We start from the raw sequence: 115,343 nt of genomic DNA on the forward strand, positions 1-115,343 counted from the left end.
CGCTCCCTTGGCTTCGACCTTGAGCTCAGCCTCGTTCACCAGTTCCTGTACTTTTCTGGAAAACGCCAGATCCCCGACCTTGGCGGTGTAGAACACCTTGATCACGATATCGGTCAGCGACAGCAACATCGGCTGTTGCTTCTGGTGCCAGGGAAATACGATCTGCCAGCGCGAGACGGCGCCAGTGTTTTCGAATGGCATCGTCAAGCCTTCGTCACTTCTGAGGAAAGCCGAACCGGTATCGTCCAGTCCGGTGGACAGAGAAATCTGCTGCCCGCTGCTCAGATTGATCAGCACATCGGCAGGCGCAACGCCCTCACCGGAGTGCAGATACTCCAAAGACTCGTTCGACGGTTTCATGGCGATATAGCTGCCGACCTGTGACAACGTCGCCACCACATTTTCGTAGGGCCCCATGAGCACCGGCAGCGTGACCTCGACACGAATGATCTGGCGGCAGTAATGGTCGTGGTAATCACGATCGAACAGCAGTTGGCTCAGCTCGAAATCCAGAGCCCCCCTTGAGAGCAAGTGTTGCAGCGCATCAGCCCAGTTTTCATAACCCTTTTGCCGGGTCGCCGGATCGTTGAACAGTTGTTGTAGCGAAACGACCTTGAGGATCTCCTGGCGTCGCTCCCGTCGTTGCAAAAATTCCGACCGCATTCGCAACAGGCCGGCCTGTAAGGTAGCGCCAGCGGTCAAGCCGCGCCGCTGGTCTCGCCAGACATCAGTGTCCAGTTGATAGGCATCGAACTCGCAGGTTTCCGCGCGCAGGGCTGTCTGAGCACTCAGGCACAGAGCAACAGCAGCGTCGTACGCTTGAAAATGCAAGGTTTGCAGTTGCCCTATCAACCACTGATAAAGCTCCGAATTGGTCGCCCGTGTCTGCAGGAACTCGAACATTTTGAGCGTCTGGCTATTCGCGGCAAGGGTGTATTCCAGATTGATCCTTGCTGCGTTGATGGCCCGTTCCTGACCTGCAATCTGGGCACTGATCGCATTCTTTTCAGAAGTGGCCTGATTACGCAGCAGCCGCCATTCCTCTCGGCGGCGACGATAGATTTCGGAGACGGCTATTCTGTCTGCATTGGCGCGCAACGCGTCTGCATTGATTTGAATACCATTCCCCACGGCGCTTAACAGGAAACCTGGCTGATGGCCGCCATTGGCCATTCCGAAAATGTTGGGGAACGCATGGACGATCGCCGCCCCCGCGTAAAAAGCGCTGGCAAAAGTCGAGAGGATCGAAGCAGTTTCCATCTGCTTCATGACAGTGGACTCACTCGGAGAAATGTTTTTTTCGTACAGGTCGGCGAAATGCCGTTCGCGCTCCTCGGCCATGGTCCAGCTGTGTTGCAACGCCGTGAGAAGCTCGACCTCACGCGTGATGGATTCTTCCTGAGCCCGACGAGAGAAATCGCCCAACTCGGTCAAATGACGCTGCTGCAAGATTTCCTGCTGAACCCGATCATGCTGTTCAAGCAGGCGCTGCACTTCGTTTCCCAGCTCCTGTAAATGCTGCACCATCTGCAACGCTGCATCGAACAGTACGATCCAGCGATAGGCCGCCACCCGCAACTGTCCGCCCATCGGCCGCACGGGGCCGGCGTTACCAGCCGCCAGGCGGTTCAACAGGTCCTGTGGATCCATGGCAGTAAAGAGCGGGATGGACGCCAACTTGCCATCGATGGTCCGACCATTACGAATGTTGTCGATCCGCTGATCCGGCAGGTCAAAGAACGACAGCAGACGCGGGCTGACCGGTATCTTGAAAGAAGTCGTGCCGTAGACACCCAAATGCTGAGTGCGCAAAGCCCTGACCGGTAGATCCTCTTCTCGCAACTGCAATGTCGCTTCGAATTCCGCGAGGGTCGTTCGGCTCTGCATCTCCTTCACAAGATCGCCAAGCTCTCTGGCAACCCAGCGATTGACGCTGCGCGTATGCGGTCTCGCGCCCATCAGCGATCTGGCGCGGACATACTGCAGCTTGGCGGCCGTCAGACTGTCTCGTGTCATCTGGCGATAAAGCCAGTCGCCCCAGGCGATGAGATTGTTCACGTAGTCGAGGAATATCACGACCTGGTAATGCCAGGGCGATGAATAGGCAATGGCATCCGGATCCCCCGGTGAGAAGACCTCGTAGGCAACGTCGGGCTTTTTCGTGTTCAGAGGTCGGCAATGCCAATATTGCGGTCTTGCCGGGATATCACCTTCCTCCGGCTTCGCAGGTGCTTGAGGTTCGAATATGAAGTGCAGCCAGCGCTGTGCCTGTTCAAATCGGCTTTCATCTCGCAGCCGGGCGGCAATCAGATGCGGCAAGTGAAAAAACAGCTCCCAGAAAAACAGACCATTGGCGCCATCGAACGGCCCGTTCGGCTCGCTCTGGTTTTCAGGCAGAGGCGGCTCTTTCGGAAACTGTGTCGCCCAGTCAAGTAGCGCGCTGATCGAAACACTGGAACGCAGCACCAGTTCGTGACCGATCAACGTGTTGAGCCGGACGTATTTCAACTTGAGAACATTTGCCAACTGGTTGAAGGCCAGAAACTGCCCGCCCTTTTCATTGGTGTCATGGATATAAGGCAGCGGCCCGTGCTCTGCGAGGCTCGCAGGGACGGTAAGGACAAGGGTTCGCTCACCCGCGCTGGCCGAACCTGTCAGCGTCACGGTGATCGTGTTGCCATTGAACGCCGACCGCTTGATTTCCAGCCATTTCGTTGCCCATCCCCCTGAAGACGGGTACTTGTCAGTCAATGGCTGCGGGTCGCTACCGGTGGAGGACTTGACGGCAAGCGTGAAATCCATCGTTGTGCCATTGCCACGCGAGACCTGAGCACAATGCCCCTGAACCCAGAGCGAGTGCTCGGTAGCGCTGTTACGCACGATATAAGCCTTGATCCCCAGGGAATCGGCCAGCGTGCCGGGCTGACTGATCTGGCTGTCAACGGCCGGAAACAACTGTGGCCGCATTTTTTGCTGAAGCGTACGGCGCTCGACAAACAAGTGATTGGCCAGGTAATCCATGACCGCCGTCTCGTCCTTCACTTTGCGAAACAGCGAGTCACGGGTTTCATAGATAGCCACCGACAGCACTGACGCTGTCGTTGCCTGAGGCTGGACATTGGTCACGTGCACCGCCAGCCGGCCCTTGGGATACGAGGTATCGATCTCGTCGCGCAATATCACCGCGACCAGACGGCAACCCTTCGAAACGTCCTTGTCCGTCTGCAGCAGATGCAAGCGGATGGGGGGCGACCAGCTATCGTCCAGCGCGATGAACGCCACCATGACCTCCAGTTCATGAGGACTTTGCAGTTCACCCGCGTTATCGAAAACGCCTGGCCGCCATTGGACCCAGACCATGCACGGCCGGCCTTCCCAATAAACCATCCGACAGTCCAGCACAGTGTCATCGGTGGGCATGTCGGCCCGCTTCCATTCTTGCCATGCTGTCGGATTGACCGATGGCGAATCCACTGTGAGTTCGATATTCGCCGCACGCCAGAACCAGTCATAAGGCGCAACGCGTTGCCTGCCCACCAGGTAATAACGTGTGTTCAGCGGATTGGCACCGTCCAGGTAACCGGTCAAGACATTCAAATTGCAGGTTTCTTCAAAGCTGCGCAGGTAACGCTGTACGCCCATGAGTACCGAATCGTCGGTGATCGAGGTCTGGTTCAAATGACTCTCAAGCACTTTGAACAACTCGGTTTTGCGGATGCGTACATAAGGCGTGATGTAGTCCTCCGGGGTGCACAGCAGCAGCATGCTTGCTGACCACGGTCCGTAACTGCCGGCGATGCCCCACTCTTCCAGCAGGTCGGGATCGAACTCGCGTCCGTCGTATCCTGGTTCAAGCTTCTGAAACACCGCATGAATGTAGGCCTGCAGACAACTCACGGCCTCCGCCACCCAGGAGGTTTCAATCTCATCGCCGTCCAGCGGATCGGAGCGCAACCATTCCCAGAGGTCTTCTGCCGATTGGGTACTCATTGGAAACGGAAGCCCGGCTTTTTCATGCTTGGCGAGAAGGCAGAAATCGATCAACGCATTACGGCGCAGGGCCGAGAGTTCACCTGTCTGTTTATTGTTGTTCATCGCCGTCTCCCCTCACTGTTTGGGTTGCTTGCGAGATGCCGACACTCGCGGGAGCGCTGGAAAGGTCCGCGACAAAGTTCACATCGCGGAAAGTAGCGCTGGTCGAATTTTCAGCTGTCGCCCTGACCTTCACGGTAAGCGGCATGTCACTGGTGAATGTCACGTCGGTACGTCCCTGGTGATCAGTGACGGTTTTGATCTCGCCCTGAGGCAACGGATCGAGTTTCCAGGTCAACGATGCGCCTGCGACAGGGTTGTCCCAGTCGTCCTGGACGATGGCACGGTAAGTCACCTGCGTTCCGACCAGCACCGTACTGTCTGGCAGAGGGAAAGGGTTTTCGGCCTTCGCATGAAGAGTGGCCATATCCGGGCCGATCTCGATGCCGGGCGCGGCTGCATCTTCACCAAGGTCGAGGCGGAATGTCGGCGTGACGTTGCCCATCCGGCCATCCGGGAAAAACTTGACCGTCGCCGTGCCGTCGATACCGGTAGTGATCATTGACGGTTCGAACCGGCCCAGCGCAGTGGCGCAGTGAACATTGACGTTCACTCGGGCCTGACCTTCGCGGTTCTCTACGGTGACTGTGAATTCGGCGGATTCACCGGGCTTGTTGGCGATCAACCTCACAGGATCCGGCACAGTCGTCCAACGCACGACCACGTCCAGCCCCACAGCCATGACGTCGTTTGTATAGGTTGGTTCGGTCCTGATCGTCAGGCTGGCTCTGACGAGGTCCGCGACGTAGTCATAGTCAGGATATGGGCTGTCCGGTGGCAGCGTCCCCAGCTTGAGTAGCGTCCTGGCACTCTGTCCGGTTTTTTTGGCAAGCAAGCGCAGACGTGTCAGCACATCGAGGTGCTGTAACGTCACGACCAAACCTTTCGAGGGATTCACGTGAGCGGCGCAGGCGCGCACCTCATCCACACTCCAGTTGAACAGCTCTGCAAGCCACTTCGCGGCCCGTTCCTGAACCAGTTCAAGACCGTGGTGGCTCAGATCGGCGGGCAGCGCCAGCATCCGGCGCAGATAATCGACCAGCCTCGTTTCGGGCTGATCGATCATGCTCAGGGCACGTTTATAGACCGTAAGTTCATACAGTGTTGACAGATCGAACGCGTTGTCCTCAGGTGCACCCGACGCAATGAAATGAGTCAGAAACTCTCCACTGAGTTCCAGCATTGCGACCACGGCACTGCGTCTCGAAAACTCGGCCAACACCTGTAAAACGAGGTCGCTCGACGGGTTCTCCCGCTGCTGTTCAAGGCTGTCGTCGTTAGCCTCTTGCGGCAATCCGAGCACTTGAGCCAGTACGTAATGCACACTCCCGCCAGACCAGCCAAGCACCTGCAGCACCCGATCAGGCTTCAGACCGCTATACGACGCCAGCCCCTCCTGCACCACGCTGCCTTGACTGGCACGGCAACGCAGCACGACAGCCAGAATCAGCCCGACCAGACCGGTATCGATGCTGCCCGTCTCCGACAGCACGGCCCGCTCGATCACCTCCCGGGCATGGGCTTCAAAGGTCTGATCCGCTGACTCGACGAAATCACCAATCAGACCTCGCTCGTCGACCAATGGCGCCAGCGCCCGTAACCACCGCCGATCGTTCGACAAGGGCAGGACACCGGCCATTCTCAGTGCGTCCTCCGTCACAAGAGCCGCCGTAACCTGATGGCGCCACTGATCGAACAGCGTGAGTTGTCCGGCATCGGGTTGTGCCGGTGGCCAGACCATTGCGTGTTGTACCACCCAATGCACGGGCAGTTGCGCGACCCGAGCCCATCGCACGCAATCCATCAAGGCATGCATCACACTCAGCACATCCGGTTCTTCGGGTGATTTGCTGTCGTTGATCTGTGGCATGCCTGCCAACGCGTTCACCCATACCTGACCACCCATCACGTTCAACAACAAGACGCTTTCGATTGGAGTGATCCCCAGTAACCTTGGCAGCCTGACCATGCGATAAAAACCGGACACGATCGGCAGGCTGCACTTGAGCTGAGTCAGGCCGTGGGCGGCAGCAATCAGGTTGGCGAGGTAAAAATAGGTTTCCAGATCAATGCCCAGGCCACCGCACAACTGCTGGACCGTGAGCTGGTCGGCAGCGGACACCGGAATAATCGGGAACGCTCGATCATCCAGCACCAGGGGACGAAAACCGGGGGCTGCGCTGTTGAAGATTCGATCGAACTGAGCGCGCTCCGTGCCCCGCCCGAAAACGGAAAGCGACCCGATGAAAGCGGCGAAATCCTCTGCGGTGCATTCAAAGACTTCCCGCAGCTCCTGAAACAGGCCGAGCGCTCGCAAGGTATTCGATGTTATCCAATAGCGAGAAGGGGCCGGTGACGGGGTTTCAGCGAGCATCGCTGCAACAATGAGCCTGTCGGTCTGGTGGTGTTGCAGGTCCATCCAGGCGCTCAACCGCACGATTCGATTGATACGGTCAATCCGGTCAGGCGTCATCTGCTCGAAACGGTTCAGGCCGTCAATTTCCCGGTGTTGGATAGCAATGGGAGGATCCTTTGCCTCATGAATGAAAACAGCCCCATGGTCCTTGCCATTCACGGGACCCGCATGTTGACTCTGTGCGTTTTCAGACAGCCAGGGCAAAAATGCCTCGACGCAGAGCAAGGCCTCAAGGCTTGTGTTGTCGAGTTTCGTTCTTTCGTTGAAAAGCCCCACATTCGCCAGGTTTGGCCCCTCCACTGCCGCCAGGCCGAAGTACCGTGGGTAGAAATCTCCCGCCCCTCCTCCGCCCGAAAAATAGGCGGGTTCGATCAGCAAGGCACGCTGAGAAGAACTGGATCGCGAAGCCTGGATCAATGCCGCGTCAGACTGGCTGCTCCAGGGCGCAGAACGAAGAAAGTACGGATACTGCATATCGCACAGTCGCACCACGCTTCCCACCGATTCGTGATGCCCCTTCAGTACATGATCGAGGGTGACCCAAGGCCAGTGAAAGGGCAGCTCGCGGGGAAATGCCTTCTCGTTCAGCTCTTCGTCGAGATTCTGAGTGGCCCCCAGTGTGGCAGTGATGAAGCGCTCCATGATGTGGCTGATCACGTTCACTGACGACACTGTGCCATGGACGGCATTGAAATCGATCAACAGCTTTTCGAGATCCGTCCGCCGCTCCACCAGTGCAAAGCCCTTGCCATCGGTCACACCCAGCCGATGCATTGCCCAATGCAACAGAGCCGTGAGATACGCTGCCGGCGAATGAATGGCTTCAATGGCACCCGGCGGGCACAACGCATCGAAATTCGGATTGAACAACAAAGCGTAAGTAGGACCGTTATTGAGTCCCGCACGCGCGACAGGCGTGGCATCTTTCGTGGTCAACTGGTGTTCTATGAACTGCCGCAATACCACGCTCGAAAGCACATTGAGACGCTGCTGAAACATGCTGGCCTGGTGCCAGTCCAGGCCAAGGTCTTGCATCAACCCGTCAACGCCCTTGTTTGCCAGAACGGCGACCGATCCTCCAGCCGTGAAGAAACGTTTCAGGGCCGTGGTGGATGAACGCTTGGGTTTTCCGACCGCCTCAATGAACATCTGCTGAGCGATCTGGGCGGGAGAGCGGGTCATGTTGATGCTCCTGGCTTCGAAACGATTTCCGGTTATGGACAAGCAAATTTTGCGTGGCATATACCGTGAATCTGGCGTGTTTGAGCCGACGTCGTCTACTGTCAGAAATGACAGTAGACGTCGCCTTTGGTCGGATTAGTCCGGGCGTGACGACTCGTCTGAGGGCGCGACTTCGAATCGTTTGCTGTCCGCTGGTACGGAACGTTTTCCACCCAGGATCTGCACGGCACGGGCCCAATGCGGGCCAGCAGGCAGATTTCGCTCGGATACCCCGTCCCAACGTTCAGCGTTGGTCACGAGCGCTTTTGCATGCTTGTCGTCGGCGTCGAACCAGGTGGCCACATCAACCTGCGACCCCGTCAGAGCACCACCGGCGAATCCAGGCGTTTTTCCCTCCCATTGGCCCTCCGCCGGCTCGTCAAACGAAGGAGGGGGCGCGAGACGCAGCAGTGCTCTGGGTTTAGACCAACCCGAGTGGAACCCGCCCTTGCGCTGCTCGGTGAGAAGGGAAAGGTCGGCAGGGGTCTCAGGGAGTTCGATCCCGCAGGACCACGTCCCGTCTTCCCGGACCTCGGCCTGTCCCAGTTCAGTGCCGCCTGGCAGGGCAACGACGACGGTATCTTGCGGGTACCCGAACCCGCAGATCACCGCGCTCTGTCCGACCGCCTCACTCTCACCTGGCGTTTCAATGAGCGCCTTGTCGGGAACGATCGTGACAAGTACCTCTTGAGCATTCGGTGACGCCTGATCCCTGAAGTACTGCCTGGCTGTCACGACGCATGGCCCCAACGGCCGGGGGAAATACTGCTGGAAAAATCCATCGCCAAAACGCGGATAGACACGATGGGCAACGCCATCGATGTACACGTCGACCTCCGTGCGGTCGAATCCTTTCCCCGCCCTGGCATAGCCTTCTACCTTGAAGGTCCGAGGGACTGATGTTCCGTTTTTTGGAAAGTCGATCGTTGGTGCAAGCAACACCACAGTAAAAACGACTGAAGCACTGTGTTGCGACTGCAGATCCCCCAGTACCTGCACGGCAAAAACCGTGTGGGTCTGATATTCGAGTTCCGTGAGCTGCACCGACCACTCATTCCCCGAGGCAATCGTTTCTCCCAACAGCTCTCGGGTCACGAAGTCGTACACGCTGATCGTGCAGCCCGCTATCCCGCCGGTGCCTTGTAGCACCGGCAAATGATCCGTTTGCCCATTGGCTGGCGGAGTGATAACGGGGGCGCTCAGCACAATTTCGAAAGACAGGGTCACCGGGCTTGAGCTTTGGCCACCAAACGTCTGCGTGACCGTGACCGTGTGCCTGCCGGGGCGAAACGCCGTGGAGCGCTGGAAATCCCATTGCCCGTTCTGGTCCGTATCCGTAACCGGATGGGAGGCAGAATCGTCACTGAAGCTTATCGTCAACGCAGCTCCTGGCCAGCATTGGCCAGTCACCGTTGCAAACAAGCCGTTCGGGGTCACTTTTTCGATAACCGCCGGGGGCGCGGGAATGATCACCGTTACAGGTGGCTGCAGCCAGGTTGACGAAAGTGCCTGGAAGGATTGTCGCGCAGTCACCGAAAAAGTACCCGGCGCCCATCGTGCCGCTGCCGCGCTTGTCCAGGATCGATCCGGTCTTACGTCAACAATCGGCACGATGGGGTCATTGGTATTGTTCAAGCGGACTTCGATCCTGGACGCCGTTTGGCCGGGCCAGTTTCTGCCGGTCCCCGAAAAGGTGGGAATGCCTACCGGGCTGACGCGATGAGTCAATGTCGGTAACGGTACATTGACGGTGAACGTCCCTTCTCTGTCCGCCCAGTCCGAATAGATCGGTTGTCCATCAGATCCGGTCACGCTTTGTCGGGCTCCGATTCTGTATGGCGCAACTCCGGGTAACCAGTCAGGGTAATCCATGCTCCAGGGATTGCTGGGCACAGTGAAGGTCTTGATGGGGACATCATTGCCTACATAGTTAATGTACAGCGTGGCCCCCACTGTTCCCGTCCCTGTAATGGTGACCTTTGCATCGTCATCGACGGTCGCCGCCAGTGACGTGACCCTCTCGGGTTTCAGTTTGAACGGACGATACAGACTTCGATCGGAAGGCACCCCGTTGAGTAACTGCTCGCAAGCAAGGCGGACTTCCCCTGGCGGGATGTCGCTCGGGAGAGAGACAGATGCGTTCCAGCTATTGCCTTGTACCTGAGTAGTGCCGACCAGCCTGTCCTGAAGATCGAGCAGGACCCTGATATCGGCCCCTGCGACCCCTCCGGTTCCGCTGATATCAAATGTACGGTTCACAATGGCATTGGCTGGAGGGTTGGTGATGAGCGGGGTGCCGGGTTTGAGCCGAACGTTGAGTGGTACTTCGTTGGACCACGTTTCGATTCCATGGAACGTTTGTCCGGCGACGAGTGTAATTCGACGATTCGGCAACGGCTCCGTCAGAGGAATACTCCAACTGTCGCCATTGACGGTGTCGGAACCGTAGAGAACTACACCGCTGCCAGATTCGTAAATGCGGATGGTCGCGCCATTCTGGCCGATTCCGTAAATCGTGGGTTTGGGCGTTGAAATGATGTCATTGGCTTTCGGACTTGTGATTTCAGCGCGTCCCATAAAAGTCACAGTGACATTTGATGATTTGTCGGAAACTTCATCGTTTGGAGCTTTTTGGGTGGCGTAAAAGGTAATTGATGGCTCTGAAGGATGCATGGTGATCCTGATGGTCCAGCGCCCGTTACTTTCGACGACCCGGCTCCCCAGCAGCTCATACGAAAGGTTGAAAATGGACACGGTTGCACCGGGCATCCCCGTCCCCGTTACATCAAACGCTCGTTGAGTAACAATGCCGATGGGGTCAATTTGTGGTGGTTGCGGAACAAAAAAGACAACATTGGAGGATCTTAGATGGACATCCGAAACACCACTCCTGTCGTATATGTAATGGAACTTGACCATCGCGTAATAGGGTCTGGCAGTTACGGTGCCTCCTCCGGAAATGTCGTGCCAGTTCCCATTCTGCGTCGCACTACCCGTCAACTGAGTTTCACCCCAGTGTCCCACTTCAGAGAATTCAAGAAGCACGTTGCCAGAACTGACCCCATTGTTCCTCGCCCTGTAACGTTTTGCCTGGCAGGTAAACGTATCGCCTGATGGACTGTAGGTACACTCCAGGTCAAGGTCTGCCCAATAATCTCCCTCGTAAGCCCTCAATGTGAGCAACGTCGTCAAACCTGGCTTGTCGTCGACAGCCCCATCAGGCGATGGCTTTTCATCATTTTCGCTGTTGCTCATCACAGTCTCCTGCGAGTTGATGTTCAAGTACTGAACCCATTCAATGACATTGCATCTGCTCCATACACCTGACATTTCTGACAGTCCCGACAAACGGTAACTCTTCCCACAGCCCGGTCCGGCAGCGTCCTGCAAGTCGTAACAGCGGGCTACGATGCCTTGTGCCATTGCCTACAAATCCCTCAGAATCCGCCGGCTTGTGCGCCTTGGCGTTGCCCCGTAACTTGATCCCCGTCGCTGCCAATCAGCGGCCGGGTTTAGTCGCCCGGGAGCAAAGTGCATTGCGTATAAGCGTCATCCAGTCGGGTATTCCCTATCCCCGCACTCGATGGTGGCTGTTCGCAGGGCGCCCTAGGGCGCGCCGGTTTATGCACTCCCGGTCGACTAACCTGCTTACAGCCGCCACCCATCTCGTTTAGTCGCGAGCCAAGTGGTAGCCCCAACGAGAAGAGTGCAATACATGAAAAAACCAGTTCCAAATCCTCCTTCGGACACCGATCCAAAGGACCCGACCGATCAACCCGATACGGTCTCCCCCTACGCTTCCATCGATTCAAAGAAACTCCACGACGCGGCCCACAAGGCCCTCGATTTCTACCTCAATCCCAAGGCCGAAAAACCGCGCAATTCCGTGGATCGCGGCATGCAGATGTTCAAGGTCGATCCCGAGATCAACCCCGAGGCAATCGCCATCCAGACCTACGAGACCTTTTCTTCAGTGAGCATTCTGCTGCTCGACCTGGCCGACAGCCTGGACGACAAGCCGCGGCATCTGGCGATGGCGATCTATCAGTTGAGCGAGATGGGATTGCTGCTGGCGCAGAGGACGCTGGATAACGAGCGGGCGATTGCGATAGGCGCGTAAAAACTACAGGGTCGCCACATCCGGCAGATGGCGACCCTTTTGCACGACGCAGATTCACGACAAAGGATGAGTCAGGGTCTTCTTCGCTTCCATGGTTACGGTCTTGTCCGGAGCATTGAAGATAAATGTGAACGTCATCTCAGCCTTGCCAAACGGTGTCGGTATAACGCCCGTCCCTTGAACCGCATGCTCCCGGCCATCCGTAATTGCAGCGTCGGTCAGTTGTTCATCAAAGTCATCACCCACCTTCAACCGAATGGTTCCGACTCCTTCCGGAAGTTGGGTCGCCCAATACCTGCTGACTTCAAAACTGAAGTTTTTACCGTCGGGCCCAAATTCCGCCGTCACATAAAGCTCTGCGCATAATTCCTGCTCACATCCCAATAGCACATGCTCGTTGGCAGCGAGATTGGCTTGTACGTTCCTTTGATTGCCTGACATGGTCCACTCCTCAACGGTGATGGGTTGAACTTGCTCGGTCATCGTGACCAAGCCTGATCCCATTCAGCGCCAGAGTTCATGGCGGGCACACCTGTAATATCTGACAGTCCCGACAGACGGCAGCCTGCCTCATCGATCAATGCGACGGCCTGGCGTTTGGTTATTGCATTCGTCGGATCGCACCCGGCAAGCCCACTCACACCGGGATCAGTGGCGTCCAGGCGGGAGCGGATTTGCCCGCGATGCTTTTTTTGGGGGGGATTTGAATCAGGCCGAAGCCGGCAACGGCTGAAAACTGAAGTACTGCTTCAATGCCTCGACCAGTTGCCCGTATTCCGGCGGGGTGCGGAACAGGCTGAAGCCGGCATCGTAATACCGGGGCGTGGCCTCTTCATGGCACCACAGGCAGCAGGCGCTGAGGTCGATCACCTGCTGGCAGCCATCGCCCAAGGGGATTTTCAGACGCAGTTTGAATTCGGCACCGATCATCATCGGCAACTGGCTGATCAGCATCAGCCCGTCTTCGGAGACGTTGCCCAGAAAGCCGATGGGTTTGTCGGTGACGCTGTTGAACACTCGCAGAAAATACGGCAACTGGTGCCGTTCGATTCGACGGTCGGTAAACATGAGCGTATCGCCATGCATGGCCCGGCAAACGGGCCGCACTGTGCTTCGGAACGAACCTGTCCGACAGGCCCGCTCTCCCCGCTCCCGGTGTGGCGCTCGCCACGTATTGCTCATGCCAGTCGCAGGTGTTGCGCCGGTCTGGAGTCCAGGCTCTAAACCGGTGTCATTGGACTATAGCTCACCCTATACAGGCAGCCAGCTTTTGTATGACAACCGCCATCAGAATCGGGTTGGACGCACCACGGCGGCTGCGCTGCGAGTCGGGTAGTGACCCAGGCTCTGCAGGGTTTCCAGACGCGCACGGGCGCGGTAGGCGTATTCGCTGTTGGGGTACGAGGCGATGATGAACTGGTAGGTCTGCGCCGCATCGACGAACATTTTCTGCCGCTCAAGGCACTGGCCGCGCATCATCGAGACTTCCGGCCACACGTAAGGCCGGGCGCGGCTGGCGCGTTCGACCTTGGACAGCTCGAGCATCACCTGCTCGCAGTTGCCCCGGTCATAGGCGCTGTAAGCGTTGTTCAAATGATGGTTCATCGACCAACGGGTGCAGCCCGTGACGGCGAGGACGCTGAGGGCAAGGGCGGCAATGGGCACGAATCGCATGGGGGGTTCTCCTGTCTTGTGCTCTGTATCGACCCCTGGTCGGAAATCTTCAGGCGCGTTTGTCCCAAAGTTGCCGTGTTCAATAAAGAAAGTATTAAGTAGTGCAAACGAACAATGACTACACCCCAAGAGCATAGTAGCCTTCGCTGGCGCTTGAACTTGAGGAGTCTTTGCATGTCCGTCCGTCGTACCAAAATCGTCGCTACCCTTGGCCCGGCCAGTAACTCGCCGGAAGTTCTCGAACAGCTGATTCTGGCTGGCCTGGACGTCGCCCGTCTGAACTTCTCCCACGGCACCCCCGACGAGCACAAGGCTCGCGCGAAGCTGGTGCGTGACCTCGCTGCCAAGCACGGCCGCTTCGTCGCCCTGCTGGGTGACCTGCAAGGCCCGAAAATCCGCATCGCCAAATTCGCCAACAAGCGCATCGAGCTGAAGATCGGTGACAAGTTCACTTTCTCCACCAGCCATCCGCTGACCGAAGGCAACCAGCAGGTTGTCGGCATCGACTACCCGGACCTGGTCAAGGACTGCGGCGTGGGCGACGAGCTGCTGCTCGACGACGGCCGCGTGGTCATGCGCGTTGAAACCGCCACCGCCACCGAGCTGAACTGCGTCGTGACCATCGGCGGCCCGCTGTCCGACCATAAAGGCATCAACCGTCGCGGTGGCGGCCTGACCGCACCGGCCCTGACTGAAAAAGACAAGGCCGACATCAAGCTCGCCGCTGAAATGGAAGTCGACTACCTCGCCGTGTCCTTCCCGCGTGACGCCGCCGACATGAACTACGCCCGTCAACTGCGCGACGAAGCCGGCGGCACTGCCTGGCTGGTGGCGAAGATCGAACGCGCCGAAGCCGTGGCCGACGACGAAACCCTCGACGGCCTGATCAAGGCTTCCGACGCTGTGATGGTTGCCCGTGGTGACCTGGGCGTGGAAATCGGCGACGCCGAGCTGGTGGGCATCCAGAAGAAAATCATTCTGCACGCACGCCGCCACAACAAGGCGGTGATCGTGGCGACCCAGATGATGGAGTCGATGATCCAGAACCCGATGCCGACCCGCGCCGAAGTGTCCGACGTGGCCAACGCCGTGCTCGACTATACCGACGCCGTGATGCTGTCGGCCGAATCCGCTGCCGGCGCTTACCCGCTGGAAGCCGTGCAGGCGATGGCGCGCATCTGCGTCGGCGCTGAAAAGCACCCGACCAGCAAGACGTCCAGCCACCGCATCGGCAAGGAATTCGAGCGTTGCGACGAGAGCATCGCGCTGGCGACCATGTACACCGCCAACCACTTCCCGGGCGTCAAGGCGATCATCGCACTGACCGAAAGCGGCTACACCCCGCTGATCATGTCGCGTATCCGTTCGTCGGTGCCGATCTACTGCTTCACCCCGCACCGCGAAGCCCAGGCCCGCGCGGCAATGTTCCGTGGCGTGTACACCGTGCCGTTCGACCCGGCGTCGCTGGCCCCGAACGAAGTCAGTCAGAAAGCCATCGACGAGCTGGTCAAGCGCGGCGTGGTGGAGAAAGGCGACTGGGTGATCCTGACCAAGGGCGACAGCTACCACACCACCGGCGGCACCAACGGCATGAAGATCCTGCACGTGGGCGACCCGCAGGTCTGAGTGACCGGTTGCTGAAAACGAAAAGCCCCGCCATGTGAATGGCGGGGCTTTTTCATTTCTGGGTTGGATTTTGTTGATCGTTCCCACGCTCTGCGTGGGAATGCCTCAATGGACGCTCCGCGTCCGCTTCGGCATGGGACGCGGAGCGTCCCGGGCTGCATTCCCACGCAGAGCGTGGGAACGATCAGTGTTCGGGGTGCGAGCGCCAGGTGCGCGTCGGCAGTCGGCAGTCGGCAAATATTTCAATGCCGTTTGATGAACCCGGTCAGCGCCGCCAACGCCTCTGGCGAGCGCAGCCGCTGGGTGAACAACGCCCCCTCCTCTTCGATCACCTTGCGAATCAATTCCCGATCCGGCGCGCGCATTAATTGTTTGCTGATGCGTACCGCCTCCGCCGGCAGCTCGTCAAACCGCAGCGCCATTTCCCGCGCCCTGGCCAATGCGGCTTCGCCACTGCCCAGCGCTTCGGTGGCAATCCCCCATTGCGCCGCTTGCTCACCGGTAAAACCTTCACCGAGCAGCAACAGTTCCGACGCCTTGGCCTGCCCGAGCAATCGCGGCAGGATCAGGCTGGAACCGAACTCCGGGCACAACCCGAGATTGACGAACGGCATGCGCAACCGCGCATCCCGCGCCACATAAACCAGATCGCAATGCAGCAACAGCGTGGTGCCGATCCCCACCGCCGCCCCGGCCACGGCAGCGATCACCGGTTTGCGGCATTCGAGCAGTTCAAGCATGAAGTGGAACACCGGGCTGTCGAGGTCGCTCGGCGGTTGCTGGATGAAGTCGGCGATGTCGTTGCCGGCGGTGAAGCACTCGGTGCTGCCGGTGATCAGCACGGCGTTGATTTCCGGGTCGCTGCCGGCCTGTTTCAGCGCCTCGGCCAACTGGCTGTACATGGCGCGGGTCAGGGCGTTTTTCTTGTCCGGGCGGTTGAGGCGCAGGGTCAGCAAACCGCGTTCGCGGTGCAGCAGGATGGCTTCGGGCATGGCAGGTCTCGCGTCTGGGAATTCAGCGCTCAATCACGGCTGAGGAAGACATCGGCCAGCAGTTGATTGCGCGGCAGTCCGGCCAGGAACAGACGCTTGGCAAACGCGTCGACGCTGGCAGTCGAGCCGCAGACTAAAGCCAGGGTTTGTCGGGAGACAAGGCGCAGTTGCGCCAAAGCGCCCGGCAACTCGGCCGCCGTCCAGCATTCGACGCTGAGGTTTTCCCGCTGCGCGGCCAGTGCCTCAAGGGGTTTGACCAGGTAATGCCCGTCGGCATCATGGGCCAGGTGAATGACACGAATGGCGCCCCGATGATCGTGACGCAAGGCTTCGCGCAACACCCCGAACAACGGGCCGAGCCCGGTACCGGCGGCCAATAGCCACAGCGGCCGGTCATGCCAGTCAGGGTCGTAATGCAGCGCACCGCCGCGCAGTTCGCCGAGGCGGATGGGGTCGCCGATCTGCAAGCGGCGCGCGGCATCGCTGAATTCGCCGGGCTCGCGGCAATCAAGGTGAAACTCAAGAAAGCGGTCTTCCTCCGGCAGGCTCGCCAGCGAATACGGCCGCGCGATGTGACCGGCCCACAGCACCAGATGCTGGCCGGCGCTGTAGCGCAACGGCCGCTGGGGTGTCAGGCGCAATCGCAACACGCTGTCGCCGAGCCAGTCCAGCGCTTCGACCGTGGCCGGGCGACCATCGGTGACGGGATCGAAGGTGTGCACCTGCAAATCCTCGATCACCTGACACTGACAGGCCAGGCGCCAGCCCTGATCACGTTGCTCCGCGCTGAGGGCATCCGGACGACTGTCAGCAGGCAAACCCCGCACGCATTGCACCAGACACGCGTGGCAACTGCCGGCGCGGCAGCTATAAGGCACCGCTACACCGTTCTGATTGAGAGCATCGAGCAGATTGCTGCCCGCCGCCACCGACCACTGTCGCTCACCGACCCGCAGTTCAGGCATCGACGTTCTCCCACGCCGCTGCGCAACGGTTGCGCCCGTCACGCTTGGCCCGGTACAGCGCCTGATCGGCGCGCTGCAAGGCTTCGTCCAGATCATCGCCCAGTTCCAGCAAGGTCATGCCGGCCGAAAGACTCAGGTTTTTCACATTCAGGCCCACCAGTTCAACGTCGGTGAAGGCGATGCGCAGGCGTTCGCAACAGGCGGTCAGGCGCTCGGCGTTGCAATCGGGCAGCAGCACCACGAATTCTTCACCACCATAACGCGCCAGCACGTCGCCGTCGCGCAGGCAGGCACCGGCCACCCCGGCGAACGCTTGCAGCACCTGATCGCCGGCGGCATGGCCGTGCAGGTCGTTGATGCGCTTGAAGTGGTCGAGGTCGATCAGCGCCAGACCATGTACCACGTCGGCCTCCATCGCGTTCAGCTCGCGGGTGGCCAGGCGCAGAAAATGCCGGCGATTGAACAGCCCGGTCAGTTCGTCGGTGGCGACCAGATCTTCGAGCTGGCGCATCATCCCGCGCAGGGTGTCCTGATGCGCCTGCAAGGCGAACCGGCGCTGGCGCATGCGTTGCCGCGAGGTCTGGACGAAACGGGCATAGATCACCAGCCACACCAGCACGATCAGCAGGAGGCACACCTGCAACGCGGCCAGCGCCGGGTCAGGTAACTGGAAGTGATAGCCGTCCCACAAAGTGATGGCGCAGAAACTGAAGAACACCAGCATCGCGCAGCGCACGAATGCCCGGCGTGACAGATGGAACAGGCCGAACAACAGGATCAGTACATAAAAGACCAGGAACTCGCCCCGGGCTTCTTCCAGATGCGCGATCAGCCACGTCTGCCAGCCGAGGCCGAGCATTACTTGTGCTTCAGTCAGGCTCGGATCGGAGAAGCGCAGGTTGGCGCCCGAGAAAAACACCGCGAACAGGGTCGCCTGGCTGATCACCACCAGCGCGCTGCCGACGGCGACGCCGGCCAGCGAATCGTTGTAGTGACCAGTGAAATACGCCAGCCACAGCAGCAGCAAAGCCAATCCATAGGTGGCTGCAGCGAGGGCGAAGCGTTTGAGCAAAAGACGTTGAATGGCGTTATGGGTCAATCGTTGACTCACCGTGCGATAAGAGGCTGACCGAGTGTCCTACTCTACAGACCGGCTGCCACTTTAGTGGCCCGGTCGATAAATGACCATTGATTTTCGGGCCGGGTATTTGGCGTCAAAAACCTGCAGCCATGCGACCAACGAATGACTCCCGGCAGATGTGCCCGCCACCGAGGCGCGGTATACTGCCGCGCCTTTTTAGCGTCGCGCCAGCAGCCCCGGCGTGCCTTGAAAGGTGTCTGCGACCGACCGATGCACCCAAGCCGCAGGCACCTTATTGAATGTTCCCGTCTTTTAGAGGAGCGCGACTCATGACCGTGATCAAGCAAGACGACCTGATTCAGAGCGTTGCCGACGCCCTGCAGTTCATTTCCTACTACCACCCCGTGGACTTCATCCAGGCGATGCACGAAGCCTACCTGCGCGAAGAATCGCCAGCGGCCCGTGATTCGATGGCGCAGATCCTGATCAACTCGCGCATGTGCGCCACCGGCCACCGGCCGATCTGCCAGGACACCGGCATCGTGACCGTGTTCGTGCGTGTGGGCATGGACGTGCGCTGGGATGGCGCGACGATGAGCCTGGACGACATGATCAACGAAGGCGTGCGCCGCGCCTACAACCTGCCGGAAAACGTCCTGCGTGCCTCGATTCTCGCCGACCCGGCGGGCGCTCGTAAAAACACCAAGGACAACACCCCGGCGGTCATCCACTACTCCATCGTTCCGGGCAATACCGTGGAAGTGGACGTGGCGGCCAAGGGCGGCGGTTCCGAGAACAAGTCGAAAATGGCCATGCTCAACCCGTCCGACTCGATCGTCGACTGGGTACTGAAGACCGTTCCGACCATGGGCGCCGGCTGGTGCCCGCCGGGCATGCTGGGCATCGGCATCGGCGGCACCGCCGAGAAAGCCGCTGTGATGGCCAAGGAAGTGTTGATGGAGTCCATCGACATTCACGAGCTCAAAGCCCGTGGCCCGCAGAACCGCATCGAAGAAATGCGTCTGGAACTGTTCGAGAAGGTTAACCAGCTGGGCATCGGCGCCCAGGGCCTCGGTGGCCTGACCACCGTGCTCGACGTGAAAATCATGGATTATCCGACCCACGCAGCTTCCCTGCCGGTGTGCATGATCCCGAACTGCGCCGCGACCCGTCACGCGCACTTCGTGCTCGACGGTTCCGGCCCTGCCTCGCTGGAGGCGCCACCGCTGGACGCCTACCCGGAAATCGTCTGGGAAGCCGGCCCGTCGGCCCGTCGCGTCAACCTCGACACCCTGACCCCGGAAGAGGTGCAGAGCTGGAAGCCGGGCGAAACCGTCCTGCTCAACGGCAAGATGCTCACCGGTCGCGACGCTGCGCACAAGCGCATGGTCGAGATGCTGAACAAGGGCGAAACCCTGCCGGTTGATCTGAAAGGCCGCTTCATCTACTACGTCGGCCCGGTTGATCCGGTCGGTGACGAAGTGGTGGGCCCGGCTGGCCCGACCACCGCCACACGGATGGACAAGTTCACCCGTCAGATCCTTGAGCAGACCGGCCTTTTGGGCATGATCGGCAAGTCCGAGCGCGGCCCGACCGCCATCGACGCGATCAAGGACAACAAGGCTGTGTATCTGATGGCCGTCGGCGGTGCCGCTTACCTGGTGGCGCAAGCGATCAAGAAGTCCAAGGTTCTGGCGTTCGCCGAACTGGGCATGGAAGCGATCTACGAGTTCGAGGTCAAGGACATGCCGGTCACCGTTGCGGTGGACAGCAAAGGTGAATCGGTACACATCACCGGTCCTGCGATCTGGCAACAAAAGATCAGCGAAAGCCTGGCGGTGGAAGTGCAGTAAGCGCTTCATCTGCTTGTGAAAAAACCGGGCGGCCAGCGATGACCGCCCGGTTTTTTTTCGCCTGCCGTCAGTCGGCACCTGTCAGATCTGACAGGTGTCTGGCGCACTTCGCTTTGCTAGCGTGATGTCTCGACATTTTCAGGTTGCGACGCCATGACCCCGGATGCAGATGCGCTCGTCACTCCTCCCTCCATTTCCAAGACTGCGTCCATTGCGACGAATGGACGCAGTTGGAGTGAGACGGGTGCGACCGGGCAGCGCTCTTACACCCTGCCCCTCCCGATCCTGAAGGCGCGCACGCTCACTCCCGAGTTGCAGCTTGTCTACGAGGGGAACGCGGGCAACGGCAAGTACGGGCTCGGCTGGGATCTGCCGCTGCCCGCGATCTCGCGCAAGACCAGCAAGGGCGTGCCGAAGTACGCAGGCGCCGATGTCATGCAGGCCGACGGCACCGACCTGCGGCCCGAACTGACGGCCAGTGGCAGGATCAAGGCAACCCGGCGCACTCGAGGAATAGGCAAGAACACCAGAAAATTCTCCGTAGTGCGCTACATCCCTCGCCTGGAAAGCACGTTCAACCGCTACGAACTCTGGACACCTGCCGACGGCAACCCTTTCTGGGTGGTGTCCCGTGCCGACGGCTCGCAACATTGCTACGGCAACTCGCCGGAATCATGCATTTACGACCCTGAAGATCCAACCCGTATTGCCGTGTGGCTGCTGGTGGAAATCAGGAACGCCGTCGGGGAAAACATCTGCTTCGAATACAAATCCGACGACACCGACGCCGACCCACGCTTTGACTATCGGGCCCAGCGCTACCTGCGTCAGGTCTGCTACTGCAACAAGGCCGCCAGCACCGGGCTGCTATGTCTCGAACACCCGAACCCGCAGGATCTGGAATGGTTGTTCAGATTGATCGTCTGCTACGGCGAACGTGCCACCGGGCTGGAGGAGCTACCGACATTTGAACCCGTTCGTGTGTGGCCAGCACGCAGCGACCCTTTTCGCATGCATCGCTTCGGGTTCGAGGTGGGCACCCGGCGCCTGTGCAGGCAGTTTCTGTTGTTCAACCACACAGGTCCCGCTCCGGTGCTGGTCAATCGCCTGCTGCTGGAACACGAATCCACACCACTGCTGTACAACCATCTGAAAGCCGCGCACTACATGAGTTTCGACGCTACAGGTCGCGTCAAGCACATGCCGCCCCTCGAATATTTCTATGAAGCACTGATACTCGACACTACCCCCAAACCCTTCCTGCAACTCGATCACATGCGCGGCCTCAACGACGGCCAGCCCTACCATTGCGTCGATCTTTACGGCGATTTTCTCTGCCAGTACGACGGCGCCTGGTACTACCGCGAGCCCTTGCGGGGCGCGCCTGGTACAGACGAAATCGTCTACGGTTCCTGGACACTGCTACCGCTGATTCCGAACGCCGACAGCAACAAGCAGGTGGTGCAGATTCTCACCGACCTCACCGGTGACGGGCGTCTGGACTGGGTCGTCGCGCAACCCGGAGGCAGCGGGTATTACACGCTCAATCCGGATGGCACCTGGTCGTTGTTCAAACCTTTCAGCCAGTTCCCCGTGGAGTTTTTCCACCATCTGGCCCAGATGGGCGACTGGAGCGGCGCCGGTCTGGACGACCTCGCTCTGATCGGCCCGAACAGCGTAAGGGTGTATGCCAATGTGCGGGAGAAAGGATTCATGCCCGGCAAGGAGATACCGCATACACCGGATCGCTTGCCGCTGTTCGGCAACGCCCGCACCGAACTGGTGATGTTTGGCAACCTGCACGCCAGTGACCTCTCGGGACTGTGCAGAGTCCGCCACGACAGTATCGAAACCTGGGCGAATCTGGGGCATGGCCGATTCGGCAAAGGTATTGCGATCAGCGCGCTGCCTTTTGAGTATCAGCATTTCAACGCCGATCACATTCGCTTCGCCGACCTCGACGGCTCCGGTGCACCGGCGCTGATCCGTCTGTGCTCCGATCATTTCGAGATCTACTGGAATTACGGGGGCAATGCCTTTGAGCAAGTCCCGCTCATCGTCGACTGGCCCACCGGCATTCGCTACGACAACCTCTGCCAGGTAACCTTCGCCGACCTGCGAGGCCTGGGCTGCGCCAGCCTGCTGTTGACCAAACCGCACATGACGCCGCAGCACTGGGTTTATCACTTCGTCAGTGAACGGCCCTATCTGCTTACCGGCTGCAACAACAACATGGGCTACGGCGCAACCCTGAAACATCGCAGCAGTGCGCAATTCTGGCTGGATGAAAAACGTCTGGAACTGATGGCGCGCCGGCGTCCGGTCTGCCTTCTGCCCTTTCCCCAAATGGTGCTTCACTGGTTGCGCCAGGACGATGAAATCACCGGCAATTATCTGATGCAGTTCCACGAATATTTCGAGGGCTATTACGACGGCTACGAACGTGAATTCCGCGGTTTCGGCAAAGTCTGTCAGACCGACAGTGACCTGGAGCCGGGCAAGGCCGAAAGTGGCCACACGGCGCCGATGCGGGTGACACATTGGTTTCATACCGGTAGAAGCATCGATCTGGTCTTGAGCGGCATCTGCGAACTCGACGACGAAAACACGCCACTGGGGTCCACGGTTATTTCAACGTTCGATGCCAAGAACAGAAAGGAGCGTGTTCGGACGCAGCACACAGCCGACGACCATCGCGAAATCGCCTACGCCCTGGCCGGTAGCCCACTGCGCAGCGAGGTCTGTCAGGCAGACGACCCCGCCCCGGCGCGGCTGTTCTCACTGAGCGAATTCCGTTATCGGGTGCGGGTGGTCAACGACAACCCGTCCAGTCTGCTGGTGCTCGAACTGGAAACCCGTACCCATCAATACGAACGCTTCATGGACGACCCCAATTGTCAGCACACCATCAATCAGGAGCTGAACGAGTACGGTCAGTTGACTCGAAGTGTCACGGTCGCCTGTGCTCGCCGTCGCACCGAACTGGACAAACCGCCCTTCGATCGAGAGGACCAGCTTCGAGCCTGGGTGGACAGCCACGACGAGCAGCAACAGTTTTTTTATCTGAGCGAAACACTCGCCGCGTACCTACAACTGACCACTGACGGCCACTGGCTGCTCGGCTTGCCCTGGCGCCAGCGCAGCAACGCGATGAAGCTGCCCAAAGGCGCACTCCCGGGCGGGCTGCAAGCGGCGGACATCAGTTTCGAAAACTTCGAACGGTATAAAGACAGTGCCGAATGGACGACCGCGCGGGAACTGACCTCACTCTTGCAACACACGTATCTGGAGTCAGGGGGCAAGATGCTCTACCCGCCGCTGGCCGGCCCGACCGAGCAGGCCGTGTTCGACAAAAAGGCCCTGGTGGCCTACGACGGCGTCCCGATAGTCATCCGGGACGAACTGACAAAGATCGGCTACACGCCCATGAAACTGTTCTTCCCGGAGGACCCTGAAGAGGATCTGCTGCAAAACCTGTGGTCAGCGCAAAGCGGCTTTTTCACCTACGCCAGCGCCAGCGGTTTCTACCACGTCACCGAGGTGCAACAGACCGCCAGCCATGGTGTGACGCACATAACATGGGATGCAGACCATCTGCTGACCATTGCCATCACCCTGCCGGACGGCTGTGCGACTTCAGTGAAATACGACATGCACACCCTGTTGCCGCAGAGCATCACGGATCCCAACGAGAACATTCAGGAAGTGCTGTACGAACCGGGCGGCCAACCGATTGCCCATAGTTTTCATGGCACCGAAGAGGGGCTGCCGGCCGGTTTTCAGCCGCTGGCCGCTTACCCGCCGCAGTCTGATCTGAGTGTCGAATACGCCCTCGCCCATCCGAAAACCGTAGTGGCATCCGCCGCCAGTGCAGTGCGCACCGAGCTGTTCAGCTGGATGCCCGTTCTCTCGCGCCAGACCCTGTCGCAGAAAAGAAAGGAATGGGTCTCCAACGGCCTGATTCTGCCCGATGGCCACATCCGTGCCTCGGCATTGCGCTGGCTGAACCAGCGCAAAAAACGCACGGCCAGCGAACAGGCCCTGCTCGGTATTATTCACACCGCTCCCAGGCAGCCGGTGCACAGCCTGAGTCTGGTTGCCGACCGCTATCACACCGACCCGCTGCAACAGATTCAGATGACGATCAGCTATACCGACGGTTTTGGCCGCGAGCTGCAAAGCAAACAGCTCGTCCCGCCGGGCGATGCCCTTGTCGCCACGCCCGAAGACGATCTGGTGACCGGCGCCGACGGCAAGCCGGTCGAAATGCCGGCCATTCAGCGCTGGCGGGTCCAGGGGCGTGTGGAATACAACCACAACGGCGAGACCATCCGGGTTTACCGCCCCTACTTTCTCAACACCCATCGCTGCATCAATGACAGTGCGATGCGCAAGCACGGCTACCACGACCAGATGTTCTACGACGCCCTGGGCCGGCCAATCCAGACGATCAACGCTCTTGATTATCTGGCGTTCGACATCCTGCATCCATGGTTCAAGCTCAGTTATGACTTCAATGACACTGATGACACACCGCCGTCGAAACCCGCGAAGGTCCCTTTTAAACAACCTGTCAGAAGGTTGAAAAAGGCTAAATGACAAGTGCCAATGTGCACGGGAACACACCCGCCCTGCAGGCTCATGATCCGCGCGCACTCGGGATTCGGCAGGTGGCCTATCTGCGCAATGTGGCGGGTGAGGCTGTTCAGACGCTCGTCACCCGCAGGCTCCATGACGTCGCTGGCCGGGCCGTGGGGCAACAGGATCCGCGCCTGTCCACGGTGAATACAACCAGCCTTTTTACGCTGGATGGTCAGGTCGTGAAGCTTGCCAGCGTCGATGCCGGCGTGAACGTCACGTTGCCGGGGCTGGCCGGTGAAACCCTGCAATCCTGGGACGCGAACGGCAACCACCGACGCAGGCATCACGACCTTCAACTGCGCCTTTTGACGCTCGAAGAGAACGGTGTGCCGGAAGTCGAAACCCGGCTGTATGCCACCCTGTCAGCCGACCCTGGTCACAACCTGCGCGGGCAGATGATCAAGCTGACCGACCCGTCCGGCAGTGTCGAATTTCACAGCTTCGCTCTCACAGGCCCCGCTCGACAGGAAACCCGCACTTTTCACGATGGCCTGGCGCTGACCAGCCACAAGTTGTTCAGCCCGCTGGGCATGCTTGTCGAACATACCGATGCCGCCGGGCACCGGCAGCAGTCGAAGTTCGATGTGGCAGGTCAGCTGGTACAAGTGCTGCTCGGGCTGCATGGCCAACCCGACTGGCAAACGGTACTGCAAGGTGCACAGTACGATGCCGCCGGGCGGGTCATCGAACACCAGGCCGGCAATGGCGTGATCAGCCATTCGCACTATCGCGCCGCCGACGGTTTCCTGCTGCGTCGCTACGCACAAAAGGGGTCAGGGCCGGCGCTTCAGGATTTCGAATATGAATACGATCCGATGGGCAATATCACGACCCTCATCGATAACACCTTCACGCCGCGTTTTTTCGCCAACCAGCGGCTCGACGGTCGTCGCCTGTTCGCCTATGACTCACTCTACCGACTGCACAGCGCGACCGGATACAGCGACAGGCCCCTGACAGACAACCCGGGCCGGCCCCAACCGTCCGACCCTGCTGATCGGCGCAATTACACGCAAACCTATGAGTACGACAAGGGCAACAACCTCATCAAAACCACTCATGCACGCGACGGCGCCAGTTACACCAGCGAGGTGTTCATAGATCCACTCAGCAACCGGGGTTTGCGCTGGAGGCCCGGAGATCCGCCACCAGACTTCAGCACTCGGTTCGACAGCGCCGGCAACCTGCTGGCCCTGCAGTCTGGCCAGCCGATGCAATGGAACAATCGCAATCATCTGGCGTCGGTCATCCTGGTAGACCGCAACGGCAGTGGCCCGAATGACGAAGAGCATTACCGCTACAGTCAGGGCAAGCGAGTCTACAAACGCCACGACAGCCACACAGCGGCCATCGATCACTTCCATGAGGCGCGCTATCTGCCGGGGCTGGAGATTCGCACCCGAGACAATGGCGAAGAATTACATCTGATCTCCCTCGTCAGCGGCATCGAAAACGTGGTTTGCCTGCACTGGGTCAGCGGTAAACCGCCGAACATGCCGGCCGATCAAATGCGCTACACCCTCAATGATCACCTGCAGTCCGTATCCATGGAACTCGATCAACAGGCGCAGGTGATCAGTCATGAAGGTTACTTGCCCTTCGGCACCACCGCCTGGATGGTGGCGCGATCACAGATCGAGGTGGACTACCGCTTTATCCGCTACTCGGGCAAGGAAATGGATATCGGCGGGCTGTACTACTACGGTGCGCGTTACTACGCCCCCTGGCTGGGCCGCTGGATCGCCGCCGATCCGGCGGGAGATGTGGACGGACTGAATCTTTACGCGTTTGTCGGCAACAACCCGCTGATCCATGTCGATGTCACAGGTCACGAAAGTACGTGGTTTAACGTGCTCACGGGCTTCTTTTCGTTCGTGAACATATCGAAAAAAGCGTCGGGACAGCTCAAGGGAATGGCAGCAGCTTTCAGAGATATGGTGCCTGAACCTTCACCGCAAGATGAAGGTGGTGGCGGTGGCCCACCTCTAAAGCCGGAGCCACGTGGTCGAGCGGATGTAGATGACGCCCCTCCCGACAGGCCGGTGCCAAAAGGTTTTAGCCGATATCTTGCTTTCAAGGCACAGATTGAAAATCTTACGCTCGGCGAGTATCTGCGTTCTTCGTCCGGTCGGGCCGCCATGAAGGCCGGTGTGAAGATTGGCTCCACAACAGGCTCGGCGCTGGGTACTTTTATCGGTGGAATTGCGGGCTTGATAATCGGTGGCCCGCTGGGCGCCGTCCTGGGTGCCGTGCTCGGAGGCGCGATTTTCGCAATCCTGGGTGGGGTGATCGGCTATGTGGCGATGCCCGTCATCATGCTCAGGTACATGAAGAAGAACGTAAACGAGGGAAAAGCCAGGGAAGACATTCTGGAGTCCATGAATAATCTGGCCGACCATATCGACATCGTCAACGTGATAAGTGAAAACCTCCCTGATCCGCAGGATCTGCCTTCCGAACTACCTGATGACTCCAGAGGTAATACGGGCAATTTCTTTTCGGACATCGAAATGGGCCGCCTGCTTGGGCAAGTCGGGCAACTCCCTACAGAACAACAGGTGGCGTTTGCAGCAGTGGTGAATCACCGGGCATTGGTGCAGGCCATTTCAAGAGGTGGCGCCCCTCGAACGATAGAGGTGAGCGATACGCACCGCGCGCAAAGGCCAACGCCAAAACCAGGAAACCTGAGAACCGTCAGGCTTCAGCGCCAGTATTCCGAAACATTCGTCTGACGCCGTTTCATCCTGTAAAGCCCATAAAACGGATCAAGTCATGAACGCCAGCGTGCACTACCTCACACCAACGATGTCGGTATCCGGCCCTCGTGGCGAGGCTGTCAGACAAGTCGACTACCTGCGCAAAGTAGCCGGCGAGGAAGTGCGAGCGCTCATCAACCGACTGCAATATGACGTTGTTGGCCATCTGGTTGAACAGCAGGATCCGCGCTTACCAAAGCCCAATACAACGACCGTGTTCAAGTTAGATGGCATAGCGGTCAAGGCCCGGAACGTCGACGGTGGCGCGGACACGCTTCTGCCCGGACTCGGCGACGAGCTTTTGCAGCATTGGGATGCCAACGGCAATCACCGGGAGATGAGCTACGACCCGCAACTTCGTCTGAGCAGCGTCACAGAAAACGGGATAACCGGATTCGAAAGCTTCAGCTACGGCAGCGTTTCGGCCGACCCGACGCACAACCTGCGCGGACAAATGACAGCGCTGAGCGATCCATCGGGTACGGTGCAATTCAACAGCTTCAACATGCGTGGCCAGTCAACGGAAGAAATCCGCACCTTCAAGGACGGCAAGATCTGCACCGGCCGCCAGCGTTTCAGCGCCATGGGTGCACTGCTGCAAACCACCGACGCCGGCGGGCATGTTCAACTTTCCACCTTCGACATCGCCGGGCAGCTTGCTCAAGTGCAACTGCAACTCAGCGGACAAAATGTTCAGCCGATCTTGAATGGCGCGGATTACAACGCCGCCGGCCAGATCACCGAACAACGGCACGGCAACGGTGTAAACAGCCACTGGCATTACCGCGAGGCCGACGGACGTCTGCTTCGACAGTCCGCGCAAAAGGCTTCGGAACCGCCGGTTCAGGATTTCGAGTATGCATATGACGCAGCAGGGATCATCACTCGCATCATCGATCACACCTACACACCGACGTTTTTCCGCAACCAACAGGTCGACGGTGAACGCACATTTGGCTATGACTCGGTGTACCGCCTGATCCGCGCCACCGGTTACAGCGACGCCCCGCCTGCGGACAACCCCGGACGGCCGCAACCCACCGATCCCGATGACCGACGCAACTATGTCGAGTCTTTCGAATACGACGACGGCAACAACCTGAAAAAACTGACCCACGTGCGCGAGGGCAACACCTACACCCGCGAGATGTTCATCGACCCGTCCAGCAATCGCGGTGTGCGCTGGAAAGCGGGAGACCCGGCACCTGACTTCAACGCCCTGTTCGACCGCGCCGGTAATCAACTGGCCCTGCAACCCGGGCAGCCGATGGACTGGAACAGCCGCCATCAGCTGAAATCGCTGATCCTCCTGGAGCACGCCAGCGGCCCGCCCGATCAGGAGTTGTATCACTACAGCCAGGGTGCAAGGGTCTATAAGCGCCACGAAACCCACACAGGCACAGTCAACCATGTTGCTGAAGCGCATTACGTGGGGAGTCTGGAAATCCGCACCCGAAGCAGCGGAGAAGAATTGCACAGGGTCACTGTCGCCACCGGCATCGGCGAGGTGACGTGCCTGCACTGGATCACCGGCAAACCACCTGGTATCGATGCTGATCGGTTGTGTTATTCCCATTCCGACCATTTGGGATCGAGCGTTACGGAGATTGATCAACGGGCGCAGGTGATCAGCCGCGAAAGCTACTACGCCTTCGGCGCTACCTCGTCGATGGCGGCCCGCTCGCAGATCGAAGCGGACTACAAGTTCACCCGCTATTCGGGCAAGGAAATGGATGTCACCGGGCTTTATTACTACGGAGCACGGTATTACGCGCCATGGCTGGGGCGCTGGATCAGCGCCGACCCCAGCGGCGATGCGGATGGAATGAATCGGTATGCGTTTGTCGGCAACAATCCGATTTTCTATGTGGACGACACCGGCAACACGAAAGACGAAGCCGGCGCCTCCGGCAACACCGGTGACGGCAAAAAAACCATTGGTTATAAGCTGAATAGATGGGTTGGCGCCGTTAAAAAAGCGCAAACAGCCGCAGGACAGATGAAAAACATCGCATCCGATTTTGAGAAACTGGTTCCTGAAGACGCCGATATCGAGCAGGTTCGCCAAGACCTCACGTTTGGAAAATACATCAGGTCCCGGTACGGCAGGGCTGCCATACGAAAAGGCTTAGGTGTCGGCGGTACTGCGGGAGGGGCTATCGCCGGCGTTGTCGGCGGCGTTGCTGCCCTCATTTTTCCCCCCGCCGCCGCCGCCGCCCCCGCCATCGTGAGTGTCGCGCCGGCTATCGGCATGGCCCTCGTACCGATATTAGGTTACCGCCACTTGAGGAAAGGCCTGAACAGGGCGGACATGTTGCGCAAAGCCGAAGCCGTGAACGACACCATCGACCTCGCTGAAGAAATCCTGGGCGCCGTTGCTGGACTACCCGATCAACTGAATCCAGTAGCGGATGAAGGCCCGGAAACGGAAATGAAGCCCGAGGCCGCTCCCGCTACCTATGAGGCAAAGATGCAGGAATTGTTCTTTGAGCAAATGAAGACACTCACTCCTCTGCAGCAGGCGGAAATTGGCAAATTGGTCCCAGGCGAAGGCGCCCCGTACTTCGAGGCATTGAGCCAAGTGCTGAAGGCTGCCAACGATCCGTCCTCTTCGCCCCGGCAGACGCCGGAGGTCAGCGACCCTCCACAAGAAAAACCAACACCTGAATCGATGGTAAACAAGCCTCAACTCGCTCGGCGCAGGCTTGTAATGTCGGGTCTTTGAATTTGATGAACACAGCAGAGGACAAAGACGATGCTCCCCTCTCCCCATGAGCGCACACCTTCGCTGTCAGCTTATGACAGCCGGGGCCTGATGGTTCGTCAGGTGGCCTATCTGCGCTCGGTTGCCGGCGCAACCGCCGAGGCACTGATCACACGCCAGCAACGCGATGCGCTCGGGCACGTGGTGAAACAGTGGGACCCGCGTCTGGCCAGCCCCACCATCACCAGCGTTTTCAATCTGATCGCAGAGCTGCTTGAAACAGACAGTGTGGACGCCGGAAAAAGCCGGCGCCTGCCTGGAGTGACAGGCGAAACCTTGCAACGCTGGGACGCACGCAACCACCACTGGCAGCACACATTCGACAATCAACTGCGCCTGGTGTCCGTCGCGCAGGACACCGGACTGGATAAAGAGGCCTACGTCTATGCCGATGCCTCGGCCGACGCAGGCTACAACCGGCGCGGGCAAATGGTCGAAATCAATGATCCATCGGGCAGCGTCAAACTGCACTCTTTTGCCCTTACAGGCGCTGCGCTGCAGGAAAGCCGAACTTTTCACGATGGATTGTCCTTTTCCAGTCAGCAGAATCTCAGCCCCCTTGGCGCACTACTGAAGCAGACCGATGCCGGCGGCCACCAGCGGCGTCTGGCTTACGACGTAGCCGGGCAGCTCACACAGGTGCAACTCAAGGTTAACGACCTACTCGCCTGGCAACCGGTCTTGCGGGATGCACAATACAACGCCACCGGGCAGACGACCCTGCAACGGACAGGCAATCATGTGAGCAGTCACTGGCACTATCGGGCCGCTGACGGTCGCCTGCTTCGACAATACGCACAAAAGGCGACAGGGGAATCGATTCAGGATTTCGGGTATGAATATGACCGGATGGGCAACATCACTCGCATCCTCGATGGCGGCTACGCACCGACGTATTTTCACAACCAGCGCGTCGATGGCCACCGTGCGTTCAGCTATGACTCAACGTACCGCCTGATTTACGCCAGCGGATACGACGAGATGCCACCTACGGATAACCCGGGTCTGCCACAGCCGACCGACCCCAATGATCGGCGCAATTACACGGAAACATACGAGTACGACAATGGCGACAACCTCGTAAAAACCACCCGCGTCCGCGATGGGGCCAACCATACTTTCCAGGTGTATATCGATCCGGACAGCAACCGGGGGGTGCGCTGGAAAACGGGTGATCCGATACCGGTTTTTCCCATCGAGTTCGATGCTGCGGGCAACCAGCTGGCGCTTCCGTTCGGCCCACTGCAGTGGAACAGTCGCAATCAACTGGACTCCGTGACCCTGGCCAGACATCCCACCGGACCACACGATACGGAGCAGTATCGCTACAGTCAGGATCTGCGCGTGCACAAAAGACTGGAGACCCACACTCCCTCAGTCAGCCATTTCCGGGACGTGCGCTACTTGCCCGATCTGGAGATCCGCACCAGAGACAACGGCGAAGAACTGCACGTGATCAAGCTGGACACTGGCGCAGGCCACGTGACATGTCTCCACTGGGTGAAGGGAAAACCCACGGGCATCGATCAGAGTCAAATGCGCTATATCCTCAAGGATCACCTGGGGTCGTCCCTGAAAGAAGTGGATCAACTGGCGCGATTGATCAGTGAGGAGACCTACTACCCGTTTGGCAGTACCTCGACACTGGGAGCCCGGTCACGGATTGAGGTGAACTACAAGTTCATCCGCTACAGCGGCAAGGAAACCGATGAAAGCGGCCTGATCTATTACGGACAACGCTATTACGCCCCATGGCTGCAACGCTGGACCCAGCCGGACAAGGCAGGAACCGTGGACGGATTGAATCTGTACCGGATGACGGCGAACAACCCGATCAATTTCATTGACGAGCAAGGGATGATGACGAGACCGACGCCGGCCACGCCTGACCAGACCTCCGTCCACATAGGCGGATCGACGTCGTCGTCACGTCCCAACTCGATCGCCGGCAGCGAGCCATCCACCGGTACACCCGCGCTGGTGGATGACCCGGCAAACAATCCTCCCGGCAAGCTGCCGCCCAAACCCGAACAATCCTGGGGCGAATGGGGCACGCAAGCCGCGCTGGCGGCGGTCAATTCGAAAGTCGGATTGGCATTGCTGCCCGTCGGGACTTCGTCTCCGGCCAACGCAGCTGTAGTTTCCACATTACTCACCGCCACCGCCCAGTTCGTTTTGCACGCAACGCTGTTCACCCCGGGCTGGTCACCGCCCAACACCTGGAACCCCGGTGGGAACGGCGCCGTACCACCCGCCGATGTCACGCAAGATGCCAACCGGTTCTTCACCATGAGCACACTGGGTGTTACCACGGCAGCAACCGTGGCGGGCATGATATTGGGTCCGATCGTAGGGGGCTACGTCGACGAGTTGAGAGGCACCAAGGCCAAGGCGGACAAGAAGGCTCAGGCGGCAAAATGGCTGGACACGGCCGACAGGCTCATCGCCGAACAGAGCCTTAAGGAAGAGGTGTCAGTGAAAGCCCAGCAAGCGCTGCGTCAGCAAGTACTGGACGCCGAAGAGTTGGTCGGAATTTCCTGGCAAAGCATGACAATGCTCGAAAAAATCACGGGGCTGCGGCCGTCAGACCAGAGTGAAAGCAACCTATCGTCACGTCGCAGTTCAGGGTCCTCGCAAAGTTCTGCCGGGAGTGTATTTCATAGAGCCAAAATAACTCGCATCCCCGTGCGCAAATCCAACACGCACCTCTGATCAGGCGATCCGGGCAGAACTTCTGCCCCTCTTGTCAGTTCGGGCCGACACCATGCTATGGTGCCGGCCCGACTTCCTATCTCTATGCGCCCAGCATGCTGCCGACTTCCCGTACCTTGCGTCTGTCGTTGTACACCCTGCTGATCCTCGCCGGCGCTGCCCTCGCCGCAACGCTTGCGATCCGTCACGCCGAACGCCAGGCACTGGTGGAAGATGCCGCCCGAGCCAACCAGCAACTGGCGCTGTACGCCAATTCGCTGCACACCCTGATCGACCGTTACCGCGCCCTGCCCGCCGTGCTGGCGCTGGACCCGCAATTGCGTGCGGCGCTGGCAGGTCCCGTGGATGCCGAACAGCAGGCTGCGCTGAATCTGAAGCTGGAAAAGATCAACGGCGCCGCGCAGTCCTCGACGCTTGAACTGCTCGATCACACCGGCCTGGCGGTGGCGGCCAGCAACTGGCGTCTGCCCAGCAGTTACGTCGGCCACAACTATGGCTTTCGCCCCTATTTCAGTCAGACCCGCACCCAGGGCACCGGGCGTTTCTACGCAGTCGGCGTGACCAGCGGGATTCCCGGCTATTTCCTGTCCAGCGCGGTGCTCGGCGACAACGGCGAGTTCCTCGGGGCGATGGTGGTCAAGCTCGAATTCCCGGAGCTGGAGCGCGAATGGAGCCAGGGCAGCGATACGCTACTGGTCAGCGATGCCCGGGGCATCATCTTCATTGCCAACCAGCCCGACTGGCGCTACCGCCTGCTGCACCCGCTGAGCCCGGCCGATTACCGAGAGATCAAGCGCACTCGCCAATACGACAAGCAATCGCTGGTGCCGCTGACTCATCTGTCGCTACGCCGCTTTGATGACAACAGCGAACTGCGCCGCGTCGAAGGCCCGCAAGGCACGGCGGATTACCTGTGGGAATCGCTGCCGCTGACCGCCGAAGGCTGGACGCTACACCTGCTGCGGCGTCCGCAAGTGTCCTTCGAAGACCAGCGCAATGCCGGGCTCGCCGCCGCCGGGGTGTGGCTGGCGCTGGTGTTTCTGTTGCTGTTCCTCAACCAGCGCTGGCGTCTGGCCAAGATGCGCCAGCGCAGCCGCGAAGAGCTTGAGCAACTGGTCGAGGAACGCACCCGGGATTTGCGCACCGCCCAGGAAGGTCTGGTGCAATCAGCGAAACTGGCGGCACTGGGGCAGATGTCCGCTGCGCTGGCCCACGAAATCAATCAGCCGCTGACCGCCCAGCGCATGCAGCTTGCAACTCTGAGGCTGCTGCTCGATCACGGTCGGGTCGATGACGCCTGCAAGGCGCTCAAACCGGTGGACGAAATGCTCACGCGCATGGCTGCCCTCACCGGCCACCTGAAAACCTTTGCCCGCAAAAGCCCCAGCGGCTTGCGCGAACGGCTGGACCTGGCGACGGTGGTCGATCAGGCGCTGCAATTGCTCGATGCGCGCCTGCGTGATGAACAGGTCAGTCTGGTGCTGCACCTGACCCGTCCGGCCTGGGTGCGCGGCGACGCGATTCGCCTCGAACAAGTGCTGATCAACCTGCTGCGCAACGCCCTCGATGCGATGCAGGGCAAGCCGTGCAAGCGTCTGGAAATCCGCCTGGAAGCTGACGAACAACTGTGGCGCCTGAGCGTCATCGACAACGGTGGCGGCATTGCCGAAGAACATCTGGGTCAGGTATTCGATCCGTTCTTCACCACTAAACCTGTGGGTGACGGGCTGGGTCTGGGACTGGCGGTATCGTTCGCCATCGTCCATGAATCCGGCGGGCGCCTGTGCGCCGAAAATGGTGACAACGGTGCAGTGTTCAGCCTGACCTTGCCGATCGATCTGGAGGCGCACCTCTGATGCTCAACTCAGTGATGGTGGTCGATGACGAAAGCAGCATTCGCAACGCCGTCGAGCAATGGCTAAGCCTGTCCGGGTTCGAGGTGCAGCTGTTCAGCCGCGCCGAGGAATGCCTGGCGGCGCTGCCGAAGCACTTTGCCGGGGTGATTCTCAGCGATGTGCGCATGCCCGGTCTCAGCGGTCTTGAACTGCTGGCCGAAGTGCAGCGCCGGGATGCCGACCTGCCGGTGATTCTGCTCACCGGCCACGGCGATGTGCCGATGGCGGTCGAAGCGATGCGCGATGGCGCCTACGACTTTCTGGAAAAACCCTTCAGCCCCGAGGCCCTGCTCGGCAGCCTGCGCCGGGCGCTGGACAAGCGTCGGCTGGTGCTGGAAAACCGCGCCCTGCACGAACAGGCCGACAACCGCGCCAGACTGGATGCGACGCTGCTCGGCGTGTCCCGTGGTATGCAGACCCTGCGCCGGCAGGTGCTTGACCTCGCAACATTGCCGGTCAACGTGCTGATCCGTGGCGAAACCGGCAGCGGCAAGGAACTGGTTGCCCGCTGCCTGCACGACTTCGGCCCGCGCGCCGACAAGCCGTTCGTGGCACTGAACTGCGCGGCGATCCCCGAGCAGTTGTTCGAAGCCGAATTGTTCGGGCATGAGAGCGGCGCGTTCACCGGGGCCTCCGGCAAGCGCATCGGCAAACTGGAATACGCCGATGGCGGCACCCTGTTTCTCGATGAAATCGAAAGCATGCCGCTGGCCCAGCAGGTGAAACTGCTGCGGGTGTTGCAGGAGCAGAAACTGGAACGGCTGGGGTCGAACCAGAGCATTCGCGTGGACTTGCGCATCGTCGCGGCGACCAAACCCGATTTGCTGGATGAGGCCCGGGCCGGGCGTTTTCGCGAGGACCTGGCGTATCGCCTGAACGTTGCCGAATTGCGCCTGCCACCGCTGCGCGATCGTCGGGAGGACATTCCGTTGTTGTTCGAGTCCTTCGCACAAAGCGCCGCTCAGCGATTGGGGCGGTCTTTTCCGCCGCTCAGTGGTGCGCAATTGAGTCACCTGCTGAGCCATGACTGGCCGGGTAATGTTCGTGAGTTGGCGAACGTCGCCGAACGGCAGGTGCTGGGGCTGGATGAACCGGTGCAAGGTATCGATCCGGGGCAGTCGCTGGCGGCGCAGCAAGAGGCGTTTGAGGCGCAGTGCCTGCGGGCCGCTTTGACCCGGCACAAGGGGGATGTGAAAGCCGTGTTGGAAGAACTGCAACTGCCGCGCCGAACCTTCAATGAAAAGATGCAGCGCCATGGTCTGACCCGGGAAATGTTCGTGCCCGACTGATCCCCGCATTGAGGCATTCCCACGCAGAGCGTGGGAACGATCACAGCCAAATGAGCGGAAATCCGCTCATTCATTCCGGCTCATCGGCAAAATCCCGCTCAACCCATCTCCCCAACCCCTCTAAACCGGCCCTCTCCCCGTTGGCACAGCTCCTGCTATAGCCCTCGCAGGCTGCGTTTCTGCGCGCTCCACAAAAACAATTAAACGAAGGATCCTTCAATGGATAACTCCAACGCCCTGCCTCTTGGGTCGGCTGCCGTGCCGGTCAAAGAACGAACCACCGCCAGTCGCATCAAGTCGATCTTCAGCGGTTCCGTCGGCAACATGGTCGAGTGGTACGACTGGTACGTTTATGCCGCCTTCTCGCTGTACTTCGCCAAGACCTTCTTCCCCGCCGGTTCCACCACCGCCCAGTTGATGAACACCGCTGCGATCTTCGCCGTGGGCTTTCTGATGCGTCCGATCGGTGGCTGGCTGATGGGTCTGTACGCCGACAAGGTCGGCCGTAAAAAGGCACTGATGGCCTCGGTGTACCTGATGTGCTTTGGCTCGCTGCTGATCGCCCTCAGCCCGAACTACGAAACCATCGGCATCGGCGCGCCGATCCTGCTGGTATTCGCCCGTCTGCTGCAAGGCCTGTCGGTCGGCGGCGAGTACGGCACCTCGGCGACTTATCTGTCGGAGATGGCGACCAAGGAACGTCGCGGCTTCTTCTCCAGCTTCCAGTACGTGACCCTGATCTCCGGCCAGCTCATCGCGCTGGGCGTGTTGATCGTGCTGCAGCAGATGCTCACCACTGAGCAACTGTACGCGTGGGGCTGGCGCATCCCGTTCGCCATCGGCGCGCTGTGCGCAATCGTGGCGCTGTACCTGCGTCGTGGCATGGAAGAAACCGAATCCTTCGTGAAAAAAGAGAAATCCAAGGAAAGCGCCATGCGCACCTTGCTGCGTCATCCGAAGGAATTGCTGACCGTGGTCGGCCTGACCATGGGCGGTACGCTGGCGTTCTACACCTACACCACTTACATGCAGAAATACCTGGTGAACACCGTCGGCATGAGCATTTCCGACTCCACCACCATTTCCGCCGCCACGCTGTTCCTGTTCATGTGCCTGCAACCGATCATCGGCGGCCTGTCCGATAAAATCGGTCGTCGCCCGATCCTGATCGCCTTCGGCGTGCTGGGGACGATCTTCACCGTGCCGATCCTGATGACCCTGCACACCATCCAGACCTGGTGGGGCGCGTTCTTCCTGATCATGGCGGCGCTGATCATCGTCAGCGGCTACACCTCGATCAACGCCGTGGTGAAGGCCGAGCTGTTCCCGACCGAAATCCGCGCCCTGGGCGTCGGCCTGCCGTACGCACTGACCGTGTCGATCTTCGGCGGCACCGCCGAATACATCGCGCTGTGGTTCAAGAGCATCGGCATGGAAACCGGTTACTACTGGTACGTGACCGCGTGCATCGCGGTGTCCCTGCTGGTGTACATCACCATGAAAGACACCCAGAAACACTCGCGCATCGTCACTGACTGACCGGATTCATTCAGCCACTGCAACGGTGGCTGTTCTGCCCCATCGCGAGCAAGCTCGCTCCCACATTGGATCGGCATACAACTGACCCTGTGGGAGCGAGCTTGCTCACGATTGAAGTCACCTCGGTATCAGGTCAACTCGGCAACCGGCTGTTTGCCATAACGCTTCTGCGCATAAGACGCGCCCACGATCATCACCAGCAAAATCCCCGCCAGCACTGCCGACGAACCGATGGTGCCAAAGTCCAGCCCGCCCTTCTCATGGGACTTGGTCATCAAGTCGCCCAACGTCGCACCGAACGGCCGGGTCAGCACGAACGCCACCCAGAACAGCACGACGGTCGAAATCTTCGTGAAGTACTTGAGCAGCACCACCACAGCAATCGCCGAGCCGATCAGCAGCGCGCCACCGGCAAAGCCCAGGCCCGAGTCGTCCGCCAGGTAATCGCCGAGCGCGGTGCCCAGGGTGTTGGAGAACAGAATCGCCATCCAGTAGAACATCTCGCCGCGAAAGCTCTGCACCCTGGTGACGTTGAGCGAGTCGCCGCTCAGGCGCCATGCCGCGAAGATCGCCAGCAGAATCGCGATCAGGATCAGCGAACCGGTGGCGTAGCCCAGCTCCAGCGTGCGGTCCATGAAGTCCGACATGGTGGTGCCGGCGGTGCTGGTCGACAGGATCACGATCCAGTACAGCAACGGCTTGTAGGTCTTGGACATCAGCTGCGTGATCAGTGTCAGGACAAACACGCTGATCAGGATCAGCGAGCTGATGGCGTAGCCGACGTTAAGGGTCATCGACAGCAAATCCCCCGCGGTTTCCCCCAGGGTCGTCGCGCAGATTTTCATGACCCAGAAGGCCAGGGTGATTTGAGGCAGTTTGTTCATCGCGGGCAACGCTCCTGTGTGTGACGGCCGTTTTTGGCTTTATGGCCGTGGGCAGACTGGCGTTGCGCGGGTGAAAAACCGGTCGGGAATCCATGAAAAATCTGTCACACAGGCAAAAAGCGGCGATTAATCACCGGTTAATGCCCCCTCCGCATTCTGCACCTACCTGATCGATTAACCGCGCGACGCTCGCTACGAAGACGAAAGCGAATTGAATGCGTCGCCCTTAATATCAAATTAATCGATGGTTTTTAGCATTGTTTTGCGCTTTTTAATCAATTTAGTTGGCGTAGCATGAATCCCATGCGAAACACATCGCCAACGAATAACGAATCTGGAGAACGACCATGAAAACCAAACTGATCCTCGCCCTGACCCTGTCCGTCCTGGCCGCCAACACCTTTGCCGCCGACGGTTCGGACAAAACCAAATCCGCCGACTTCATTTCCGGCGCCAGCGCTGCCATCGAAACCAGCCACACCGGCACCTACGCCGCTGACGGCTTCGACAAGACCAACGTCGGCAAAGCCGTTGCTGCTGATGGTTTTGACAAGACCGGCACTGCGTCCGCCATCGCTGCCGACGGTTTCGACAAAACCGGCACCGCCAACGCCATCGCTGCCGACGGTTTCGATAAAACCGGTACTGCTGCAGCTATCAGCTGATCGGCAGAATGCAGACACCAAAGCCCGGCCATTGCCGGGCTTGTTCATTTTCAAAGGTCGGCATTTGATCTTCGCGGACCGTCCTTGCACTATTGGCCGCTGACAAACGCCTTCAGGAACACCCGCCATGCCCGATGACATCCATTTCTATGAACCGGCCAACGGCCACGGCCTGCCACACGATCCGTTCAACGCCATCGTCGGCCCGCGCCCCATCGGCTGGATTTCTTCGCAGGATGCCGAGGGCCGGCTGAACCTGGCGCCCTACAGCTTTTTCAACGCGTTCAACTACATTCCGCCGATCATCGGCTTCTCCAGCGTCGGGCGCAAAGACAGCCTGAACAACATCGAGCAGACCGGTGAGTTCGTCTGGAACCTCGCCACCCGCCCGCTGGCCGAGCAGATGAACCAGAGCTGCGCGATGGTCGGGCCAGAGGTCAACGAGTTCGAACTGGCGGGGCTTACGCCGGTGGCGTCGAAGGTGATTGCCGTGCCGCGCGTGGCCGAAAGCCCGGTGTCCTTTGAATGCAAGGTCACCCAGATCATTCAGTTGCAGCGCGCCGACGGCGAGACCGTACCGAGCTGGCTGGTGCTGGGCGAAGTGGTCGCCGTGCACATCGCCAAATGGCTGTTGAAGGACGGGATCTACGACACCGCCGCCGCCGAACCGATACTGCGGGGCGGCGGACCGGCGGACTATTTCCAGCTGGGGCCGGAGGCGTTGTTCAAGATGTGGCGCCCGGGGGCTACGAAGTAAGCGCTTACCAGATCAGCTCGGCGTCGTCGGTGACGCCCTTGAGCTTGTCCAGTTCATTGATCGCGGCTTCATCGGCCGCGATGGCGCCGGGGAAAACCTGATCGTTCAGCAGTTTGTGAAAGCGCGGTGCTCCGCCGTCGACCAGCGCCTTGACGGCGATTGCCGCGTGATAACCCTTGTTGCCGCCCAACTCGACGGGGACTACAGCGGAAACCGCTTCGAAGTGTTCGAACTCTTTACGTGCCATATCGCAGGTCCTGGCTCAGTCAGATAGGCCGGCCATTAAACATTCAACCGGCGAGTTTGTGTATCGGCGCAGTGCATTGGCCTACGGCCTGTGCGGCCGAGACTTCCTTGAACGTGTGGAAATCCAGGCTATTGACCACCAGGTCCTGCACCAGCTCGGCAAAGATTTCCATCGACGGGCTGCTGAAATAGGCGGTCATCGATTGCTGGTTGATCCAGAAACCGGAGACCAGCCACAACTCCGGATCACACTGCGAATGCTGCAAGGAAAAGCTCAGGCAACCGGCGGCGGCACGGGACGGCTCGATCAGCGCGCTCAGGCGCATGCCGAGTTCCGCCGAGCGCCCGGCGCGCGCTCGAACGAAGGCCATATGACTGACGGGAATCTGCTTGGACATGTTCAACCCTCCCAGGGAGTCGTGTGGCAGCCGGGGACGGGCTGCGACAGGATCAAAGGTTAAGGGCCGGGCATCGCTCGCCGTTAGTCGATTCCTGCCGTCGCGTTGCACAATCCTGCGAGACTGTCTTGCAGACCTGTAACAAGTCGTGAATTGTTGTCACTGTCCTGTCACACCGGTTTCGAGCAAGTTTTCCGGGCTTCGCCCCTTCATGTCCGGGCAGGCACGCAACGCCATGCAGGATCAGGCAAGCATTTCGCAGGATGTGTCTACCGCTCGCGCTTGCACAAACTTAAGCTCTGCTCCCATTCCATCCCTTGCCGAGGAGGCTGTGCATGACGTCGTTCGATCGTTTTCAGGCGCCGCGCGATGCCGATATGGAAGCCGACATGGAAAAGCAGCGCGCGGAACTGGCGGCCATCATTCGCCGCAACACGTCCGAAGATGGCAGTTATGCCACTGCCGTCGGTTCGCTGTTCATGTCGCGCCACACCCAATCCCATGACTTCGCTCCGGTGCTCGCGCAACCGGCGCTGTGCATCATGGCCCAGGGTCGCAAAGAGGTACGGCTGGCGGACGAGTTCTTCAATTACGACCCGTTGAATTACCTCGTGGTGTCGGTCTCGATGCCGTTGAGCGGTCGAGTCGTGAATGTCTCGCCCGAAGAGCCGATTCTCGCCGTACGCCTGGACATCGACCCGGCGGAAATCACCGCGCTGATCGCCGACGCCGGCCCGATGGGCGTGCCGACCCGTCCGACCGGGCGCGGTCTGTATGTGGAAAAGATCGACAGCGCGATGCTCGATGCGGTGCTGCGTCTGGCCCGTCTGCTCGACGCGCCGAAAGACATCGCCATGCTCGCACCGCTGATCCGCCGGGAAATTCTCTATCGCCTGTTGCGCAGTCCCCAAGGCCATCGGCTGTACGAAATCGCCATCGCCAACAGCCAGAGCCACCGCATCAGCCAGGCGATCAAATGGCTCAACGGCAACTTCGAACAGCCGCTGCGCATTGATGATCTGGCGAAGGAAGTGAACCTCAGCGTCTCGACCTTGCATCACCGCTTCAAGGCGATGACGGCGATGAGTCCGTTGCAGTATCAGAAGCAACTGCGCCTGCAAGAGGCGCGGCGCTTGATGCTGGCTGAGGGGCTGGAGGCGTCGGCGGCGGGGTATCGGGTGGGGTATGAAAGCCCTTCGCAGTTCAGCCGCGAGTACAGCCGCCTGTTCGGCGCGCCACCGTTGAGGGATCTGGCGCGCTTGCGGCTGACCGTCTGATCTGGATCAGGCGCCGAGCACCCGACACGCCTCACTCGGCAGCGTCACCGACACCGGATGCCCGATCCCCAGACCGATGCCCTGACACGGCGTGCTCAGCGCCGTGAAGGTCACCCCGGAACATTCCACCGTAGTCTCGATGGTCGCGCCGATGTCGCGCACGAACGTCACCTTGCCCAGCAGGCGATTGCCCGCCGTGGCCTGGGGCGCCGACAGTTGCAGATCTTCAGGGCGGATCAGCATTTTTACTTTCTGCCCGACCACGATGCTGCTGCAGATCGGCACTTGCAGGGCATCGCCGCCCGGCAGCACAACCTTGCCATCGCCCAGGGCCGTTGCCGGGAAGATATTGCCGGAGCCGATGAAGTCCGCGACGAATTCGTTGGCCGGATGCCGGTAGATTTCAATGGGCGTGCCCACCTGCTGCACCCGATGCTCACCGAGGACTACCACGATGTCCGCCATGGTCATGGCCTCGCGCTGATCGTGGGTGACCATGATCGTGGTGATGTTCAGGCGTTGTTGCAGCTGGCGGATTTCCACCTGCATCGACTCGCGCAACTTGGCGTCGAGCGCCGACAGCGGTTCGTCCAGCAGCAGGATTTTCGGGTGCGAGGCAATCGCCCGGGCAATCGCCACCCGCTGACGCTGACCGCCGGAGAGTTTCGCCACCGGACGATCGATCATCGGTTGCAGCTGGATCAGCTCCAGCAATTGCACCACCCGCGCCTGTTGATCGGCCTTGCTCACGCCGCGCAGCTTCAGCGGATAGGCGATGTTCTCGCCCACGGTCATGTGCGGAAAAAGCGCCAGCGACTGAAACACCATGCCGAAGTTGCGCAGGTGCGCCGGCGTGTGGCCGATGTCCTCGCCGTCCAGGCGAATCGCGCCGCCGGTGAGGGTTTCCAGCCCGGCGATCATTCGCAGCAACGTGGTCTTGCCGCAACCCGAAGGGCCGAGAAAACACACCAGTTTGCCCTCGGGCAAATGCAGGTTGACGTCTTTCACCGCGCAGGCCGAGCCGTAGTGTTTCTCGACGTTTTCCAGAATCAGACCAGACATAAAATCACCTCAAGAAATCAAAAGGACACGCCGCCTTCACCGACCAGCTTCTCCAGCGCCCAGATCAGGACGAAGTCGATCAACACGATCAGCACGGCAAACGAGAACACGGTAGGGTCGAGCGATGACACGGTGCGGCTGTACATCCAGATCGGCACGGTCATGACGTCGATGGTGTAGAGGAAATAGGTCACGGTGAACTCGTTGAACGAAACGATGAACGCCAGCAGCATCCCCGCCAGAATCCCCGATTTCATCAACGGCACCACCACGTCGACGATGGCGCGTAGAGGCGAAGCGCCGAGCATCTGCGCGGCCTCTTCGACTTCGCTGCCGATGGAAAGCATGGCCGCCGTGCAGTTCTTCACCACGAACGGCAGCGCCAGAATTACGTGGGCAATTACCAGCCGCGATGTGGTCATGTGAAACGGCAGGCTATCGAACACCAGCAGCAACGCCAGCCCGAGCACCACCATCGGGAACACCAGCGGCAGCGACATCAATTGCAGCGCCACAGCCTTGCCACGGAACTCGCAACGGGTCAGCGCGTAAGCCGCCGGCACCGCGATCAGCGTGGCGAAAATCATCGTCAGGCACGACACCAGCAAACTGGTGCCCATGGCCTGGCCGAGGCTCAGCACATCGCTGGCGTCCGGCGACACAAACGTGTGCCACGCCGCCTTGTACCACTGCAGGCTGTAACTGCTTGGCGGGAAGTCGAGGTTCGACGCGCCGCTGAACGACATCACGATCATGGTCAGGATCGGCAACACGGCCAGGAACAAAATGATCCCGGAAAGGATGCCCGCAAACTTGCCGGTGTCGCCCGGCAGCAGCGACTGACGCTTCTTGATCAGGGCACTCATTGCGAAGCCTCCAGCAGACGGCGACGGCGGCCGGTGATGTATTCGGACAAGGTCATGATGGCGAGCGTGGTGACGATCAGCACCACCCCGGCGGCGGAGGCGGCAGGCCAGTTCATCAGCGGAGCGATCTGGTCATGCACCATCACCGCCAGCATCGGCACGCGACGGCCACCCAGCAGAAGTGGCACCACAAAGCTGCTGGCGTTGTAGGCGAACACCAGCGTCGCGCCGGTGATGATTCCCGGCAGACTCATTGGCAACACCACCTGGCGGAACACTTGAAAGCGGCTGGCGCCGAGGGTCGCGGCGGCTTCTTCGTAGCTGCGTGCGACGCCGCGCATGGCGCTGGCAATCGGCAGCACGGCCAGCGGAAACGCCGTCTGCACCAGGCCCATCAACACGCCGTTCTGGTTGTACAGCAACATGATCGGGCGCTTGATCAGACCGAGTCCCATCAGGGTCTGGTTGAGCATGCCGCCGGGGCCGAGGATCACCAGCCAGCCGTAGCTTTGCAGCAGCAGGTTGACCAGCAACGGCAGCAGCACCGCCGCGAGGAAAATCCGTCGCACGAACGGCGAGGTCAGGCGCGCCATGGTGTACGCCACCGGGATCGCCAAAACCACGGCAATCACCGCGCTGATCAGCGCCAGACGCAAAGTCAGCAGCAACGATTTGAGGTAGTAGGGTTCGAGCAACTGCGCGTAACTGGCCAGGCTGAAACCGGACCACTCCGCGCCCTTGGTGCCGACGCTCATGCGCAGCACCAGCAGGCTGGCGGCAATCAGCACGCCGAGAAACAGCATCGACGGCGTGAGAAAAAACCACGCCCGCGCCGTCGGCGAAATACCGCGCGCCGGGCGCACGTCACCCGTGCCGACCGGTTGGGTCAGGGATTGATGTTCCATAGCAATGATCTCGTCAATGGAAAAACAACTGACAGACACTGCCTTCAAATTCACCGAGAAACCTGTGGGAGCGAGCTTGCTCGCGATAGCAATCTGTCAGTCGACACTGTCGGTGAATGTCAGTCCGCGATCGCGAGCAAGCTCGCTCCCACAGGTACTTCGGTGTTTGAAGAACCTGTGTCCATCACTCGATCAGGAAGAAAAGATTTCCGTGTAGCGACGAATCCACTGGTCATGCACGGTCGCCAGGAAAGCGTTGTCGTGCATGATCGCCTTCTCCGCAATCTGCTCCGGCGTGAGGATGAACGGGCTCTTGCGCGCTTCGGCGGAGATGATCGCCTTGGCGTTGACCGGGCCGTTGAAGATGTCTTCGGCCATCTTGCCCTGCACCAGCGGGTCGAGGGAGTGGTCGATGAAGGCATAGGCCAGATCGGTGTCGCCCGGACGGTTCTTCGGCATCACCGAGAGCATCAGGTCGGTATAGAAACCTTCCTTCATGCCGAACGTGGCGCCGAGGCCATAGTTCGGATCGCGGATCTGCTTGGGGAAGAACGCCGGGGCGTAGAGGCCGCCCATGTCCAGGGAGCCGGTGCGGAACAGCTCGGCGATCTGGTTGGGGTTTTCGCCCAGGGTCACCACACGCTCCTTGAGCTCGGCGAGTTTCTTGAAGCCCGGTTCGATGTTGTGCTCGTCACCACCGGCCAGTTTGGCGGCGATGATGATCAGGTCCATGGCCTCGGTCCAGTTCGGCGGCGGCAGGAAAATGTTCGGCGCCAGATCGGCGTCCCACAGCGCGGCGTAACTGTCCGGCGCGGTGGTCTGGGTGCGAGTGCTGTAGACCAGACTGTTGCACCACAGCAGGTAACCGATGCCGTGACCGTTGGCCCCGGTGCGGTATTTTTCCGGGACGTCGATCAGGTTGGGAATGCGGTTGAGATCGGGCTTTTCCAGCAGTCCGGCAGCGGCCAGACCTTCGGCGCCGACCCCGGCCAGGGTGATGATGTCGTACTGCGGACGGTCACCGCCGGCCTTGAGTTTGGCGACCATTTCCGAAGTGCTGCCGGTACGGTCGGCAATCACTTTGGCGCCGGTCTTGGCTTCGAACGTTGCAGCGATGTTGCGCAGCGCGGCCAGGCCCGTGTCATCGGACCAGGTCAGCAGGCGCAGGGTCTTGCCGGCAAAGCGGGTGTCGCTGGCACTGGCCCGGATGAAGGGCATGCTCATGGCCGCCGCAGCCACCGAGGCCACGCCGACGGTTTTGATGAATTGACGCCTGTTCAGATCGTGCTCGCCCATTTAGGACTCCCATTATTCTTCTAAGTATGAGATTGATCGCAACCCTTGCATCTGCCTGACCGATGTTGCCCAAGCGCCCGGTTTCAAAGGGCTTGAGCGTGGTCTGCGGGTTCATCCTGAGGTCGTGCAAAACACCTGACTATCGATAAAAACTCATTGGAGCCATGACGCCGGCGCATGCCTCGTTGCGAGGCATGCGCTGACCTTTTTCGGGCATTCAGAGCGCGCGAATCACGTGCTTGATTTCCTGAAATGCCGCCAGACCCCACGGCCCCAACTCGCGACCGATGCTGCTCTGCTTGTAACCACCCCACGCGGTCTGCGGGAAGATCACCTGCGGCGCGTTGAGCCATACCAGCCCCGCCTGCAAGGCGTTGGCGACCCGATCCGCCGTCTCGGCATTGCGCGTGACGACACTGGCGACCAGACCGAACTGGCTATCGTTGGCCAGGGCAATCGCCTCGGCTTCCGAAGCGAAACTGCGCACGCAGATCACCGGGCCGAAGATCTCTTCACACCACAGCGCACTGTCGAGGGGCACTTCGGTGAAGATCGTCGGCTGCAAGAAATAGCCGCGCGGCAGATCGGCGGGACGATTGCCGCCACAAATCAGCCTGGCCCCGGCACTCAGCCCACGGTCGATATGACCGAGCACCCGCTGGTACTGCGCCTGATTGACCAGTGCGCCCATCTCGACTTCAGGATCGAACGGATCGGCGACACGGATTTTTTCCGCGCGGGCCTTCAGGCGAATCAGGAATTCGTCGGCCAGCTCATCGGCCACCAGCACCCGGCTGGTGGCCGAGCACATCTGCCCGGCGTTGAAGAAACCGCCGCCACAGGCCAGCTCCACCGCCAGGTCAAGGTCGGCATCTTCCAGAATCAGCAGCGAGGATTTGCCGCCCAGTTCCAGGCTCACACCCTTCACGGATTCAGCGGCGCGCTGCATCACTTGCACACCGACGGCGTTGCTGCCGGTGAAGGAAACCTTGGCGATGCGCGGATCCGCCGACAGCGGCGCGCCGACTGCCGGACCGGTGCCGCACACCAGGTTGAACACGCCTTTGGGCAGGCCGGATTCGGCGATGATGGTCGCCAGTTCCAGCTCCGGCAGCGGCGTGACTTCCGACGGCTTGAGCACCACGCAGCAACCGGCGGCCAGGGCCGGGGCGAGTTTCCACGCGGTGGTGACCATCGGGAAATTCCACGGCACGATCAGCCCGACCACACCGCACGGCTCGCGGCGCAGACGTGCACTGAAATCGTCGCTCGGCAGCGGCACGTCACTGTCGAGTCTGGCGTCGAGGCCTTCGGCGAGTTCGGCGTAGTACTCGAAAGTGGCGATCACGTCGTCGACATCGATTGCCGCTTCGAACTGCGGTTTGCCGTTGTTGCTCGACTGCAACTTCATCAAATGTTCGCGGCCGTTGCGCACGCCATCGGCGATCTTGCGCAGGATCGCTCCGCGCTCGGCGCCAGTGGTTTTCGACCAGCCGTTGAAAGCTTCGGTCGCTGCCGTGACCGCTTGGTTGACGGCGCTTTCGTCACCGCCATTGACCGTGGTCAGCAACGCTTCGGTGGCCGGATTGATGACGCGCAGGTGTTCGCGGCCGGCGGACCATTGGCCGTTGATGTACAGGCCGTCGAGTGTGGTCGGGAAGATCATCATTGGGCCACCGCCTTCATCCATTGGGTCTGGTCGATTTCGATCAGGGTCGGGCCCTGCCGATCGCTGGCGGCGCGCAGTGCACCGCGCAGTTGTTCGGCCGAGCTGATCGCTTCTGCCGCGCAACCCAGGGCCTTGGCCACGCCGATGAAATCCGGGGTGTAGATGTCCACGCCCACCGGCTCGATGGCGCGGTTGACCATGTATTTCTTGATCTCTTCGTAACCCTGGTTATTCCACAGCAGAATGATCACCGGCGTACGCGCTTCCACGGCGCTGGCCAGTTCCGGCAGGGTGAATTGCAGACCGCCGTCGCCGATCAGACACAGCACCGGCGGACGTGCGCCGTGTTCGAGGTTGCCGCCGAGCCACGCGCCAATCGCTGCCGGCAAGGCGTAACCAAGGGTGCCGTAGCCGGTGGACGAGTTGAACCAGCGGCGCGGGCGCTCCGGGTTGAACGTGAGGTTGCCGGTGTACACCGGTTGGGTGGAGTCGCCGACGAAAACTGCATTCGGCAGTTCGTGCAGCACGGTTTCCAGGAAACGGGTCTGGGCCAGGGTCGGCGCGTCCCAGGTCGCTGCCAAGTCTTCACGCAGACGGGCGGCTCGCACCTGGCCCCAGTCGTTGCGGCGCTCGGCCAGCGGTTTGTGCGACAGCGCACTGAGCAGCGCTTGTGCGGCATTGCGCGAGTCGGCGACCAGCGCCACGTGGGGCGGGTAGTTGCGCACGGTCTGGTCGGGATCGATATCGACGCGCAGCAACTTGCCGGGAATTTCGAAGCCGCCGGCGAAGGTCACGTCATAGTCGGTTTCCGCCAGCTCGGTGCCGATTGCCAGCACCACGTCGGCATCGGCCACCAGGGCGCGGGTCGCTCCCAGGCTCTGGGTCGAACCGATCAGCAGCGGATGACTGGACGGCAACATGCCTTTGGCGTTGATGGTCAGCGCCACGGGTGCGCCGAGCAGTTCGGCCAGTTCAGTGAGTTCGGCAGCCGCATCGATGGCGCCGCCACCGGCGAGGATCAGCGGACGCTGGGCGCCGGCCAGCAGTTCGGTCATGCGGTTCACGGCGGCCGGCGCAGCTCCGGCGCGGTCGATGTTGACCGGCACACTGGCCAGCAGTTCGTCGGCCTCTTCGACCAGCACGTCCAGCGGAATTTCGATGTGTACCGGACGCGGACGCCCGGCCTGGAACAGCGCAAACGCACGGGCCAGCACGCCCGGCAATTCGGACGCCGACATCAGGGTGTGGGAGAACGCCGCCACGCCGCCGACCAGTGCACTCTGGTTCGGCAGTTCATGCAGCTTGCCGCGACCACCGCCCAGTTGACTGCGCGACTGCACGCTGGAGATCACCAGCATCGGAATCGAATCGGCGTACGCCTGGCCCATGGCGGTGGTGATGTTGGTCATGCCAGGACCTGTGATGATGAAGCACACACCCGGTTTGCCGCTGGTGCGGGCGTAGCCGTCGGCCATGAAGCCGGCGCCTTGTTCATGCCGGGGGGTGACGTGGTTGATGCTCGAACGGGCCAGCCCGCGATACAGCTCCACGGTATGTACACCGGGAATGCCGAACACCTGCTCGACCCCATAACCTTCGAGTAACTTGACCAGTACTTCGCCACACGTCGCCATGTCTTTGCCCTTCTTGTTCGTTGAGGCACCGGGCTTTAAAGGAACCGGTGATTGGCCTCATTGAAACGGGCGGCGTGTAGCCGCAACAATCGATAAAAGCTCATACTAGCCATGTCCTCACGTCATGGCTTGGATCCACATGAAACGACTGCCTCCCCTGCCCGCCCTGCACACGTTTCTGATCACCGCACAGTGCTGCAACTTCACCCGGGCCGCCGAACAGTTGCACATCACCCAGGGTGCGGTGAGCCGGCAGATCGCCGGGCTGGAGGAACATCTGGGTTATGAGCTGTTCATTCGCCTGGCCCGGGGCCTGGAGCTGACGGCCGAAGGTCGCGAATGGCTGCCACGGGTGCAGCAGATCTTCAGCCTGATCGGCGACTCGGTGGAGCAGATCGGCGCCAAGCGCGAGACCCTGCAACTCAAGGCCCCGAGCTGCGTGATGCGCTGGTTGTTGCCACGGCTGTTGCAATGGCAGCGCGAACGCCCGGACGTGCCGGTGAAACTCACGGCGTCGTTGCAACACGGCGTGGACTTTCATCGCGAGCAGTTCGACGCGGCGGTGATCTACGGCACCGCGCCCCACGACTCACCCGCGACCCTGCATCTGTTCGATGAGCAACTGACGCCGGTCTGCTCGCCGACGCTGCTCAACGGCGGTCCGGCCCTGCACACACCGGCAGACCTGCAACAACATCTGCTGCTGCACCCGACCCACACCGATGACGACTGGACACTCTGGCTCGAAGCCGCCGAACTGCAATTGAGCAACATCGCCAGCGGTCAGCATTTCGAAACGCTGGATCAGGCGATGTCGATGGCGTCCCACGGGACAGGGGTGGCGATCGGCGACTGGTCGTTGATCGGCGATGACTTGAACGCCATGCGACTGGTGATGCCGTTCGATCTGAAGGTGAAGACGGGACTGGGCTATTACATCGTCGCGCCGGCGTCGGAGCCGTCGGCGAAATTGCAGGAATTGATGGGGTGGCTGGTGGAGCAGGCTCATACGCGGTGAACACCCCAATATCCTGTGGGAGCGAGCTTGCTCGCGAATACGGTGCGTCATTCAACGTTGATGTCGACTGACACGCCCTCTTCGCGAGCAAGCTCGCTCCCACATTGGATCGGTGTCGAGATTCAGTAACCGACCGTAAACCGCTGACGCGAATGCTTCGGCGTTTCCACTTCGTCGAGCAGCGCAATCGCGTAGTCGGCAAAGGTGATCGAGCTCTGGCCTTCAGCACTCACCAGCAAGTCATCCTTGCCGACACGGAACTTGCCGGTGCGCTCGCCTTCGACAAACAGCGCCGACGGCGACAGGAACGTCCAGTCCAGCTCCTGCTCCTGACGCAGCGCATCGAGAAACGCTGCACCGGCGCTGGCCTCGGCCTTGTACTCGGCGGGGAAACCGGCGCTGTCGATCACACGAGTACCGTCCGGCAGCAACAGCGAACCGGCACCGCCGACCACCAGCAGACGTTTCACCCCGGCCTGCTTCACCGGGCCGATCAGCGCACTGGCCGGCACCGTGGCGAAATGTGCGGCGCTGATCACCACATCGTGACCGACGACGGCGTCCTGCAGCGCGGCGGAGTCCAGCACGTCGACATTCTTGCTGACCACACCGGCACGGGCGCCGATTTTCGAGGTATTCCGAGCGATGGCTGTGACGCTGTGGCCGCGACGCAGGGCTTCTTCCAGCAGTTGGCTGCCGGCACGGCCGGTGGCACCAATGATTGCGATCTTGCTCATGACATTCTCCAGTTGGCTTGAGAGTGCTGCGTTTTTCAGAATCGGGTTACCACTTCATTTCGCCCTTGGCGACTTTGGCGCTCAGCTCCAGTGAGCTTTCTTCGCCCAGTTTCGGGTAGCGTTTTTTCATCGCGCCGATCAGTGCGGCAGAGTCCTTGGCCTTGGCAGTTTCTTCGTCGAACGCCTTGATGTAGTCGGCAGTGAATTTCACGGCCGCCAGTGAACGGGCGCTGTCACCCAGGTAGTGACCCGGCACCACGGTTTTCGGTTTCAGGGTTTCGATCGAGTGCAGGGTTTCCAGCCAGTCGGCGTGGGACTGCGCGGTCTGGGTGTCGGCCATCCATACGTGGATGTTCTCGGCGACAACCACACCACCGACCACGGCTTTCAGTGAAGGAATCCACACGAAGCTGCGATCCGGCTGCTTGCCTTCCAGGCCAACCACCTGCAGCTTTTGCCCTTCAAGCATCAGGCTGTTGCCCTTGAGCACGCCCGGCACGATGGTTTTGGCCGGCACGTCGGCGCCCATTTTCGGGCCCCAGAAGGCGAGTTTGCCGTCGACGGTTTGCTTGATGTGATCAACGGTCGGTTGCGAGGCCAAGACCTTTGCCTGCGGGAAGGCTTTGGTCAGGGTGTCGAGACCGAAGTAGTAATCCGGGTCACCGTGGCTGATGTAAATGGTGGTCAATTGCTTGCCGCTGGCGCGGATCTTTTCCACCACTTGCTCGGCTTGGGATTTGCCGAACTGGGCGTCCACCAGAATCGCGTCTTTCTCGCCGCTGACCAGCACCGAAGTCACCGGGAAGATCGCCTTGGTGCCCGGGTTGTAGACGTCGAGGGTCAGGTTCGCGGCCGCTGCGTGGGCAGCAAAACCGAGGGTGGCGGTGGCCAGTAAAACGCGCTTGAGAGTGGTGAAGCCGATCATGAGTTGCTCCGCTGTTCGAATGCCGTGCTTGGCGATGGGGGCAGAGCTTAGTTGCCAGACTCGTTACAAAAAATGCGATGCTTGAACATAGTTTGTTTCTGAAAGCGGGCAAATCATGGATCGTCTCCAAGCAATGCGGGTGTTTGTCACGGTGGTGGATCTGGGCAGCCAGTCGGCGGCGGCCGACCACCTGGACCTGTCGAGGCCGGTGGTGTCGCGGTATCTGGCGGAACTGGAAGACTGGGTCGGCGCGCGCCTGATGCACCGCACCACCCGCAAGTTGAGCCTGACCGCCGCCGGCAACGAAATCCTGCCGCGCTGCCGGCAGATGCTGGAGCTGTCCGGTGACATGCAGGCCGCGGTCAGCGAACCTGCCGATGCGCCACGGGGTATGTTGCGGATCAGCGTCAGCACCTCGTTCGGCCAGGCGCAACTGGCCGATGCCATGGCGGCGTTCGTCAAAGCGTATCCGGGGTGAACATCGATCTGCAGATGCTCGATCGCACGGTAAACCTGGTGGACGAACGCATCGACCTGGCGATTCGCACCAGCAATGACCTCGATCCGAATCTGATCGCCCGGCGCCTGACGGTGTGCCGCTCGGTGGTCTGCGCCGCGCCCGCCTATCTGCAAGAACATCCGCAGCCGCAACGCGTAGAAGATCTGAGCCGGCACAACTGCCTGACCCATTCCTACTTCGGCAAGAGCCTGTGGCATTTCGAAGAAGATGGCGAACCGGTTTCAGTGCCGGTGCAAGGCAACATCAGCGCCAACGAGGCCAGCACCCTGCTGCGCGCGACCCTGGCCGGCGCCGGGGTGGCGATGCTGCCGACCTATCAGGCCGGGGTGCATGTACACAGCGGCGAACTGGTTCGCCTGCTGCCCCACGCCGAGCCGCGGCAGATGAACATCTATGCCGTGTATGCCTCGCGCAAGCACATGCCGGCAGCGCTGCGTTGCATGCTGGATTTCCTGGTGCAGCGTTTTCCCGAAAACCCGCAATGGGATGAAGGGCTGTAAAGCCGTTCGCAGCCGCTGGCAACTCCACGGCGCTGACCTATGCTGAAAGCAGTACCCAAGGGTATTCGTTCAGAGGTCACCGCCATGAACACCAGAACAAGAAGATACTTCGCGATTTTCATCACCTGCGCGGCCACGCTGGCGCTGTACGGCACCGCAGCATGGCGCGTGGAGCAGTTGCGGCAACTGCCCCGTGAATACGCGAGCTGCAACTTCGAGCGCTGCATTCCTCACAACGCCACCCTCAACGCCCTGCGCTGATACTGGACGTCTGTGGGAGTGAACTTGCTCACGAAGGCGGCGTGTCAGGTGGCAAAACTGCCGGCTGATCCACCCTCTTCGCGAGCAAGCTCGCTCCCACCTATTGACTCTCTTGTTGTTCGGATTTGAGTCGGTCGCGGAACGCCTTTGGCGAGATCCCCACCCGGCGCCGGAACAGGCGCGTGAAGTTGGTCGGATCGGAAAACCCCAACACCTCGGACATCTCGTAAATGGTCATGCTGGTGTAAGTCAGCAGGCGCTTGGCTTCCAGTAACTGACGCTCGTGCATGATCTGCAACGCCGGCTGCCCCGCCAGTTCGCGGCAGGTGCCGTTGAGGTGCGAGACGGAAATCCCCAGACGATGGGCCAGGTCCTCGACCTTGACGTGCTGTCTGTACGTCTCCTCCACCAATTGAATAAAGCCATTGAGATATTCACGCTGGCGCTGCGGGCGTTGCGTGGCGTTGTGACGGCGGATCGCCTGACGGCTGACCCAGACCATGATCACGCTGACCAGCGAATGCATGAGCATTTCCCGCGCCGGTTGATGGCCGTTGTACTCGGCCTGCAATGCGGCAAACAGACTATTGAGGTACTCCGCGTCCTTGCCCGCCGGATAGCTTTCGGCCTGGGCCAGGGCCTGCACCGCGCTGCCCAGTTGTGCCTGCAAATGGTTGATCAACGGTGTGGCGAGGGTGACGACAAATCCTTCGACGTCCTCGGAAAAACGAAATCCATGCACCGATAACGGCGGCAGGATCTGGATCGCGGCTTCCTTCAGTTGCGTGCGTTGGCCTTCGATTTCAAGCTCTGCCTGACCTTTGAATACGAAGAGCAACTGGCACAAATCGGCATGACGGTGGGGTTTGATTTCCCATTGGTGTTCGCGGCTGCGTTTGGAAATGGTTTCACAGTGCAGCAAGTCAGGGGTCGGCCAGTCCAGGCTTTCACCGTAGAGCTTGAACACCGGAATCGAAGGCAGGTCAGGCTTGTTCATCACTTCAATCCAGGCCTCGAGGTTTGCGGGCGATAATCGCACCGATTGGCAGAATGTACAGGTATCGGCTCAGTTTTCACCTTCAATTGACAGACCCGCAAGGGAAAAATGCAAGCACTCGAATCCTGAAAATCATTCACCGGCCGTTGTCGCGTGAAGCTTGCGAGTCATAAAAACAATGAAAACGCTGAAAACCCAAGTCGCCATCATCGGCGCCGGTCCTTCCGGTTTATTGCTCGGCCAACTGCTGCATAACGCCGGCATCGACACCCTGATTCTGGAGCGCCAGACACCTGACTATGTACTCGGCCGAATCCGCGCCGGTGTGCTTGAACAAGGCATGGTAGAGCTATTGCGCGAGGCTGGCGTGGGTCAGCGGATGGACGCCGAAGGGCTGGTGCATGGCGGGTTCGAACTGGCCCTGGACGGGCGTCGGGTACACATCGATCTGCAGGCGTTGACCGGTGGAAAAACCGTGATGGTCTACGGCCAGACCGAGGTCACCCGCGACCTGATGGCCGCTCGTCGGGAGACCGGCGGACAAACCATCTACGAAGCCAGCCATGTCGTTCCCTGTGACATGAAAAGCGACGAGGCCTACGTCACCTTCGAAAAGGACGGCGAAACCTGGCGCGTCGATTGCGACTACATCGCCGGTTGCGACGGGTTCCACGGTGTGGCCCGGCAGTCGATTCCCGAGGACTGCCTGAAAGTCTTCGAGCGGGTTTATCCGTTCGGCTGGCTGGGCATTCTCGCCGATACGCCACCGATTCACGACGAACTGGTCTACGCCCGCCACGAGCGCGGCTTCGCCCTGTGCAGCATGCGTTCGGCGACCCGCACCCGCTATTACCTGCAAGTGCCGGCCGAGGAAAACGTCGACGACTGGTCGGACCAACGCTTCTGGGATGAACTGCGCAAGCGTCTGCCGGAGGACCTGGCGCAACAACTGGTGACCGGTCCGTCGATTGAAAAAAGCATCGCGCCACTGCGCAGTTTTGTGGTCGAGCCGATGCAATACGGGCGGATGTTTCTGGTAGGGGACGCGGCGCACATCGTTCCTCCGACCGGCGCCAAGGGGCTGAATCTGGCGGCCAGCGATGTCAGCACGCTGTTCAGGATTTTGCTGAAGGTCTATCGCGAAGGTCGCACCGGACTTTTGGAGAAGTATTCAGAGATCTGCCTGCGCCGGGTGTGGAAGGCCGAGCGATTTTCCTGGTGGATGACCTCCATGCTGCACCGTTTCGACGAGCACGACGATTTCAGTCAGCGCATCAGCGCGTCTGAACTGGATTACTTTGTCAGCTCGGAAGCGGGGCAAAAAACCATTGCAGAAAATTACGTCGGGCTTCCGTATGAGGCTATCGAATAGCCTGCTATCGACTTACACTGGCGAGCACTGATCCGCTCGCCACGGCGGATATCATCTCTGCCCACAGGTTTGCCCGTGACCACTGTCAACCACCCCGAAACGCCCAAACCGGCCATTCGCAGCGTGCTGGTCGCGCTGATGCTGGCGATCTTTCTCGGCGCGCTGGACCAGACCATCGTCGCCGTTTCCATGCCGGCCATCTCTGCACAGTTCAAGGATGTCAGCCTGCTGGCCTGGGTGATTTCCGGATACATGGTGGCAATGACCGTGGCGGTGCCGATTTACGGCAAGCTCGGCGATTTGTACGGGCGGCGCAAACTAATGCTGTTCGGCATGGGCCTGTTCACCCTCGCCTCGCTGTTTTGCGGCATGGCCCAGAGCATGGAGCAATTGGTACTGGCGCGGATTTTCCAGGGCATCGGCGCCGGCGGGATGATTTCGGTGAGCCAGGCGATCATCGGCGACATCGTGCCGCCACGGGAGCGCGGCCGTTATCAGGGTTATTTCAGCAGCATGTACGCGGTGGCCAGCGTCGCCGGCCCGGTGCTCGGCGGCTACATGACCGAGTACCTGTCCTGGCGCTGGGTGTTCCTGATCAACCTGCCGCTGGGCCTTGGCGCGTATTGGGTGGCGCGACGCAATCTGATCGGCCTGCCGATTCCGCAGCGCAAGCCCATCATCGATTACCTCGGCACACTGCTGATGATCATCGGCCTGACCGCGCTGTTACTGGCGATCACTGAGGTCGGCCAGGGCCACGCGTGGCGCAGCAGTGAAGTGCTCGGTCTGTTCGCGTGCGCGGTGGCAGTGCTGGCGGTGTTCGTCTGGCATGAGCGGCGCGCCCGGGAGCCGTTGTTGCCGATGCATCTGTTCACCAACCGCAGCGCGCTGCTGTGCTGGTGCACGATTTTCTTTTGCAGCTTCCAGGCGATTTCGCTGATTGTGCTGATGCCGCTGCGCTTCCAGAGCGTGACGGGCGCGGGAGCTGACAGCGCTGCGTTGCACTTGCTGCCGCTGGCGATGGGTTTGCCGATCGGCGCGTATTTCGCCGGCCGTCGTACCTCGATCACCGGGCGCTACAAACCGCAGATTCTCACCGGCGCGCTGCTGATGCCGATCTCGATCCTCGGCATGGCCTTCAGCCCGCCTGATGCGACACTGATCAGCAGCCTGTTCATGCTGCTCAGCGGTATCGCCGGCGGCATGCAGTTCCCGACCTCGCTGGTCGGCACGCAGAACTCGGTCGAGCAAAAGGACATCGGCGTCGCCACCAGCACCACCAACCTGTTCCGCTCCCTGGGCGGCGCGGTGGGTGTGGCGTTGATGTCGGCGCTGTTGCTGGCGTTGTTGCAGGACTCCAGTTTCGCCCATCTGGCCGGCAGTTCGTTGATGAGCGAAGGGCATTCCGGCAACGTGCTGCTCGATGGCCTGAACGCGGCGCCCGGCGATGCGCAGAACGCCTTGCGCGCCGAGCTGCTGGTGACATTCCGGCATTTGCTGATGGTCAGCGCGGCGGTGTCGCTGCTCGGGCTGGCGGCGGCGATCGCGATGCCGAACCGGTTGTTGCGCGGGCGTGAACACGACGCCCGCTGACTAACGAACACCGCCGCTCCCACAGGGATGTGCACTCAAGCGCTGTAATAACCGACCGCCACCAGCATGTTCCCGACCTTCTTCAGGTAGGCATGTTTGTTCTCGACCTTGCCGGTCACCGGGTTTTTCCAGCGGTACTCGTACTCACCCTCATCCTGTTTGCCAATCAGTGCCAGAATCGGTTCGCCCACCGGTTTGCCCTCCGGGTCATCGACCTTGGCGAAATCGGTGTTGATCAGGCGCAGGTTGGTGCCGTGGGCGACGTAGCGGTGGTTGTCGAGATTGACGACGAACACATACAGGTCGTCCTGCAAGTAACCGCCCTTGAGCGAGTTGATCGCGGACAACGTGCCCTTCTCGTCTTTGGTCAGGTCGGTGGCCGCTTTGTCGAGCAACGCTTTCGCCTGTTCAGCCGACGCGCGCGGCAAGTAATAACCCACTGCCAGAATCCGCTGACCGATGCGTTGATAGTAAACGTGCTTGCGCTCGATCTTGCCGTCGGACCAGTTCTGCCAGCGGTACTCGGCCTGCTGGATGCCGTTGCCCTCCGGCACTTTCAGGGCGTCCCTGAAGGACTTTTGCAAGTCCGGCCCGAGGACTTCGCTGACGTCACGGCCGATCAATGCCGACGACGGCCCGCCGCTGGCGAGCATCACGCCCTTGGTGTCGACCACGAACACGTAACGGTCCTTGTCGACGAATTCGCCCTGACGGCTGAACGCCGCGAACGCCTTGTCGCCGTTGTCGTGGTAATAGGCCAGAGCCTTTTCCAGCAGGGCGATGGCGGCCTTGCTGTCATCTTTTTCCGTGGTGGCCGCGTTGGCCTGACCGAAACTCAACAGCAGCACCGCGCCGAGCCAGGCCAGCTTGTGCACAAACCCCATGACGCATCCCTCGTTCTTGTTGGTGTTTCAAGAGCGTAGACGGCCTGAAGGCATGTATGGATATTCAGAAAGCTTCTGAATGTTGCTGCGGCGAGGGTGTTCGCGCCCTCGCCATGCGACAAGCTTACGGACGGGCGTTGATTTGCTGTTGCAGATTCTGGATCTGCGCTTGCAGGGTGTTGATGTTGCGGGTCATCTGCCCACGGAATGCGTCGAACTCGGCGGTGTTGGTGCCGCCCTGCGCAGCGGCCGGACGATTGTCCTGCTCGCTCTTGAGAATGACGATTTCCTGCTCCAGACGCTCGATGGCGGCGTTAGAACCGCCCTGTTTTTTCAGGGCCGTGATGTCGGCACCGAGGCTCTTGAACTGCGCGTCGAAGCTTTTCACCTGTGCATCGAAGCTCTTGAGCTGGGCATCGACCTTGCTGGTGTCGGCCGGCGTGCTTTTCAGCGTCGCCAGCTCGGCGCTCAGGGCTTTGACCTGGGCCTGCAACTGGGTGTTGGCGTTCTGTTGCTCGGTGGTCTGGGCGGTCATCTGCGCCAGGCGCTTGTCCAGATCCGTCGCCTGCCCGGCCACGCCCTGCTGCTGTTTGCTCTGATCCTGAAGCGCACTTTGCAGCTGCTTGATCTGCAGCTTCAGGGCTTCGCTGTCGGTGGTGACGTTGGTCTGGCTGGCTACGACCTTGCCGGAAATGTCCTGCAAGCGCCCCGCCGCTTCCTCACTGATGCGCGCAAAACTTTCCTGGGTCGCCACCAGTTGCTGCTCCATCAGCGAAATCTGCTGGAAGCTCCACCAGGCCAGACCAATGAACGCGAAGAACAATGCGCCGACCAGTGCCCACAACGGCCCGGTGCTGGCAGCCTTGACCTTGACCACCGGCGGCGTGCGCGAATGCACGGAGGTGCGGGCGGTGGCCGGAAAATCGTCGTCATCGAGGGTATCGGCGCGCAGGCTCGGTACATCGTCGAAATCGTCGTGGGCATCGTTACGCATGGACATTGAGGCAACCTTTGTGAAACGCGGTGATGGCAGATTGGGGCGAAGTATAAACCCCGCGGCCGCTGGGGTTGACCCTCAAGCCGTGGCGCGGTTCAGTGCCGGCCGGCAGATTCGTGTCAACGAATGTCCTGGGCCTTCCACCAGCCACAGAACTCATCGAGGGCCGTCCACAGACTGACTTTCGGATCGTAGTCCAGATAATGCCGGGCGCGACTGATGTCGAGGGTGAAATTTTTGTTCATCACCTGCATGCCCAGGCGCGACAGGGTCGGCTCGGGACACCCCGGCCAGAGCTTGCACACACCTTCGTTGAGCGCCGCCACGCTGTAGGCCAGGCAGTAGGAACGGTATTTGGTGACCTGTGGGACTTCCATCTTGCGCATCACGTAATTGACCACATCCCACAGCGGCACCGGAGCGCCGTTGCTGATGTTGTAGGCCTTGCCCAGCGCTGAGGCGTCGGCCAGCAGGCTGCTGAGCAACGCTTCGTTGAGGTTGTGCACGCTGGTGAAATCGACCTTGTTCAGACCGTTGCCGATGATCGCCAGACGGCCCTTGCGCTGCATGTTCAGCAAGCGCGGGAAGATGCTCATGTCGCCGGCGCCGGTGACGAAACGCGGGCGCAAGGCGAGGGTTTCGAGGCCGAATTCCTGGGCGCCGAAAACCTTTTGCTCGGCCAGGTATTTGGTCGCTGCGTAGTGATGCTTGAAGCGCTTGGGCACTTGCTCTTCGGTCAGGCCGAGATGGTTGCGACCGTCAAAGTAGATTGATGGCGACGACAGATGCACCAGCCGCCGAACCCGTTGTTTCAGGCAGGCCTCGACCACGTTTTCGGTGACCTGCACGTTGCCCTGATGGAAGTCCTGATACCGGCCCCACAAGCCGACCGCGCCGGCGCAATGCACCACGGCTTCGACATCACTGCATAGCGCACGCACCAGATCCGGGTCGCTCAAATCGCCTTGAACGAACTCGGCACCGCGACGCACCAGATGCTCGACACCCTCGGCCCGGCGACCGTTGACCCGCACGTCCAGGCCCTGCTCCAGGGCGAAACGCGCAAAGCGTCCGCCAATGAAGCCGCTTGCGCCGGTGACCAGAATTTTCATGTAAAGCTCCGCTGTCTTTCGTTTGCCTGATTCGTGAGTCTTGACGCTGGCCGTCAGTCCAACGGCACCAGCCATTGCGCCGACGAGCGCACCAATTGCTCGGTCAACAGGCCGAGCAACTGACCGCCATTGCGCCAATGATGCCAGTACAAGGGCACGTCGATCGGTTTATCTGGCAACAGTTCGCGCAGCACGCCGCGCTCCAGTTGTTCGCGCACCTGTAATTCCGGCACCAGTCCCCAGCCGAGTCCGGCTTCGGTCAGGCGAATGAAGCCTTCGGACGACGGACACAGGTGATGTTCGAAACCGCCATCGACGCCGAGGGAAGCCAGATAACGATGCTGCAGAAAATCGTCCGGGCCGAACACCAGCGCCGGGGTGCGCGGCAATTGCTCGGCCTGCACGCCGTCGGGAAAGTGCCGTTCAATGAACGCCGGACTGGCCAGTGCCCGATAACGCATCGCGCCAAGTAACACGCTACGCGCGCCTGCAACCGGCCGCTCGCTGGCGCACAGGCAACCGGCCACTTCACCGGCGCGCATGCGTTTGAGGCCGACGGTCTGGTCTTCGACGATCAGGTCCAGCAATAGATGTTGTTCGGCGCAGAAATCGCCCACCGCCTCGGCCCACCAGGTGGCGAGGCTGTCGGCATTCAGGGCGATGCGCAGGCGCTCCGGCAGGCCTTCTTCGTCCAGCGCCGGCACCAGCGTCTGCAAATCCCGTTCGAGCAGGCGCACCTGCTGCACATGGTTGAGCAGGCGCCGGCCAATTTCGGTCGGCGAAGGCGGCGTGCCGCGCACCAAAACCGGCTGGCCGACCCGCGCCTCCAGCAGTTTGATCCGCTGGGAAATCGCCGATTGCGAAAGGCCCAGCACCTGCGCCGCCCGTTCGAATCCGGCCTGCTCGACCACGGCGGCCAGAGCGGAAAGCAATTTGTAGTCGAACATCAGTTTTCCTAATGAGCGATCAGCACTATTGGTTTTTCTTATACAGCGTCAACCGGGAGAATAGCCAGCAAGCACTCTTTATCAAGGACCACCTCCATGGCTGGCGAAACCTCGTTGACCACCCTGCTGCGCAGCATGAGCCCGCAACTCAACGCTGGCGAATACGTGTTCTGTACCTTGCGCGACGGGCATTTGCCGAGCGGCCTGGAAATCGTCGGCAGTTTCCGTGAACAGGAAGGCCTGACGGTGATTCTCGAACGCTCCCACGCCGAGCGCGCCGGTTTCAGCTTTGACTATGTCGCGGCGTGGATCACGTTGAACGTGCATTCGGCGCTGGAAGCCGTCGGCCTGACCGCCGCGTTCGCCACCGCACTGGGCAGGGCCGGCATCAGTTGCAACGTGATTGCCGGCTACTACCACGATCATTTGTTCGTCGGTCAGGCCGACGCCGAACGCGCCATGCAAGTGCTGCGCAATCTCGCAGCCAACGCGGAGTAACGATCATGTGGCAAAGCTATACCAACGGTTTGCTGGTGGCGTTCGGGCTGATCATGGCGATCGGCACGCAGAATGCCTTTGTCCTGGCGCAGAGCCTGCGGCGTGAGCATCACCTGCCGGTCGCCGCGCTGTGCGTCGCCTGTGATGCGTTGCTGGTGGCGGCAGGTGTTTTCGGTCTGGCCACCGTGCTGGCGCAGAATCCGACCCTATTGGCGGTCGCCCGCTGGGGCGGCGCGGTGTTTCTGATCTGGTACGGCAGCCAGGCGTTGCGCCGGGCTTGCTCGAAGCAAAGTCTGCAACAGGGAGAAAACCAGACCGTTCGTTCGCTGCGCGCGGTGATGCTCAGCGCACTGGCAGTGACGCTGCTCAACCCGCACGTCTATCTGGACACCGTTCTGCTGATCGGTTCTCTCGGCGCACAACAGTCGGTGCCTGGCGCTTATGTCGTCGGTGCGGCGAGTGCTTCGCTGTTGTGGTTCTTCACCCTGGCGTTCGGCGCGGCATGGCTTGCACCGTGGCTGGCACGGCCGAGTACGTGGCGGATTCTCGATCTGTTGGTCGCGGTAATGATGTTCACGGTGGCAGGGCAATTGATATTGGCTTCATGATTTATTCCAAACAGCTCTGGAACCTCTATCCCACACAGTTGTTGCGTGGTTAAGCCGCACCCCCGGTGCTATGATCCGAACCCTGCGCCGCAAAGAGTAAAAACTCGCCGGTGCATTTCTGGCCGCCCGTGATCGGCCTTGCGCTCACCGCAACAGACCTGATTAGGAGAATCATCATGGCTTTCGAATTGCCGCCGCTGCCTTACGCACACGATGCCCTGCAGCCGCACATTTCCAAGGAAACCCTGGAATTCCACCACGACAAGCACCACAACACCTACGTCGTGAACCTGAACAACCTGGTGCCAGGCACCGAGTTCGAAGGCAAGACCCTGGAAGAAATCGTCAAGACTTCCTCGGGCGGCATCTTCAACAACGCCGCTCAGGTCTGGAACCACACCTTCTACTGGAACTGCCTGGCGCCAAACGCCGGCGGTCAACCAACCGGCGCACTGGCTGAAGCCATCAACGCGGCTTTCGGTTCGTTCGACAAGTTCAAGGAAGAGTTCAGCAAAACCTCGATCGGCACCTTCGGTTCCGGCTGGGGCTGGCTGGTGAAAAAGGCTGACGGTTCCCTGGCCCTGGCCAGCACCATCGGCGCCGGCAACCCGCTGACCAGCGGCGACACCCCGCTGCTGACCTGCGACGTGTGGGAACACGCTTACTACATCGACTACCGTAACCTGCGTCCAAAATACGTCGAGGCGTTCTGGAACCTGGTCAACTGGAAGTTCGTGGCCGAGCAGTTCGAAGGCAAGACCTTCACCGCTTAAGCTGCACGCCAGACAAAAACCCGGCCATTGCCGGGTTTTTTCTGCCCGCAGAAATCCTCGTGGGTGCGCCGCATAACAAACAGAGCCTTTTCCCACACGCAAAGCAGCCCTTCTCGCCTTGCTCACAAGCCACCGCGAACTAACATCAAAGAGGAAAAATTGTCCGACGCCCCTCAAGTTGGAGGCCAGAACTACCGACACAGTACAAATAGGGCAAATACTCCAGACAGCAGCATTTCGGCCAAGGCCACGGACAAATTTTCCGCGGCTCGATTGTCCCTTTGACTGCCAACACGGGATTGCCAATACTCATGGCAACTTGACGCTACCCGCACGGAACAAGGAATAACCCTTTGAAGCTGGAACTCAAGAACAGCTTGTCGGTGAAGTTGCTCCGGGTCGTGCTCCTGTCGGCATTGATCGTCGGCGTGGTCTTGAGCTGCGCGCAGATCGTTTTCGATGCGTATAAAACACGCCAGGCTGTCGCCAATGATGCCGAACGCATCCTCGACATGTTCCGCGATCCCTCCACCCAGGCGGTCTACAGCCTGGACCGGGAGATGGGCATGCAGGTGATCGAAGGCCTGTTCCAGGACGACGCCGTGCGCCAGGCCTCCATCGGCCATCCCAACGAAGCGATGCTCGCGCAGAAATCCCGCGAACTGCAGCATTCCAACAGTCGCTGGCTGACCGACCTGATCCTTGGTCAGGAACGCACGTTCACCACCCAACTGGTGGGACGCGGCCCCTACAGCGAATATTACGGCGACCTGAGCATCACCCTCGACACGGCCACCTACGGTCAGGGTTTCATCGTCAGCTCGGTGATCATCTTCATTTCCGGCGTGTTGCGCGCTTTGGCCATGGGGCTGGTGCTGTATCTGGTCTATCACTGGCTGCTGACCAAACCGCTGTCGCGGATCATCGAACACCTCACCGAGATCAACCCCGACCGCCCCAGCGAACACAAGATTCCGCAGCTCAAGGGCCACGAAAAAAACGAACTGGGGATCTGGATCAATACCGCCAACCAGTTGCTCGAATCCATCGAACGCAATACCCACCTGCGCCACGAGGCGGAAAACAGCCTGCTGCGCATGGCCCAGTACGACTTTCTCACCGGTCTGCCGAACCGCCAGCAATTGCAGCAGCAACTGGACAAGATTCTGGTGGACGCCGGCAAGCTGCAACGGCGGGTCGCCGTCCTTTGCGTAGGTCTGGACGATTTCAAAAGCATCAACGAACAATTCAGCTATCAGACCGGCGACCAGTTGCTGCTGGCACTCGCCGACCGCCTGCGCGCCCACAGCGGTCGCCTCGGCGCCCTCGCCCGTCTCGGCGGCGATCAGTTCGCTCTGGTGCAGGCCGATATCGAACAGCCTTACGAAGCGGCGGAACTGGCGCAAAGCATTCTTGATGACCTGGAAGCACCGTTCGCCCTCGATCATCAAGAGATTCGCCTGCGCGCGACCATCGGCATCACCCTGTTCCCGGAGGATGGCGACAGCACCGAAAAGCTGTTGCAGAAAGCCGAGCAGACCATGACCCTGGCCAAGACCCGCTCGCGCAACCGCTATCAGTTCTATATCGCCAGCGTCGACAGCGAAATGCGCCGACGTCGCGAGCTGGAAAAAGACCTGCGTGATGCGCTGTTGCGCGACCAGTTCTACCTCGTCTACCAGCCACAGATCAGCTACCGCGATCATCGTGTGGTCGGCGTCGAAGCCCTGATCCGCTGGCAGCATCCGGAACATGGTCTGGTGCCGCCGGACCTGTTCATCCCGCTGGCGGAACAGAACGGCACCATCATCGCCATCGGCGAATGGGTGCTGGATCAGGCCTGCAAGCAACTGCGCGACTGGCACGATCAGGGCTTCGTCGACCTGCGCATGGCGGTCAACCTGTCCACCGTGCAGTTGCACCACGCCGAGCTGCCACGGGTGGTCAACAACCTGTTGCAGATGTACCGCCTGCCACCGCGCAGCCTGGAGCTGGAAGTCACCGAAACCGGCCTGATGGAAGACATCAGTACCGCCGCCCAGCACCTGCTGAGCCTGCGCCGCTCCGGCGCCCTGATTGCCATCGACGACTTCGGCACCGGCTATTCGTCGCTGAGTTATCTCAAGAGTCTGCCGCTGGACAAGATCAAGATCGACAAGAGCTTCGTCCAGGATCTGCTGGATGACGACGATGACGCGACCATCGTTCGCGCCATCATTCAGCTGGGCAAGAGCCTGGGCATGCAGGTAATCGCCGAGGGCGTGGAAACCGCCGAACAGGAAACCTACATCATCTCCGAAGGCTGCCACGAAGGTCAGGGCTACCACTACAGCAAGCCGCTGCCGGCGCGCGAGCTGAGCGTTTATCTCAAGCAGGCCCAGCGCAGCAACGCGGCCATCCTCTGAAATCTTCCTGCAAAGCCCGGCAAAACCCTCGATCCGCCGGGTATCGTCTCCGCTGTTGATCCAGCGCAAGCCTCGCGCAAATAGGAAATATTTCCAGCTACAACCCTTTACACATAATGCGAAAGATTTGCATTATGTCGCAGCTTTTTGCGCAGCCCCGCGCCTGTCCACTCAATTACCGAAGCAGGATGTTCGCCATGATTCGTATGCCTCTGGCTACCGCCAGTCTGCTGGCCATCGCTATTTCCCTCGCCGGTTGCGGCGAAGGTAAAGACAAAGAAAAGGCCGCCGCTCCTGCGCCGACTCCAGCTGCGAGCACTGCCGCACCGGCTGCGCCTGCTGCTGCCGGCAAAGTCGACGAGGCCGCCGGCAAAGCCGTTGTCTCGCACTATGCCGACATGGTCTTCGCCGTTTACAGCGATGCCGAATCCACCGCGAAAACCCTGCAAACCGCCATCGACGCGTTCCTTGCCAAGCCGAACGCCGACACCCTGAAAGCCGCCAAGGCTGCCTGGGTAGCCGCCCGCGTTCCTTACCTGCAGAGCGAAGTGTTCCGCTTCGGCAATACCATAATCGACGACTGGGAAGGTCAGGTGAATGCCTGGCCGCTGGACGAAGGCCTGATCGACTACGTCGACAAATCCTATGAGCACGCACTGGGCAACCCGGGTGCCACTGCCAACATCATCGCCAACACCGAAGTTCAGGTTGGCGAAGACAAGGTCGACGTCAAGGACATCACCCCGGAAAAACTCGCCAGCCTGAACGAGCTGGGCGGTTCCGAAGCCAACGTCGCCACCGGCTACCACGCCATCGAATTCCTGCTCTGGGGCCAGGACCTGAACGGCACCAGCCCTGGCGCCGGCAACCGTCCTGCGTCGGACTACCTGGAAGGCGCCGGCGCTACCGGCGGCCATAACGACCGTCGTCGTGCCTACCTGAAAGCCGTGACCCAGCTGCTGGTCAGCGACCTGGAAGAAATGGTCGGCAACTGGAAACCGAACGTGGCCGACAACTACCGCGCCACCCTGGAAGCCGAACCGGCTGAAAGCGGCCTGCGCAAAATGCTGTTCGGCATGGGCAGCCTGTCCCTGGGCGAGCTGGCCGGCGAGCGCATGAAGGTGTCCCTGGAAGCGAACTCCCCGGAAGACGAACAGGATTGCTTCAGCGACAACACCCACAACTCGCACTTCTACGATGCCAAGGGCATTCGTAACGTTTACCTGGGCGAGTACACCCGCGTCGACGGCACCAAAATGACCGGCGCCAGCCTGTCGTCGCTGGTGGCCAAGGTTGACCCGGCTGCCGACACCGCCCTGAAAAACGATCTGGCCGCTACCGAAGCCAAGATCCAGGTCATGGTCGATCACGCCAACAAGGGTGAGCACTACGACCAGTTGATCGCGGCCGGCAACACCGCCGGCAACCAGATCGTCCGCGACGCCATCGCTTCGCTGGTCAAGCAGACCGGTTCAATCGAGGCCGCAGCCGGCAAGCTGGGCATCAGCGACCTGAACCCGGACAACGCCGATCACGAGTTCTGATTGACACTGTCTGACTGAACAAGGCGACCTTCGGGTCGCCTTTTTTGTTTGCTGTGTTCAAGGAGCATTGTTGAGCAGGCCATCGCGCATAAGCGACCCTTCCTACTTCGTTTGAAGAAGCTGCCTACATATCCCACAAAGCGCTCTTGATAGCGTGCCCGCCAATTTTCGCGAGCACGAACCACGGACGGTTTGGACATCGCGCACTTTTCCTCTTTGCTTAAGGATAAGCGTATGTTCCGGTCGGCCAATGCGGCACATTTCGCGTTTCGGATTCCAGCGATCCGCCACGACTTCAAGGTAGTGGCTTTCAGCGGCACCGAAACGATCAGCCCCCTCTACAGCATTCACATTGAGCTGGTCACCTCAGTGCCCTGCCCCCTGCCTGAGCACAAGACCAAAACCGTGCCGCACAGCCACAGTTCGCCGCACACCACCGACGACTTGGTCAGCATCAGCGGCAACAGCACCACGACGAGCGGCACGCGGGTCGTCCAGGCTGTGAACTTTCCCGATTGCCCGACGCACGGCGCCTACCGGCAGTCGCTGACTGACAAGGACCTCACCCTATGAGCGCCGAAAAACTGGCCATGGTCGACCAGGCCGCGCAGGCCGAACGGGCCGCCAAAGCCCAGCCGCATGTGGATATCAACAGCACGGTGCATCCGTGTCCCGCCAGTCAGCCTGATCTGTTTGTGGTACCGGTGCGCTATGCGCTGGCGCACGAAAAGGCCGAACACGCCTGTTGCGTTCCCGGTATCGCGCCCGAGAGTCGCCCGATGGCAACGCGTCGCTTGCGGGCGGGGTTTGTGTACGTCTGGCAGCATCAGGGGCCGCTCAAGCGCTACGCCGTTTCAGCCGAAGGGCTGTTGCAGGCGCAGCCGCTGGACGCGGGGCCCGCCCTTGTGGCCGACGCAACGCTGGCCGGCCTGTCGCTGCCAAAAGCTCACGATGCCTGGATGCTTTACAGCGAATTCCCCCTGGGTGCCGAGCACTGTCAGGCACTGAGCGAGGACAGCGCCAAACGCACTCAGCACATGCGATGTATTGCGCTGCGCACAGTGGCCGACGAATTACAGGCCCCGCACTGCCCGCCCCTGGAGCGTGCCGATGAGGTCATGGCCGAACTTCTGCCGAACACCTATGCCCGGTCGATGAAAGCCGATCAGCAAAAAAATGCCGAGGACACCGACGCCCTCGGCGCGACACTGCTGAAGGATCCGACTGTGGCCAACATCAAGGCCTACACCGATGCCATGCACCGTATCCGCGAGCGCAACAAGGTGCTCGCTCAACACCCCGATGCCAGCGACCAGCCGCCCGGCGAGTGGAGCGCCGAGCCATGGGACGGTCAGGGCACCCGGGACTGGCTGGACAACGCCAGGGCGCAAAGCGACGGCCTGTTCGCCGTCTTCGCCTGTCTGGATGACGATCCTGGCGTGCTGCGCGATATCAACCATGAACAGGAATGGCTGGAATCCGGCCACGAGCAATGGCTCGGCGAAAACAACCTGCGCCTGAGCATCGGCGGGTTTGTGCGCAGCCTGATCACTGAGGACGGTGCAGAGCTGGCCGGCAATCTCAGCTACCGCTACAAGGATCGAGACATCAGCCTCACGCCGGCGCAGGGCCGGGTCATGCTCGACGCCCAGCATCGACTGGAGGAAGAGCTCAAGGCTGAAACCCGGGCCCGGCAGTATGGCGGTCAGCCGAGTCATGCAGAGTCCGCCGCCCGCGATGCCCGCATCGCAGCGATTGTCGCGCCGGTGCGGGCGTTTATTCCGGCAGACCTGTACCGCGAGGCCGAGGTCCTTGTCCGCGAATATCGCGCGGAAAAACTCGCCAACCTGAACAATCATCCGTTCGGCGCCAAGGTCGGCGAGTACATCGATCTCGACGCGATGAACACCTGGTTCAGCGACACGGCCGCCGCCCACTTTCAACAACTCGAAGAGCGGCACGCGGCGTTGTTCGCTGACCGGGGGCTGTACCTCAAACGCTCGTCCAGCGGCACCTGGTTTGTCGACTTCAACGACTTGGCGGCGCGCCAGTGGCTGACCGAGCTGGCCACCGGCTGCCTGACCGCCCAGTGCATCCGCGCCCAGGGCGCCGAGCAATACGCCGACTATGTACGCGCCGCCGACGGTGGCGCACTCCGGCAACTGTTCAACGCCTGGACGCCCTCACTCGAAGCGGCCGTCAACAATGCCTCGCGCCTCAGCGAGCTGATGGCCGCGCTATCTGCCGACAACATCAACGCCACCCATCAGGCGCTGGCGCCGTTGAGCGCAGTGGTGCTGGATGACATCGCGACCATGGCCCGGGACGCCGCCAGCCAATGGAGTGTGCTGGTCAACCGGCTGGGAGCGGCGTTGTTGCTGCTCAAGGGTGACAACGGCTTCAGTGCGTCGTGGATGAGCATCTTCGTCGCGGCGAGGCTGGGGGGTGAAAGCCGTTTGCAGCAAGTGTTCGAGGGCGGGCGACAGGTGTGGGCGTTGCTGGGGCAACGGGCCGAGGCACTGGCCCAATGGGTGAACAAGACAGGCAAGGCGATTGGCGTCGGGCGGGTGGAACGGATCGTCAATTCGCCGGTGGTGGTCAACAGCGGGGGCGTTGTGCCGATGGCGGCGCTGCTGGTGAACGTGGTGAATGTGCAGAACTACTTGAAAGAGGCCGGGGTGCTGGAGGGGATGGAAGGGCGCCGGGTGAATGACACGATTTCGGCGAGTCTTTACGGGGCGGCGGCGTTGGTGGCGGTGGTGGATAGTCAGGTGAGGGTGGGGTTGGGGGTCAAGGAAATGACCGTCAAGCTTCCAGGTGGAAGGATGGGAAGTGCTCCAATGCTTACTTTGTTTGGTGGAGTGATTGGTGGGTTGTCGGTGGGCGCTGCCTATCAGGAGTTCAGATCCCTGCAGAAGCAGTTAGAAAACTCCCAGCGTCAGATAGATCCCTGGCTGAAAATGCGTCAAATGGCGGTTGGAGGACAGATTGCTGCCTTTGGCTCTCAGGCATTACTGGGCGCCTCTTACACGATGAGAGTGTTGGCGGGTTCAATAACGACCGAGATCGCCATCTTGCGTTACACGCTCTACATGGGGCCATTGAACTGGATCATTGCCGGTTTGGGCCTGCTGTATCTGACGGCCTGGATTTTCGAAAAGACGCCGCTGCAAAACTTCCTGAACAACTGCTGCTGGTCTAAAGCGCGGGCTTTTGATCTGGGGCCCATCGCGCCAAAAGCCCAACAGGAAGAACTCGACCGTTTGTACCTCATCCTTTATACCCCTCGGGTCTCCATGCAAAGCAGCGCCAGGCAGGCACCTGATAATGGCCGTTCCGGCCTGACTTACGTCAGCGCCATTGATTCCCTGACCATCGACTTGCCAGGCGCCGAGCCACACAGTGTCTACCTGGAGCTGAGCATGGTCGGTGACCCGGTAGATACACTCGAAAACCGCTACCTGATCAAGAATAGTCCGATCGACTATTTCAGGCCTCCCCGTCCCTGGCGCGATATGACGCCCTTCTGGTTGTCCAGCAGCAGTTGCCAGTGGATACCGATCAAAGAAGGTCGGGGTTTGCGTATAAGCGGCCCATTCAAAGAGGTGAAAGACGTATTGCGCACCCCCCCTGGCACGTTGTCGCTCAGGTTGCGTTATCGCACGCCATTGACCGGGATACTCGGTGCTCGAAGCTTCATCGGCGGCGAACGAGGACTGGCGTTCACCTTGAACAACTCCACAGGTGTCATCGCCCTGAGAAACGACCCGACGCCCGAGCTTGATCGTGTACCGAACTACCCGCTCGGTGAGGACCACCCCGGCGCCATTTACCTGCAACCCAAGGACAAGCGATGAGCACGCCACCCGCAGGCACTACGAAGAAGGGGATTTTTTCCCGCAATGATTATTTGGCGCCGTTGCCTATTCCCACCGGTAGAAAACCCTCTGATGTGCTCAACATCATCTGGCGCAAAAACGAGGTGTTTCTCGACATTGGTAACTACAGCATTGGCTCGGCAGTGATGGTGCTTTGGCCCATGGTGATGTTGTTCGCCTTCATGGGATATCTGTTCCGCAATGATCATGACGAGATGCATATTTTTGCAGTCATGACGACGTTCATTATTGGAGTGCCAACCTTCTTTTTAATACAAGGCCTCTTCCGCGAAGTCCCATTACCCATACGCTTCAACCGCCAACGCCGTGAAGTCTGCGTCCCCCGCGACAACGGCGAATACTGGATCGTCCCTTGGGAAAGCGTGACAGCGGCCGCCACCCAGCAGTCGTCGGTCAGTCAGGCCGGTAAAAACACCATGGGCTTACTGGTCATCGGATTCGAAAACCCCGACCCGGATGCCACCCAAGACAACAAGCATTTTTCACTGGGCTTCAACTGCGGCGGTGGCACGACAGCGATGGCGTTGTGGGAATGCATGCGCAGTTACATGGAGATCGGGCTGCATGTTTTGCCACAGACCAATGATTTTGAGGGCGGGCGGGCAAAACTGCGAGGTAGAAGCGTTGTTTGGGGCATTACATGTGAATATCTGGACGGCATCAGACACCATCTGGTTGCACAGGAAGTCGGTAAGGCTGCCTGGTTGATAATCGGGGCCATTTTTCTGGGCGCTCCGCTGGCAATGATGTTGCAAGAGTGGAAGTTATCTCCGCCCCCCGACTTATCCCATCCCGACATCATCGAATGGTCAAAACCCCTCCCTCCCGAACAATGGGCCAAACGCTCCCCTGAGTTGGAAGTCGCCATTGCCAAACGCGAAGCCGAGTTGGCCGGACGAGTTGAGGCGCAGGAATGAGCACGCCACCGGCAGGCACTTCGAAGAAAGGGATTTTTTCCCGCAATGATTATTTGGCGCCGTTGCCTGTTCCTACCGGGGAAAAGCCTTGTGACGTGCTCAATACCATCTGGCGTAAAAACGAGGTGTTTCTCGATATCGGTAACTACAGCATTGGCTCGGCGGTGATGGTGCTTTGGCCCATGGTGATGTTGTTCGCCTTCATGGGATATCTGTTCCGCAATGATCATGACGAGATGCATATTTTTGCAGTCATGACGACGTTCATTATTGGAGTGCCAACCTTCTTTTTAATACAAGGCCTCTTCCGCGAAGTTCCCTTACCCATACGCTTCAACCGCCAACGCCGGGAAGTCTGCGTCCCCCGTGACAACGGCGAATACTGGATCGTCCCTTGGGAAAGCGTGACAGCGGCCGCCACCCAGCAGTCGTCGGTCAGTCAGGCCGGTAAAAACACCATGGGTTTACTGGTCATCGGTTTCGAAAACCCCGACCCGGATGCCACCCAAGACAACAAGCATTTTTCGCTGGGCTTCAACTGCGGCGGTGGCACGACAGCGATGGCGTTGTGGGAATGCATGCGCAGTTACATGGAGATCGGGCCAGATGTTGTTGAGGATCAAACTGCTCGTTTCGACAGATCAAAGGGAATCTGGGCAACTTATCTGGAGGATCTGAACAAGGCTGCGAAGTTGAGAGGCTGGTTCATTACTGCTCTTTGGGAAGGGTTTTGCGGGATTTTCATATTCAACACGTTGCTGATTGATGTCCTGGAGCGCTGGAAACTGAATCCGCCCCCCGACTTACCCCATCCCGACATCATCGAATGGTCAAAACCCCTCCCTCCCGAACAATGGGCCAAACGCTCCCAGGAGCTGGAAGTTGCCATTGCCAAACGAGAAGCCGAGCTGGCCGGACGAGTTGAGGCGCAGGTGTGAGCAAGCCAACCGCAGGCACTACGAAGAACGGGATTTTTTCCCGCAATGATTATTTGGCGCCGTTGCCTGTTCCTACCGGGGAAAAGCCTTGTGACGTGCTCAATACCATCTGGCGTAAAAACGAGGTGTTTCTCGACATTGGTAACTACAGCATTGGCTCGGCAGTGATGGTGCTTTGGCCAATGGTGATGTTGTTCGCCTTCATGGGATATCTGTTCCGCAATGATCATGACGAGATGCATATTTTTGCAGTCATGACGACGTTCATTATTGGAGTGCCAACCTTCTTTTTAATACAAGGCCTCTTCCGCGAAGTCCCATTACCCATACGCTTCAACCGCCAACGCCGGGAAGTCTGCGTCCCCCGCGACAACGGCGAATACTGGATCGTCCCTTGGGAAAGCGTGACAGCGGCCGCCACCCAGCAGTCGTCGGTCAGTCAGGCCGGTAAAAACACCATGGGCTTACTGGTCATCGGTTTCGAAAACCCCGACCCGGATGCCACCCAAGACAACCAGCATTTTTCACTGGGCTTCAACTGCGGCGGTGGTACGACGGCGATGGCGTTGTGGGAGTGCACCCGTAGTTACATGGAAATCGGGCCAGAGGCAGTGCCTGAAAGTCGGGTTGGTATTGCTCCTTATGAAGAAACCCAAATCGGATCGCTCATCGTTGATCTGCGCAAAGGGGACATGTTGAGCGTTTTGTGGGGAATATTCTGCATTACGATTCTGGGCACTTATCTGGCGGAAAAGCTCCAGGACTGGAAGCTTTCCCATCCACCGGAATTGCCCCATCCCGACATCATCGAATGGTCAAAACCCCTCCCTCCCGAGCAATGGGCCAAACGCTCCCCTGAACTAGAGGGCGCCATCGCCCAGCGCGAGGCTGAACTCGCTGCGCTGGTAGAAAGAGAGCTGGCTTGAGGCCGGCCCTGCAGTGGGTTTGGCTCTGATCAAAAACAGTCAGGTTTGGCGGGAGACGTCGACGGGCTGGCTTCCCGGCACTCTGAATGCAAAAAGCCGCGATGAGCGCGGCTCTTTTGCGTCTGTCGCCCCACATCAAGCAAACGATAATTCCTCTTATTCAAACCCCCTCGCCCTGTTAGACTTTGCGCCTTTATTTTTGCCCGTCCGCAGGAAGTCTGATGCCCTCGCTGCCTCTTCGCTTGTCCGCACTGTGTCTGGCCCTGGGCCTGAGTGCTTGCGATGACGCCCCGCGTTTCACCAAGGCCGAGCCGGGTGAGGCCCGTTCCGGCGGCGCGGCGACCGTGCGCAAGAGCGATCAGAACGCGTTTTCCCTGCCGTCCGCCAACCTGCCGCCCTCGCGCCGGGTGGACTTCAGCGTCGGCAACAGTTTCTTTCGCAGCCCGTGGGTGATCGCGCCGTCGACCACCACGGCCCGCGATGGCCTCGGCCCGCTGTTCAACACCAACGCCTGCCAGAACTGCCACATCAAGGACGGCCGCGGTCATCCGCCGACACCGGATGCAGCCAACGCTGTTTCGATGCTGGTGCGCCTGTCGATTCCAGATGCGCCGGCCTATGCCAAGGTGATCGAACAGGTGGGCGTGGTGCCCGAACCCGTCTACGGCGGTCAGTTTCAGGACATGGCTGTCCCCGGCGTCGCGCCGGAAGGCAAGGTGCGGGTCGATTACACGCCGGTGCCGGTTCGCTTCAAGGACGGCACCGAAGTCGAGCTGCGTAAACCGGTTTTGCAGATTACCCAGCTCGGCTACGGCCCGATGCACCCGGACACGCGTTTCTCCGCCCGCGTTGCACCGCCGATGATCGGCCTCGGTCTGCTCGAAGCGATCCCCGAAGAAGCGATCCTCGCCAACGCCACCGCCCAGGCCAAAGAGAACAACGGCGTCAACGGTCGGCCAAACCGGGTCTGGGACGACGCGCAGCAAAAGACCGTCATGGGTCGATTTGGCTGGAAAGCCGGCCAACCAAACCTCAATCAACAGAATGTTCACGCGTTTTCGGGTGATATGGGCCTCACCACCAGCCTCAGACCGTTTGATGACTGCACCGACGCACAAACCGCCTGCAAACAGGCGCCGAATGGTAACGGCCCGGATGGTGAGCCGGAAGTCAGCGACAACATCCTGCGTCTGGTGCTGTTCTACAGCCGCAACCTCGCCGTTCCCGCCCGTCGAGGGGTCAACGATGCGCAGGTGCTGGCCGGCAAGAATCTGTTTTTCCAGGCTGGCTGCCAGTCCTGTCACACACCGAAGTACACCACTGCCGCGAACGCTGCCGAACCTGAACTGGCCAATCAAGTGATTCGCCCGTACAGCGATCTGCTGCTGCATGACATGGGCGAAGGTCTGGCGGACAACCGCACTGAATTCCAGGCCTCCGGCCGCGACTGGCGCACCCCGCCGCTGTGGGGCATCGGCCTGACGCAGGCGGTCAGCGGCCACACCCAGTTTCTGCATGACGGCCGCGCCCGCAACCTGCTCGAAGCCGTGCTCTGGCATGGCGGCGAAGCCAAGGCGGCGCAGCAACAGGTTTTGTCTTTCAACGCCGAGCAGCGTGCCGCGCTGCTGGCGTTCTTGAACTCACTTTAAACACCTAAAAGAATCGGGAGCCCGACATGTTCCGTCCCAAGCTGTTCTTCACCAGCCTTGCCGCACTGGCCCTCGGCGCGTGCTCGCCGCAGGACCCGCAAGCCGTCACTTCGGCAGCCATCGCCAAATCGGTGATCCTGCCGACCTACACGCGCTGGGTCGAAGCCGACAAGCAACTGGCCATCAGCGCCCTCGCCTACTGCCAGGGCAAAGAGTCCCTGGACACCGCCCGTGCCGACTTCCTGCATGCGCAGAAAGCCTGGGCCGAGCTGCAACCGCTGCTGATCGGCCCGCTGGCCGAGGGCAACCGTTCGTGGCAGGTGCAGTTCTGGCCGGACAAGAAAAACCTGGTCGGCCGTCAGGTCGAGCAACTGGTCACCGCGCAACCGCAGATCGATGCGGCCGCCCTGGCCAAGTCCAGCGTCGTGGTTCAAGGCCTGTCCGCCTACGAGTACATCCTGTTCGACGCCAAGCCGGATGTGGCCAACGATGCGCAGAAAGCCAAATACTGCCCGCTGTTGGTGGCCATCGGCGAGCGTCAGAAACAACTGGCCGAAGAGATCCTCAGCAGTTGGAACAACACCGACGGCATGCTCGCGCAGATGAGCAAATTCCCGAACCAGCGCTACGCAGACTCGCACGAAGCGATCGCCGATCTGCTGCGGGTACAGGTCACTGCCCTCGACACCCTGAAGAAAAAACTCGGCACGCCGATGGGCCGTCAGAGCAAGGGCGTGCCTCAGCCGTTCCAGGCCGATGCATGGCGCAGCCAGTCGTCCATGGAGTCGCTGGAAGCCAGCCTCGCGGCGGCGAAAACCGTCTGGGAAGGCGTCGACAACAAAGGCCTGCGCGGCCTGCTGCCGGCCGAGCAAAAGCCGCTGGCGGACAAGATCGATGCAGCCTACGCGGCGTCGCTCAAACTGTTTGCCAGCACCCAGCGCTCGCTGACCGAAATGCTCAACGACGACGCCGGTCGCCAGCAGCTCAACGACATCTACGACAGCCTCAACGTCGTCCACCGCCTGCACGAAGGCGAGCTGGCCAAGGCGCTGGGCATCCAACTGGGCTTCAACGCCAACGACGGTGACTGATGAGGGCACGTGCCATGCTGCGACGCCAGGCTCTGACTTTAGGTAGTTTGCTGCTGGGAGCAGTGACTCTGGGCGGCTGGACGCTGTTCAAACGCAAGGACCAAAGCCCGCTGCTGCTGTCGGCGCGGGACGACGCCGACGGCAAGCATTACGCCGTCGGCTATCGGCTGGACGGCACTCAAGTGTTCGCCACCGCAGTCGGCCAGCGCTGCCACGACATCATCAATCACCCGACGCTGCCGATCGCGCTGTTCGTCGCCCGCCGGCCGGGCACCGAGAGCTATCTGATCGACCTGCGCAACGGTGGATTGCTGCAAACCGTGACCTCGCAGCCGAACCGGCATTTCTACGGCCACGCGGTGATCCACCACAGCGGCGACTACCTGTACGCCACCGAAAACGACACCAGCGATCCGGGCCGTGGACTGCTCGGGGTGTACAAATTCGAAGGCGAACGGCTGGTCCACAGCGGCGAGATTTCCACCCACGGTCTCGGCCCGCATCAGGTGTCGTGGATGCCCGACGGTGAAACCCTGGTGGTGGCCAACGGCGGGATCCGCACCGAGGCCGAAAGCCGGGTCGACATGAACCTCGACGCCATGGAACCGAGCCTGGTGCTGATGCAGCGCGACGGCACCTTGCTGAGCAAGGAAACCCTCGCCCAGCAGATGAACAGCGTGCGCCACCTGGGGATCGCCAGCGACGGCACCATCGTCGCCGGCCAGCAATTCATGGGGCCGTCCCACGAGCGCTCGGAGCTGCTGGCGATCAAACGTCCCGGTCAGCCATTCGTGGCGTTCCCGGTGCCGGAGCATCAGTTGCAGTCGATGGGTCATTACACCGCCAGCGTCGCCGTGCACAGCGACCTGCGTCTGGTGGCACTGACCGCACCGCGCGGCAACCGCTTCTTCATCTGGGATCTGGACAGCGGCGAAGTGCGCCTCGACGCACCGCTGCCTGACTGCGCCGGCGTCGGTGCAGTGAAGGACGGTTTTGTCGTGACCTCCGGTCAGGGACGCTGCCGCTACTACGATTGCCGTCAGGACGATCTGCTGGCCAAACCGCTGGATTTGCCCGCAGGGCTCTGGGACAACCATCTTCATCTGATGGCCTGAAATTCGCCGCCGACCGCTCGGTCGGCGGCCCCGCTGTACTCCACCTTCCTCCCTGATACCCGATAAAAACTGGCAGTTGGAATCCCTGCCGGACTCAGGGTAATGTGCCCGCCTGTCTCACCTGATTTTCTCCAAGGAACTGGAATATGCTGCGTCGCCGCATGCTGATCATGTTGGGTGTTGTACTGCTGATCGTTCTGCTACTCGCCGGTTACAAGGCCTTCTCGATCTACACGATGATCCAGGGCTTTGCCAAACCGAAACCGCCGATCAGCGTCGCCGTGGCCACGGCCGTCGAGCGCCCGTGGCAAATGCGCTTGCCCACCGTCGGCACGCTGAAGGCGCTGCAAGGCGTCGACCTGAGTCTGGAGAACGCCGGCACCGTCACCGAGCTGAAATTCGAATCGGGGCAGAAGGTCAAGGCCGGCCAACCATTACTGCAACTGGACAGCGCCGTCGAAGCCGCCTTCCTCGAAACCGCCAAGGCCGATCTCGGTCTCGCGCAGCTGGATTACGGTCGCGGCAGCCAGCTCGTCGGCAGCAGCGCCATCTCCAAAGGCGAATTCGACCGGCTCTCGGCGCAGTTGCAAAAGAACAAGGCCACGGTCAATCAACTCAATGCGGCGCTGGCCAAAAAACGCATCGTCGCGCCCTTCAGCGGCACCATCGGCATCCGCCTCGTCGATATCGGCGACTACCTCGCCAGCGGCACCAAGATCGCTACCCTGCAGGATCTGAGCAGCCTCTACGCCGACTTCTATGTACCCGAACAGTCGGTACCGAAACTGGCCATCGGTCAGCCGGTGCAGATCACGGTCGCGGCGTATCCCGGCCAGAACTTCACCGGCGCCATCAGCGCCATCAACCCGATCGTCGAAAGCACCACCCGCAATATCCTGGTGCGCGCCACCCTGGCCAACCCCGACGGCAAGTTGCTGCCGGGCATGTTCACCAGCGTCGAGGTGCTGCTGCCGGATCCGCAGAAACACATCGTGGTTCCGGAAAGCGCGATCACCTACACCCTCTACGGCAATTCGACGTACGTGGTCACCCAGAAGAAAGCCGAAGACGGCACCGTCGAAAAGGACGACAAGGGCCAACCGGTACTGATCGCCGAGCGTCGGTTCGTCGAGACCGGCGAACGCCGCAATGGCCAGGTAGTGATCAACAAGGGCGTGCAGAGCGGCGAACAGGTGGTGACGGCCGGCCAGATCAAACTGGACAACGGCGCCCACATTGCCATCAGCGACGACAAGACCCTCGGCGAGCAGAACAGTCCGCCCCGCGCCGACTGATCAAGGAAATCCCATGGCTTTTACCGATCCGTTCATCCGCCGCCCGGTGCTCGCCACCGTGGTCAGCCTGCTGATTGTGCTGCTGGGCTTCCAGGCCTGGAGCAAACTGCCGCTGCGTCAGTACCCGCAAATGGAAAACGCCCTGATCACGGTGACCACCGCGTACCCCGGGGCCAACGCCGAAACCATCCAGGGCTACATCACCCAGCCGATGCAACAGAGTCTGGCCAGCGCCGAGGGCATCGACTACATGACCTCGGTCAGTCGCCAGAACTTCTCGGTGATTTCGATCTACGCGCGCATCGGCTCCAACAGCGACCGCTTGTTCACCGAACTGCTGGCCAAGGCCAACGAGGTGAAGAACAAACTGCCTCAGGACGCCGAAGACCCGGTACTGAGCAAGGAAGCCGCCGACGCCTCGGCGCTGATGTACATCAGCTTCTTCAGCAAGGAACTGAACAACCCGCAGATCACCGACTATCTGTCGCGGGTGATCCAGCCGAAGCTGGCGACCTTACCGGGCATGGCCGAGGCGGAGATTCTCGGCAACCAGGTGTTCGCCATGCGCCTGTGGATCGATCCGGTGAAACTCGCCGGTTTCGGCCTCAGCGCCAGCGACGTGACCAACGCGGTGCGCCAGTACAACTTCCTCTCCGCCGCCGGCGAAGTGAAAGGCGAGTACGTGGTCACCAGCATCAATGCCAACACTGAACTGAAGTCCGCCGAAGCCTTCGGCAAGATCCCGCTCAAGGTCAGTGGCGACAGTCGGGTGTTGCTCAGCGATGTGGCACGGGTCGAGATGGGCGCGGAAAACTACAACTCGATCAGTTCGTTCGGCGGAACACCTTCGGTGTATATCGGGATCAAGGCCACGCCCGGGGCCAACCCGCTGGATGTGATCAAGGAAGTGCGCAAGATCATGCCGGAGCTGGAGGCCCAGTTGCCGCCCAACCTCAAGAGCGAGATCGCCTACGATGCCACGCTGTTCATCCAGGCCTCCATCGACGAAGTGGTGAAAACCCTGTTCGAGGCGGTGCTGATCGTGATCGTGGTGGTATTCCTGTTCCTCGGCGCCCTGCGCTCGGTGGTCATTCCGGTAGTGACCATTCCGCTGTCGATGATCGGCGTGATGTTCTTCATGCAGATGATGGGCTATTCGATGAACCTGCTGACCCTGCTGGCAATGGTGCTGGCCATCGGGCTGGTGGTGGACGACGCGATTGTGGTGGTGGAAAACATTCACCGGCACATCGAGGAAGGCAAGACACCGCTGGACGCCGCGCTCCAGGGCGCTCGGGAAATCGCCATGCCGGTGGTGTCGATGACCATCACCCTGGCGGCGGTGTACGCACCGATCGGTTTCCTGACCGGGCTGACCGGAGCGCTGTTCAAGGAGTTTGCGCTGACACTGGCCGGGGCAGTGGTGATTTCCGGGATCGTCGCCCTGACTCTGTCACCGATGATGTGCGCCGTGCTGTTGCGCCACGATGAAAACCCCACGGGTCTGGCCCATCGACTGGACCGGATTTTCGACAGCCTCAAGCGCCGCTATCAAAGCATGCTGCACGGCACACTCAACACCCGGCCGGTGGTGCTGGTGTTCGCGGTGATCGTGCTGTGCCTGATTCCGGTGCTGCTCAAGTTCACCAAGTCGGAACTGGCACCGGACGAAGACCAGGGCATCATTTTCATGATGGCCAACGCCCCGCAGCCGACCAACCTCGATTACCTGAACACCTACACCGACGAGTTCATCAAGATCTTCAAGGAGTTTCCGGAGTACTACTCATCGTTCCAGATCAACGGCTATAACGGCGTGCAGACCGGCATCGGCGGTTTCCTGCTCAAACCGTGGAACGAGCGCAGTCGCACACAAATGGAAATCCTCCCGGAAGTACAGGGCAAACTCGAGGGCATTCCCGGCCTGCAGATCTTTGGTTTTAACCTGCCATCCCTGCCCGGCACCGGCGAAGGCCTGCCGTTCGAGTTCGTGATCAACACCGCCAACGACTACGAGCTGTTGCTGCAAGTGGCTGACCGGATCAAGAAACGCGTCATGGCGTCGGGCAAGTTCGCCTTCGTTGACCTCGATCTGGCTTTCGACAAACCCGAAGTGGTGGTCGACATCGACCGCGCCAAGGCGGCGCAGATGGGCGTGTCGATGCAGGATCTGGGCGGCACCCTCGCCACTCTGCTGGGCGAAGCCGAGATCAACCGGTTCACCATCGAAGGCCGCAGCTACAAGGTCATCGCCCAGGTCGAGCGGGCCTACCGCGACAACCCGGACTGGCTGAACAATTACTACGTGAAAAATACCCAGGGCGAGTTGCTTCCGCTGTCGACCCTGATCACCGTGACCGACCGCGCACGACCGCGACAGCTCAACCAGTTCCAGCAACTCAACGCGGCGAAACTGTCCGGTTTCCCGCTGGTGAGCATGGGCGAAGCCATCGACAGCGTGTTGCAGATCGCCCGGGAAGAAGCCCCGGCCGGTTTTGCTTTCGATTACGGCGGCGCCTCCCGGCAGTTCGTCCAGGAAGGCAGTGCGCTGTGGGTAACTTTTGCCCTGGCCCTGGCGATCATTTTCCTGGTGCTGGCGGCGCAGTTCGAAAGCTTCCGCGACCCGCTGGTGATTCTGGTGACCGTGCCGTTGTCGATCTGCGGGGCACTGATTCCGTTGTTCCTCGGCTGGTCGAGCATGAACATCTACACCCAGGTCGGGCTGGTGACGCTGATCGGGCTGATCAGCAAGCACGGGATCCTGATCGTCGAGTTCGCCAACCAGTTGCGCAAGGAGAAGGGCCTGACACCCCGTGAGGCGGTGGAGGAAGCGGCAGCGATTCGTCTGCGCCCGGTCTTGATGACGACCGCGGCGATGGTGTTCGGCATGGTGCCGCTGATCCTGGCCACCGGCGCCGGTGCGGTCAGCCGTTTCGACATCGGTACCGTGATCGCGACCGGGATGTCGATCGGGACGCTGTTCACGCTGTTTGTTCTACCGTGCGTTTACACCGTGCTGGCGAAACCCGATCCCAAGGCGTGACGCAATAAAAAAGGCCTCGCATCAGCGAGGCCTTTGGCTCTTGTAGAAAGAGATTTCAATCGATTCAACTCTGCGGCCTCATCCCTTGAGAAAGTCCGAACATGAACAGCAACAGATCATGATCCGGCTGAGTGGCCACGGCGGCTTTCGCCACCCGTGGCATCGGGCAATGGGGATCGCTCGCCGAGGCGCCGATCACCTGCATGCGTGGCTGTTCCCAGGCCGCCACCGCCAATGACGCAACTGCCAAGGCTCCTACCAGAAACAAACCTCGTGCAATTTCTAGTTTCATCGCTATAAACCTTTGATAGCGCTGCCAAACGCCGTCTCATAAAAGTAGACGAGTTTTTTCCAGTCCGTTGCGCTGAACGACGAGTGGCGGCGCAATTGCTTCATGTCATGGGCAGCCGCGCGGTAAGCGGTCAGACGCTGACGGCATTTTTCCAGATCGATCAGGGCGACTTCGACCCTGGCTGAATCACCTTCGCCGGTCACCCGCACAAATACGTGCTTGATGTAGATGCAGCTGTGCTGCCAACGGCCCTTGTGCATGCGCGCCAGGTTTTCGGCGAGGTCCTTGAGCACGCGCTCATAGACGGCTTCGCCATATTGCTCGCGACCGCCGCCGGCTTCCCATTGCTCAAGCTCCTGAAAGCCGTCGAGGGATTTGGTTACCAACAGCGCACGCCATTTGAATTTGGGGTCTGGCAGGGCACCGCAGAACACGATTTCGGGTACCCGGACGCCGAGACGGGAGACCCCGGTCAGCGCATCGAGCTCGCGCAATACGGTCGGGCGTCCGAACGGGTGCAGCCAACTGCGATAGATATGGCCTGTCTGACGCTTGGCATACAGCAGTTGACCATCGCGTCCCACCACACGCTGCACACCACTTTCGCCCCCACGGCGCACATTGGGTTCCTCGACCCATTCGCCACGCTGGTTCCAGTAGTAGTCGAAGCGATCCTCGGGAGCGACTTCCGTTTCTGCTGCAAATTGCACTGCCATCCTCTTACCTCTTGCGTAATACGTAGACTCGCCACATGGCATAGAGCGGAATAAAGTCCAGTTGTTCCTGGATCCGGAATCCTGCTTCTTCGAATTCCTTTTCAACTGTTGCGGCCGGTAACACAAACCGGTTCTGGTAACCCTTTTGCCCACGCTTGCGCTCGGCGCGCTTGCGTTTCCAGGCCTTGAAATTGCCGTCCACCCACAGCGAAATGATCACGCTGTCCCGGGTGACACGCTCGAACTCGCGCAGAATCGTCCGGCGGTGCTCGGCTTCGCCAATGTGATGCAACAGTCGCATGCAGAAAATGCTGTCGACGGCGTTATCAGGCAAGGCAATGTCGAACGCAGATGTGTGCAAGGGTTGTACCCGTTTCACCACATCCGCCGGCTGGGCCTGCATGGCGGTCTTGATCATCGACTCGGAGTTGTCCGCCCCGATGATCACCCGGTTGGGTTTTTCCGCCAACAATGGCCAGAAACGTCCTGCACCGCAGGGCAAGTCCAGCACCAGTCCCGGCTCACCCACGAGGGTCAACGCCTTGCGGGCCAACTGCTGATCCCGCCAATTGGACAAACGACGCCCCAGACCTTCCTGGTGTTTGCGCAGATATTTCTGCGCATGGTTGTCGTCGTACTTTTCGGAAAAATCGAGTTTGATCGGGCCGGCCATCACCAGGACTCCTGAATTACTGATGACGCCACCTTAAGCAGCGGCGTGTCAGCGTCAGGTCATCCCTTTGTGAAAAAAACGTCATGTAAATCGGCAAACTATTTCAAGGTTATACAGGAATTAGACAGGTTGGCGGGAGTCCCCCCATCAATTGATTGATCCTCACTGCTTGCCCAGAACGACCTCGAACCGGCAGCCATTGGGCTCCATCGTGCTTAACGTGACACTCCAGCCCTGGTTCTCGCAGATGCGTTGAACCAATGACAGACCCAACCCCAATCCTTCGCCGCGTTTTTCGTTGCCGCGTACAAAGGGCTGGAACATCGCCTCGCGTTTTTCCTCGGGAATGCCTACGCCCGAATCCTCGACCACGAAACCGTTTTCGTTGAGCGTCAGGCGAATGAAACCCTGCTCGGTGTAGTGCAAGGCGTTGCGCAGCAGGTTGCCCATCACGGCATTGAGTAGCGTCGCGTTGTAGCAGGTGTCGGGCGGATTGCCCGGCTCGAAAATCAGCTGCAAGCCCTTGGATTCGATGGGCTCGCGCCACAGACAAAGCAAGCTGTCGGCCACTTGCGCGAGGGTGTGCCGGGGGGCGGCACCCGCGTCTTCGCGCTGGGCACGGGCGAGCATCAGGAAGGTCTGCACCAGCTCACGCATTTCCTCACTGGCACGCGCAATGCGCTGGACCTGAGCCTTGCCGCGCTGATCGATACCCGGGTTTTCCAGCAGCAGTTCACAGGAACTGGCCAATACCATCAGCGGTGTGCGCAACTCGTGGCTGACGTCGCTGGTAAACAAGCGCTCCCGCGTCAGGGCCTGACGCAGGCGCCCGAGGGTAGCATCGAATGCCACCGCCAGTTCGCCCACCTCGTCTGCCGCGTAATCCGGCGCCAGCGGAGGGGCCAGCCCGAGCAACTGGTCGCGATGGCGCACCTGGCGCGCCAGCCTTACCACCGGCGCCATCACCTTGCGCGCCAGCACCCAGCCGAGGAACACCGCCAGTGCCAGACTGAGTACGAAGCCCACCAGCACTACGGCGAACAGCACGCGCTCGCGCTCTTCGAAATCGCTTTGATCCTGCAGCAGCACATAGCGGCGACCATCGACCACCTCGACCATCGCGTGATACGACAGCTGCTCGCGAAAGACTTCATGGAAACCCGAATCCAGGTGCCGCAGGTCCTTGGGCAGCTCGAAGTCGCCCGGCCCGCCGCTGAAGTAGAACAGTTGATCCGGCTCCGGCCGGTGGCTCCAGTCCGAGACGTTGTCCATCAGCAGCAGGCGTTGCAGGTCCCCGCCCAGCCCGGCGGAAATCAGTTTTTCCTCGACCAGGTGTACGGTCGCGACGATGCCCATCGCAAACGCTCCGGCCACCAGCGCGCTCATCAATGCAAAGGCGATGATGATCCGCTGGGCAAGGCTTTGCTTAAACTCCATCGCGGCCCTCGGCCAGGCGGTAACCCACGCCGTGCACGGTGTGCAGCAATGGTTTGGCGAATGGTTTGTCGATGACCTGACGCAATTGGTGAACATGGCTGCGCAGGCTGTCGCTGTCCGGGCAGTCATCGCCCCACAGCGCTTCCTCGAGAATTTCCCGGCGCAGGACATGCGGGCTCTTCTGCATCAGCACCGCCAACAGCTTGAGGCCAACCGGATTGAGCTTGAGCAATTTGCCTTCGCGGGTCACTTCAAGGGTATCGAGGTCGTAACTCAGATCACCGACCTGCAGGGCACGCCGGCCGCCGCCCTGGGTGCGGCGCATCACGGCTTCGACCCGGGCTGCCAGTTCCGACAGCGCGAACGGCTTGACCAGATAATCGTCGGCCCCGGACTTGAAGCCCTGCAAGCGATCATCGAGCTGATCGCGAGCGGTGAGCATGATCACCGGCGTATCGCGACGGGCGTCCTCGCGCAGGCGCTTGCACAGGGTGTAGCCGTCGATGCCCGGCAGCATGATGTCGAGCACGATCAGATCGTAATGCTCGGTGGCCGCCAGATGCAGGCCCGACAGACCGTCCTGGGCGCAATCGACGGTATAGCCTTTGAGCCCCAGGTAATCGGCCAGATTGGCCAGGATATCGCGGTTGTCTTCGACCAATAGAATTCGCATGGGCACCTCCTCCGTACACGGTAGCGGCCGTCTTGGCCCGCGCAGCTTACGGCCAAGTGTGGCTCACGGCTAGGCGCCGGGTAGATTGATTTGAGTTAATTGCATGCATGGCCGGACTTTACGAGTTTTTCACGAGCGGCCGACAAATCGCCGACAGAACCGGGCGCAGACTCACACGGTTGTGCTTCTCTGAAGACCTTACCGATGAAGGAATTGCCATGGTTTCGATTTCTGCCCGCCCTGCTTCAAGGCCTTTGAATTTAGGGCTTTGCCTGGGCATTCCCGCCGTCGCGGCGGTCATTCTGGTGTTGCTGGAACTGACCGACCTGGACATGGATCTGGCCCGACTGTTTTACGACCCGGTTGCGGGCGACTTCATCGGCCGCCACAGTTTTTTTCTCGAAGACATCCTTCATGACCGCGCCAAACAAGTGGTGATCGCCTTTTCGGTGTTTGCCATCCTCGGGTTCATCGGTGCGTTTTTCATCGAGCGGCTCAAACCGTTCAAGCGTGAGCTGGGCTGTCTGGTGTTGTCGCTGGGTCTGGCCACCTCGTTTGTCACGCCAGTGAAGGCGGTGACAGCGGTGCAATGCCCATGGAGCCTCGAACAGTTCGGCGGCCACGAAACCTACAGCAAGCTGCTGGATCATCGCCCGCCTACCGACAAGCCTGGTCGTTGCTGGCCGGGTGGTCATGCGGCCACGGGCTTCACCCTGTTTGCGTTGTTCTTCGTGCTGCGCGACCGTCGCCCGCGACTGGCCCGTCAGGCATTCATCTTCGCCTTTGCGCTGGGTTCGGTGTTTTCGATCAGCCGGATGATGCAGGGCGCGCACTTCTTTTCTCATAACGTGTGGACGGCGATCTTCTGCTGGCTGATCTGTCTGGGCTCGTATTACTGGGTTCTGTATCGCCCCGCAGCCAAGGCTGAAACCAACACGCGGGCCCGCCCGGTCAACGCCTGAACCCTGAAACGCGGGCAAAAAAAACCCCGTCTGCTCTCGCAGACGGGGTTTTTCGTTACTGGGTAAGGCTGGCTTACATCATGCCGCCCATGCCACCCATGCCGCCCATGTCTGGCATGCCGCCGCCAGCTGCACCTTCTTTCTTCGGTGCGTCAGCAACAGCAGCTTCGGTGGTCAGGATCAGACCGCCGATCGACGATGCAGCTTGCAGTGCCGAACGGGTTACCTTGGTTGGGTCCAGGATGCCCATTTCGATCATGTCGCCGTATTCGCCAGTCGCAGCGTTGTAACCGAAGTTACCTTTGCCGTTCTTGACTTCGTTGACCACAACGCTTGGCTCGTCGCCGCTGTTGGCAGCGATCTGACGCAGCGGTGCTTCAACAGCGCGACGCAGAACAGCGATACCTACGTCCTGGTCAGCGTTGTCGCCTTTCAGGTTGATGATCGCGTTCAGAGCGCGGATCAGCGCAACGCCACCGCCAGGCACCACGCCTTCTTCAACGGCTGCACGGGTAGCGTGCAGGGCGTCTTCAACGCGGGCTTTCTTCTCTTTCATTTCAACTTCGGAACCGGCGCCAACCTTGATCACTGCAACGCCGCCGGACAGCTTGGCCAGACGCTCTTGCAGTTTTTCACGGTCGTAGTCCGAGGAAGTCTCGGCCACTTGAGCACGGATCTGGGCGATACGGGCTTCGATGTCGCCCTGGTTGCCAGCGCCATCGACAACTGTGGTGTTTTCCTTGGACAGGGTCACGCGCTTGGCGCTACCCAGATGTTCCAGAGTGGTGCTTTCCAGGCTCAGGCCGATCTCTTCGGAGATCACGGTACCGCCGGTCAGAACGGCGATGTCCTGCAGCATGGCCTTGCGACGGTCGCCGAAGCCCGGAGCCTTGACGGCTGCGACTTTAACGATGCCACGCATGTTGTTCACGACCAGAGTCGCCAGGGCTTCGCCTTCAACGTCTTCGGCAACGATCAGCAGTGGACGGCCGGCTTTGGCAACGGCTTCCAGTACTGGCAGCATTTCGCGGATGTTCGAGATCTTTTTGTCGACCAGCAGGATCAGCGGGCCGTCGAGCTCGGCGACCATGGTGTCCGGCTTGTTGACGAAGTACGGGGACAGGTAGCCACGGTCGAACTGCATGCCTTCTACAACCGACAGTTCGTTTTCCAGGCCCGAGCCTTCTTCAACGGTGATCACGCCTTCTTTACCGACTTTTTCCATGGCTTCGGCAATGATGTCGCCGATGGAGTTGTCGGAGTTGGCGGAGATGGTGCCAACCTGAGCGATCGCTTTGGTGTCGGTGCATGGCGCGGACAGCTTCTTCAGCTCGGCAACGACAGCGATGGTCGCTTTGTCGATACCGCGCTTGAGGTCCATCGGGTTCATGCCGGCAGCAACGGCTTTCAGGCCTTCGTTGACGATCGACTGAGCCAGAACGGTAGCGGTGGTAGTACCGTCACCAGCGTCATCGTTGGCACGGGAGGCAACGTCTTTGACCAGCTGCGCGCCCATGTTTTCGAAACGGTCTTCGAGTTCGATTTCCTTGGCGACGGAAACGCCGTCCTTGGTGATGGTCGGAGCGCCGAAGCTCTTCTCAAGGATTACGTTACGGCCTTTCGGGCCCAGGGTCGCTTTTACCGCGTCAGCCAGTACGTTTACGCCAACCAGCATTTTCTTGCGGGCGGAATCGCCGAATTTAACTTCTTTAGCAGCCATGATCGATATTCCTTAAATACTTTGTAGTAGCGGGAAAATGAACGGGGTTATCAGCCTTCGATAACGGCGAGGATTTCGTTCTCGCTCATTACCAGCAGGTCTTCGCCGTCGACTTTCACAGTGTTGCTGCCGGAGTACGGACCGAACACAACCTTGTCGCCCACTTTCACGGACAGTGCACGCACTTCACCGCTTTCCAGTGCTTTACCCGGGCCTACAGCCAGAATCTCACCGTGGTTGGCTTTTTCAGCAGCCGAACCTGGCAGGACGATACCGCCAGCGGTTTTCTTTTCTTCTTCGCTGCGACGGATGACGACGCGGTCATGCAGAGGACGAAGCTTCATTGTCGATCTCTCCTAATTGTGGTTTTCGTCGGCCGGTGTAGTCCCGGCGGGTTTAACGAATCCGGCCTGCGCCGGTTGCGGCTCGTCGAGCGAACCGCGGAAGTCTGTCCGACTCAAAATGTCGGAACCTTTCGGTGACCGATACATAAGGGCGCAGAAGCTTATTACAAGGGCGGGGGTCAAAAAATTTTCACGCGGCTGCATGAACTCGCCCCGCAAACGAACACGGCACCCGAAGGTGCCGTGTCGATACAGAAGTTACTTGGTGTCGCGGTGTTCGAATTCGCCTTCGATCACATCGCCTTCGCGGCCGAGAGGCTGGCGCGGTGCCGGACCGCCGCGAGGTTGCAGGTCATCGGCGAACGCTCGCTGGCGCATGGCCTGCTCTTCGGCGCGCTGGCGCATTTTGTTGGCGACCAGTCGACGACTGAACGGCAACAGCAGCACCAGACCGAACACGTCGCTGATGAAGCCCGGCAGGATCAGCAGACCACCGGCCAGGGCCAGCATCAGGCCTTCGAGCATGGTTTGCGCAGGCAGTTCGCCGCGGTTCAGGCTTTCACGGGCACGCAGTGCGGTAGCCAGCCCGGCGATGCGCAGCACGAACACGCCGAACATCGAGCCGAGAATAATCAGCAGCAGGGCCGGGAAAAATCCGATCGATCCTGCCACTTTGACGAATACGAACAGCTCCAACACCGGGAACAGCAGAAAGAGCAACAAAAAAGGGCGCATCAAAGTTTCCTCAACGCAAGAAATGCCTTGCAGTAAGCCTTAGATGACGTCGCCCTTTCGTGAATTCAAGCGTCGGCCACGGCATTTTTTGGCCAGACCTCGGCGTGAGCCAGAGAAACCAAGGCCTCGCGCACTTGTATCGGCGTATGACAAGGCGCTTGAAACGGCAGCCAGTACAGCGCCTGACCAATGCGCAGGTGCATGCCTTCGGTGTCGATACCAGCCATTTGCGCCGGTTCCGTTTTCGGCAGCCCTGCCAAGTCGACGTAGTGGGCGATGGCCTTGGCGTGGTCGCTGTTCATATGCTCGACCATACTGATTTCGGCCTTGCCGGCGAAGGGGTTGGCCAGGGTCAGGTGATCGACCCAGTGGATCGCGCCGAAACCGCCGATGTAGCGATGGCGCACGGGTTTGAGCACCCAGAAATCGAAATCGTGAGCCTTGTGGTAATTCCGCGAATCGGGGAAATAACGGTAGTAGCGCTCGGCGGCAGCCTCGATGGCGGCCGCGTCTTCGAGTTTTTCTGCTTCGGCCAGATAGGTCAGGCGACCAACGGCTTGCACATCGTCAGCCTCGCGCTCCCCCACCAGCAGCGAACATTTCGGGTCTTTCTGCAGGTTGTGGGTGTGCTGGGCGATGCGGCTGATCAGGATCAGCGGCCGGCCCTGCTCGTCCAGGCAGTAAGGAACCACCGAGCCAAACGGAAAACCGGGCATTGATTTGGAGTGGGTCGACAGCACGCCACGGTATTCCTTGAGAAGCAATTCTCGGGCATTCTTAGCCGCTTCAACGCTCAATTTATGACTCCTTAAATAGAATCCGTCGAAAAAACGGACAGGCGACACGGATAAGTATCAGTCGCCTCAGGGGCAGTTCTCATGTGCAGCCGGGCCATGTCAGGCGCAGATCGAGAGGCTCTTTAAAGGACACCACTCTGACCTGCTCTCGGGGGCATGCGAATGCAACTCAACGACAAAGTAATCATTATCACTGGCGGTTGCCAAGGCTTGGGCCGCTCGATGGCCGAGTATTTAGCGGGCAAGGGCGCGAAGCTGGCGCTGGTTGACCTGAACCAGGAAAAACTCGATGACGCGGTCGCAGCCTGCAAGGCCAAGGGTGTCGAGGCGCGCGGCTATCTGTGCAACGTCGCCAACGAAGAGCAGGTGACGCACATGGTCGCCCGGGTCGCCGAAGACTTCGGCGCGATCCACGGCCTGATCAACAACGCCGGGATCCTGCGCGACGGCCTGTTGCTCAAGGTCAAGGATGGCGAAATGACCAAGATGAGCCTAGCCCAGTGGCAGGCGGTGATCGACGTCAACCTGACCGGCGTGTTCCTCTGCACCCGTGAAGTGGCGGCGAAAATGGTCGAGCTGAAAAACAGCGGCGCGATCATCAACATCTCGTCGATCTCCCGCGCGGGCAACGTCGGCCAGACCAACTACTCCGCCGCCAAGGCCGGTGTCGCTGCGGCAACCGTGACCTGGGCCAAGGAACTGGCGCGCTACGGCATTCGCGTGGCCGGCATTGCACCGGGCTTCATCGAAACCGAGATGACCCTGGGCATGAAGCCTGAAGCGCTGGAGAAAATGACCTCGGGCATTCCGCTCAAGCGCATGGGCAAGCCGGAAGAGATCGCCCACTCGGCGGCGTACATCTTCGAGAACGACTACTACACCGGCCGGATTCTGGAGATGGATGGCGGGTTGCGCATTTAAGCCCTGCCACAAACTCTGTGGGAGCGAGCTTGCTCGCGATAGCGGTACAACAGTCACCATCAATAGTGAATGTCATGGCCTTATCGCGAGCAAGCTCGCTCCCACAGTTTTTTTAGCGCCGCGGCAAAATCAATCGTCGCTGATGGTGATGTTCGGCATCGCCGGCGAAGCAGCTTCCTGCAACACGATCCGCGCGCCGACATGGCGGGCCAGCTCCTGATAGACCATGGCGATCTGGCTGTCCGGCTCGGAAATCACCGTCGGTTTGCCGCCGTCGGCCTGTTCGCGGATCAGCATCGACAGCGGCAACGAGGCCAGCAGCTCGACGCCGAACTGGGTCGCCAGCTTCTCGCCACCGCCCTCACCGAACAGATGCTCGGCATGACCGCAGTTCGAGCAGATGTGCACGGCCATGTTTTCCACCACACCCAACACCGGAATGTTGACCTTGCGGAACATCTCCACGCCTTTGCGCGCATCGAGCAACGCCAGATCCTGCGGGGTGGTGACGATCACGGCGCCGGCCACCGGGACTTTCTGCGCCAGGGTCAGCTGGATGTCGCCCGTGCCTGGCGGCATGTCGATCACCAGATAATCCAGGTCGCCCCACGCCGTTTGCGTGACCAGTTGCAGCAGCGCGCCGGAGACCATCGGCCCGCGCCAGACCATTGGCGTGTTGTCGTCGGTCAGGAACGCCATCGACATCACTTCCACACCATGGGCCTGAAGCGGCACGAACCACTTCTGATCCTTGACCTGCGGGCGGGTGCCCTCGGCAATGCCGAACATGATGCCCTGGCTCGGGCCATAGATATCGGCGTCGAGAATCCCGACCTTCGCGCCTTCGCGGGCCAGTGCCAGCGCCAGGTTGGCGGCGGTGGTGGACTTGCCCACACCGCCCTTGCCCGACGCCACGGCGACTACGTTCTTGACGTTGGCCAGCCCCGGAATCTGCGCCTGGGCCTTGTGCGCGGCGATCACGCTGTTGACCTCGACCTTAGCCGTCACCACGCCGTCGAGGTTTTCGATGGCCAGTTGCAGCAATTGCGCCCAGCCGCTCTTGAACAGACCGGCGGCATAACCGATTTCCAGCTGCACGCTGACGCGATCGCCGGTGATTTCGATGTTGCGCACGCAACCGGCGCTGACCGGATCCTGGTTCAGATAAGGGTCGGTGTATTGGCTGAGGACGGCTTCCACCGCTGCGCGAGTGACGGCGCTCATGGGCAACTCCGATAACAAGACTGGGAAAAGATGGCGGGTATCCTACCCCTTCTGTCCTCCGGACGGCATGTCCGGCAACGATTTGCAGAGGTGAAATATCTTTCCCGGCGCTTTATAGTGGCCGACCTCCGTTTCATCAAGTAGCGAAGCCCCACATGTCCGAACCACGCAAGATTCTCGTCACCAGCGCCCTGCCCTACGCCAACGGTTCGATCCACCTTGGCCATATGCTGGAATACATCCAGACCGATATGTGGGTGCGCTTCCAGAAGCATCGCGGCAATCAGTGCATTTATGTCTGCGCCGACGACGCCCACGGTTCGGCGATCATGCTGCGCGCGGAAAAGGAAGGCATCACCCCGGAACAACTGATCGCCAACGTCCAGGCTGAACACAGCGCCGACTTTGCCGACTTCCTGGTGGACTTCGACAACTTCCACTCCACTCACGCCGAAGAAAACCGTGAGCTGTCGAGCCAGATCTACCTGAAGCTGCGTGACGCCGGGCACATCGCCCAACGTTCGATCACCCAGTATTTCGACCCGGAAAAGAAAATGTTCCTGGCCGACCGCTTCATCAAGGGCACCTGCCCGAAATGCGGCACCGAAGACCAGTACGGCGACAACTGCGAAAAATGCGGCGCGACCTACGCGCCGACCGACCTGAAGGATCCGAAGTCGGCAATCTCCGGCGCCACCCCGGTGCTCAAGGATTCCCAGCACTTCTTCTTCAAGCTGCCGGACTTCCAGGAAATGCTGCAGGCCTGGACCCGCAGCGGCACCCTGCAGGACGCCGTGGCCAACAAGATCGCCGAATGGCTGGACGCCGGCCTGCAACAGTGGGACATCTCCCGCGATGCGCCGTACTTCGGCTTCGAGATCCCCGGCGAGCCGGGCAAGTATTTCTACGTGTGGCTGGACGCGCCGATCGGCTACATGGCCAGCTTCAAGAACCTCTGCAACCGTACGCCGGAGCTGGACTTCGACGCGTTCTGGGGCAAGGACTCCACCGCCGAGCTGTACCACTTCATCGGCAAGGATATCGTCAACTTCCACGCCCTCTTCTGGCCGGCGATGCTCGAAGGCGCGGGTTTCCGCAAGCCGACCGGCATCAACGTTCACGGCTACCTGACCGTCAACGGTCAGAAGATGTCCAAGTCCCGCGGCACCTTCATCAAGGCCCGTACCTACCTGGACCATCTGTCGCCGGAGTATTTGCGCTACTACTACGCGGCCAAACTGGGCCGTGGCGTGGACGACCTCGACCTGAACCTCGAAGACTTCGTGCAGAAGGTCAATTCCGACCTGGTCGGCAAAGTCGTCAACATCGCCAGCCGTTGCGCCGGTTTCATCCAGAAGGGCAACGCCGGCCTGCTGGTGGACAACAACGCCGCACCGGAACTGACTGAAGCGTTCCTGGCCGCCGCGCCGAGCATCGCCGATGCCTATGAAGCCCGCGACTTCGCCCGTGCCATGCGCGAAACCATGGCTTTGGCCGACCGCGCCAACGCCTGGATCGCCGACAAGGCACCATGGTCGCTGAACAAGCAGGAAGGCAAGCAGGATGAAGTCCAGGCGGTCTGCGCCACCGCGATCAACCTGTTCCGCCAACTGGTGATCTTCCTCAAGCCGGTGTTGCCAGTGCTGGCCGCCGATGCCGAGGCGTTCCTCAACGTCGCCCCGCTGACCTGGAACGACCACACCACCCTGCTGGCCAACCACCAGTTGAACGAATTCAAGCCGTTGATGACCCGCATCGACCCGGTAAAAGTGCAAGCCATGACCGACGCCTCGAAAGAAGACCTGACCGCCAGCCAGACCGACACCGGCGCCGCCGCGCCTGCCGGCAACGGCGAACTGGCCAAGGATCCGCTGGCGCCGGAAATCGACTTCGACACCTTCGCCGCCGTCGACCTGCGTGTGGCGCTGATCGTCAAGGCCGAACACGTTGAAGGCGCCGACAAGCTGCTGCGTCTGACCCTGGATATCGGTGACGAGCAACGCAACGTGTTCTCCGGGATCAAGAGCGCTTACCCGGATCCGTCGAAACTCGACGGTCGCCTGACCATGATGATCGCCAACCTCAAGCCACGGAAAATGAAGTTCGGCATTTCCGAAGGCATGGTGATGGCGGCCGGCCCTGGCGGTGAAGAAATCTACCTGCTGAGCCCGGACAGCGGCGCCAAGCCGGGTCAGCGCATTAAGTAAGGCTCTGCCCTGACTGATCCCACAGGCGTGCTCCGTGCGCCTGTGGGATTTTTCATATCCGGCCCGCCCTCCACGGCTGCCGGATAATGCCTAACCTTAAGTGACACACGCCCGTTGCCACCGGCAGAACCATGACCGAACTCGTGCTTACGCTCTTCAGTGCTGCGCTGATCAACAACTTCGTGTTGCACTGGCCGCTGGGCGTCGATCCGCTGCTGGCGGGTGAACGCCGTCAAGTGCATGCGCTGGGGCTGGCAACGTTGTGTCTGATGTTGATTGTCGGCGTGGCGGGTTATGCGATCTGGCATTGGCTGCTGGTGCCGTTGCAACTGGAATTCCTGCGGCTGTTTGTGTTCCTGCCGTTGAGCACCCTGCTGATCGCGCCGTTGTTGAAACTGCTGGCGCATTGGCGACCCACGCTGCCATTCGATGGCTTGTGGCCGCTGCTGCTGGGCAATGCCGGTGTACTGGGGCTGACGCTGATCAACGCGCAAACGGATAAAGGCCTGTTTCATGCGATTGCGCTGAGTCTTGGCGCCGGTCTGGGTTTCTGGCTCGTGTTGAGCCTGTTCAGCGATTTGCGTGAGCGCACGGCCGACAACGATATTCCCCTGCCCTTTCGTGGTTTGCCGGTCCTGTTGATCGGCGCCGGACTGATGGCCGTGGCTTTTCTCGGATTCAGTGGACTGATCAAAACATGAGTCTGATTCAACGCATCGATGCCCTGCTGCCGCAGACCCAATGCGGCAAGTGCGGCCATCCCGGATGCAAACCCTACGCTGAAGGCATCGCCGACGGCGAGCCGATCAACAAGTGCCCACCGGGTGGCGACGAAACCATCGCGGCGCTGGCCGAACTGTTGAAAATCCCGGTACTCGAGCTGGACATCAGCCGTGGTTCGGCGCCGCCGCAGGTGGCTTTCATCCGTGAAGCCGAATGCATCGGCTGCACCAAGTGCATCCAGGCCTGCCCGATCGACGCCATCGTCGGCGCGGCAAAACTGATGCACACCGTCATCATCGACGAATGCACCGGTTGCGATCTGTGCGTGGCGCCCTGCCCGGTCGATTGCATCGAGATGCACCCGCTGCCGCCGGGCACGCTGCCGGTGGTCGGCGGCCTGGCCGCCAGCCTTGAAGAACAGCAGGCCCGCGCGGCCAAACGCGATCACGCACGGCAACGTTTCGAACGGCGCAATGCTCGCCTGCAACGCGAAGAACAGCAGAAGCAGGCCGAACGCGAAGCCCGGGCGCAGCGTGCGGCACAGGTCGAAGTCGCCGCCAACACGCTCGATCCGGTGCAGGCGGCACTTGAACGGGTGCGCGCGCAAAAAGCCGCAACCGCCGATGCCGCGCTGAAAAAAGCCAAGATCGACGTGGCCATGAGCCGGGCGCAATTGAACAAGTCGCTCAAGGCGTTCGGTCATCCGCCGACCTTCGATCAGCAGTCGCAACTGATCGTCCTGCAGCAGCAGTTCGAAGCCGCCGAACAGGCACTGGCGAAGCTGGAAAGCAGCGCGGCACCTGCGCCTGTCTCAGCCGCCCCGGCGAAGGACGCCGATCTGAAACGGGCGAAGATCCAGTTGGCGATGCGCCGCGCCGAGCTGAAAAAAGCGCAAACCGCAGAGGCTCCCGCAGTTGAAATCGCCTCACTGGAGCAAGCGCTGCGTGACGCCGAACAGGCGCTGCACAACGCCGAAGCCGCCAGCGATCAACCGGCGCCGGAGCTTGTGCGCGTCGAGAAACGCCCGATCGACGACCGGCTTCGCCAACTGAAAACCGAACTGGCCTACGCTCGCGCCGACCTGAACAAGTTGCAACGGCGCGACGGCACGCCCGCCGACATCCTCGAAAAAGCCCGCGCCCGCCTGCAGGAAGCAGAGCGGCAGGTACAAGCCCATGTCATCCATTGAAACCAGAGACGAGCGCCTGCAACAGGCAATGAAGCTGGTTTTGCTGGCGACATTGCCAGGATGGCTGGCGTTGTTCTGGTTTTACGGTTGGGGCGTGTTGATCAACCTGGTCTTGTCGGTCGTCACGGCTTTGAGCGTTGAAGCCGTTGTGACACACCTGCGTCGACAACCGATGCAGGCCACCTTGACCGACGGCAGCGCAGTGGTCAGCGCCACGCTGCTGGCGATTGCCCTGCCGCCTTATTGCCCGTGGTGGCTGACGGTCACGGCAATCGCCTCGGGCCTGTTGCTGGGCAAACATCTGTACGGTGGCGTGGGCCGCAACCCGTTCAATCCGGCCATGCTCGGCTTCGCACTGGCCATGGTGATGTTCCCTCAGCCAATGACACACTGGCCGGCTCATGGCATGGATCTGACGGCAGCTTTTGGCCAGGTGTTCAACCTTGGCGCGCAGCCCGACGCCTGGGTTCAGGCCACCGCGCTGGACAGTCTGCGCATCAATAAAAGCCTGACCATGGACGAACTGTTTGTCGGTAATCCGGCATTCGGTCGCTTTGGCGGACACGGCGTGGAATGGGTGAACCTGGCGTTCCTCGCCGGTGGATTGTTCCTGTTGCAACGTCGGGTGTTTGGCTGGCACGCGCCGGTCGGCATGCTCGCCAGCCTGTTCGTGATCAGCCTGCTGTGCTGGAACGGTTCGGGATCCGACTCCCACGGCTCGCCGCTGTTTCACCTGCTGAGTGGCGCGACCATGCTGGGTGCGTTCTTCATCGTCACCGAACCGGTGTCGGGGGCTAAAAGCCCACTCGCCCGTTTGCTGTTCGGCGTCGGCGTGGGGTTGCTGACTTACGTGATTCGCACTTGGGGCGGTTACCCCGACGGGGTGGCGTTTGCGGTGCTGTTGATGAACCTGTGCGTGCCGGCGCTGGAGCGCTTCGCGGTGGCTCGTCAGGCGCAGGTGACACCATGAACCGGACGAGCAGTCTCATCACACTGGGGATGATTACCGCGCTGGGCATCGGCGTGACATGGCTGGTGCAACGTAGCAATGCGCCGCAGATCGCCGCCGAACAGCGGCTTCTTGAAAATCGTAAATGGCTGGACGTACTGCCGATCGACGCTTACGACAATCTGCCGCTTGAACAACCTCTGACGCTGACCGACGTCAACCTGAGCCATAGCCAGCTACTGGGCGGTTATCGGGCGACCAAAGGCAGCCAGCCCGTGGCGATCCTGCTGCGCAGCCAGACCCAGGGTTATGCCGGCCAGATCGAGTTGTTGATTGCCATCGATGCCAATGGCCGATTGCTCGGTGTGAAAACCCTCGAGCAAAACGAAACGCCGTCGCTGGGTGGGCACCTCGGCGATTGGCCAAATAGCTGGCTTCAGAACTTCACCGGAAAATCGAGCAACCAACCGACCGACGCCGGATGGGCGCTGAAAAAGGATCAGGGGCAGTTCGACCAGATCGCGGGGGCGACCATCACCTCCCGTGCGGCCATCAACGCCATCCACGATGCCCTGCGTTACTTCGATGAACACCGAACGACCCTGCTCGGGAGCGCGCCATGAACACGACAGCAACTCTGTCGAACTCAATGATGCTGGTGCTGTTGATCGGCACCACCGACTCCATGGCAGGTGCGCTGGCGACGCTGGTGATGTTTACGGTTGTCGTGGGCATTTACGGCTTGTGCATGGCACCGTTGCGCTCGCGCCTGAGCAGCGAAAGCCTGCTACCGGTCAGTGTGATGCTGGCAGCGACCCTGGCGGGCTGCGCCGATATTTTTCTGCAACGCGGCGCGATGCAGTGGCATCACCTGCTCAGTCTTTATGCAGCGCTGCTCGGCTTGCAGTGCGTCGTGCTGGAGCACAGTGGTTTTTTTGCCAGCCGGTCCGCAGCCGTCTGAAACTGGGTGGCCTGTTTGCCGCGCTGATGATTGTGCTCGCGGTGTTGCGTGAGCTGATCGGTCAAGGCAGCATCGGCCATCACCTGTCGGAACACTGGCAAGGTTTGATTCTGTTCAGTGATGGCCTGCATTTCGCGACGCTGGCTCCCGGCGCCTTCATACTGCTTGGACTGTTACTGGCCGCCCGTCAGGCCTGGACTCGCCCTGCCGCCCTACCCGAGGAAACGCATCACCCATGAATGCCGCAAAACGTCTGGAGATCTTCCGCCGGTTTCACGAGGACAACCCCGAGCCCAAGACCGAACTGGCCTATTCCTCGCCTTTCGAACTGTTGATCGCGGTGATTCTGTCCGCGCAATCCACAGACGTCGGGGTCAACAAGGCGACGGCGAAGCTGTTCCCGGTGGCAAACACGCCGGCGGCCATTCACGCCTTGGGCGTCGATGGGTTGTCCGAGTACATCAAGACGATCGGCCTCTATAACAGCAAGGCCAAAAACGTGATCGAGACCTGTCGCATGCTGGTCGAGCTGCACAATGGCGAAGTCCCGCAGACGCGCGAAGCGCTGGAGGCCTTGCCCGGCGTTGGCCGCAAGACCGCTAACGTCGTGCTCAATACCGCATTCCGCCAACTGACCATGGCCGTGGACACCCATATCTTCCGGGTCAGTAACCGCACCGGCATTGCACCAGGGAAAAACGTGGTTGAAGTCGAAAAGAAGCTGATGAAGTTTGTGCCAAAAGAATACCTTCTCGACTCGCACCACTGGCTGATTCTTCACGGACGCTACGTGTGTCTGGCGCGCAAACCCCGCTGTGGCAGCTGTCGGATCGAAGATCTGTGTGAATACAAGCACAAAACTTCTGACGATTGAGCGGGTATTGGTTTTATTGATTTATCGATTGAAAAAATCTTTTTTACCATCTGCTGGAATATCGATATAAGGAGCGCCAAAGGCAGTCTTAGCCTGGAGTTGACCTTATGAGCACCAGCAAAGAGCAATTGGAAGCGGATGACGACTTTATCGCCACGGAGGCCGACGATGCCGAACCTGTGGTTGAAGTCGCCAAGACCAACTTGAGCAAACGCCGAACCATCGACAACCTGCTTGAGGAGCGCCGACTGCAAAAGCAATTGGCCGATTACGATTTTGATCTCTGACATTTGAAAGCCTCCCGAAACGGAGGCTTTTCTCTTTCTGTCGCACGCTGATTTCGATCCGCCCATGATCCGTCAGCCACTCAAACCTCAGACCAGGCCGTTTCGCTGGGCCAGCTCGATCAAATCGACCAGCGAACGCGCGTTGAGCTTCAAAAGCAATCGGGTCTTGTAGGTACTCACGGTCTTGTTGCTGAGAAACATCCCGTCGGCAATTTCCTTGTTGGTCTTTCCGCGCGCCAGTTGCTGCAACACCATCATTTCGCGCCCGGACAGGCGGTCTACCATATCGGCCTCGCTGGCATTACCCAGGCTTGTCCGCACGGTATGCAACGCCTGATTCGGAAAGTAGCTGTACCCGGACAGTACCGCCTTGATTGCACTCAGCAACTCCGTCAGATCCTGTTGCTTGCAAACATAACCCGCTGCCCCCGATTGCATGCAGCGCATGGAAAAGTGTCCCGGTGACTGGGACGTCAGCACCAGCACCTTCAATGGCATCGCACTTGTCGTAAGACGCGCAATGACTTCCAGGCCATCAAGTTTCGGAATACCGATATCCAGAATGACGATATCCGGCATCTGGTCACGAGCAAGTTGTAACGCATCCACGCCATTATCGGTTTCTGCAATGACTTCGTAGCCATGACGTTCCATCAGCATACGTACCGCAAGACGAATGACGGGGTGATCATCCACGATCAGCACTTTATTCATGGGCAAGTCCAGTTTCGCTGTTCGAATTTTTAGAACCGGCACAATAACGTAGTCATTTCACCCATGGCATGGATAAGTTCCTCTACACCAGCACCGAGAGACGCCTCCTACAGGCAATAAAGATTATTCCTACAGAAAAGACTCACTTATAGAAAATCATGAGTCTGCATCAGGAACTCCACACCTCTCCACGTCCTTCGCGGCGGCGCTCGTAACAGACTGAAAAACCAAAACCCGGTTCAATGAACAGATACTAAAAACAACTGAAACAACTTACACATATCGCAACTCTGGAATTTAATATAAACACCAGATACCGAAATCCTTATCCGCCCGCCAACTTAAAACTCGACCACCCAACCACATCAAAACGACGAGAAAGACTATTCATGAGTAAAGACCATGCTAAAGATCAACAAAAAAATTCCCAACCCCATCACCGTCATTGCCATCTTCGCCTTTATATCGGAGACCTCCGCCGCCGTATCCCTGCCTTTTCTTAATAACAATGAGCGGGAGATCTATGTCTGGTTCCTGATCAGCTTTCCGTTCTACTTGCTATTCCTGTTTTTCATCACACTCAACTTTAACTACCGTTCTCTCTATGCTCCATCAGACTTCGACAACGACAAGAACTTTCTTAAAGCTTTCGAAGAGGAGGATAATTTACCGACCGAGGCTGTACACACTCCACCCAATATTGAGTCGCACGCCATTAAACTTCCAAAACCGCTGACCAAGGTGTACATCATCGACATTCGAAAGTTACACACTGATTCGGAGATTGAACTGCTATTTGAAAAAATCCCACACTCAAACAAGCATTCGCCGAGATTATTACTGTTTTTAACCGAAGCGGGGGCGGATGCTTTACTTAAAGACAATATCGAAATCCTGGCCAAACACGCCAAGAGAAGCCAGGGAACAACGTTCTGCATTGTTTATGACACGCACGCGCTGACCACATCCGTATTGGGAAAATTCGAAAGGGGATAAAGCGCGCAGCAGGACAATCATGCAATGCAGCGATGTACAGCCGATGAGGACAGTAATGTTGACCGGTATCGATCAATTCAAAGGAGAGCATCCCAAAAAAAACGGCCTTGTCGCTACGACAAGGCCGTTTTTTTCACATCAGCCCCGAAGGACTCAGAACAGCTTGCGGCCCTTGTTGGCGGCAATGCGCATGCGCAGCGCGTTGAGCTTGATGAAGCCCGCCGCGTCGGCCTGGTTGTAGGCGCCGCCGTCTTCTTCGAAAGTCGCGATGTTGGCGTCGAACAGCGAATCGTCGGACTTGCGGCCGGTCACGATTACGTTGCCCTTGTACAGCTTCAGGCGCACAACGCCGTTCACGTTGACCTGCGAGGCGTCGATCATCTGTTGCAGCATCAGACGCTCAGGGCTCCACCAGTAGCCGGTGTAGATCAGGCTGGCGTACTTCGGCATCAGCTCGTCTTTCAAGTGAGCGACTTCGCGGTCCAGGGTGATCGATTCGATGGCGCGGTGAGCGCGCAGCATGATGGTGCCGCCCGGGGTTTCGTAGCAGCCACGGGACTTCATGCCGACATAACGGTTCTCGACGATGTCCAGACGGCCGATGCCGTGTTCGCCACCGATTTTGTTCAGCGTCGCCAGCACGGTGGCCGGGGTCATTTCAACGCCGTCCAGCGCGACGATGTCGCCGTTGCGGTAGGTCAGTTCCAGATACTGAGGGGTGTCGGGAGCCTTCTCCGGGGAGACGGTCCAGCGCCACATGTCTTCTTCGTGCTCGGTCCAGGTGTCTTCCAGCACGCCGCCTTCATAGGAGATGTGCAACAGGTTGGCATCCATCGAGTACGGGGACTTCTTCTTGCCGTGACGCTCGATCGGGATCGCGTGCTTCTCGGCGTAGTCCATCAGTTTCTCGCGGGACAGCAGGTCCCACTCGCGCCATGGAGCGATCACTTTCACGCCTGGCTTGAGCGCGTAGGCACCCAGTTCGAAACGTACCTGGTCGTTGCCCTTGCCGGTGGCGCCGTGGGAAATGGCGTCAGCGCCGGTTTCGTTGGCGATTTCGATCAGACGCTTGGCGATCAGCGGACGCGCGATGGAAGTACCCAGCAGGTACTCGCCTTCGTAAACAGTGTTGGCGCGGAACATCGGGAACACGAAGTCACGCACGAATTCTTCGCGCAGGTCGTCGATGTAGATTTCTTTGACGCCCATGGCCTGCGCCTTGGCGCGGGCCGGCTCGACTTCTTCGCCCTGACCCAGGTCAGCGGTGAAGGTCACGACTTCACAGTTATAAGTATCCTGCAGCCACTTGAGGATCACCGAAGTGTCCAGGCCGCCGGAATACGCCAGAACGACCTTGTTTACGTCCGCCATGCCATCACTCCACGGGGTTCTACGGAAAGCCGAGGAGTCTACCGCTCAAACGCGATAATTTACAGAGGCGCGACAGCTTAAGACGACAAAGCGACAGAATCTGTCGAGAGGGCGACGATGACCGACAGGTCAGGAAGTCGCCGCCGTGTTGGCAGGCGTGCTGGCTTGAGGTGCTGGGGCGGTAACCGGTGCCACCCGGGCCAACTTCACGCTGACCCGGCGATTTTTCGCCCGGTTGGCGGCGTTGGTGTTCGGGACCAGCGGGTATTGTTCGCCGTGGAAACGCACGGTGATCTGCGATTCGGCGATGCCGTTGGCCTTGAAGAAATCGACCACCGCCAGCGCACGACGGCGCGACAACTCACGATTGGTCAGGCGATTGCCACTGTTGTCGGAATAGCCGTCGAGCTCAATGTGATTGACCGTCGGATCGGCCTTCATGAATTCGAGCATCACTTGCAGTTTGGCTTTCGCGGCGGCGTCCAGATCGGTGCCTTCGCCCGGAAAACCGACCTGCGAGTTTTTGACCTGATCGAAATTCTGCGGGAGCAATTTCGCCACGCAGGTCTGGTAGTCGTTGAACGCCTTGCTGAACTTGACCGGCAGCAGCCGCACTTCGGAGACCCGTCCATCACCGGAGGCACGTCGCACCACCGGGCTACGACCTTCCAGCAAACCGCTGATCAGCCCGCCAGCCTGCGATTGCGAACTGTTGAACAGCACGTTGCCGGTGCCGATCCTGACACTGCCCAGGTTGATGTCATTGCGTCCCGGCTGCCAGGGCGCGGCCGCCGCCAGCAAGGTTGCCGAACCACCGCCCAGCATCGCGTTGTAGGCATTCAGACGGAAGATCGCCTGCTCGCCGGCCTTGCGCACGAACTGCCCCGAGCCGAAGTCGGTGATCGGCTGCGTCAGGCGGCACTCGAACTTGTCGCCTTCGACCGTCCACTCAATGTTCTCCAGACGTGTCTGGTAGGTCAGTGCCATCGCGGGAAGGCTGGCAAACACACTGAGCAAGGCTAAATATCGCTGGCGCACGGGAGGCTCCATTGGCTTCTACAACAAAAAAGACCGAGACATACATCTTTACGGCATACCTTTGGGATATCGGACGCTCGTCGCAAAACTTGATAGCGAGTGCCTGCAAGAGTCTTTTCCGGTAGCATTCGCCTCAGTTTGACCCGCCTGGAATTCCCTCATGTCCGACCGCCTGACCCTGCTGCGTCCCGACGACTGGCACATTCATCTTCGCGATGGTGCCGTGTTGACCAATACCGTTGCGGATGTCGCGCGCACCTTTGGTCGCGCAATCATCATGCCCAACCTGGTACCTCCGGTGCGCAACGCCGCTGAAGCCGACGGCTATCGCCAGCGGATTCTCGCTGCCCGCCCGGCCGGCAGTCGTTTCGAGCCGCTGATGGTGCTGTACCTCACCGACCGCACCCAGCCCGAAGAAATCCGTGAGGCCAAGGCCGGCGGTTTCGTGCATGCCGCCAAGCTGTACCCGGCCGGCGCCACCACCAACTCCGATTCCGGGGTCACCAGCATCGACAAGATTTTCCCGGCGCTGGAAGCCATGGCCGAAGTCGGCATGCCGCTGTTGATCCACGGTGAAGTCACCCGTGGCGACGTCGACGTGTTCGACCGCGAAAAAATCTTCATCGATGAGCACATGCGCCGCGTGGTCGAGCGTTTCCCGACACTGAAAGTGGTGTTCGAACACATCACTACCGGCGATGCCGTGCAGTTCGTCAACGAGGCCTCGGCCAACGTCGGCGCGACCATCACCGCGCATCACCTGCTCTACAACCGCAACCACATGCTGGTAGGCGGGATCCGGCCGCACTTCTATTGCCTGCCGATCCTCAAGCGCAACACGCACCAGGAAGCCCTGCTCGACGCCGCCACCAGCGGCAGCGCAAAGTTCTTCCTGGGTACCGACTCGGCACCGCACGCCCAGCACGCCAAAGAAGCAGCCTGCGGCTGCGCCGGCTGCTACACCGCGTACGCCGCCATCGAGCTGTACGCCGAAGCCTTTGAACAGCGCAACGCGCTGGACAAGCTCGAAGCGTTCGCCAGCCTCAACGGCCCGCGCTTCTATGGCCTGCCAGCAAACACCGATCGCATCACCCTGGTTCGTGACGAATGGACCGCACCGACCAGCCTGCCTTTCGGCGAGCTGACCGTTATCCCGCTGCGCGCCGGTGAAAAACTGCGCTGGCGCCTGCTGGAGGAACACGCGTGAGTGAAGACCATTTCGACGACGAACTGGACGGTCAAGGTGGCGGCGGTTCGCGCCATCCAATGGCAGCACGCTTTCGCGGCTACCTGCCGGTTGTCGTCGACGTAGAAACCGGTGGCTTCAACTCGGCCACCGACGCTCTGCTGGAGATTGCCGCGACCACCATCGCCATGGATGAAAAGGGTTTCGTGTTCCCGGATCACACCTACTTCTTCCGCGTCGAGCCGTTCGAAGGCGCCAACGTTGAAGCGGCGGCACTGGAGTTCACCGGGATCAAGCTCGATCATCCGTTGCGCATGGCCGTCAGCGAAGAAACAGCGCTGACCGACATCTTCCGTGGCGTGCGCAAGGCCTTGAAAGCCAACGGCTGCAAACGGGCAATTCTGGTCGGCCACAACAGCAGCTTCGACCTGGGCTTCCTCAACGCCGCCGTCGCGCGGCTGGACATGAAGCGCAACCCGTTCCACCCGTTCTCCAGCTTCGACACCGCGACCCTCGCCGGTCTGGCATACGGCCAAACCGTACTGGCGAAAGCCTGTCAGGCAGCCGACATCGACTTCGACGGCCGTGAAGCGCACTCCGCGCGTTACGACACCGAGAAGACGGCCGAGCTGTTCTGCGGCATCGTCAACCGCTGGAAACAGATGGGCGGCTGGGAAGACTTCGACGACTGATCATCGTCGGGTTTCTTCCGAGCATGAAAAAACCGGCCACGTGGGCCGGTTTTTTTGTACCTCGACGTTGCGCCTTACAGGGCAGCAGCGTTCTCGGTCAGGTAAGCCGCAACGCCTTCTGGCGAAGCGTTCATGCCTTTGTCGCCTTTTTTCCAGTTGGCAGGGCAGACTTCGCCGTGCTCTTCGTGGAATTGCAGCGCGTCGACCAGACGGATCAGCTCTTCCATGTTACGGCCCAGCGGCAGGTCGTTGACGATCTGCGAGCGGACAACGCCCTTGTCGTCGATCAGGAACGCGCCACGGAAAGCCACGCCGCCTTCGGATTCAACGTCGTAGGCCTTGGCGATTTCGTGCTTCATGTCGGCAGCCATGGTGTATTTCACCTGACCGATGCCGCCATTGTTGACCGGGGTGTTGCGCCAGGCGTTGTGGGTGAAGTGCGAGTCGATCGACACAGCGACCACTTCTACGTTGCGCGCCTTGAAGTCAGCCATGCGGTTGTCCAGAGCGATCAGCTCGGACGGGCAGACGAAGGTGAAGTCCAGCGGGTAGAAGAACACCAGGCCGTATTTGCCTTTGATGGCCGAGGACAGGGTGAAGCTGTCAACGATCTCGCCATTGCCGAGTACGGCCGGGACGGTGAAGTCAGGGGCTTGTTTGCCTACGAGTACGCTCATTGATATCTCCTGGTGTAGAAACTTGAAGTTCAGGGTCCGCGCCAGCCTGCCACCCTCAGGCGACAGCCCTGTGACACGAACCCTCTTCGCAAGGGCCGACCATCATACACTGCGTTTTTCGACTGTCCTTAAAGGTTTTTCGCGAAATCCGGGCTGGCACTCAGCCATGCACCACCGTTCGTCAGTCACAGGCATTGGCGATCAAAACTACCGGGAAAGCACTTTGACAATCATTCTCGTTAACATTAAGATCCATCGCAATTGAGTCACAACCAGCGACGGTTCTCACTTATGTATGTTTGCCTCTGCACTGGCGTCACCGACGGACAGATCCGCGAAGCGATCTATGAAGGTTGCTGCAGCTACAAAGAAGTTCGTCAGGCCACCGGCGTAGCCAGCCAATGCGGCAAATGTGCGTGCCTGGCGAAGGAAGTGGTTCGCGAAACCCTGACCAAGCTGCAAACCGCCCAGGCCGCGATCCCCTACCCGGCAGAATTTACCGCCGCGTAATTATCCCGAATTCGAAGAACCGGACTTAGGTCCGGTTTTTTTATGCCTGAAAATCAATTGCTTAGCGCCTAGACGCGGAACACAAACATTCTTATTCAGATTAATTTTCATTTATTATTCAATAACTTAGGTTTGACACTTATAAATACCAAGCTCAAACTCCGCCTTATATACCGCTACTTAGGGCAGGACTCCCATCATGAAAGGCGACGTAACAGTCATCCAGCATCTCAACAAGATCCTTGCCAATGAGCTGGTCGCGATCAATCAGTACTTCCTGCATGCGCGCATGTATGAAGATTGGGGCCTGAACAAGCTCGGCAAACACGAGTACCACGAATCCATCGACGAGATGAAGCACGCGGACAAGCTGATCAAGCGCATCCTGTTCCTCGAAGGCCTGCCGAACGTGCAGGATCTGGGCAAGTTGCACATCGGCGAGCACACCAAGGAAATGCTGGAGTGCGACCTGCGCATCGAGAAGACTGGCCATGCCGACCTGAAGGTCGCCATCGCCCACTGCGAATCCGTCGGTGACTTCGGCAGCCGTGAACTGCTCGAGGACATCCTGGAATCCGAAGAAGAACATATCGACTGGCTGGAAACCCAACTGGGCCTGATCGACAAGGTCGGTCTTGAGAACTATCTGCAATCGCAGATGGGTGAAGACGAGTAATCAGTCAGCGCTAAACTCGAGACACTAAAAAGCCCCGCTCTCTTTCCAGAGGCGGGGCTTTTTATCGCCCGGATTTCAGACTCGCTGAAATCCGGGCAGAAACCAATCAGGCTTCGGACTTGGCCGCAGCAGCCTTGGCGGATGCTTCCTTGATCAGGGTCTGCAGCTCACCGTTGGCGAACATTTCAGCCATGATGTCGCTGCCGCCGACCAGTTCACCGGCTACCCACAACTGCGGGAAAGTCGGCCAGTTGGCGTACTTCGGCAGGTTGGCACGGATTTCCGGGTTCTGCAGGATGTCGACGTAGGCGAACTTCTCGCCACAGCCCATCACAGCCTGCGCAGCTTTCGCGGAGAAGCCACACTGCGGGGCATTCGGCGAGCCTTTCATGTAAAGCAGAATGGTGTTGTTGGCAATCTGCTCTTTAATCGTTTCGATGATATCCATGGAGCACCTCGGCTGAACTTTCCGACTCATGGGTCGGCACGGTGGCGCATTGTAACGGAATCCCGAGCGCGCTGCTCGGTCTCCCCGACAGACATGCTCAAGCCGCTGCCACCGTCACCGGCACGCCATTGAGCGCTGCGTTGCCCGACAGCTCGTCGAGCTGACACTCATCGGTCAGGTCATTGGCGCTGGAGCCCGGCTGACCGCTGGCAATCGCCATCTGTACACCCGGCCGGGCATGGCCCCATCCATGCGGCAGGCTGACCACGCCCTTCATCATGTCGGCACTGCCCAGCACTTCGACTTCGATCTGGCCGACCCGTGAACTCACGCGCACGAGCTGACCGTCACTTAGCCCGCGACTGGCGAGATCGTCCGGGTTCATCAGCAGCTGATGACGCGGCTTGCCCTTCACCAGTCGATGATAATTGTGCATCCACGAATTGTTGCTGCGCACATGACGGCGGCCGATCATCAACAGCTCATCGGCGGCGGGTGCCTGCAACGCGGCGAAGCGCGCCAAGTCGGCGAGGATTTCCGGCGGTGCCGCCTGAATCCGTTGATTGGCAGTCTTCAACCGCGCAGTCAGGTTGGGTTTGAGCGCTCCCAGGTCGACACCGTGCGGATGATCGAACAGCGTCGCAAGCGACAATTTTTGCTCGGATGCATCGCCATACAAGCCCATGCGTAACCCCATGTCGATCATCTTCGCCGGCGGCATCGTCGGTTTCAGCTCCTTGCCGGTCTTCGCGGCAAAGGCCTTGGCCAGGCCGACGAAGATCTCCCAGTCATGCAGCGCACCTTCGGGTTTGGCGAGGATCGCCCGGTTGAACCGGGTGACGTTGCGCACCGCGAACAGGTTGAAAGTGGTGTCGTAGTGATCGTTCTCCAGCGCCGAGGTGGACGGCAGGATCAGGTCGGCATAGCGCGTGGTTTCGTTGATGTACAGATCGACGCTGACCATGAACTCCAGACCGTCCAGCGCCTGCTCCAGTTGCCGGCCGTTGGGCGTCGACAGGACCGGATTGCCGGCCACGGTGATCAGCGCGCGGATCTGCCCCTCGCCTTCGGTGAGCATTTCTTCGGCCAGTGCCGAGACTGGCAGCTCGCCGCCATATTCAGGGCGCCCGGACACGCGGCTCTGCCATTTATTGAAGTGCCCGCCCGAGGTCGAGGCCACCAGATCCACCGCCGGCTCCGTGCACAGTGCACCGCCAACGCGGTCGAGATTGCCGGTGACCAGATTGATCAACTGCACGACCCAATGGCACAGCGTGCCGAAGGCCTGAGTGGAAACACCCATCCGGCCGTAGCAAACGGCGCTTGGCGCAGCGGCGAAGTCCCGGGCCAATTGGCGGATCTGTTCGGCAGGCACCGCGCACAACGGGCTCATGGCTTCGGCGGTGAAACCCGCCACCGCCGCGCGAAGCTCATCCAGACCGTCCACCGGCAAATGACTTTCAGACGTCAGGCCTTCACTGAACAGCGTATTGAGCACACCAAACAACAACGCCGCATCGCCCCCCGGACGCACGAACAAATGCTGATCGGCCATCGCCGCCGTCTCGCTGCGTCGTGGATCGACCACTACCACTTTGCCGCCCCTGGCCTGAATCGCCTTCAGACGCTTCTCGACATCCGGCACGGTCATGATGCTGCCGTTGGACGCCAACGGGTTGCCGCCCAGGATCAGCATGAAGTCCGTGTGATCGATATCCGGGATCGGCAGCAGCAGGCCGTGGCCGTACATCAAGTAGCTGGTCAGGTGATGGGGTAGTTGATCGACCGACGTCGCCGAATAGCGGTTGCGGGTTTTCAACAGGCCGAGGAAGTAATTGCTGTGGGTCATCAACCCGTAGTTATGCACGCTGGGGTTGCCCTGATACACGGCGACTGCGTTCTGCCCATGACGCTCCTGAATCGCCGAGAGTTTTTCGGCGACCAGCTCGAACGCTTCGTCCCAAGCGATGGGCAGCCATTCGCTGCCGACCCGGCGCATGGGCTGACGCAGGCGATCCGGATCATTCTGGATATCTTGCAGCGCGACGGCCTTGGGGCAGATGTGCCCGCGACTGAACGTGTCCTGAGCATCGCCCTTGATCGAGGTGATCTGCACCTGGCCGTCGGTTTCGGTGGTTTCAATGGTCAAGCCGCAGATGGCTTCGCACAGGTGGCAGGCACGGTGATGGAGAGTCTTGGTCATGGCCAGTCTCTGTCTTGTTCTGGGCAGGCAATCACGCCCGCGGGAACAAAACTATGGCCCGCGACCCGGTGGAGCGCCAGCGACGTTTGTCTTGTGAATCGGCGGCCATCAGGGCCGCCGATGGACACGTCAGTTCGCCGGAAGCTGAGGCGGCGCGGCCAGCTGGATTTCCTGGATGGTCTCGATCTGCTCGTGGGCGACGTGGACGCCGGTGAGCTCGCCGATCAGTCGCCAATGCTCGTCGAGCCCGGCGCTGATGGTCGCCATGCGGTCGATCATCTGTCGGCTGGCGGCCTTGACCACGTCGTCATCGCTGCGCAGCAGTTCGAAGGACATCGAGGTCATCGACGCGGTGAGGTGGGTCAATGAGCGTGCCGTGTGGCCCAGCAGTTCCATTAACAGTTTTTCTTTCGATTCCATGCGGAGGCTTCCTGCGTCGCTCGTGATTTATTTATAACCCAGCACTTTGCTTTAGCAAATGTTTCAACCTGCGCATCCGACCAAGCGAACCGCTGGCTCGCCGGTCGCAAACCGACCAGAGCTGTGCCATCCCCGCCGCGCCTGATTGCCAAGCCCGGTGGGGCCAGTGTACAAATGCCTCGTTGCCCTCTCGAAAACTGACCGGAAATCACAGTGTTTGCACTGTTTGCACCCCGGCGCATTTCTGCAAAAACCGTAGCCTATTGGAAAAACGCGACATTTAGTGTCAATATCGCGCCTTCCCCTATTTCGTCGCCCCGTGCGGCTTACGCCGCAGGTCTCGCCCGTTGTTCCGATAAACAAGGCTTTGAGCATCTGCGGTTTGTAGCAAAAAGGTAGTCAATGATGAGCGCAAGGCACTTTCTCTCCCTGATGGATTGCACGCCCGAAGAGCTGGTCAGCGTGATCCGTCGAGGCGTTGAGCTCAAGGACCTGCGTAACCGCGGCGTACTTTTCGAGCCTCTGAAAAACCGCGTCCTGGGGATGATCTTCGAGAAATCCTCGACCCGCACCCGGATCTCTTTCGAGGCCGGCATGATCCAGCTCGGCGGCCAGGCGATCTTTCTGTCGCCGCGCGACACCCAGCTGGGCCGTGGCGAGCCGATCGGCGATTGCGCCATCGTCATGTCGAGCATGCTCGACGCGGTGATGATCCGGACCTTTGCCCACAGCACCCTGACCGAATTCGCTGCCAACTCCCGCGTGCCGGTGATCAACGGCCTGTCCGATGACCTGCACCCGTGCCAGTTGCTGGCCGACATGCAAACCTTTCTCGAGCACCGCGGCTCGATCCAGGGCAAGACCGTGGCCTGGATCGGCGACGGCAACAACATGTGCAACAGCTATATAGAAGCGGCCATCCAGTTCGACTTCCAGCTGCGCGTGGCCTGCCCGGAAGGCTACGAGCCGAATCCTGAATTCGTGGCCAAGGCCGGTGACCGCGTGACCATCGTCCGCGACCCGCAAGAGGCCGTGCGCGGCGCGCATCTGGTGAGTACCGACGTCTGGACCTCCATGGGTCAGGAAGATGAAACCGCCCAGCGCCTCAAACTGTTCGCGCCATACCAGGTCACCCGTGCCCTGCTCGACCTGGCGGCCGAGGACGTGTTATTCCTGCACTGCCTTCCCGCTCACCGCGGTGAAGAAATCAGTCTCGACCTGCTTGATGACCCGCGCTCCGTCGCCTGGGATCAGGCAGAAAACCGTCTCCACGCACAGAAGGCCCTGCTCGAGTTCCTCGTCGAACCGGCATATCACCACGCATGAGTCATGAATTACTGCTGAACCTGCGCAACCTCGCTTGCGGCTATCAAGATCAACGTGTGGTGCAGAACCTCAATCTGCACCTCAACGCCGGCGACATCGGCTGCCTGCTCGGCTCGTCCGGTTGCGGCAAGACCACCACCCTGCGCGCGATTGCCGGTTTCGAACCGGTGCACGAAGGGGAAATCTCTCTCGGCGGTGAAGTGATCTCCAGCGCCGGTTTCACCCTCGCCCCGGAAAAACGCCGGATCGGCATGGTGTTCCAGGACTACGCGCTGTTCCCGCACCTGAGTGTCGCGGACAACATCGCCTTCGGCATCCGCAAGCACCCGAACAAGGAGCGTGTCACCGAAGAGCTGCTGGAACTGGTCAATCTGAAGAACCTCGGCAAACGCTTCCCTCACGAGTTGTCCGGCGGCCAGCAACAACGTGTCGCCCTCGCCCGCGCTTTGGCGCCGGAGCCACAACTGCTGTTGCTCGACGAGCCATTCTCCAACCTCGATGGCGAGTTGCGTCGCAAGCTGAGCCATGAAGTGCGCGACATCCTCAAGGCCCGTGGCACCAGCGCGATTCTGGTGACGCACGACCAGGAAGAAGCCTTCGCCGTCAGCGATCACGTCGGCGTGTTCAAGGAAGGCCGGCTGGAGCAGTGGGACACGCCCTACAACCTCTATCACGAACCGGCGACGCCGTTTGTGGCCAGCTTCATCGGTCAGGGCTACTTCATTCGCGGCCAGCTCGGCAGCCCGGAATCGGTGCAGACCGAACTCGGCGAACTGCGCGGCAATCGCGCCTACACCTGGCCGGTCGGTGGGGCGGTGGATGTGCTGCTGCGTCCGGATGACATCGTTTACGCGCCGGACAGTGGCTTGAAAGCGCGGATCGTCGGCAAGACGTTCCTCGGCGCTTCGACGCTGTACCGCCTGCAACTGCCGACCGGCGCACAGCTGGAGTCGATCTTCCCGAGCCATGCCGACCATCAGGTTGGTGCGGATGTCGGGATTCGGGTGGCGGCGGAACATCTGGTGCTGTTCCAGGCGTCGGGCAGCACGGCCGCTCAAATTCCGGCGACAGAGAACGGCGTCCGCCGTTACAGCGCCGCACGCTGATCTGCACGCAAACAATGAGGGAGCCTGATGGCTCCCTGGTTTTTTGGCTTCAGCCCAGCATCAATGTGCCGCTGGCCACCAGCGTCGCATTCCCGCCGATCTTCACTCGCTCGCCTTCCAGCCGACAAAACAATTCGCCGCCCCGCGCCGAACGCTGGCACGCGGTCAGGCTGGATTTGCCCAGACGTTTCGACCAGTAGGGGATCAGACTGCAATGGGTCGAACCGGTCACCGGGTCTTCATTGATGCCGATGGCCGGGGCGAAATAGCGTGAGACGAAGTCATGCTGATTGCCCGGGGCGGTGACGATGGCGCCCAACCACGGCAATTTGGCGAGGGCGACCATGTCCGGCTGGCAATCAAGCACCGCCTGCTCGGACTCCAACACCACAAACAGCTCGTTGGAACTCAGAACATCCACTGCCTGGACATTCAGCGCCCGCTCGATCTCCACGGTGACGCCTTTCTCCACCGCTTCGATGGCCGGAAAATCCAGCCATAGCGTGCCGCCTTCGCGACTGACGCTCAATGGCCCGGACTTGCAGGTGAAGTCCAGACGCTCGGCCGTTTCCTTATAAATCTCGAACAGCACATAGGCGCTGGCCAGGGTCGCATGACCACACAACGGCACCTCGGTGGTCGGCGTGAACCAGCGGATATGCCACGCCTGTGCTTCGCGCACCAGAAACGCGGTCTCCGCCAGATTGTGCTCGGCGGCGATCTTTTGCATCAGTTCGTCCGCGAGCCACGCGTCGAGGCGATAGACCATTGCCGGATTGCCGCTGAACGGCCGGTCACTGAACGCATCGACCTGATGAAACTCGAGCTGCATAACCTTCTCCCTGTGTCAGTCGAACGAGCATGCAGCGCCGGCCGGATCAGCGCCAGTGACAGTGCCGGCCAATTTTCTTCATACAGACGTCAAGGGCGACCGATGTCGGCAAATTTCGCCTGGGTGTGTTCTGCCAAGACTGCCGGCGCCAGCTCTACTTCCAGCCCGCGCCGACCGGCGCTGACGTAGATGGTCGCAAAAGGCTGGGCCGAGTTATCGATGAAAGTACGCAGGCGTTTTTTCTGCCCCAGCGGACTGATGCCGCCCAACAAGTAACCGGTGGAACGTTGCGCGGCAGCCGGCTCGGCCATCTCGACTTTTTTCACTCCGGCGGCGTGGGCAAGCCCCTTGAGGTCGAGACTTCCGACGACCGGTACCACGGCCACCAGCAACTCACCCTTCTCACTGGCCGCCAGCAGCGTCTTGAACACCTGCGCCGGATCGAGCCCCAGCTTTTCCGCGGCCTCCAGGCCATACGACGCAGCCTTCGGGTCATGTTCGTAACTGTGCACGCGATGTTCGGCACGAACTTTTTTCAACAAGTCCAACGCAGGGGTCATGGCAGCTCCGGGCTCGGCAGTGGCAAAAAATCCTGCGGCGAATTTTAGGCCATCGTTGTGCAAAAGGCTCTACCACGCGCCACGTTTCCCGGAGTTTGCAGGCTGATAACAGCCGCGCAGACCGGGTGACCTGCAGGATCATTCACATGACTGATAGTTTATTTGTGACTGATGGTTCACTTTCGACCTTTGACAGGTTTGTTTCTTGTCTATATTTTTTCGAATCTGAATAATGCAAGAATTATCGTCACCGCAGCACCCAGCAGTAAACCGGGAACAGGATGGGGATCCTGCCTCGGCGAAAATCGCGCCTTGCCCTTTTGGCAACGCGCCAGACAACAACAAAAACCGAGGTTTTCAATGACAACTGCGTTACAGCAACCTTCGCTCTCGAGCCAGTGTCTGGCCGAGTTTCTGGGCACTGCACTCCTGATCTTTTTCGGTACGGGTTGTGTCGCCGCGCTCAAGGTCGCAGGCGCCAGCTTCGGTCTGTGGGAAATCAGCATCATCTGGGGCGTCGGCGTCAGCATGGCGATCTACCTCACCGCCGGCGTTTCCGGCGCGCACCTGAACCCTGCCGTCAGTATTGCCCTGAGCATTTTTGCCGACTTCGAAAAGCGCAAACTGCCGTTCTACATTCTGGCCCAGGTCGCCGGCGCCTTTTGCGGTGCGCTGCTGGTTTATACGCTGTACAGCAACCTGTTCTTCGATTTCGAACAAACTCACCATATGGTTCGCGGCACTGAAGCCAGCCTCGAACTGGCGTCGGTGTTCTCCACCTTCCCGAACCCGGCGCTGTCGACTGCCCAGGCGTTTCTGGTCGAGGTGATCATCACCGCGATCTTGATGGGCGTGATCATGTCCCTGACCGACGACAACAACGGCCTGCCGAAAGGCCCGCTGGCGCCGCTGCTGATCGGTCTGCTGATTGCCGTGATCGGCAGCTCGATGGGCCCGCTGACCGGTTTCGCGATGAATCCGGCTCGGGACTTCGGTCCTAAACTGATGACTTTCTTCGCCGGCTGGGGTGAAATTTCCTTCACTG

General features: G+C 60.1%; 93 protein-coding genes and 2 pseudogenes (2 of these 95 only partly in view). 51 read left to right on the forward strand and 44 right to left on the reverse strand.

The window, feature by feature from the left end; translation table 11 throughout:
• From I5961_RS22060 to I5961_RS22070, 3 genes are all read right to left on the reverse strand, one after another.
• On the reverse strand, positions 1-4,095 hold the 5' portion of the coding sequence (locus tag I5961_RS22060; RefSeq protein ID WP_227233351.1) for a neuraminidase-like domain-containing protein. Its footprint begins 9 nt before the window's first position; the window shows 4,095 of its 4,104 coding nt (coding positions 1-4,095); it begins with the start codon at positions 4,093-4,095; its stop codon lies off the left edge, out of view.
• Entirely contained in the window at positions 4,082-7,690 is a 3,609-nt protein-coding gene (locus tag I5961_RS22065) for a Tc toxin subunit A (RefSeq protein WP_227233353.1), read from the reverse strand. Before I5961_RS22065 ends, I5961_RS22060 begins: the two co-directional genes overlap by 14 nt.
• Before the next feature lie 135 nt (positions 7,691-7,825).
• Complete coding sequence (locus I5961_RS22070; protein ID WP_227233355.1) at positions 7,826-10,984, reverse strand: hypothetical protein; 3,159 nt, start codon at positions 10,982-10,984, stop codon at positions 7,826-7,828.
• 460 nt (positions 10,985-11,444) lie between these two features.
• Here I5961_RS22070 and I5961_RS22075 point away from each other — a divergent pair, with 460 nt between their 5' ends.
• A complete protein-coding gene (locus I5961_RS22075; RefSeq protein WP_085701673.1) occupies positions 11,445-11,849 on the forward strand; it encodes a DUF6124 family protein in 405 nt (134 codons plus the stop codon).
• Between the two features lie 54 nt (positions 11,850-11,903).
• Here the strand turns inward: I5961_RS22075 and I5961_RS22080 are convergent, their stop codons facing one another.
• The 3 genes from I5961_RS22080 to I5961_RS22090 form a co-directional block, all read right to left on the reverse strand.
• Positions 11,904-12,332 carry a hypothetical protein gene (locus I5961_RS22080; protein ID WP_139834793.1) on the reverse strand — a complete coding sequence of 143 codons (429 nt, stop codon included), beginning with the start codon at positions 12,330-12,332 and terminating at the stop codon, positions 11,904-11,906.
• A gap of 225 nt (positions 12,333-12,557) precedes the next feature.
• Positions 12,558-12,917 (reverse strand): PilZ domain-containing protein, encoded by a 360-nt coding sequence (locus tag I5961_RS22085; protein ID WP_085697205.1) that lies wholly within the window; start codon positions 12,915-12,917, stop codon positions 12,558-12,560.
• A gap of 219 nt (positions 12,918-13,136) precedes the next feature.
• Positions 13,137-13,523 (reverse strand): tetratricopeptide repeat protein, encoded by a 387-nt coding sequence (locus I5961_RS22090; protein WP_007951249.1) that lies wholly within the window; start codon positions 13,521-13,523, stop codon positions 13,137-13,139.
• Positions 13,524-13,697: 174 nt separating this feature from the next.
• On the opposite strand from I5961_RS22090, the gene pyk reads away from it, so the two are divergent.
• Positions 13,698-15,149, forward strand: coding sequence for a pyruvate kinase (pyk, locus tag I5961_RS22095; RefSeq protein ID WP_085697206.1), 1,452 nt, complete (start codon positions 13,698-13,700; stop codon positions 15,147-15,149).
• Between the two features lie 242 nt (positions 15,150-15,391).
• Here pyk and I5961_RS22100 read toward each other — a convergent pair whose 3' ends face one another.
• Genes I5961_RS22100 through I5961_RS22110 form a run of 3 tightly spaced genes read right to left on the reverse strand, consistent with a single transcriptional unit; the run spans position 15,392 to position 18,205 of the window.
• Positions 15,392-16,141 carry an enoyl-CoA hydratase-related protein gene (locus tag I5961_RS22100; protein ID WP_227233356.1) on the reverse strand — a complete coding sequence of 250 codons (750 nt, stop codon included), beginning with the start codon at positions 16,139-16,141 and terminating at the stop codon, positions 15,392-15,394.
• Positions 16,142-16,170: 29 nt separating this feature from the next.
• Complete coding sequence (locus tag I5961_RS22105) at positions 16,171-17,106, reverse strand: iron-sulfur-binding ferredoxin reductase (protein ID WP_085697208.1); 936 nt, start codon at positions 17,104-17,106, stop codon at positions 16,171-16,173.
• On the reverse strand, positions 17,099-18,205 hold the full coding sequence (locus I5961_RS22110) for a sensor domain-containing diguanylate cyclase (protein WP_085697209.1): 1,107 nt from the start codon (positions 18,203-18,205) through the stop codon (positions 17,099-17,101). Before I5961_RS22110 ends, I5961_RS22105 begins: the two co-directional genes overlap by 8 nt.
• A 311-nt stretch (positions 18,206-18,516) precedes the next feature.
• Here I5961_RS22110 and I5961_RS22115 point away from each other — a divergent pair, with 311 nt between their 5' ends.
• The 8 genes from I5961_RS22115 (at position 18,517) to I5961_RS22150 (ending at position 37,636) form a co-directional block, all read left to right on the forward strand.
• The gene (locus tag I5961_RS22115) at positions 18,517-20,040 is read left to right on the forward strand and encodes a fumarate hydratase (RefSeq protein ID WP_085697210.1); all 1,524 of its coding nucleotides are present in this window, start codon (positions 18,517-18,519) and stop codon (positions 20,038-20,040) included.
• Between the two features lie 153 nt (positions 20,041-20,193).
• A complete protein-coding gene (locus tag I5961_RS22120; RefSeq protein ID WP_227233358.1) occupies positions 20,194-24,639 on the forward strand; it encodes a SpvB/TcaC N-terminal domain-containing protein in 4,446 nt (1,481 codons plus the stop codon).
• Positions 24,640-24,710: 71 nt separating this feature from the next.
• Positions 24,711-27,413 (forward strand): RHS repeat-associated core domain-containing protein, encoded by a 2,703-nt coding sequence (locus I5961_RS22125; protein ID WP_227233359.1) that lies wholly within the window; start codon positions 24,711-24,713, stop codon positions 27,411-27,413.
• Positions 27,414-27,453: 40 nt separating this feature from the next.
• Complete coding sequence (locus I5961_RS22130) at positions 27,454-30,162, forward strand: RHS repeat-associated core domain-containing protein (RefSeq protein WP_227233361.1); 2,709 nt, start codon at positions 27,454-27,456, stop codon at positions 30,160-30,162.
• Positions 30,163-30,192: 30 nt separating this feature from the next.
• A complete protein-coding gene (locus I5961_RS22135) occupies positions 30,193-32,913 on the forward strand; it encodes an RHS repeat-associated core domain-containing protein (RefSeq protein WP_227233362.1) in 2,721 nt (906 codons plus the stop codon).
• A gap of 95 nt (positions 32,914-33,008) precedes the next feature.
• Positions 33,009-34,769: a sensor histidine kinase gene (locus tag I5961_RS22140; RefSeq protein ID WP_085697215.1), complete on the forward strand. Its 1,761-nt coding sequence runs from the start codon at positions 33,009-33,011 to the stop codon at positions 34,767-34,769.
• Entirely contained in the window at positions 34,769-36,097 is a 1,329-nt protein-coding gene (locus I5961_RS22145) for a sigma-54-dependent transcriptional regulator (RefSeq protein WP_085697216.1), read from the forward strand. The genes I5961_RS22140 and I5961_RS22145 overlap by 1 nt, the downstream gene beginning before the upstream one ends.
• Before the next feature lie 219 nt (positions 36,098-36,316).
• Positions 36,317-37,636 (forward strand): MFS transporter, encoded by a 1,320-nt coding sequence (locus I5961_RS22150; RefSeq protein WP_227233364.1) that lies wholly within the window; start codon positions 36,317-36,319, stop codon positions 37,634-37,636.
• Positions 37,637-37,764: 128 nt separating this feature from the next.
• On the opposite strand, the gene I5961_RS22155 is transcribed toward I5961_RS22150, so the two are convergent.
• Complete coding sequence (locus tag I5961_RS22155) at positions 37,765-38,520, reverse strand: hypothetical protein (RefSeq protein WP_085697218.1); 756 nt, start codon at positions 38,518-38,520, stop codon at positions 37,765-37,767.
• Between the two features lie 347 nt (positions 38,521-38,867).
• On the opposite strand from I5961_RS22155, the gene I5961_RS22160 reads away from it, so the two are divergent.
• Both I5961_RS22160 and I5961_RS22165 read left to right on the forward strand, forming a co-directional pair.
• A complete protein-coding gene (locus I5961_RS22160) occupies positions 38,868-39,185 on the forward strand; it encodes a hypothetical protein (RefSeq protein WP_085697219.1) in 318 nt (105 codons plus the stop codon).
• A gap of 127 nt (positions 39,186-39,312) precedes the next feature.
• Positions 39,313-39,942 carry a flavin reductase family protein gene (locus I5961_RS22165; RefSeq protein ID WP_011335689.1) on the forward strand — a complete coding sequence of 210 codons (630 nt, stop codon included), beginning with the start codon at positions 39,313-39,315 and terminating at the stop codon, positions 39,940-39,942.
• A 4-nt stretch (positions 39,943-39,946) separates the two neighbouring features.
• Here the strand turns inward: I5961_RS22165 and I5961_RS22170 are convergent, their stop codons facing one another.
• Positions 39,947-40,189, reverse strand: a complete 243-nt coding sequence (locus I5961_RS22170; RefSeq protein ID WP_007960172.1) for a hypothetical protein — start codon at positions 40,187-40,189, stop codon at positions 39,947-39,949.
• A gap of 43 nt (positions 40,190-40,232) precedes the next feature.
• Complete coding sequence (locus I5961_RS22175) at positions 40,233-40,586, reverse strand: putative quinol monooxygenase (RefSeq protein WP_085684418.1); 354 nt, start codon at positions 40,584-40,586, stop codon at positions 40,233-40,235.
• A gap of 335 nt (positions 40,587-40,921) precedes the next feature.
• On the opposite strand from I5961_RS22175, the gene I5961_RS22180 reads away from it, so the two are divergent.
• Positions 40,922-41,863 carry an AraC family transcriptional regulator gene (locus I5961_RS22180; RefSeq protein ID WP_085697221.1) on the forward strand — a complete coding sequence of 314 codons (942 nt, stop codon included), beginning with the start codon at positions 40,922-40,924 and terminating at the stop codon, positions 41,861-41,863.
• A 6-nt stretch (positions 41,864-41,869) separates the two neighbouring features.
• On the opposite strand, the gene I5961_RS22185 is transcribed toward I5961_RS22180, so the two are convergent.
• The 6 genes from I5961_RS22185 to I5961_RS22210 all read right to left on the reverse strand — a co-directional run bounded on the left by I5961_RS22185 (position 41,870) and on the right by I5961_RS22210 (position 49,295).
• Positions 41,870-42,925: an ABC transporter ATP-binding protein gene (locus I5961_RS22185; protein ID WP_227233365.1), complete on the reverse strand. Its 1,056-nt coding sequence runs from the start codon at positions 42,923-42,925 to the stop codon at positions 41,870-41,872.
• Between the two features lie 17 nt (positions 42,926-42,942).
• A complete protein-coding gene (locus I5961_RS22190) occupies positions 42,943-43,791 on the reverse strand; it encodes an ABC transporter permease (protein ID WP_227233367.1) in 849 nt (282 codons plus the stop codon).
• Positions 43,788-44,696, reverse strand: a complete 909-nt coding sequence (locus I5961_RS22195) for an ABC transporter permease (RefSeq protein ID WP_085697224.1) — start codon at positions 44,694-44,696, stop codon at positions 43,788-43,790. The genes I5961_RS22190 and I5961_RS22195 overlap by 4 nt, the downstream gene beginning before the upstream one ends.
• Before the next feature lie 192 nt (positions 44,697-44,888).
• Positions 44,889-45,992 (reverse strand): extracellular solute-binding protein, encoded by a 1,104-nt coding sequence (locus I5961_RS22200; protein ID WP_227233369.1) that lies wholly within the window; start codon positions 45,990-45,992, stop codon positions 44,889-44,891.
• Between the two features lie 217 nt (positions 45,993-46,209).
• Positions 46,210-47,658, reverse strand: a complete 1,449-nt coding sequence (locus tag I5961_RS22205; RefSeq protein ID WP_227235631.1) for an aldehyde dehydrogenase family protein — start codon at positions 47,656-47,658, stop codon at positions 46,210-46,212.
• Positions 47,658-49,295 (reverse strand): 5-guanidino-2-oxopentanoate decarboxylase, encoded by a 1,638-nt coding sequence (locus I5961_RS22210; RefSeq protein WP_227233370.1) that lies wholly within the window; start codon positions 49,293-49,295, stop codon positions 47,658-47,660. The genes I5961_RS22205 and I5961_RS22210 overlap by 1 nt, the downstream gene beginning before the upstream one ends.
• Before the next feature lie 139 nt (positions 49,296-49,434).
• On the opposite strand from I5961_RS22210, the gene I5961_RS22215 reads away from it, so the two are divergent.
• Positions 49,435-50,313 carry a LysR substrate-binding domain-containing protein gene (locus I5961_RS22215; protein WP_227233372.1) on the forward strand — a complete coding sequence of 293 codons (879 nt, stop codon included), beginning with the start codon at positions 49,435-49,437 and terminating at the stop codon, positions 50,311-50,313.
• A 122-nt stretch (positions 50,314-50,435) separates the two neighbouring features.
• Here I5961_RS22215 and I5961_RS22220 read toward each other — a convergent pair whose 3' ends face one another.
• Positions 50,436-51,050 (reverse strand): NAD(P)-dependent oxidoreductase, encoded by a 615-nt coding sequence (locus I5961_RS22220; protein WP_227233373.1) that lies wholly within the window; start codon positions 51,048-51,050, stop codon positions 50,436-50,438.
• A gap of 46 nt (positions 51,051-51,096) precedes the next feature.
• On the reverse strand, positions 51,097-51,975 hold the full coding sequence (locus I5961_RS22225) for an MBL fold metallo-hydrolase (protein ID WP_227233375.1): 879 nt from the start codon (positions 51,973-51,975) through the stop codon (positions 51,097-51,099).
• A gap of 115 nt (positions 51,976-52,090) precedes the next feature.
• Between I5961_RS22225 and I5961_RS22230 the strand changes: the two are divergent.
• Positions 52,091-52,995 (forward strand): annotated as a pseudogene (locus tag I5961_RS22230) (LysR family transcriptional regulator).
• An 84-nt stretch (positions 52,996-53,079) separates the two neighbouring features.
• A complete protein-coding gene (locus tag I5961_RS22235) occupies positions 53,080-53,256 on the forward strand; it encodes a hypothetical protein (protein WP_166225760.1) in 177 nt (58 codons plus the stop codon).
• A 100-nt stretch (positions 53,257-53,356) separates the two neighbouring features.
• On the opposite strand, the gene I5961_RS22240 is transcribed toward I5961_RS22235, so the two are convergent.
• Complete coding sequence (locus I5961_RS22240) at positions 53,357-54,253, reverse strand: helix-turn-helix domain-containing protein (protein ID WP_085699611.1); 897 nt, start codon at positions 54,251-54,253, stop codon at positions 53,357-53,359.
• 178 nt (positions 54,254-54,431) lie between these two features.
• Here I5961_RS22240 and pobA point away from each other — a divergent pair, with 178 nt between their 5' ends.
• The gene (gene pobA / locus I5961_RS22245) at positions 54,432-55,625 is read left to right on the forward strand and encodes a 4-hydroxybenzoate 3-monooxygenase (protein WP_227233376.1); all 1,194 of its coding nucleotides are present in this window, start codon (positions 54,432-54,434) and stop codon (positions 55,623-55,625) included.
• 75 nt (positions 55,626-55,700) lie between these two features.
• On the forward strand, positions 55,701-57,218 hold the full coding sequence (locus tag I5961_RS22250) for an MDR family MFS transporter (protein WP_227233378.1): 1,518 nt from the start codon (positions 55,701-55,703) through the stop codon (positions 57,216-57,218).
• A 35-nt stretch (positions 57,219-57,253) separates the two neighbouring features.
• Here the strand turns inward: I5961_RS22250 and I5961_RS22255 are convergent, their stop codons facing one another.
• The 4 genes from I5961_RS22255 to I5961_RS22270 form a co-directional block, all read right to left on the reverse strand.
• Positions 57,254-58,102 (reverse strand): cache domain-containing protein, encoded by an 849-nt coding sequence (locus tag I5961_RS22255; protein ID WP_227233379.1) that lies wholly within the window; start codon positions 58,100-58,102, stop codon positions 57,254-57,256.
• A gap of 124 nt (positions 58,103-58,226) precedes the next feature.
• A complete protein-coding gene (locus I5961_RS22260) occupies positions 58,227-59,102 on the reverse strand; it encodes an ATPase (RefSeq protein ID WP_085699619.1) in 876 nt (291 codons plus the stop codon).
• 116 nt (positions 59,103-59,218) lie between these two features.
• The gene (locus I5961_RS22265; protein ID WP_227233381.1) at positions 59,219-60,211 is read right to left on the reverse strand and encodes an NAD-dependent epimerase/dehydratase family protein; all 993 of its coding nucleotides are present in this window, start codon (positions 60,209-60,211) and stop codon (positions 59,219-59,221) included.
• 53 nt (positions 60,212-60,264) lie between these two features.
• A complete protein-coding gene (locus I5961_RS22270) occupies positions 60,265-61,158 on the reverse strand; it encodes a LysR family transcriptional regulator ArgP (RefSeq protein ID WP_227233383.1) in 894 nt (297 codons plus the stop codon).
• Between the two features lie 96 nt (positions 61,159-61,254).
• Between I5961_RS22270 and I5961_RS22275 the strand changes: the two genes are divergently transcribed.
• From I5961_RS22275 to I5961_RS22345, 15 genes are all read left to right on the forward strand, one after another.
• Positions 61,255-61,656, forward strand: a complete 402-nt coding sequence (locus I5961_RS22275; protein ID WP_227233384.1) for an ACT domain-containing protein — start codon at positions 61,255-61,257, stop codon at positions 61,654-61,656.
• A gap of 5 nt (positions 61,657-61,661) precedes the next feature.
• Positions 61,662-62,264 carry a LysE/ArgO family amino acid transporter gene (locus tag I5961_RS22280; protein ID WP_011335710.1) on the forward strand — a complete coding sequence of 201 codons (603 nt, stop codon included), beginning with the start codon at positions 61,662-61,664 and terminating at the stop codon, positions 62,262-62,264.
• A gap of 176 nt (positions 62,265-62,440) precedes the next feature.
• Entirely contained in the window at positions 62,441-63,037 is a 597-nt protein-coding gene (locus I5961_RS22285) for a superoxide dismutase (protein ID WP_003227660.1), read from the forward strand.
• 353 nt (positions 63,038-63,390) lie between these two features.
• Complete coding sequence (locus I5961_RS22290) at positions 63,391-65,442, forward strand: putative bifunctional diguanylate cyclase/phosphodiesterase (protein WP_085699625.1); 2,052 nt, start codon at positions 63,391-63,393, stop codon at positions 65,440-65,442.
• Positions 65,443-65,639: 197 nt separating this feature from the next.
• Positions 65,640-66,986, forward strand: coding sequence for an imelysin family protein (locus I5961_RS22295; protein ID WP_227233386.1), 1,347 nt, complete (start codon positions 65,640-65,642; stop codon positions 66,984-66,986).
• Between the two features lie 234 nt (positions 66,987-67,220).
• Complete coding sequence (locus I5961_RS22300) at positions 67,221-67,559, forward strand: hypothetical protein (RefSeq protein WP_227233387.1); 339 nt, start codon at positions 67,221-67,223, stop codon at positions 67,557-67,559.
• On the forward strand, positions 67,556-70,843 hold the full coding sequence (locus tag I5961_RS22305) for a toxin VasX (protein ID WP_227233389.1): 3,288 nt from the start codon (positions 67,556-67,558) through the stop codon (positions 70,841-70,843). The genes I5961_RS22300 and I5961_RS22305 overlap by 4 nt, the downstream gene beginning before the upstream one ends.
• Positions 70,840-71,802 (forward strand): hypothetical protein, encoded by a 963-nt coding sequence (locus I5961_RS22310; RefSeq protein ID WP_227233390.1) that lies wholly within the window; start codon positions 70,840-70,842, stop codon positions 71,800-71,802. The genes I5961_RS22305 and I5961_RS22310 overlap by 4 nt, the downstream gene beginning before the upstream one ends.
• Positions 71,799-72,740 (forward strand): hypothetical protein, encoded by a 942-nt coding sequence (locus tag I5961_RS22315; RefSeq protein ID WP_227233392.1) that lies wholly within the window; start codon positions 71,799-71,801, stop codon positions 72,738-72,740. The genes I5961_RS22310 and I5961_RS22315 overlap by 4 nt, the downstream gene beginning before the upstream one ends.
• The gene (locus I5961_RS22320; RefSeq protein WP_227233393.1) at positions 72,737-73,666 is read left to right on the forward strand and encodes a hypothetical protein; all 930 of its coding nucleotides are present in this window, start codon (positions 72,737-72,739) and stop codon (positions 73,664-73,666) included. The genes I5961_RS22315 and I5961_RS22320 overlap by 4 nt, the downstream gene beginning before the upstream one ends.
• Positions 73,667-73,887: 221 nt before the next feature.
• Positions 73,888-75,315, forward strand: a complete 1,428-nt coding sequence (locus I5961_RS22325; RefSeq protein WP_227233394.1) for a di-heme oxidoredictase family protein — start codon at positions 73,888-73,890, stop codon at positions 75,313-75,315.
• A gap of 26 nt (positions 75,316-75,341) precedes the next feature.
• Positions 75,342-76,406 carry an imelysin family protein gene (locus I5961_RS22330; protein ID WP_085699631.1) on the forward strand — a complete coding sequence of 355 codons (1,065 nt, stop codon included), beginning with the start codon at positions 75,342-75,344 and terminating at the stop codon, positions 76,404-76,406.
• Between the two features lie 14 nt (positions 76,407-76,420).
• Complete coding sequence (locus I5961_RS22335; protein ID WP_085701697.1) at positions 76,421-77,521, forward strand: DUF1513 domain-containing protein; 1,101 nt, start codon at positions 76,421-76,423, stop codon at positions 77,519-77,521.
• A gap of 146 nt (positions 77,522-77,667) precedes the next feature.
• Positions 77,668-78,816, forward strand: a complete 1,149-nt coding sequence (locus tag I5961_RS22340) for an efflux RND transporter periplasmic adaptor subunit (protein WP_227233396.1) — start codon at positions 77,668-77,670, stop codon at positions 78,814-78,816.
• 13 nt (positions 78,817-78,829) lie between these two features.
• Positions 78,830-81,859 (forward strand): multidrug efflux RND transporter permease subunit, encoded by a 3,030-nt coding sequence (locus I5961_RS22345; RefSeq protein WP_085699637.1) that lies wholly within the window; start codon positions 78,830-78,832, stop codon positions 81,857-81,859.
• 64 nt (positions 81,860-81,923) lie between these two features.
• On the opposite strand, the gene I5961_RS22350 is transcribed toward I5961_RS22345, so the two are convergent.
• From I5961_RS22350 to colR, 5 genes are all read right to left on the reverse strand, one after another.
• Positions 81,924-82,151 (reverse strand): hypothetical protein, encoded by a 228-nt coding sequence (locus I5961_RS22350; protein WP_011335717.1) that lies wholly within the window; start codon positions 82,149-82,151, stop codon positions 81,924-81,926.
• Between the two features lie 2 nt (positions 82,152-82,153).
• Positions 82,154-82,867, reverse strand: coding sequence for a lipopolysaccharide kinase InaA family protein (locus tag I5961_RS22355; protein ID WP_227233398.1), 714 nt, complete (start codon positions 82,865-82,867; stop codon positions 82,154-82,156).
• Positions 82,868-82,871: 4 nt separating this feature from the next.
• Entirely contained in the window at positions 82,872-83,540 is a 669-nt protein-coding gene (locus tag I5961_RS22360; protein ID WP_227233399.1) for a class I SAM-dependent methyltransferase, read from the reverse strand.
• Positions 83,541-83,702: 162 nt separating this feature from the next.
• The gene (locus I5961_RS22365) at positions 83,703-84,977 is read right to left on the reverse strand and encodes a sensor histidine kinase (RefSeq protein WP_085699644.1); all 1,275 of its coding nucleotides are present in this window, start codon (positions 84,975-84,977) and stop codon (positions 83,703-83,705) included.
• A complete protein-coding gene (colR, locus tag I5961_RS22370; RefSeq protein WP_007953224.1) occupies positions 84,967-85,650 on the reverse strand; it encodes a two-component system response regulator ColR in 684 nt (227 codons plus the stop codon). The genes I5961_RS22365 and colR overlap by 11 nt, the downstream gene beginning before the upstream one ends.
• Positions 85,651-85,868: 218 nt before the next feature.
• Between colR and I5961_RS22375 the strand changes: the two genes are divergently transcribed.
• Complete coding sequence (locus I5961_RS22375; RefSeq protein ID WP_085699646.1) at positions 85,869-86,612, forward strand: phosphatase PAP2 family protein; 744 nt, start codon at positions 85,869-85,871, stop codon at positions 86,610-86,612.
• Between the two features lie 73 nt (positions 86,613-86,685).
• Here I5961_RS22375 and groL read toward each other — a convergent pair whose 3' ends face one another.
• The 4 genes from groL to I5961_RS22395 form a co-directional block, all read right to left on the reverse strand.
• Complete coding sequence (groL, locus tag I5961_RS22380; protein ID WP_227233401.1) at positions 86,686-88,332, reverse strand: chaperonin GroEL; 1,647 nt, start codon at positions 88,330-88,332, stop codon at positions 86,686-86,688.
• Positions 88,333-88,382: 50 nt separating this feature from the next.
• The gene (locus I5961_RS22385) at positions 88,383-88,676 is read right to left on the reverse strand and encodes a co-chaperone GroES (protein ID WP_011335724.1); all 294 of its coding nucleotides are present in this window, start codon (positions 88,674-88,676) and stop codon (positions 88,383-88,385) included.
• A 258-nt stretch (positions 88,677-88,934) separates the two neighbouring features.
• On the reverse strand, positions 88,935-89,411 hold the full coding sequence (locus I5961_RS22390) for an FxsA family protein (protein WP_085699650.1): 477 nt from the start codon (positions 89,409-89,411) through the stop codon (positions 88,935-88,937).
• 65 nt (positions 89,412-89,476) lie between these two features.
• A complete protein-coding gene (locus I5961_RS22395) occupies positions 89,477-90,208 on the reverse strand; it encodes a HugZ family protein (RefSeq protein ID WP_085699652.1) in 732 nt (243 codons plus the stop codon).
• Between the two features lie 162 nt (positions 90,209-90,370).
• Here I5961_RS22395 and I5961_RS22400 point away from each other — a divergent pair, with 162 nt between their 5' ends.
• A complete protein-coding gene (locus tag I5961_RS22400) occupies positions 90,371-91,129 on the forward strand; it encodes an SDR family oxidoreductase (RefSeq protein WP_085699654.1) in 759 nt (252 codons plus the stop codon).
• A 129-nt stretch (positions 91,130-91,258) separates the two neighbouring features.
• Here the strand turns inward: I5961_RS22400 and apbC are convergent, their stop codons facing one another.
• Complete coding sequence (apbC, locus tag I5961_RS22405; protein WP_085699657.1) at positions 91,259-92,353, reverse strand: iron-sulfur cluster carrier protein ApbC; 1,095 nt, start codon at positions 92,351-92,353, stop codon at positions 91,259-91,261.
• A gap of 155 nt (positions 92,354-92,508) precedes the next feature.
• On the opposite strand from apbC, the gene metG reads away from it, so the two are divergent.
• From metG to I5961_RS22445, 8 genes and pseudogenes are all read left to right on the forward strand, one after another.
• Complete coding sequence (gene metG, locus I5961_RS22410; protein WP_085701704.1) at positions 92,509-94,560, forward strand: methionine--tRNA ligase; 2,052 nt, start codon at positions 92,509-92,511, stop codon at positions 94,558-94,560.
• Between the two features lie 131 nt (positions 94,561-94,691).
• Positions 94,692-95,261 (forward strand): electron transport complex protein RnfA, encoded by a 570-nt coding sequence (locus I5961_RS22415; protein ID WP_085701705.1) that lies wholly within the window; start codon positions 94,692-94,694, stop codon positions 95,259-95,261.
• Complete coding sequence (gene rsxB / locus I5961_RS22420) at positions 95,258-96,472, forward strand: electron transport complex subunit RsxB (RefSeq protein WP_085701706.1); 1,215 nt, start codon at positions 95,258-95,260, stop codon at positions 96,470-96,472. Before I5961_RS22415 ends, rsxB begins: the two co-directional genes overlap by 4 nt.
• Positions 96,459-97,442, forward strand: a complete 984-nt coding sequence (locus I5961_RS22425; protein WP_085701707.1) for an RnfABCDGE type electron transport complex subunit D — start codon at positions 96,459-96,461, stop codon at positions 97,440-97,442. Before rsxB ends, I5961_RS22425 begins: the two co-directional genes overlap by 14 nt.
• The gene (locus tag I5961_RS22430; RefSeq protein ID WP_085701708.1) at positions 97,439-98,044 is read left to right on the forward strand and encodes an RnfABCDGE type electron transport complex subunit G; all 606 of its coding nucleotides are present in this window, start codon (positions 97,439-97,441) and stop codon (positions 98,042-98,044) included. The genes I5961_RS22425 and I5961_RS22430 overlap by 4 nt, the downstream gene beginning before the upstream one ends.
• Positions 98,041-98,621: pseudogene (locus I5961_RS22435) on the forward strand (Rnf-Nqr domain containing protein). The gene I5961_RS22430 and the pseudogene I5961_RS22435 overlap by 4 nt, the downstream one beginning before the upstream one ends.
• Entirely contained in the window at positions 98,618-99,256 is a 639-nt protein-coding gene (gene nth, locus I5961_RS22440) for an endonuclease III (RefSeq protein ID WP_085699672.1), read from the forward strand. The pseudogene I5961_RS22435 and the gene nth overlap by 4 nt, the downstream one beginning before the upstream one ends.
• A gap of 107 nt (positions 99,257-99,363) precedes the next feature.
• Entirely contained in the window at positions 99,364-99,543 is a 180-nt protein-coding gene (locus I5961_RS22445) for a PA3496 family putative envelope integrity protein (protein WP_007953204.1), read from the forward strand.
• A gap of 87 nt (positions 99,544-99,630) precedes the next feature.
• Here I5961_RS22445 and I5961_RS22450 read toward each other — a convergent pair whose 3' ends face one another.
• On the reverse strand, positions 99,631-100,257 hold the full coding sequence (locus I5961_RS22450) for a response regulator transcription factor (protein WP_007953203.1): 627 nt from the start codon (positions 100,255-100,257) through the stop codon (positions 99,631-99,633).
• A 402-nt stretch (positions 100,258-100,659) separates the two neighbouring features.
• Here I5961_RS22450 and I5961_RS22455 point away from each other — a divergent pair, with 402 nt between their 5' ends.
• Positions 100,660-101,253 carry a hypothetical protein gene (locus tag I5961_RS22455; RefSeq protein ID WP_085699674.1) on the forward strand — a complete coding sequence of 198 codons (594 nt, stop codon included), beginning with the start codon at positions 100,660-100,662 and terminating at the stop codon, positions 101,251-101,253.
• A gap of 153 nt (positions 101,254-101,406) precedes the next feature.
• On the opposite strand, the gene I5961_RS22460 is transcribed toward I5961_RS22455, so the two are convergent.
• Both I5961_RS22460 and I5961_RS22465 read right to left on the reverse strand, forming a co-directional pair.
• Positions 101,407-102,624, reverse strand: coding sequence for an argininosuccinate synthase (locus tag I5961_RS22460; protein WP_007953201.1), 1,218 nt, complete (start codon positions 102,622-102,624; stop codon positions 101,407-101,409).
• A gap of 129 nt (positions 102,625-102,753) precedes the next feature.
• On the reverse strand, positions 102,754-103,662 hold the full coding sequence (locus I5961_RS22465; protein WP_227233402.1) for a flagellar protein MotY: 909 nt from the start codon (positions 103,660-103,662) through the stop codon (positions 102,754-102,756).
• A 160-nt stretch (positions 103,663-103,822) separates the two neighbouring features.
• On the opposite strand from I5961_RS22465, the gene pyrC reads away from it, so the two are divergent.
• Both pyrC and rnt read left to right on the forward strand, forming a co-directional pair.
• Positions 103,823-104,869: a dihydroorotase gene (gene pyrC, locus I5961_RS22470; protein ID WP_085701710.1), complete on the forward strand. Its 1,047-nt coding sequence runs from the start codon at positions 103,823-103,825 to the stop codon at positions 104,867-104,869.
• A complete protein-coding gene (gene rnt / locus I5961_RS22475) occupies positions 104,866-105,540 on the forward strand; it encodes a ribonuclease T (protein WP_227233404.1) in 675 nt (224 codons plus the stop codon). Before pyrC ends, rnt begins: the two co-directional genes overlap by 4 nt.
• A 74-nt stretch (positions 105,541-105,614) precedes the next feature.
• Here rnt and I5961_RS22480 read toward each other — a convergent pair whose 3' ends face one another.
• Positions 105,615-106,217, reverse strand: a complete 603-nt coding sequence (locus I5961_RS22480; protein ID WP_085580234.1) for a peroxiredoxin — start codon at positions 106,215-106,217, stop codon at positions 105,615-105,617.
• Between the two features lie 291 nt (positions 106,218-106,508).
• Here I5961_RS22480 and I5961_RS22485 point away from each other — a divergent pair, with 291 nt between their 5' ends.
• Positions 106,509-106,727 (forward strand): bacterioferritin-associated ferredoxin, encoded by a 219-nt coding sequence (locus I5961_RS22485; RefSeq protein ID WP_007953193.1) that lies wholly within the window; start codon positions 106,509-106,511, stop codon positions 106,725-106,727.
• A 199-nt stretch (positions 106,728-106,926) separates the two neighbouring features.
• Complete coding sequence (bfr, locus tag I5961_RS22490; protein WP_085684506.1) at positions 106,927-107,403, forward strand: bacterioferritin; 477 nt, start codon at positions 106,927-106,929, stop codon at positions 107,401-107,403.
• A 106-nt stretch (positions 107,404-107,509) separates the two neighbouring features.
• Here bfr and grxD read toward each other — a convergent pair whose 3' ends face one another.
• From grxD to I5961_RS22505, 3 genes are all read right to left on the reverse strand, one after another.
• Positions 107,510-107,851, reverse strand: a complete 342-nt coding sequence (gene grxD, locus I5961_RS22495; RefSeq protein WP_085699680.1) for a Grx4 family monothiol glutaredoxin — start codon at positions 107,849-107,851, stop codon at positions 107,510-107,512.
• Positions 107,852-107,948: 97 nt separating this feature from the next.
• Complete coding sequence (locus I5961_RS22500) at positions 107,949-110,054, reverse strand: molybdopterin oxidoreductase family protein (RefSeq protein ID WP_085699682.1); 2,106 nt, start codon at positions 110,052-110,054, stop codon at positions 107,949-107,951.
• Between the two features lie 129 nt (positions 110,055-110,183).
• A complete protein-coding gene (locus I5961_RS22505) occupies positions 110,184-110,474 on the reverse strand; it encodes a hypothetical protein (RefSeq protein WP_007953190.1) in 291 nt (96 codons plus the stop codon).
• 405 nt (positions 110,475-110,879) lie between these two features.
• Between I5961_RS22505 and argF the strand changes: the two genes are divergently transcribed.
• Both argF and I5961_RS22515 read left to right on the forward strand, forming a co-directional pair.
• A complete protein-coding gene (argF, locus tag I5961_RS22510; protein ID WP_227233406.1) occupies positions 110,880-111,800 on the forward strand; it encodes an ornithine carbamoyltransferase in 921 nt (306 codons plus the stop codon).
• A complete protein-coding gene (locus I5961_RS22515) occupies positions 111,797-112,906 on the forward strand; it encodes an ABC transporter ATP-binding protein (RefSeq protein WP_085699686.1) in 1,110 nt (369 codons plus the stop codon). The genes argF and I5961_RS22515 overlap by 4 nt, the downstream gene beginning before the upstream one ends.
• 49 nt (positions 112,907-112,955) lie before the next feature.
• On the opposite strand, the gene I5961_RS22520 is transcribed toward I5961_RS22515, so the two are convergent.
• Together I5961_RS22520 and ybaK are read right to left on the reverse strand one after the other, a co-directional pair.
• Positions 112,956-113,738: a PhzF family phenazine biosynthesis protein gene (locus tag I5961_RS22520; RefSeq protein WP_085699688.1), complete on the reverse strand. Its 783-nt coding sequence runs from the start codon at positions 113,736-113,738 to the stop codon at positions 112,956-112,958.
• Positions 113,739-113,827: 89 nt separating this feature from the next.
• On the reverse strand, positions 113,828-114,298 hold the full coding sequence (gene ybaK, locus I5961_RS22525) for a Cys-tRNA(Pro) deacylase (RefSeq protein ID WP_227233407.1): 471 nt from the start codon (positions 114,296-114,298) through the stop codon (positions 113,828-113,830).
• A 360-nt stretch (positions 114,299-114,658) separates the two neighbouring features.
• Between ybaK and I5961_RS22530 the strand changes: the two genes are divergently transcribed.
• Positions 114,659-115,343, forward strand: partial view of an MIP/aquaporin family protein gene (locus I5961_RS22530; protein WP_007953183.1) — the 5' portion only. The gene runs 167 nt beyond the window's last position; only the first 685 of its 852 coding nucleotides appear in the window; its start codon is at positions 114,659-114,661; its stop codon lies off the right edge, out of view.

The organism is Pseudomonas sp. IAC-BECa141 (assembly GCF_020544405.1).
GTDB lineage: Bacteria > Pseudomonadota > Gammaproteobacteria > Pseudomonadales > Pseudomonadaceae > Aquipseudomonas.

Excerpts from the sequence above, each read along its gene's own strand:
- I5961_RS22065 (WP_227233353.1), bottom strand. The coding sequence starts at position 7,690 with ATGACCCGCTCTCCCGCCCAGATCGCTCAGCAGATGTTCATTGAGGCG.
- I5961_RS22070 (WP_227233355.1), bottom strand. The coding sequence starts at position 10,984 with ATGAGCAACAGCGAAAATGATGAAAAGCCATCGCCTGATGGGGCTGTC.
- I5961_RS22075 (WP_085701673.1), top strand. The coding sequence starts at position 11,445 with ATGAAAAAACCAGTTCCAAATCCTCCTTCGGACACCGATCCAAAGGAC.
- I5961_RS22080 (WP_139834793.1), bottom strand. The coding sequence starts at position 12,332 with ATGACCGAGCAAGTTCAACCCATCACCGTTGAGGAGTGGACCATGTCA.
- I5961_RS22085 (WP_085697205.1), bottom strand. The coding sequence starts at position 12,917 with ATGTTTACCGACCGTCGAATCGAACGGCACCAGTTGCCGTATTTTCTG.
- I5961_RS22090 (WP_007951249.1), bottom strand. The coding sequence starts at position 13,523 with ATGCGATTCGTGCCCATTGCCGCCCTTGCCCTCAGCGTCCTCGCCGTC.
- pyk (WP_085697206.1), top strand. The coding sequence starts at position 13,698 with ATGTCCGTCCGTCGTACCAAAATCGTCGCTACCCTTGGCCCGGCCAGT.
- I5961_RS22100 (WP_227233356.1), bottom strand. The coding sequence starts at position 16,141 with ATGCCCGAAGCCATCCTGCTGCACCGCGAACGCGGTTTGCTGACCCTG.
- I5961_RS22105 (WP_085697208.1), bottom strand. The coding sequence starts at position 17,106 with ATGCCTGAACTGCGGGTCGGTGAGCGACAGTGGTCGGTGGCGGCGGGC.
- I5961_RS22115 (WP_085697210.1), top strand. The coding sequence starts at position 18,517 with ATGACCGTGATCAAGCAAGACGACCTGATTCAGAGCGTTGCCGACGCC.
- I5961_RS22120 (WP_227233358.1), top strand. The coding sequence starts at position 20,194 with ATGACCCCGGATGCAGATGCGCTCGTCACTCCTCCCTCCATTTCCAAG.
- I5961_RS22130 (WP_227233361.1), top strand. The coding sequence starts at position 27,454 with ATGAACGCCAGCGTGCACTACCTCACACCAACGATGTCGGTATCCGGC.
- I5961_RS22135 (WP_227233362.1), top strand. The coding sequence starts at position 30,193 with ATGCTCCCCTCTCCCCATGAGCGCACACCTTCGCTGTCAGCTTATGAC.
- I5961_RS22140 (WP_085697215.1), top strand. The coding sequence starts at position 33,009 with ATGCTGCCGACTTCCCGTACCTTGCGTCTGTCGTTGTACACCCTGCTG.
- I5961_RS22145 (WP_085697216.1), top strand. The coding sequence starts at position 34,769 with ATGCTCAACTCAGTGATGGTGGTCGATGACGAAAGCAGCATTCGCAAC.
- I5961_RS22150 (WP_227233364.1), top strand. The coding sequence starts at position 36,317 with ATGGATAACTCCAACGCCCTGCCTCTTGGGTCGGCTGCCGTGCCGGTC.
- I5961_RS22155 (WP_085697218.1), bottom strand. The coding sequence starts at position 38,520 with ATGAACAAACTGCCTCAAATCACCCTGGCCTTCTGGGTCATGAAAATC.
- I5961_RS22160 (WP_085697219.1), top strand. The coding sequence starts at position 38,868 with ATGAAAACCAAACTGATCCTCGCCCTGACCCTGTCCGTCCTGGCCGCC.
- I5961_RS22165 (WP_011335689.1), top strand. The coding sequence starts at position 39,313 with ATGCCCGATGACATCCATTTCTATGAACCGGCCAACGGCCACGGCCTG.
- I5961_RS22170 (WP_007960172.1), bottom strand. The coding sequence starts at position 40,189 with ATGGCACGTAAAGAGTTCGAACACTTCGAAGCGGTTTCCGCTGTAGTC.
- I5961_RS22175 (WP_085684418.1), bottom strand. The coding sequence starts at position 40,586 with ATGTCCAAGCAGATTCCCGTCAGTCATATGGCCTTCGTTCGAGCGCGC.
- I5961_RS22180 (WP_085697221.1), top strand. The coding sequence starts at position 40,922 with ATGACGTCGTTCGATCGTTTTCAGGCGCCGCGCGATGCCGATATGGAA.
- I5961_RS22185 (WP_227233365.1), bottom strand. The coding sequence starts at position 42,925 with ATGTCTGGTCTGATTCTGGAAAACGTCGAGAAACACTACGGCTCGGCC.
- I5961_RS22190 (WP_227233367.1), bottom strand. The coding sequence starts at position 43,791 with ATGAGTGCCCTGATCAAGAAGCGTCAGTCGCTGCTGCCGGGCGACACC.
- I5961_RS22195 (WP_085697224.1), bottom strand. The coding sequence starts at position 44,696 with ATGGAACATCAATCCCTGACCCAACCGGTCGGCACGGGTGACGTGCGC.
- I5961_RS22200 (WP_227233369.1), bottom strand. The coding sequence starts at position 45,992 with ATGGGCGAGCACGATCTGAACAGGCGTCAATTCATCAAAACCGTCGGC.
- I5961_RS22205 (WP_227235631.1), bottom strand. The coding sequence starts at position 47,658 with ATGATCTTCCCGACCACACTCGACGGCCTGTACATCAACGGCCAATGG.
- I5961_RS22210 (WP_227233370.1), bottom strand. The coding sequence starts at position 49,295 with ATGGCGACGTGTGGCGAAGTACTGGTCAAGTTACTCGAAGGTTATGGG.
- I5961_RS22215 (WP_227233372.1), top strand. The coding sequence starts at position 49,435 with ATGAAACGACTGCCTCCCCTGCCCGCCCTGCACACGTTTCTGATCACC.
- I5961_RS22220 (WP_227233373.1), bottom strand. The coding sequence starts at position 51,050 with ATGAGCAAGATCGCAATCATTGGTGCCACCGGCCGTGCCGGCAGCCAA.
- I5961_RS22225 (WP_227233375.1), bottom strand. The coding sequence starts at position 51,975 with ATGATCGGCTTCACCACTCTCAAGCGCGTTTTACTGGCCACCGCCACC.
- I5961_RS22235 (WP_166225760.1), top strand. The coding sequence starts at position 53,080 with ATGAACACCAGAACAAGAAGATACTTCGCGATTTTCATCACCTGCGCG.
- I5961_RS22240 (WP_085699611.1), bottom strand. The coding sequence starts at position 54,253 with ATGAACAAGCCTGACCTGCCTTCGATTCCGGTGTTCAAGCTCTACGGT.
- pobA (WP_227233376.1), top strand. The coding sequence starts at position 54,432 with ATGAAAACGCTGAAAACCCAAGTCGCCATCATCGGCGCCGGTCCTTCC.
- I5961_RS22255 (WP_227233379.1), bottom strand. The coding sequence starts at position 58,102 with ATGGGGTTTGTGCACAAGCTGGCCTGGCTCGGCGCGGTGCTGCTGTTG.
- I5961_RS22260 (WP_085699619.1), bottom strand. The coding sequence starts at position 59,102 with ATGTCCATGCGTAACGATGCCCACGACGATTTCGACGATGTACCGAGC.
- I5961_RS22265 (WP_227233381.1), bottom strand. The coding sequence starts at position 60,211 with ATGAAAATTCTGGTCACCGGCGCAAGCGGCTTCATTGGCGGACGCTTT.
- I5961_RS22270 (WP_227233383.1), bottom strand. The coding sequence starts at position 61,158 with ATGTTCGACTACAAATTGCTTTCCGCTCTGGCCGCCGTGGTCGAGCAG.
- I5961_RS22275 (WP_227233384.1), top strand. The coding sequence starts at position 61,255 with ATGGCTGGCGAAACCTCGTTGACCACCCTGCTGCGCAGCATGAGCCCG.
- I5961_RS22280 (WP_011335710.1), top strand. The coding sequence starts at position 61,662 with ATGTGGCAAAGCTATACCAACGGTTTGCTGGTGGCGTTCGGGCTGATC.
- I5961_RS22285 (WP_003227660.1), top strand. The coding sequence starts at position 62,441 with ATGGCTTTCGAATTGCCGCCGCTGCCTTACGCACACGATGCCCTGCAG.
- I5961_RS22295 (WP_227233386.1), top strand. The coding sequence starts at position 65,640 with ATGATTCGTATGCCTCTGGCTACCGCCAGTCTGCTGGCCATCGCTATT.
- I5961_RS22300 (WP_227233387.1), top strand. The coding sequence starts at position 67,221 with ATGTTCCGGTCGGCCAATGCGGCACATTTCGCGTTTCGGATTCCAGCG.
- I5961_RS22305 (WP_227233389.1), top strand. The coding sequence starts at position 67,556 with ATGAGCGCCGAAAAACTGGCCATGGTCGACCAGGCCGCGCAGGCCGAA.
- I5961_RS22310 (WP_227233390.1), top strand. The coding sequence starts at position 70,840 with ATGAGCACGCCACCCGCAGGCACTACGAAGAAGGGGATTTTTTCCCGC.
- I5961_RS22315 (WP_227233392.1), top strand. The coding sequence starts at position 71,799 with ATGAGCACGCCACCGGCAGGCACTTCGAAGAAAGGGATTTTTTCCCGC.
- I5961_RS22325 (WP_227233394.1), top strand. The coding sequence starts at position 73,888 with ATGCCCTCGCTGCCTCTTCGCTTGTCCGCACTGTGTCTGGCCCTGGGC.
- I5961_RS22330 (WP_085699631.1), top strand. The coding sequence starts at position 75,342 with ATGTTCCGTCCCAAGCTGTTCTTCACCAGCCTTGCCGCACTGGCCCTC.
- I5961_RS22335 (WP_085701697.1), top strand. The coding sequence starts at position 76,421 with ATGCTGCGACGCCAGGCTCTGACTTTAGGTAGTTTGCTGCTGGGAGCA.
- I5961_RS22340 (WP_227233396.1), top strand. The coding sequence starts at position 77,668 with ATGCTGCGTCGCCGCATGCTGATCATGTTGGGTGTTGTACTGCTGATC.
- I5961_RS22345 (WP_085699637.1), top strand. The coding sequence starts at position 78,830 with ATGGCTTTTACCGATCCGTTCATCCGCCGCCCGGTGCTCGCCACCGTG.
- I5961_RS22350 (WP_011335717.1), bottom strand. The coding sequence starts at position 82,151 with ATGAAACTAGAAATTGCACGAGGTTTGTTTCTGGTAGGAGCCTTGGCA.
- I5961_RS22355 (WP_227233398.1), bottom strand. The coding sequence starts at position 82,867 with ATGGCAGTGCAATTTGCAGCAGAAACGGAAGTCGCTCCCGAGGATCGC.
- I5961_RS22360 (WP_227233399.1), bottom strand. The coding sequence starts at position 83,540 with ATGGCCGGCCCGATCAAACTCGATTTTTCCGAAAAGTACGACGACAAC.
- I5961_RS22365 (WP_085699644.1), bottom strand. The coding sequence starts at position 84,977 with ATGGAGTTTAAGCAAAGCCTTGCCCAGCGGATCATCATCGCCTTTGCA.
- colR (WP_007953224.1), bottom strand. The coding sequence starts at position 85,650 with ATGCGAATTCTATTGGTCGAAGACAACCGCGATATCCTGGCCAATCTG.
- I5961_RS22375 (WP_085699646.1), top strand. The coding sequence starts at position 85,869 with ATGGTTTCGATTTCTGCCCGCCCTGCTTCAAGGCCTTTGAATTTAGGG.
- groL (WP_227233401.1), bottom strand. The coding sequence starts at position 88,332 with ATGGCTGCTAAAGAAGTTAAATTCGGCGATTCCGCCCGCAAGAAAATG.
- I5961_RS22385 (WP_011335724.1), bottom strand. The coding sequence starts at position 88,676 with ATGAAGCTTCGTCCTCTGCATGACCGCGTCGTCATCCGTCGCAGCGAA.
- I5961_RS22390 (WP_085699650.1), bottom strand. The coding sequence starts at position 89,411 with ATGCGCCCTTTTTTGTTGCTCTTTCTGCTGTTCCCGGTGTTGGAGCTG.
- I5961_RS22400 (WP_085699654.1), top strand. The coding sequence starts at position 90,371 with ATGCAACTCAACGACAAAGTAATCATTATCACTGGCGGTTGCCAAGGC.
- apbC (WP_085699657.1), bottom strand. The coding sequence starts at position 92,353 with ATGAGCGCCGTCACTCGCGCAGCGGTGGAAGCCGTCCTCAGCCAATAC.
- metG (WP_085701704.1), top strand. The coding sequence starts at position 92,509 with ATGTCCGAACCACGCAAGATTCTCGTCACCAGCGCCCTGCCCTACGCC.
- I5961_RS22415 (WP_085701705.1), top strand. The coding sequence starts at position 94,692 with ATGACCGAACTCGTGCTTACGCTCTTCAGTGCTGCGCTGATCAACAAC.
- rsxB (WP_085701706.1), top strand. The coding sequence starts at position 95,258 with ATGAGTCTGATTCAACGCATCGATGCCCTGCTGCCGCAGACCCAATGC.
- I5961_RS22425 (WP_085701707.1), top strand. The coding sequence starts at position 96,459 with ATGTCATCCATTGAAACCAGAGACGAGCGCCTGCAACAGGCAATGAAG.
- I5961_RS22430 (WP_085701708.1), top strand. The coding sequence starts at position 97,439 with ATGAACCGGACGAGCAGTCTCATCACACTGGGGATGATTACCGCGCTG.
- nth (WP_085699672.1), top strand. The coding sequence starts at position 98,618 with ATGAATGCCGCAAAACGTCTGGAGATCTTCCGCCGGTTTCACGAGGAC.
- I5961_RS22445 (WP_007953204.1), top strand. The coding sequence starts at position 99,364 with ATGAGCACCAGCAAAGAGCAATTGGAAGCGGATGACGACTTTATCGCC.
- I5961_RS22450 (WP_007953203.1), bottom strand. The coding sequence starts at position 100,257 with ATGAATAAAGTGCTGATCGTGGATGATCACCCCGTCATTCGTCTTGCG.
- I5961_RS22455 (WP_085699674.1), top strand. The coding sequence starts at position 100,660 with ATGCTAAAGATCAACAAAAAAATTCCCAACCCCATCACCGTCATTGCC.
- I5961_RS22460 (WP_007953201.1), bottom strand. The coding sequence starts at position 102,624 with ATGGCGGACGTAAACAAGGTCGTTCTGGCGTATTCCGGCGGCCTGGAC.
- pyrC (WP_085701710.1), top strand. The coding sequence starts at position 103,823 with ATGTCCGACCGCCTGACCCTGCTGCGTCCCGACGACTGGCACATTCAT.
- I5961_RS22480 (WP_085580234.1), bottom strand. The coding sequence starts at position 106,217 with ATGAGCGTACTCGTAGGCAAACAAGCCCCTGACTTCACCGTCCCGGCC.
- I5961_RS22485 (WP_007953193.1), top strand. The coding sequence starts at position 106,509 with ATGTATGTTTGCCTCTGCACTGGCGTCACCGACGGACAGATCCGCGAA.
- bfr (WP_085684506.1), top strand. The coding sequence starts at position 106,927 with ATGAAAGGCGACGTAACAGTCATCCAGCATCTCAACAAGATCCTTGCC.
- grxD (WP_085699680.1), bottom strand. The coding sequence starts at position 107,851 with ATGGATATCATCGAAACGATTAAAGAGCAGATTGCCAACAACACCATT.
- I5961_RS22500 (WP_085699682.1), bottom strand. The coding sequence starts at position 110,054 with ATGACCAAGACTCTCCATCACCGTGCCTGCCACCTGTGCGAAGCCATC.
- I5961_RS22505 (WP_007953190.1), bottom strand. The coding sequence starts at position 110,474 with ATGGAATCGAAAGAAAAACTGTTAATGGAACTGCTGGGCCACACGGCA.
- argF (WP_227233406.1), top strand. The coding sequence starts at position 110,880 with ATGAGCGCAAGGCACTTTCTCTCCCTGATGGATTGCACGCCCGAAGAG.
- I5961_RS22515 (WP_085699686.1), top strand. The coding sequence starts at position 111,797 with ATGAGTCATGAATTACTGCTGAACCTGCGCAACCTCGCTTGCGGCTAT.
- I5961_RS22520 (WP_085699688.1), bottom strand. The coding sequence starts at position 113,738 with ATGCAGCTCGAGTTTCATCAGGTCGATGCGTTCAGTGACCGGCCGTTC.
- ybaK (WP_227233407.1), bottom strand. The coding sequence starts at position 114,298 with ATGACCCCTGCGTTGGACTTGTTGAAAAAAGTTCGTGCCGAACATCGC.